At 66.9% G+C, this 115,343-nt stretch carries 108 protein-coding genes and 1 tRNA gene (1 of these 109 running past the window's edge); 37 read left to right on the forward strand and 72 right to left on the reverse strand.

The features are described from left to right. Positions 1-141: 141 nt before the first annotated feature. Both FOE78_RS17620 and FOE78_RS17625 read left to right on the forward strand, forming a co-directional pair. Complete coding sequence (locus tag FOE78_RS17620) at positions 142-696, forward strand: Dps family protein (protein WP_143987448.1); 555 nt, start codon at positions 142-144, stop codon at positions 694-696. A gap of 173 nt (positions 697-869) precedes the next feature. Further along, on the forward strand, positions 870-2,666 hold the full coding sequence (locus FOE78_RS17625; RefSeq protein WP_143987449.1) for a glycoside hydrolase family 15 protein: 1,797 nt from the start codon (positions 870-872) through the stop codon (positions 2,664-2,666). 26 nt (positions 2,667-2,692) lie between these two features. On the opposite strand, the gene FOE78_RS17630 is transcribed toward FOE78_RS17625, so the two are convergent. Next, positions 2,693-3,439 (reverse strand): sigma-70 family RNA polymerase sigma factor, encoded by a 747-nt coding sequence (locus FOE78_RS17630; RefSeq protein ID WP_168207568.1) that lies wholly within the window; start codon positions 3,437-3,439, stop codon positions 2,693-2,695. 438 nt (positions 3,440-3,877) lie between these two features. On the opposite strand from FOE78_RS17630, the gene FOE78_RS17635 reads away from it, so the two are divergent. After that, complete coding sequence (locus FOE78_RS17635) at positions 3,878-5,056, forward strand: alcohol dehydrogenase catalytic domain-containing protein (protein ID WP_143987451.1); 1,179 nt, start codon at positions 3,878-3,880, stop codon at positions 5,054-5,056. On the opposite strand, the gene FOE78_RS17640 is transcribed toward FOE78_RS17635, so the two are convergent. The 4 genes from FOE78_RS17640 to FOE78_RS17655 all read right to left on the reverse strand — a co-directional run bounded on the left by FOE78_RS17640 (position 5,034) and on the right by FOE78_RS17655 (position 8,956). Further along, complete coding sequence (locus tag FOE78_RS17640; RefSeq protein WP_143987452.1) at positions 5,034-5,708, reverse strand: alpha/beta fold hydrolase; 675 nt, start codon at positions 5,706-5,708, stop codon at positions 5,034-5,036. The genes FOE78_RS17635 and FOE78_RS17640 overlap by 23 nt on opposite strands. Further along, entirely contained in the window at positions 5,696-7,012 is a 1,317-nt protein-coding gene (locus FOE78_RS17645) for a hypothetical protein (protein ID WP_143987453.1), read from the reverse strand. Before FOE78_RS17645 ends, FOE78_RS17640 begins: the two co-directional genes overlap by 13 nt. Positions 7,013-7,085: 73 nt before the next feature. Then, positions 7,086-7,571 (reverse strand): DUF6328 family protein, encoded by a 486-nt coding sequence (locus tag FOE78_RS17650; protein ID WP_143987454.1) that lies wholly within the window; start codon positions 7,569-7,571, stop codon positions 7,086-7,088. After that, on the reverse strand, positions 7,571-8,956 hold the full coding sequence (locus FOE78_RS17655; protein WP_143987455.1) for a sugar porter family MFS transporter: 1,386 nt from the start codon (positions 8,954-8,956) through the stop codon (positions 7,571-7,573). The genes FOE78_RS17650 and FOE78_RS17655 overlap by 1 nt, the downstream gene beginning before the upstream one ends. A 94-nt stretch (positions 8,957-9,050) precedes the next feature. On the opposite strand from FOE78_RS17655, the gene FOE78_RS17660 reads away from it, so the two are divergent. Continuing rightward, complete coding sequence (locus FOE78_RS17660) at positions 9,051-10,517, forward strand: MFS transporter (protein WP_143987456.1); 1,467 nt, start codon at positions 9,051-9,053, stop codon at positions 10,515-10,517. Here FOE78_RS17660 and FOE78_RS17665 read toward each other — a convergent pair. Beyond that, positions 10,505-10,759 carry a DUF2188 domain-containing protein gene (locus tag FOE78_RS17665; protein ID WP_168207569.1) on the reverse strand — a complete coding sequence of 85 codons (255 nt, stop codon included), beginning with the start codon at positions 10,757-10,759 and terminating at the stop codon, positions 10,505-10,507. The genes FOE78_RS17660 and FOE78_RS17665 overlap by 13 nt on opposite strands. A 109-nt stretch (positions 10,760-10,868) precedes the next feature. Between FOE78_RS17665 and FOE78_RS17670 the strand changes: the two genes are divergently transcribed. Further along, positions 10,869-12,806 carry an acyl-CoA dehydrogenase family protein gene (locus FOE78_RS17670; protein ID WP_143987458.1) on the forward strand — a complete coding sequence of 646 codons (1,938 nt, stop codon included), beginning with the start codon at positions 10,869-10,871 and terminating at the stop codon, positions 12,804-12,806. A 16-nt stretch (positions 12,807-12,822) separates the two neighbouring features. Here the strand turns inward: FOE78_RS17670 and FOE78_RS17675 are convergent, their stop codons facing one another. The 11 genes from FOE78_RS17675 to FOE78_RS17720 all read right to left on the reverse strand — a co-directional run bounded on the left by FOE78_RS17675 (position 12,823) and on the right by FOE78_RS17720 (position 23,175). Beyond that, on the reverse strand, positions 12,823-13,248 hold the full coding sequence (locus FOE78_RS17675) for a metal-sulfur cluster assembly factor (protein ID WP_143987459.1): 426 nt from the start codon (positions 13,246-13,248) through the stop codon (positions 12,823-12,825). A gap of 2 nt (positions 13,249-13,250) precedes the next feature. Next, positions 13,251-13,727 carry a Fe-S cluster assembly sulfur transfer protein SufU gene (gene sufU, locus FOE78_RS17680; protein ID WP_143988900.1) on the reverse strand — a complete coding sequence of 159 codons (477 nt, stop codon included), beginning with the start codon at positions 13,725-13,727 and terminating at the stop codon, positions 13,251-13,253. Positions 13,728-13,755: 28 nt separating this feature from the next. Continuing rightward, positions 13,756-15,018: an aminotransferase class V-fold PLP-dependent enzyme gene (locus FOE78_RS17685; protein ID WP_210415041.1), complete on the reverse strand. Its 1,263-nt coding sequence runs from the start codon at positions 15,016-15,018 to the stop codon at positions 13,756-13,758. Between the two features lie 71 nt (positions 15,019-15,089). Continuing rightward, the gene (sufC, locus tag FOE78_RS17690) at positions 15,090-15,860 is read right to left on the reverse strand and encodes a Fe-S cluster assembly ATPase SufC (RefSeq protein ID WP_143987461.1); all 771 of its coding nucleotides are present in this window, start codon (positions 15,858-15,860) and stop codon (positions 15,090-15,092) included. Positions 15,861-15,909: 49 nt separating this feature from the next. Next, positions 15,910-16,251: a non-heme iron oxygenase ferredoxin subunit gene (locus tag FOE78_RS17695; protein ID WP_143987462.1), complete on the reverse strand. Its 342-nt coding sequence runs from the start codon at positions 16,249-16,251 to the stop codon at positions 15,910-15,912. Beyond that, entirely contained in the window at positions 16,251-17,516 is a 1,266-nt protein-coding gene (gene sufD / locus FOE78_RS17700) for a Fe-S cluster assembly protein SufD (RefSeq protein ID WP_143987463.1), read from the reverse strand. The genes FOE78_RS17695 and sufD overlap by 1 nt, the downstream gene beginning before the upstream one ends. 48 nt (positions 17,517-17,564) lie before the next feature. Further along, positions 17,565-19,025, reverse strand: coding sequence for a Fe-S cluster assembly protein SufB (gene sufB, locus FOE78_RS17705; protein ID WP_143987464.1), 1,461 nt, complete (start codon positions 19,023-19,025; stop codon positions 17,565-17,567). Between the two features lie 3 nt (positions 19,026-19,028). Next, positions 19,029-19,793, reverse strand: a complete 765-nt coding sequence (locus FOE78_RS17710; RefSeq protein ID WP_228266234.1) for a helix-turn-helix transcriptional regulator — start codon at positions 19,791-19,793, stop codon at positions 19,029-19,031. A gap of 902 nt (positions 19,794-20,695) precedes the next feature. Then, positions 20,696-20,833: a hypothetical protein gene (locus FOE78_RS23670; RefSeq protein ID WP_168207570.1), complete on the reverse strand. Its 138-nt coding sequence runs from the start codon at positions 20,831-20,833 to the stop codon at positions 20,696-20,698. A gap of 7 nt (positions 20,834-20,840) precedes the next feature. Next, on the reverse strand, positions 20,841-21,785 hold the full coding sequence (locus FOE78_RS17715; protein ID WP_143987465.1) for a DUF7946 domain-containing protein: 945 nt from the start codon (positions 21,783-21,785) through the stop codon (positions 20,841-20,843). Positions 21,786-22,089: 304 nt separating this feature from the next. Beyond that, entirely contained in the window at positions 22,090-23,175 is a 1,086-nt protein-coding gene (locus tag FOE78_RS17720) for an ATP-dependent DNA ligase (RefSeq protein ID WP_143987466.1), read from the reverse strand. 107 nt (positions 23,176-23,282) lie between these two features. Here FOE78_RS17720 and FOE78_RS17725 point away from each other — a divergent pair, with 107 nt between their 5' ends. From FOE78_RS17725 to FOE78_RS17735, 3 genes are read left to right on the forward strand one after another with little or no spacing between them, the layout of a single operon-like run. Further along, a complete protein-coding gene (locus FOE78_RS17725) occupies positions 23,283-23,999 on the forward strand; it encodes an ABC transporter ATP-binding protein (RefSeq protein ID WP_407662594.1) in 717 nt (238 codons plus the stop codon). Continuing rightward, complete coding sequence (locus FOE78_RS17730; RefSeq protein ID WP_143987467.1) at positions 23,996-24,757, forward strand: ABC transporter permease; 762 nt, start codon at positions 23,996-23,998, stop codon at positions 24,755-24,757. Before FOE78_RS17725 ends, FOE78_RS17730 begins: the two co-directional genes overlap by 4 nt. Beyond that, the gene (locus FOE78_RS17735; protein ID WP_143987468.1) at positions 24,745-25,701 is read left to right on the forward strand and encodes a COX15/CtaA family protein; all 957 of its coding nucleotides are present in this window, start codon (positions 24,745-24,747) and stop codon (positions 25,699-25,701) included. Before FOE78_RS17730 ends, FOE78_RS17735 begins: the two co-directional genes overlap by 13 nt. Positions 25,702-25,878: 177 nt before the next feature. On the opposite strand, the gene FOE78_RS17740 is transcribed toward FOE78_RS17735, so the two are convergent. Continuing rightward, the gene (locus FOE78_RS17740) at positions 25,879-26,433 is read right to left on the reverse strand and encodes a 2'-5' RNA ligase family protein (RefSeq protein WP_168207571.1); all 555 of its coding nucleotides are present in this window, start codon (positions 26,431-26,433) and stop codon (positions 25,879-25,881) included. A 236-nt stretch (positions 26,434-26,669) separates the two neighbouring features. On the opposite strand from FOE78_RS17740, the gene FOE78_RS17745 reads away from it, so the two are divergent. After that, positions 26,670-27,347, forward strand: a complete 678-nt coding sequence (locus FOE78_RS17745; protein ID WP_143987470.1) for a GAP family protein — start codon at positions 26,670-26,672, stop codon at positions 27,345-27,347. Between the two features lies 1 nt (position 27,348). Here the strand turns inward: FOE78_RS17745 and FOE78_RS17750 are convergent, their stop codons facing one another. Continuing rightward, entirely contained in the window at positions 27,349-28,287 is a 939-nt protein-coding gene (locus FOE78_RS17750) for a heme o synthase (protein ID WP_228266235.1), read from the reverse strand. Positions 28,288-28,595: 308 nt separating this feature from the next. Between FOE78_RS17750 and tkt the strand changes: the two genes are divergently transcribed. The 5 genes from tkt to pgl all read left to right on the forward strand — a co-directional run bounded on the left by tkt (position 28,596) and on the right by pgl (position 35,666). Then, entirely contained in the window at positions 28,596-30,797 is a 2,202-nt protein-coding gene (gene tkt / locus FOE78_RS17755) for a transketolase (protein WP_210414653.1), read from the forward strand. Between the two features lie 47 nt (positions 30,798-30,844). Next, a complete protein-coding gene (gene tal / locus FOE78_RS17760; RefSeq protein WP_143987472.1) occupies positions 30,845-31,957 on the forward strand; it encodes a transaldolase in 1,113 nt (370 codons plus the stop codon). Between the two features lie 138 nt (positions 31,958-32,095). Then, entirely contained in the window at positions 32,096-33,622 is a 1,527-nt protein-coding gene (zwf, locus tag FOE78_RS17765; protein ID WP_143987473.1) for a glucose-6-phosphate dehydrogenase, read from the forward strand. A gap of 110 nt (positions 33,623-33,732) precedes the next feature. Beyond that, complete coding sequence (locus FOE78_RS17770) at positions 33,733-34,938, forward strand: glucose-6-phosphate dehydrogenase assembly protein OpcA (RefSeq protein ID WP_143987474.1); 1,206 nt, start codon at positions 33,733-33,735, stop codon at positions 34,936-34,938. Further along, positions 34,935-35,666, forward strand: coding sequence for a 6-phosphogluconolactonase (gene pgl, locus FOE78_RS17775; protein ID WP_143987475.1), 732 nt, complete (start codon positions 34,935-34,937; stop codon positions 35,664-35,666). The genes FOE78_RS17770 and pgl overlap by 4 nt, the downstream gene beginning before the upstream one ends. Positions 35,667-35,674: 8 nt before the next feature. Here the strand turns inward: pgl and FOE78_RS17780 are convergent, their stop codons facing one another. Further along, the gene (locus FOE78_RS17780) at positions 35,675-36,016 is read right to left on the reverse strand and encodes a YciI family protein (protein WP_143987476.1); all 342 of its coding nucleotides are present in this window, start codon (positions 36,014-36,016) and stop codon (positions 35,675-35,677) included. A gap of 231 nt (positions 36,017-36,247) precedes the next feature. Here FOE78_RS17780 and FOE78_RS17785 point away from each other — a divergent pair, with 231 nt between their 5' ends. Both FOE78_RS17785 and FOE78_RS17790 read left to right on the forward strand, forming a co-directional pair. Then, positions 36,248-36,988 carry a potassium channel family protein gene (locus FOE78_RS17785; RefSeq protein WP_143987477.1) on the forward strand — a complete coding sequence of 247 codons (741 nt, stop codon included), beginning with the start codon at positions 36,248-36,250 and terminating at the stop codon, positions 36,986-36,988. Positions 36,989-37,099: 111 nt separating this feature from the next. After that, positions 37,100-38,971, forward strand: coding sequence for a DUF222 domain-containing protein (locus FOE78_RS17790; RefSeq protein ID WP_143987478.1), 1,872 nt, complete (start codon positions 37,100-37,102; stop codon positions 38,969-38,971). 62 nt (positions 38,972-39,033) lie between these two features. Here the strand turns inward: FOE78_RS17790 and FOE78_RS17795 are convergent, their stop codons facing one another. The 3 genes from FOE78_RS17795 to FOE78_RS17805 form a co-directional block, all read right to left on the reverse strand. Continuing rightward, positions 39,034-40,275 carry an IS256 family transposase gene (locus tag FOE78_RS17795; protein ID WP_168207653.1) on the reverse strand — a complete coding sequence of 414 codons (1,242 nt, stop codon included), beginning with the start codon at positions 40,273-40,275 and terminating at the stop codon, positions 39,034-39,036. A 146-nt stretch (positions 40,276-40,421) separates the two neighbouring features. After that, positions 40,422-41,686, reverse strand: a protein-coding gene (locus FOE78_RS17800) for an IS3 family transposase (protein ID WP_143987479.1) whose coding sequence is annotated in 2 segments (ribosomal slippage) — positions 40,422-41,413 and positions 41,413-41,686 — 1,266 coding nt in all. Because the reading frame shifts where the segments join, the coding sequence is not laid out codon by codon here. A gap of 142 nt (positions 41,687-41,828) precedes the next feature. Further along, positions 41,829-42,437, reverse strand: coding sequence for a GNAT family N-acetyltransferase (locus FOE78_RS17805; RefSeq protein ID WP_168207572.1), 609 nt, complete (start codon positions 42,435-42,437; stop codon positions 41,829-41,831). Between the two features lie 66 nt (positions 42,438-42,503). On the opposite strand from FOE78_RS17805, the gene FOE78_RS17810 reads away from it, so the two are divergent. Together FOE78_RS17810 and FOE78_RS17815 are read left to right on the forward strand one after the other, a co-directional pair. Further along, on the forward strand, positions 42,504-43,592 hold the full coding sequence (locus FOE78_RS17810) for a mandelate racemase/muconate lactonizing enzyme family protein (RefSeq protein ID WP_143987480.1): 1,089 nt from the start codon (positions 42,504-42,506) through the stop codon (positions 43,590-43,592). Positions 43,593-43,655: 63 nt separating this feature from the next. Continuing rightward, positions 43,656-45,170 (forward strand): glycosyltransferase family 39 protein, encoded by a 1,515-nt coding sequence (locus FOE78_RS17815; RefSeq protein ID WP_143987481.1) that lies wholly within the window; start codon positions 43,656-43,658, stop codon positions 45,168-45,170. Positions 45,171-45,195: 25 nt separating this feature from the next. On the opposite strand, the gene FOE78_RS17820 is transcribed toward FOE78_RS17815, so the two are convergent. Together FOE78_RS17820 and FOE78_RS17825 are read right to left on the reverse strand one after the other, a co-directional pair. Continuing rightward, on the reverse strand, positions 45,196-45,741 hold the full coding sequence (locus tag FOE78_RS17820) for a hypothetical protein (RefSeq protein WP_143987482.1): 546 nt from the start codon (positions 45,739-45,741) through the stop codon (positions 45,196-45,198). Positions 45,742-45,791: 50 nt separating this feature from the next. Next, entirely contained in the window at positions 45,792-46,745 is a 954-nt protein-coding gene (locus FOE78_RS17825; protein WP_143987483.1) for a helix-turn-helix transcriptional regulator, read from the reverse strand. A 103-nt stretch (positions 46,746-46,848) separates the two neighbouring features. Between FOE78_RS17825 and FOE78_RS17830 the strand changes: the two genes are divergently transcribed. Further along, positions 46,849-47,406, forward strand: coding sequence for a DinB family protein (locus tag FOE78_RS17830; RefSeq protein WP_143987484.1), 558 nt, complete (start codon positions 46,849-46,851; stop codon positions 47,404-47,406). Between the two features lie 15 nt (positions 47,407-47,421). Here FOE78_RS17830 and FOE78_RS17835 read toward each other — a convergent pair whose 3' ends face one another. The 12 genes from FOE78_RS17835 to FOE78_RS17890 form a co-directional block, all read right to left on the reverse strand. Further along, positions 47,422-47,730 (reverse strand): RNA polymerase-binding protein RbpA, encoded by a 309-nt coding sequence (locus tag FOE78_RS17835; protein WP_266095039.1) that lies wholly within the window; start codon positions 47,728-47,730, stop codon positions 47,422-47,424. A gap of 130 nt (positions 47,731-47,860) precedes the next feature. Beyond that, positions 47,861-48,094 carry a preprotein translocase subunit SecG gene (gene secG / locus FOE78_RS17840; RefSeq protein WP_210415042.1) on the reverse strand — a complete coding sequence of 78 codons (234 nt, stop codon included), beginning with the start codon at positions 48,092-48,094 and terminating at the stop codon, positions 47,861-47,863. 73 nt (positions 48,095-48,167) lie between these two features. After that, the gene (gene tpiA / locus FOE78_RS17845; protein ID WP_228265875.1) at positions 48,168-48,959 is read right to left on the reverse strand and encodes a triose-phosphate isomerase; all 792 of its coding nucleotides are present in this window, start codon (positions 48,957-48,959) and stop codon (positions 48,168-48,170) included. Between the two features lie 59 nt (positions 48,960-49,018). Further along, positions 49,019-50,206: a phosphoglycerate kinase gene (locus FOE78_RS17850; RefSeq protein WP_143987486.1), complete on the reverse strand. Its 1,188-nt coding sequence runs from the start codon at positions 50,204-50,206 to the stop codon at positions 49,019-49,021. 130 nt (positions 50,207-50,336) lie between these two features. Further along, positions 50,337-51,341 (reverse strand): type I glyceraldehyde-3-phosphate dehydrogenase, encoded by a 1,005-nt coding sequence (gene gap / locus FOE78_RS17855; RefSeq protein ID WP_143987487.1) that lies wholly within the window; start codon positions 51,339-51,341, stop codon positions 50,337-50,339. A gap of 211 nt (positions 51,342-51,552) precedes the next feature. Further along, positions 51,553-52,539: a DNA-binding protein WhiA gene (gene whiA / locus FOE78_RS17860; RefSeq protein ID WP_143987488.1), complete on the reverse strand. Its 987-nt coding sequence runs from the start codon at positions 52,537-52,539 to the stop codon at positions 51,553-51,555. Between the two features lie 46 nt (positions 52,540-52,585). Beyond that, complete coding sequence (locus FOE78_RS17865; protein WP_143987489.1) at positions 52,586-53,071, reverse strand: hypothetical protein; 486 nt, start codon at positions 53,069-53,071, stop codon at positions 52,586-52,588. Positions 53,072-53,150: 79 nt separating this feature from the next. Beyond that, entirely contained in the window at positions 53,151-54,113 is a 963-nt protein-coding gene (locus FOE78_RS17870) for a gluconeogenesis factor YvcK family protein (RefSeq protein WP_143988907.1), read from the reverse strand. A 20-nt stretch (positions 54,114-54,133) separates the two neighbouring features. Further along, positions 54,134-54,958, reverse strand: a complete 825-nt coding sequence (gene rapZ, locus FOE78_RS17875; RefSeq protein ID WP_266095040.1) for an RNase adapter RapZ — start codon at positions 54,956-54,958, stop codon at positions 54,134-54,136. Positions 54,959-55,062: 104 nt separating this feature from the next. Further along, positions 55,063-55,758 (reverse strand): pentapeptide repeat-containing protein, encoded by a 696-nt coding sequence (locus FOE78_RS17880; RefSeq protein ID WP_143987490.1) that lies wholly within the window; start codon positions 55,756-55,758, stop codon positions 55,063-55,065. Then, positions 55,755-57,740, reverse strand: a complete 1,986-nt coding sequence (gene uvrC, locus FOE78_RS17885) for an excinuclease ABC subunit UvrC (RefSeq protein ID WP_143987491.1) — start codon at positions 57,738-57,740, stop codon at positions 55,755-55,757. The genes FOE78_RS17880 and uvrC overlap by 4 nt, the downstream gene beginning before the upstream one ends. A 74-nt stretch (positions 57,741-57,814) precedes the next feature. Continuing rightward, positions 57,815-58,498 carry an SDR family NAD(P)-dependent oxidoreductase gene (locus FOE78_RS17890; RefSeq protein ID WP_143987492.1) on the reverse strand — a complete coding sequence of 228 codons (684 nt, stop codon included), beginning with the start codon at positions 58,496-58,498 and terminating at the stop codon, positions 57,815-57,817. Positions 58,499-58,616: 118 nt separating this feature from the next. Here FOE78_RS17890 and FOE78_RS17895 point away from each other — a divergent pair, with 118 nt between their 5' ends. Then, positions 58,617-59,279, forward strand: a complete 663-nt coding sequence (locus tag FOE78_RS17895) for a TetR/AcrR family transcriptional regulator (RefSeq protein ID WP_210414654.1) — start codon at positions 58,617-58,619, stop codon at positions 59,277-59,279. A gap of 13 nt (positions 59,280-59,292) precedes the next feature. Here FOE78_RS17895 and FOE78_RS17900 read toward each other — a convergent pair whose 3' ends face one another. Further along, positions 59,293-59,925, reverse strand: coding sequence for an NAD(P)H-dependent oxidoreductase (locus tag FOE78_RS17900; RefSeq protein ID WP_143987493.1), 633 nt, complete (start codon positions 59,923-59,925; stop codon positions 59,293-59,295). 86 nt (positions 59,926-60,011) lie between these two features. On the opposite strand from FOE78_RS17900, the gene FOE78_RS17905 reads away from it, so the two are divergent. Further along, complete coding sequence (locus FOE78_RS17905; protein WP_143987494.1) at positions 60,012-60,665, forward strand: bifunctional 4-hydroxy-2-oxoglutarate aldolase/2-dehydro-3-deoxy-phosphogluconate aldolase; 654 nt, start codon at positions 60,012-60,014, stop codon at positions 60,663-60,665. Positions 60,666-60,682: 17 nt separating this feature from the next. Here the strand turns inward: FOE78_RS17905 and FOE78_RS17910 are convergent, their stop codons facing one another. The 3 genes from FOE78_RS17910 to uvrA form a co-directional block, all read right to left on the reverse strand. Then, entirely contained in the window at positions 60,683-61,582 is a 900-nt protein-coding gene (locus FOE78_RS17910) for an ArsR/SmtB family transcription factor (RefSeq protein ID WP_168207573.1), read from the reverse strand. Positions 61,583-61,837: 255 nt separating this feature from the next. After that, positions 61,838-62,308 carry a Rieske (2Fe-2S) protein gene (locus tag FOE78_RS17915; protein WP_228265876.1) on the reverse strand — a complete coding sequence of 157 codons (471 nt, stop codon included), beginning with the start codon at positions 62,306-62,308 and terminating at the stop codon, positions 61,838-61,840. Between the two features lie 68 nt (positions 62,309-62,376). Next, positions 62,377-65,463 carry an excinuclease ABC subunit UvrA gene (gene uvrA / locus FOE78_RS17920; RefSeq protein ID WP_143987496.1) on the reverse strand — a complete coding sequence of 1,029 codons (3,087 nt, stop codon included), beginning with the start codon at positions 65,461-65,463 and terminating at the stop codon, positions 62,377-62,379. A gap of 106 nt (positions 65,464-65,569) precedes the next feature. On the opposite strand from uvrA, the gene FOE78_RS17925 reads away from it, so the two are divergent. Together FOE78_RS17925 and FOE78_RS17930 are read left to right on the forward strand one after the other, a co-directional pair. After that, positions 65,570-66,337, forward strand: a complete 768-nt coding sequence (locus FOE78_RS17925; protein ID WP_143987497.1) for a maleylpyruvate isomerase family mycothiol-dependent enzyme — start codon at positions 65,570-65,572, stop codon at positions 66,335-66,337. 21 nt (positions 66,338-66,358) lie between these two features. After that, entirely contained in the window at positions 66,359-67,018 is a 660-nt protein-coding gene (locus tag FOE78_RS17930) for an MBL fold metallo-hydrolase (protein WP_143987498.1), read from the forward strand. 6 nt (positions 67,019-67,024) lie between these two features. Here the strand turns inward: FOE78_RS17930 and FOE78_RS17935 are convergent, their stop codons facing one another. Next, a complete protein-coding gene (locus tag FOE78_RS17935; protein WP_266094983.1) occupies positions 67,025-67,540 on the reverse strand; it encodes a TetR/AcrR family transcriptional regulator in 516 nt (171 codons plus the stop codon). Positions 67,541-67,789: 249 nt separating this feature from the next. On the opposite strand from FOE78_RS17935, the gene FOE78_RS17940 reads away from it, so the two are divergent. Beyond that, the gene (locus FOE78_RS17940) at positions 67,790-69,280 is read left to right on the forward strand and encodes an MFS transporter (protein WP_168207574.1); all 1,491 of its coding nucleotides are present in this window, start codon (positions 67,790-67,792) and stop codon (positions 69,278-69,280) included. Positions 69,281-69,311: 31 nt separating this feature from the next. Here the strand turns inward: FOE78_RS17940 and FOE78_RS17945 are convergent, their stop codons facing one another. Both FOE78_RS17945 and FOE78_RS17950 read right to left on the reverse strand, forming a co-directional pair. Beyond that, the gene (locus FOE78_RS17945) at positions 69,312-70,646 is read right to left on the reverse strand and encodes an MFS transporter (RefSeq protein ID WP_168207575.1); all 1,335 of its coding nucleotides are present in this window, start codon (positions 70,644-70,646) and stop codon (positions 69,312-69,314) included. Positions 70,647-70,701: 55 nt separating this feature from the next. Next, positions 70,702-71,697: a TerC family protein gene (locus FOE78_RS17950; RefSeq protein WP_143987502.1), complete on the reverse strand. Its 996-nt coding sequence runs from the start codon at positions 71,695-71,697 to the stop codon at positions 70,702-70,704. Between the two features lie 738 nt (positions 71,698-72,435). Here FOE78_RS17950 and FOE78_RS17955 point away from each other — a divergent pair. Further along, positions 72,436-73,599 (forward strand): FAD-binding oxidoreductase, encoded by a 1,164-nt coding sequence (locus FOE78_RS17955; protein WP_266095041.1) that lies wholly within the window; start codon positions 72,436-72,438, stop codon positions 73,597-73,599. A gap of 9 nt (positions 73,600-73,608) precedes the next feature. Here FOE78_RS17955 and FOE78_RS17960 read toward each other — a convergent pair whose 3' ends face one another. The 4 genes from FOE78_RS17960 to FOE78_RS23675 form a co-directional block, all read right to left on the reverse strand. Beyond that, positions 73,609-74,859, reverse strand: a complete 1,251-nt coding sequence (locus tag FOE78_RS17960; RefSeq protein WP_143987504.1) for an RNA polymerase sigma factor — start codon at positions 74,857-74,859, stop codon at positions 73,609-73,611. A 22-nt stretch (positions 74,860-74,881) separates the two neighbouring features. After that, positions 74,882-75,274 (reverse strand): YciI family protein, encoded by a 393-nt coding sequence (locus tag FOE78_RS17965; RefSeq protein ID WP_143987505.1) that lies wholly within the window; start codon positions 75,272-75,274, stop codon positions 74,882-74,884. Positions 75,275-75,332: 58 nt separating this feature from the next. Further along, complete coding sequence (gene uvrB, locus FOE78_RS17970; protein WP_143987506.1) at positions 75,333-77,441, reverse strand: excinuclease ABC subunit UvrB; 2,109 nt, start codon at positions 77,439-77,441, stop codon at positions 75,333-75,335. 526 nt (positions 77,442-77,967) lie between these two features. Then, entirely contained in the window at positions 77,968-78,573 is a 606-nt protein-coding gene (locus FOE78_RS23675; RefSeq protein WP_168207282.1) for a hypothetical protein, read from the reverse strand. A gap of 54 nt (positions 78,574-78,627) precedes the next feature. Between FOE78_RS23675 and FOE78_RS23910 the strand changes: the two genes are divergently transcribed. Then, positions 78,628-79,011 carry a hypothetical protein gene (locus tag FOE78_RS23910; RefSeq protein ID WP_210414656.1) on the forward strand — a complete coding sequence of 128 codons (384 nt, stop codon included), beginning with the start codon at positions 78,628-78,630 and terminating at the stop codon, positions 79,009-79,011. Here the strand turns inward: FOE78_RS23910 and FOE78_RS17980 are convergent. The 4 genes from FOE78_RS17980 to murA all read right to left on the reverse strand — a co-directional run bounded on the left by FOE78_RS17980 (position 79,002) and on the right by murA (position 84,259). After that, entirely contained in the window at positions 79,002-80,333 is a 1,332-nt protein-coding gene (locus FOE78_RS17980; RefSeq protein ID WP_143987507.1) for a PrsW family intramembrane metalloprotease, read from the reverse strand. The two genes, FOE78_RS23910 and FOE78_RS17980, sit on opposite strands and share 10 nt — an antisense overlap. Positions 80,334-80,392: 59 nt before the next feature. Beyond that, the gene (gene coaE / locus FOE78_RS17985) at positions 80,393-81,031 is read right to left on the reverse strand and encodes a dephospho-CoA kinase (RefSeq protein ID WP_143987508.1); all 639 of its coding nucleotides are present in this window, start codon (positions 81,029-81,031) and stop codon (positions 80,393-80,395) included. 102 nt (positions 81,032-81,133) lie between these two features. Next, the gene (gene rpsA, locus FOE78_RS17990) at positions 81,134-82,618 is read right to left on the reverse strand and encodes a 30S ribosomal protein S1 (RefSeq protein ID WP_143987509.1); all 1,485 of its coding nucleotides are present in this window, start codon (positions 82,616-82,618) and stop codon (positions 81,134-81,136) included. Positions 82,619-82,957: 339 nt separating this feature from the next. Further along, the gene (gene murA / locus FOE78_RS17995; protein WP_143987510.1) at positions 82,958-84,259 is read right to left on the reverse strand and encodes a UDP-N-acetylglucosamine 1-carboxyvinyltransferase; all 1,302 of its coding nucleotides are present in this window, start codon (positions 84,257-84,259) and stop codon (positions 82,958-82,960) included. A gap of 89 nt (positions 84,260-84,348) precedes the next feature. Between murA and FOE78_RS18000 the strand changes: the two genes are divergently transcribed. From FOE78_RS18000 to FOE78_RS18020, 5 genes are all read left to right on the forward strand, one after another. Further along, complete coding sequence (locus FOE78_RS18000) at positions 84,349-84,642, forward strand: putative quinol monooxygenase (RefSeq protein WP_143987511.1); 294 nt, start codon at positions 84,349-84,351, stop codon at positions 84,640-84,642. A 325-nt stretch (positions 84,643-84,967) separates the two neighbouring features. Beyond that, positions 84,968-85,267, forward strand: a complete 300-nt coding sequence (locus tag FOE78_RS18005) for a hypothetical protein (RefSeq protein ID WP_143987512.1) — start codon at positions 84,968-84,970, stop codon at positions 85,265-85,267. A gap of 34 nt (positions 85,268-85,301) precedes the next feature. Then, positions 85,302-85,769, forward strand: a complete 468-nt coding sequence (locus FOE78_RS18010; RefSeq protein WP_143987513.1) for a helix-turn-helix domain-containing protein — start codon at positions 85,302-85,304, stop codon at positions 85,767-85,769. A 28-nt stretch (positions 85,770-85,797) separates the two neighbouring features. Beyond that, positions 85,798-86,232: a VOC family protein gene (locus FOE78_RS18015; protein ID WP_143987514.1), complete on the forward strand. Its 435-nt coding sequence runs from the start codon at positions 85,798-85,800 to the stop codon at positions 86,230-86,232. A 32-nt stretch (positions 86,233-86,264) separates the two neighbouring features. After that, a complete protein-coding gene (locus tag FOE78_RS18020; RefSeq protein WP_143987515.1) occupies positions 86,265-86,747 on the forward strand; it encodes a PPOX class F420-dependent oxidoreductase in 483 nt (160 codons plus the stop codon). Positions 86,748-86,764: 17 nt separating this feature from the next. On the opposite strand, the gene FOE78_RS18025 is transcribed toward FOE78_RS18020, so the two are convergent. The 3 genes from FOE78_RS18025 to FOE78_RS18035 all read right to left on the reverse strand — a co-directional run bounded on the left by FOE78_RS18025 (position 86,765) and on the right by FOE78_RS18035 (position 89,395). Then, the gene (locus FOE78_RS18025; protein WP_143987516.1) at positions 86,765-87,460 is read right to left on the reverse strand and encodes a response regulator transcription factor; all 696 of its coding nucleotides are present in this window, start codon (positions 87,458-87,460) and stop codon (positions 86,765-86,767) included. Continuing rightward, positions 87,447-88,772, reverse strand: a complete 1,326-nt coding sequence (locus FOE78_RS18030) for a sensor histidine kinase (protein WP_168207576.1) — start codon at positions 88,770-88,772, stop codon at positions 87,447-87,449. The genes FOE78_RS18025 and FOE78_RS18030 overlap by 14 nt, the downstream gene beginning before the upstream one ends. Before the next feature lie 104 nt (positions 88,773-88,876). Next, a complete protein-coding gene (locus FOE78_RS18035) occupies positions 88,877-89,395 on the reverse strand; it encodes a hypothetical protein (RefSeq protein ID WP_143987518.1) in 519 nt (172 codons plus the stop codon). A 156-nt stretch (positions 89,396-89,551) separates the two neighbouring features. On the opposite strand from FOE78_RS18035, the gene FOE78_RS18040 reads away from it, so the two are divergent. Next, positions 89,552-90,499, forward strand: coding sequence for a helix-turn-helix transcriptional regulator (locus FOE78_RS18040; RefSeq protein ID WP_143987519.1), 948 nt, complete (start codon positions 89,552-89,554; stop codon positions 90,497-90,499). A 14-nt stretch (positions 90,500-90,513) separates the two neighbouring features. On the opposite strand, the gene FOE78_RS18045 is transcribed toward FOE78_RS18040, so the two are convergent. The 6 genes from FOE78_RS18045 to FOE78_RS18070 form a co-directional block, all read right to left on the reverse strand. Next, complete coding sequence (locus tag FOE78_RS18045) at positions 90,514-91,788, reverse strand: PD40 domain-containing protein (RefSeq protein ID WP_168207577.1); 1,275 nt, start codon at positions 91,786-91,788, stop codon at positions 90,514-90,516. Next, positions 91,781-93,775 (reverse strand): rhamnogalacturonan lyase, encoded by a 1,995-nt coding sequence (locus FOE78_RS18050; protein WP_143987521.1) that lies wholly within the window; start codon positions 93,773-93,775, stop codon positions 91,781-91,783. Before FOE78_RS18050 ends, FOE78_RS18045 begins: the two co-directional genes overlap by 8 nt. 56 nt (positions 93,776-93,831) lie before the next feature. Beyond that, positions 93,832-94,809, reverse strand: a complete 978-nt coding sequence (locus FOE78_RS18055) for a carbohydrate ABC transporter permease (protein ID WP_143987522.1) — start codon at positions 94,807-94,809, stop codon at positions 93,832-93,834. A gap of 12 nt (positions 94,810-94,821) precedes the next feature. Further along, positions 94,822-95,805, reverse strand: coding sequence for an ABC transporter permease (locus tag FOE78_RS18060; protein WP_228265877.1), 984 nt, complete (start codon positions 95,803-95,805; stop codon positions 94,822-94,824). Between the two features lie 6 nt (positions 95,806-95,811). Continuing rightward, the gene (locus FOE78_RS18065; RefSeq protein WP_143987523.1) at positions 95,812-97,341 is read right to left on the reverse strand and encodes an extracellular solute-binding protein; all 1,530 of its coding nucleotides are present in this window, start codon (positions 97,339-97,341) and stop codon (positions 95,812-95,814) included. A gap of 109 nt (positions 97,342-97,450) precedes the next feature. Continuing rightward, a complete protein-coding gene (locus FOE78_RS18070; protein WP_143987524.1) occupies positions 97,451-98,140 on the reverse strand; it encodes a DUF624 domain-containing protein in 690 nt (229 codons plus the stop codon). Between the two features lie 252 nt (positions 98,141-98,392). Between FOE78_RS18070 and FOE78_RS18075 the strand changes: the two genes are divergently transcribed. Then, positions 98,393-99,436: a LacI family DNA-binding transcriptional regulator gene (locus tag FOE78_RS18075; protein ID WP_228265878.1), complete on the forward strand. Its 1,044-nt coding sequence runs from the start codon at positions 98,393-98,395 to the stop codon at positions 99,434-99,436. 47 nt (positions 99,437-99,483) lie between these two features. On the opposite strand, the gene polA is transcribed toward FOE78_RS18075, so the two are convergent. Continuing rightward, positions 99,484-102,165 (reverse strand): DNA polymerase I, encoded by a 2,682-nt coding sequence (gene polA / locus FOE78_RS18080; RefSeq protein WP_228266237.1) that lies wholly within the window; start codon positions 102,163-102,165, stop codon positions 99,484-99,486. Between the two features lie 103 nt (positions 102,166-102,268). Next, positions 102,269-102,490, reverse strand: coding sequence for a helix-hairpin-helix domain-containing protein (locus FOE78_RS18085; RefSeq protein WP_143987526.1), 222 nt, complete (start codon positions 102,488-102,490; stop codon positions 102,269-102,271). Between the two features lie 79 nt (positions 102,491-102,569). On the opposite strand from FOE78_RS18085, the gene FOE78_RS18090 reads away from it, so the two are divergent. Beyond that, complete coding sequence (locus tag FOE78_RS18090) at positions 102,570-103,001, forward strand: PaaI family thioesterase (RefSeq protein WP_143987527.1); 432 nt, start codon at positions 102,570-102,572, stop codon at positions 102,999-103,001. Between the two features lie 385 nt (positions 103,002-103,386). Further along, positions 103,387-104,250: a class I SAM-dependent methyltransferase gene (locus tag FOE78_RS18095; RefSeq protein ID WP_143987528.1), complete on the forward strand. Its 864-nt coding sequence runs from the start codon at positions 103,387-103,389 to the stop codon at positions 104,248-104,250. On the opposite strand, the gene FOE78_RS18100 is transcribed toward FOE78_RS18095, so the two are convergent. The 7 genes from FOE78_RS18100 to FOE78_RS18130 all read right to left on the reverse strand — a co-directional run bounded on the left by FOE78_RS18100 (position 104,137) and on the right by FOE78_RS18130 (position 111,421). Beyond that, positions 104,137-104,994 (reverse strand): DUF1206 domain-containing protein, encoded by an 858-nt coding sequence (locus FOE78_RS18100; RefSeq protein ID WP_143987529.1) that lies wholly within the window; start codon positions 104,992-104,994, stop codon positions 104,137-104,139. The two genes, FOE78_RS18095 and FOE78_RS18100, sit on opposite strands and share 114 nt — an antisense overlap. Positions 104,995-105,035: 41 nt before the next feature. Beyond that, positions 105,036-105,743 carry an ABC transporter ATP-binding protein gene (locus FOE78_RS18105; RefSeq protein WP_143987530.1) on the reverse strand — a complete coding sequence of 236 codons (708 nt, stop codon included), beginning with the start codon at positions 105,741-105,743 and terminating at the stop codon, positions 105,036-105,038. Beyond that, a complete protein-coding gene (locus FOE78_RS18110; protein ID WP_143987531.1) occupies positions 105,736-106,614 on the reverse strand; it encodes an ABC transporter ATP-binding protein in 879 nt (292 codons plus the stop codon). The genes FOE78_RS18105 and FOE78_RS18110 overlap by 8 nt, the downstream gene beginning before the upstream one ends. Then, positions 106,611-108,332 carry an ABC transporter permease subunit gene (locus tag FOE78_RS18115; RefSeq protein ID WP_143987532.1) on the reverse strand — a complete coding sequence of 574 codons (1,722 nt, stop codon included), beginning with the start codon at positions 108,330-108,332 and terminating at the stop codon, positions 106,611-106,613. Before FOE78_RS18115 ends, FOE78_RS18110 begins: the two co-directional genes overlap by 4 nt. Beyond that, the gene (locus tag FOE78_RS18120) at positions 108,329-109,258 is read right to left on the reverse strand and encodes a branched-chain amino acid ABC transporter permease (RefSeq protein ID WP_143987533.1); all 930 of its coding nucleotides are present in this window, start codon (positions 109,256-109,258) and stop codon (positions 108,329-108,331) included. The genes FOE78_RS18115 and FOE78_RS18120 overlap by 4 nt, the downstream gene beginning before the upstream one ends. Before the next feature lie 7 nt (positions 109,259-109,265). Then, a complete protein-coding gene (locus FOE78_RS18125) occupies positions 109,266-110,489 on the reverse strand; it encodes a branched-chain amino acid ABC transporter substrate-binding protein (protein ID WP_143987534.1) in 1,224 nt (407 codons plus the stop codon). A 257-nt stretch (positions 110,490-110,746) separates the two neighbouring features. Continuing rightward, positions 110,747-111,421, reverse strand: a complete 675-nt coding sequence (locus FOE78_RS18130; protein ID WP_407662666.1) for an ANTAR domain-containing response regulator — start codon at positions 111,419-111,421, stop codon at positions 110,747-110,749. A 112-nt stretch (positions 111,422-111,533) separates the two neighbouring features. Here FOE78_RS18130 and FOE78_RS18135 point away from each other — a divergent pair. Further along, positions 111,534-111,616 (forward strand) — tRNA-Leu (locus FOE78_RS18135). Between the two features lie 476 nt (positions 111,617-112,092). Next, positions 112,093-112,707, forward strand: coding sequence for a class I SAM-dependent methyltransferase (locus FOE78_RS18140; RefSeq protein WP_210414657.1), 615 nt, complete (start codon positions 112,093-112,095; stop codon positions 112,705-112,707). A 268-nt stretch (positions 112,708-112,975) separates the two neighbouring features. Here FOE78_RS18140 and pyk read toward each other — a convergent pair whose 3' ends face one another. Further along, a complete protein-coding gene (gene pyk, locus FOE78_RS18145; protein ID WP_143987536.1) occupies positions 112,976-114,391 on the reverse strand; it encodes a pyruvate kinase in 1,416 nt (471 codons plus the stop codon). A 118-nt stretch (positions 114,392-114,509) separates the two neighbouring features. Continuing rightward, positions 114,510-115,343: the 3' portion of an RluA family pseudouridine synthase gene (locus FOE78_RS18150; RefSeq protein ID WP_143987537.1), read on the reverse strand. 93 nt of this gene lie beyond the right edge of the window; 834 of the gene's 927 nt are visible here — the last part of the coding sequence; its start codon lies beyond the right edge, outside the window; its stop codon occupies positions 114,510-114,512.

Consider the following 115,343-nt stretch of genomic DNA (forward strand, 5'->3'; position numbering starts at 1 on the left):
TTGGCATCTGCAAGTGACCCAGCCCGAAAGCGCGTACGTTTCTCGACCAGTGTTGGCTTTTCGCACTCATAGCACGTCCAGCGCCCGATCGGCCCGAATCCGCAGGTGAATGCCCAGCGACGAGGTGGGTAAGGGCCGGACATGGCTGAACAGAACGTGAAGTACACGACTCCGGGCATGGAGAAGAAGGATGCCGAGCAGATCATCGACATCCTGCAGAAGCGGTTGAACTGCTACAACGATCTCCAGCTGACACTCAAGCATGTGCACTGGAACGTGGTCGGGCCGCACTTCATCGCCGTACACGAGATGATCGATCCACATGTCGAGGAAGTCCGCGCGATGGTCGACGCGACCGCCGAACGGATCGCCACGCTGGGTGGTTCGCCCCAGGGCACGCCGGGATCGCTGGTGGCCGACCGTACCTGGAACGACTACGAGATCGGCCGGGCGACCACTCAGGAACATCTGGCGGCACTCGACGTCGTCTACCGCGGCATCATCGCCGACACTCGCACGGCGATCGAGGACCTCGAGTCGCTGGATCCGGTCACCCAGGACATGATCATCGCGGACGCCCAAAAGCTGGAGTTGTTCCACTGGTTCGTCCGGGCGCACCTGGAGGATCCGAGTGGCCGGCTGAGCACCACCGACGGGTCGTCGAACAAGAGCCGGGCCACATCAAAGAGTTCGTGATCGGGACGAAGAGTTCGTGATCATGAATCGAGGCCAACGGCGCGGTTGATCTTGGTGCCGTCCTGCGCACCGAGCCGCGTCCAGCCGGCCACCACCACACGCCGCCGGCATCGCGGACCTCCTCGATGACCGCCGACCTGATTATCCACAGCGGCGCTGGGAACTGAGCAGACATGGACCCGGACGCGACGTTCCCGCCGCACGCGCTGCGCCAATATGCCCTGCTCGCCGACGGCGAACGGGGTGCCGTCATCGGTCCCCGCGGCGACATCGCCTGGTTGTGCGCGCCGCGCTGGGACAGCCCGGCGGTGTTCTCCTCCCTGCTCGGCGGCAACGGCCTGTACGCGGTGACGCCGACGGCCCGGTTCGTCTGGGGCGGCTTCTACGAGGACCGGTCGTTGATCTGGCGGTCCCGCTGGGTCACCGTCGACGGCATCATCGAGTGTCGGGAGGCGCTGGCGATGCCTGGCGACTCCGATCGCGTCGTCCTGCTGCGGCGAATCCTGGCCGTCGACGGCGACGCGGTGCTCCAAGTCAGGCTGGACCTGCGAGCAGATTTCGGCCGGAAAGACCCGAAGCTGCGGCGCGGGCACGGCATCTGGTCCGGCACAGCCGCGCAGATCTGGTCCGGCACCGCCGGGGACCTGGAGTTGCGCTGGTCGGGCGGAGGCGACGCCCGGCCCGATCGCACCGGCGCCCTGGAACTGGAGTTGAAGGTCCCGGCCGGCCGGCATCACGACCTGATCCTGGAGATCGCCGACGGCCCGCTGCCCGACCAGCCGCCCGATCCCGACCAGGCCTGGCGCAGCACCACGCAGACCTGGCGCGCCGAGGTCCCGGCCCTCGACGACGCGATTGCCGCCCGGGACGCCCAGCACGCCTATGCCGTCCTGCGCGGAATGACGTCGGCCACGGGCGCAATGGCGGCGGCGGCCACCACCAGCCTGCCCGAACGTGCCGAGCAGGGCCGCAACTACGACTATCGCTACGCCTGGATCCGCGACCAGTGCATGGCCGGGCAGGCGCTGGCGGCCACCGGTGCGCCGGAGCTGTTCGATCGCCACGTCGACTTCGTCGTCGATCGGGTGCTGGCCGACGGCGAACGCCTGCGACCGGCGTACACGGTCACCGGCGAGCAGATCCCGGACGAGGAGGTGCTCGACGTCCCCGGCTACCCCGGCGGTTACAGCGTCACCGGCAACCGGGTGAATTCGCAGTTCCAGCTGGATGCGCTGGGCGAGACGCTGCTGTTGTTCGGCGCGGCCGCCACCGCGGATCGGCTGACCGCCGACGGGTGGCGGGCCGCCGAGATCGCGGCGGCAGCGGTCGAGAAGCGGTGGCGAGAACCCGAAGCGGGCCTGTGGGAACTGGAGAATCGGCAGTGGACGCACAGCCGGCTGATCTGCGTGGCGGGTCTGCGTGCGGTCAGCGCGTTCGCTCCGGAGCCGGCCCGGGGCAACGCCTGGCTGGCGTTGTCGGAGCGGATGCTGGCCGAGACGTCCGCCGCCGCGTTGCATCCCTCCGGCAGCTGGCAACGTGCCCCCGACGACGAGCGGGTGGACGCCGCCCTGTTGCTGCCGCCGCTGCGCGGCGCCCTCCCCGCCGATGATCCGCGCACCCTGGCCACCCTCCGTACGGTGCAGGAGGAACTGGCCAGCGACCATTACCTATACCGCTTCCGGCAGGACTCACAACCACTCGGCGACGCCGAAGGCGCCTTCCTGCTCTGCGGCTTCACGATGGCGATGGCGCTGCATCAGCAGGGCCGACAACCGGACGCGATGCGCTGGTTCGAGCGCAACCGGGCGGCGTGCGGTCCGCCCGGCCTCTTCAGCGAGGAGTACGACGTACGCCAGCGCCAGCTGCGCGGCAACCTGCCGCAGGCCTTCGTGCACGCACAGCTACTGGAGGCCGCCGTCCGGCTGGGTAAACCCTGGCCGGCCGGAGGCGGCGCGATCGGAGCGCCGTGAATCGGGTGCCGGTGAGCCGGCGGCGGTCAGTGAGCCGATTGGGCCGGTTGCGGCCGGACCCTGGCGAACTCGCGGGTGCGGACTCGTCGCGTTGCCGGCATACGGCTGCGGTGCCGGGTGATGTCCATCCGCAGGTTCTTGGTGATCTTCCGCAGCCGTCGCGACACCGACATCTGGCTGATGCCCAGTTCGGCCGCGATGGCCGACTGCGAAGAACCTTCCTCGAACCGCATCCGGAGCAGGTTCCGGTCCTGCCGGGACAGTCGCTGGCAGGCAGCCTGGACCTCGCCGAGCAGCTGACGACGCTCCTCGGTGTCCTCCACCTCCTCGAAGCCCGGGTCAGCCGCGCCGATCACGTCGGCGGCACCGACCATCCCCTCGGTGGTGTCCAGCGATGCCGAGCTGAACGCGTTGCTGCGCATCGCCTCCAGCACCTCGGCGCGATCCGCTCCCAGCCACTGGGCGATGTCGGCCACACTCGGCGTCGCCGACTGCTGCTGGGCCAGTTCGGACCAGGCGGCGGCCACCTCGCTGTGCAACTCCTGCAGCCGGCGCGGAGGCCGCACCGTCCAGCAGTGGTCGCGGAAGTGTCGTTTGAGTTCACCGGTGATCGTCGGCACCGCGAACGGAAGAAACGCGCCGTTGTCCGGCTGGTAGCGATGCACGGCTTGCATCAGGCCCATCCGGGCCACCTGAATCAGATCGTCGAGGTCCTCACCGCGGGAGCGATAGCGGCGTGCCAGCGAGTCGGCGATCGGCAGATTGAGCTTCACCGCCAACCCCAGCAACCGCTGGCGTTCGGGCTCTGACAGTCCCGGCTCCTTCGCCTGGGTCAACAGCTCTGAGGTGCGCCGCTCGCGGCGGTCGGCATCCCACTCATGGTGCCCATGTGGTCCGGGTGGCGACTGTTGATCACGAGCAATGTGTGGAGCAGAGTCGTGCTTCGGCCCCGAATCCCTTACCGAGACGGAATTCCTTGCTGAACTGGAATCCCTCAGTGCACTTGCATACATGGTTCTCTCCCCTTGGGGACTGAGAACGTCCGTGGCAGGCTGCTCAACCACTTCTCACACCAAACCACGAACCCGGACGTTTGGCAACCCCAACGATCCATGATCAACATCGCTGCGCACAGCTGAGGTCCAGCGACCGTTTGCGGCGCTGCCGAGCGGGTAATGCACAGAACCACCCCAGCGCAGAGGAGGGCTCTGGTGCGCGCTGTCACCTGGCAAGGTCATCGCCACGTCGCCGTCGAGAACGTCGCCGACCCGAAGCTCGTCGAGGACGACGACGTGATCATCTCCGTCACCTCCGCGGCCATCTGCGGCTCGGATCTTCATCTGTACGAGGTGCTCGGCCCGTTCATGCACCGCGGCGACATCCTCGGCCACGAAGCGATCGGCGTCGTCCAGGAGGCCGGCCCGGCCGTCCGTGAGCTGGCGGTCGGTGATCGCGTCGTCGTTCCGTTCAACATCTGTTGCGGCCACTGCTACATGTGCCGTCGCGGTCTGCAGTCCCAGTGCGAGACGACCCAGGTCCGCGAGCACGGCAGCGGCGCCGCACTGTTCGGCTACTCCGAGCTGTACGGCTCGGTGCCGGGTGCACAGGCAGAGTTGCTCCGGGTGCCGTTCGCCAACTACGGTCCGATCAAGATCACCGACGATCGACCGGACGAGCGCTACTTGTACCTGTCCGACATCCTGCCGACCGCATGGCAGGCGGTCGCCTACGCCGACCCGGAACCGGGCAGCACGGTGGTGGTGATCGGACTCGGCCCGGTCGGCCAACTGTGCGCTCGGATCGCCGCCGGCAAAGGGCATCGGGTGATCGCCGTCGACCCGATCGACTATCGTCGCGAGATCGCCTCCGAGCACGGCATCGAATCCATCGACCTTGATCAACAGACGGTGGAAACGATCATGGACGCCACCGAGGGTCGCGGCGCCGACGCCAGCATCGACGCAGTCGGGATGGAGGCGCACGGCTCACCGGCGAAGGTGGCGCAGCGGGCCGCCGGGATGCTTCCCGACACGGTGGCCCGCAAGCTGATGACCAACGCCGGGGTGGATGCGTTGGGGGCGCTGTCGCTGGCGTTGCAGACGGCGCGTCGCGGCGGCACCGTGTCGCTCGCCGGTGTGTACGGAGGGATGACCGACCCACTGCCGATGATGCAGATGTTCGATCGCCAACTGCAGTTGCGGATGGGTCAGTGCAACGTGCGGCACTGGATCGACGAGTTGATGCCGTTGGTCGACGACGCCGAAGATCCACTGGGGTTGGAGAGTCTGGCCACCCATCGGTTGCCGCTGGTGGCAGCGCCCGACGCCTATCGGATGTTTCAGCGCAAGGAAGACAACTGCCTGAAGATCATTCTGCATCCGCAGCGCTGATCATCCGGGTTGATCGGGTCAGCGTGGAGATCAACTCGACGAACCGATCGCCGTCGCTGACCGGCCAGGAGTGCGGTGCGTCCGGCATGATCAACAACTCCGCACCGCTGCGGTCCGCCAGGTCGGCCGCGTACGGCAGCGGGCTGATCCGGTCGGCGTCACCGTGCACGATCGTGACCGGCTGCCGCGCCTGCGGCAATTCCCGCTCCAGTGGGTAGTCGATCGCCGACCGCAGTCCGCGGTAGATGCCGGACAGACCGGCGCGGACCCAGTCCTGAGACTGCGTGCGGAGCCTCGGCGAATCGGGGTGCTGTTCGCCGCCGAGCCAGGCCGCCAGCATTGCCGGCACGCTGCGTCGCTGCGGGTCGATGGTGGGGCTGATCAACAACAGCCGGCCGACGTCCGCACCGGCTCGTACCGCCGCGACCGCACCCTGGGTGCCCACCGACATGCCGACCAGCATGTCGGCGGGGCCGTACTGCCACGTCTGGTCGGCGATTCGGCGACCGTAGGAATCAAGATCACTGCCGGCCGCCGGCCAGCCCAGCGGCGGGCACAAGGCAACGCTGTGTCCAGCCGATCTCAACGCGTCGGCGGCGGGTTGCAGGTAACGCCGGACGGCCAGTCCGGGCACCATGATCACGCGGGCCATGGTGCCTCCGTCAGGCCCTTGATCACCCGGTCGACGGCAAGCGGCGACCACGGTCGGCGGGCGGGCGGAATCGCGTCCAGGGCGGCCCCGTAGCGAGCCAACGATCCGATGTCGTGCGGCCAGCGGTCCGGATCCACTGCCAGCATCGTCGGCTCGGCGCCGTGCTTCCTGATCACCGCTGCGAAGTCGTCGGCGGTGGCGATCCCGGGTGAGGACACCCCGTGCTGGAACGCCAGCACCAGCACCCGTCGATAGGAATCGGCCGTTTGGAGATGGCGATCCAAGGCCGCGAGCGCGTCCTGCACCGCGAAGTAGGTCCAGAACGGCACCAACGCCCGATTGGCGATCCGCCACGGGTCCGAGAGGATGAAGGACGGCACGATCAGCGTGTCGGTGCGTTCCCCACGCTCGGCGAGCCAGTCGCGGAGGATGTCGGCGACCGGATGGGCAGGCTGCTGCGGGCCGGTGTAGCCGATCTCGACCAGCGGATGATCATGGTCGTCGCACCATCGCCGGACGGCCTCGACGAATTCCGGCTCGGCACCCCACTCGGCTTCGGCGGCCTCACCGTCCGGCGGTGGCGCATGCGGCCGGGACAGGTGCTCCCGCGGGCTCAGACCACCCAGACCGCCGGTCTGGAACCAGTGCCGTTCGTCCACCCGGGTCGACGGCCAGCGAAGTTGATCATTGATCAGGAACACCGGCGCCCCCGGAGCGAGCCGGTCGGTCAGGAACTGCAGGTAGGCACGATGCAGCGACCGCCACTTCACCCGGAAGTACGTCATCCGAGCCGTCATCAGCCGGTCCTGTGCGGAGTCGTGCATCTGATGCAGCACGATCTCCGGGTTCGCCCGTAGCAGGGCGGGACCCCACTGCCGGCCGAACTCCAGTGCCTGGTCCGGGCGGTCCGGGTCGCCGAGCCGGTGCACCGGCACCAGCAGGGTCTGCGGCAGCCACGGGATCTGCATCACCGCGGCGAGATGGGCCAGCGCGCCGTTGCTCGACCCGATCATCACCGCCGGGTAGTTCCGCGGCGGGAACTCCGCCGCGAACGCCTCGGCCACGGCGCCGAGATCCACCTGATCAAGATGGTGCGGTCGCACCCCCTCGGCGCCTCCCACCCGGCGGTACAGTTCCCGCAGCGCCGGCCACGGCATCCGGCCGGCGACCCGGACAACGCGCCCCAGCCATTCCGGATTACCGAGGTTGGAGAACGGCCGGCCCCGCAACGCCGCCGCGATAGAGGCATGCATGACCGAGGCGGAGTCGAAGGAGGCAACGACCCTCTCTGGTGGCAACGGCACCCGGCGCACCCTTCCTGACCTGCTCGACAGCTCCTGCTGTTGCCCACGTACCCCGTGCCGAGTCGATCAATCCTCAAGCCTCGGCGCGGCGGGCGCGGATGCTCAGCGGCACGGCGATCCAAAGCACCGCGGTGCCGACGAACATGACCGCTCCCACCAGCAATCCCAGTGGATGCTGCAGCACCACCTCGAAGATCAACAACACGGCGCCGGAGAACAAGATCGCGCTGGCCACCATGCAGATGATCAAGATCCGGTTGCCGATGGTGACCAGCGTGCGCATCGCTCCCCTCCGGAACAGCAACCGGTGCGCGCTCACCGGGGCCAGCGCCAGGATCGAGATCGCAGCGGCCAGCACCACCAGCGCAAGGTAGACGGCGGTCTCGAAGTCGCTCATCATGGAGAACCGCTGCTGGAACGGCAAGGTCAGCAGGAAGCCGGCCAGCAACTGCGTGCCGGTCTGGGTGATCCGGAGCTCCTGCTGGATGTCCCGCCAGTTCCGGTCGTAGCGTTCGGCCCCGGTCTCGTTGCGGTCCTGGCGACTGTCGCGGTCAGTCATCAGCTCTTCCCAGCGCTACCGGCCGGCACCCCGAGCTCCTGTTCGATCTCTTCCAGGGAACGGTTCCTGGTCTCCGGCAGCCGCCACCAGAAGTAGCCGAACGAGAGCACCCCGAAGCCGGCGTAGATCCAGAAGGTCACCGGCTTGCCCCAGGCACCGACCAGTTGCAGGAAGAAGTACGAGACCAGGAAGTTCGCGGCCCAGTTGGTCACCGTGGCCACACTCATCGCCTTGCTGCGAACGGCCAGCGGATAGATCTCGCTGATCATCAGCCAGAAGACCGGTCCGAGTCCGATGGCGAAACCGGCCATGAAGAGCAGCAGGAAGACCAACGCGAGCCAGCCGAGGTGCTGCCAGGACGGCAGTTCGAACCACAACCCGAGCCCGACCAGGGCGACGATCGCGGCCGCGGTCCCGATCAGCAACAGCGGCCGACGGCCGACCCGGTCCATCAACAGGACAGCGATCACGGTGAAGACGACGTTGGTGATGCCGACCGACACGGCCTGCAGGACCGAGTCGCTGGCGCTCAGTCCTGTGTAGTGCAGGATCGTCGCCGAGTAGTAGATCACCGTGTTGACGCCGATCAGCTGCTGCCCGGCGGCCAAGATCAATCCGACCACCATCAACGGTCGCAGCGGCACCCGGAACAGGTCGCGGATTCCCTTGCCTGCTTCCAGCTTCGTGGTCTGCTCGATGTCGTCGATCTCCTGATCGACCTCATCGGCCTGACGGGTCCGGCGCAGCACCTCACGCGCCTCGTCCAGCCGCCCCTTGGACACCAGCCAGCGCGGCGACGCCGGGACCGTCAGCATCCCGAGCGCGAGCGCGAGGCCGGGTACTGCGGACAGGCCGAGCATCCACCGCCAGGTGCCGTCGACGTTCTGGAAGCCGGCCGCGACCAGGTAGGAGACCAGGATGCCGGTGGTGACCATCAGCTGGTTGAAGCTGGTCACACCACCGCGCAGCCGCGGCGGCGCCTGCTCGGAGATGTATTCCACCGACACGAAGGAGGCCGTGCCGACCGCGAGGCCGAGCACGAAGCGCGCCACCAAAAGGAAGTCGATCGATGGGGCGAACCCGGAGGCGAGCCCGCCGACCACGTACACCGATCCGGCGATGATCTTGGTCTTCCGGCGACCGATCTTGTCCGAGGAGTAGGCCGAGATGATCGCACCGACGATGGCACCGAGGAGCAACGAGCCGACCAGCCACTGCTGCTGCAGGGTCGAGGCGTGCAGATCCTTGGTGATGTAGAGCTGCGCCCCGGAGATGATGCCGGTGTCGTAGCCGAAAAGGAAGCCGCCGATCGCTGCGATGATCGCGATCCGGAGCAGGAATCCGGTGTTGCCCCGACGCAGTTCGGCGATGAACCCAGCTGACATGATGACCTCCTCACGGCTGTCTGCCGAAGACCTCGTACCCGATCGGCGCGCGGTCAAAATGGGTATCGACCCCTCGGCTGGGTACCCGGTGGGCATGAGTGAGCGTGCGTCGGGAACGGTCATCAGCACGAAGATCCCTGCCCGGTTGGACCGGTTGCCGTGGTCCCGCTTCCACCGACGGGTGCTGGTCGGGCTCGGCACGGTGTGGATCCTGGACGGTCTCGAGGTCACCATGGTCGGCTCGGTGGCCGCCCGGCTGACCGAGAAGGACAGTGGGCTGGGACTGACCCCGGGACAAGTCGGCGTTGCTGCCGCGATCTACATCGTCGGTGCCTGCATCGGTGCGCTGTTCTTCGGCCAGTTGACGGACCGATTCGGCCGCAAGAAGCTCTTCATGATCACTCTCGGTCTTTACATCGTGGCCACGGTTGCGACCGCATTCTCCTTCTCTGCCTGGTATTTCTATCTCGCCCGGTTCTTCACCGGCGCCGGTATCGGCGGCGAGTACGCGGCCATCAACTCCGCGATCGACGAGCTGATCCCGGCTCGGGTCCGCGGCCGGGTCGACCTGCTCATCAACGGCTCGTACTGGTTCGGCGCGGCCGCCGGTTCGGGCCTGGTGGTCTTCCTGCTGTCGCCGATCTTGTCTCCGATGATCGGCTGGCGGTTGGCGTTCGGGATCGGCGCCGTGCTGGCGGTGTTGATCTTGCTGGTCCGCCGGCACGTGCCGGAGAGTCCACGCTGGCTGTTCATCCACGGGCGCGAGGAAGAGGCGGAGAAGATCGTCCGCCAGGTCGAGCAGGAGGTCTCCGAGCTGACCGAGGAGCAGCTTTCCGAACCGGAGCAGGAGATCCGCGTCCGGCAGCGGGACAAGATCTCCTTCGTCGAGATCGCCAAGGTGGCGTTCACGAAGTACCCGAAGCGAGCCCTGCTCGGGATTGCGCTGTTCGTCGGCCAGGCCTTCATCTACAACGGTGTCACGTTCAACCTGGGCACGCTGTTCAGCGGCTTCTTCGGTACGCCGTCGGCGCTGGTGCCGATCTTCCTGGTGATCTACGCCCTCGGCAACTTCCTCGGCCCGTTGCTGCTGGGGCGGCTCTTCGACACCGTCGGCCGGCGGACCATGATCACCATCGCCTATCTCGGCTCAGCGGTGCTGACGCTGCCGCTGACCGCAATCTTCTACTTCCAGTGGGGCGGCGAGGCGGCCTTCATCATCGCCGTCTGCGCCACCTTCTTCCTGGCCTCGTCGGGTGCCAGCGCTGCTTACCTGACGGTGAGCGAGATCTTCCCGATGGAGACTCGGGCGCTGGCGATCGCGTTCTTCTACGCGATCGGCACCGGGTTGGGTGGTGTCGTCGGGCCGCTGATGTTCGGCTCGCTGATCGGCACCGGTGACCGTGGTCCGGTGGCGATCGGCTTCCTGATCGCGGCCGGCGTGATGGCCATCGGCGGACTGGCCGAGATCGTCCTCGGGGTGAACGCGGAGCAGACGTCGCTGGAGGACATCGCCAAGCCGTTGACGGCCGAGGACGCCGACGATGATCATCAGTTGGACTGATCGTCGTCCTGGTCCGGGTCCTGATCCTCGTGCGGGCGTCGCGGGAAGGGACGGTCGCGATAGCTGGAGATGGAGTGGATCTCGCCGTCCAGGGTGTGAACCAACACCTCCGACGGTGCGTTGGCCTCGGCCCGCTGCCGGGCGGTCAGCGTGGCCTGGTCCTGGGTGTCGTGTTCGCTGTCGAGACGGCCGTCGCGCAGCACCCGCCACCGACCCTCGTACGGCACGACGTCGAAAATCATCCCCGGCATCGTTGTTACCTCCTGCCTTCGGGTTCGCCTTGTATGGCCGCAGATTCTGTGCCCGGGCCTCGTACGGGCTAAACCTCAGCGTTGGGGGCAGAGTGGGGACATGCCCGACTTCGTAGCGCCCCAGGTCGACGTGCCCGCACTCACCGAAGTCCTCGACGGTCCACACGCCGAGATCCGCGACCTGTGCCGGCGGAAACTGATCGAACACGCCGGGCTGCTGGACGACGCGCAGCGGCTGGATCGCGACGGCTATCGCGAGCGGGTGCTCCAGACCCTGCTCCAGCTCACCGACGCCGGAGCGACCACGTTGGGTTTCCCGAAGCGGTACGGCGGTGGGGGTGACCTCGGCGCCGCGATCGCGGCCTTCGAGACGATGGCGTTCGGTGACCTTTCACTGTTGGTCAAGATCGGCGTCCAGTTCGGACTGTTCGGCGGCGCCATCCTGCAACTCGGCACCGAGCGGCGTCATGATCGCTATCTCGCCGACGTCGTGGCCGGGCGGCTGCTGGGCTGCTTTGCGATGACCGAACAGGGCCACGGCTCCGACGTGCAGGGTCTGCAAACCGTCGCCCGCTACGACCCGGGCCGCGAGCAGTTCATCATCGATACGCCGGTCGACTCCGCACACAAGGAATTCATCGGCGGCGCCGCGGCGCACGCCCGGATGGCGGTCGTCTTCGCCCAACTCGAGGTCGGTGGCGCAGGCCACGGCGTGCATGCACTGCTGGTGGATCTGCGCGACCGGAACGGGCGGCTGCTTCCCGGCATCCGGATCGTCGACGACCGACAGAAGATCGGACTGAACGGCGTCGACAACGGCAGGATCTGGTTCGATCGGGTCACGGTGGACCGGGAGAACCTGCTCGACCGCTACGCCTCGGTCTCCGCGGACGGGGTCTACTCGTCGCCGATCGAGAGTCCCGATCGGCGCTTCTTCACCATGCTCGGCACCCTCGTCCAGGGCCGGGTCAGTGTCGCCGGTGCGAGCGTCAACGCCGCCAAGGTGGCATTGACGATCGCCATCCGGTACGCCGATCGGCGCCGCCAGTTCACCGGCCCGAACGGCACCGAGGAGTTGCTGCTCGACTACGGCATGCATCAGCGCCGGCTGCTGCCCCGGCTTGCCCGCACCTACGGTCTGCACTTCGCGCAGGAACAGCTGGTCGCCGAGTACGACGACGTCTTCACCCACCCGGACACGGCCGATCCGAAACGTCGCCGGGCGCTCGAGGCTCGGGCTGCCGGCACCAAGGCGCTCGGCTCCTGGCTGGCCACCGACACCATCCAGGCCTGCCGTGAGGCGTGCGGCGGTGCCGGTTACCTGTCGGAGAACAGGTTCGACGCACTACGCGCCGACACCGACGTGTTCACCACCTTCGAGGGTGACAACCACGTCTTGTTGCAGCTGGTGGCGAAGGGGCTGCTGACGAACTACGCCAGCGAATTCAACGATCTTGATCAACTCGGGATGGTCCGCTTCGTCGCCGGTCATGCGGTCGAGACGGTGATCGAGCGGACCGCCGCGCATTCGCTGATGGAGCGGGTGCGGGATCTGCTACCGGCGGGCGAGGATCGCGGCGACGCACGGACGGGGCTGCTCGATCCGAGCTATCATTCGGCGATGTTCCGCTGGCGCGAGGAGCATCGGATCGACGGACTGGCCCGGCGACTGAAGCGGGGCGCCGAGGACGGGATGAACGCAGCAGAGTTGTTCAGCCGGTGCCAGCAGCACGCCGTCGAGGCAGCGGTCGCGCATGTCGAACGTCAGGTGTTGGAGGCGTACGAGCAGAAGCTGGCATCGCTGCCCGATGGCGCCAACAAGACGGCGTTGTGTCAACTACGCGACCTGTTCGCGCTGTCCGTGATCGAGGCCGATCGCGGTTGGTGGATGGAGCACGGGCGGCTGTCCAGCCAGCGAGCCAAGGCGATCACCCGCGAAGTCGATGAGCTGCTGCGCAAGACAAGGCCGCTGGCCGTCCAGCTCGTCGACGCTTTCGGCGTACCGGAGGAAGCCGTCCACGCCGCCTTCCTCCACTGAGGCGGACCTGTTCTGCTCAGACGTTGAAGCCGAGGGCGCGGAGCTGTTCGCGGCCGTCCTCGGTGATCCGCTCCAGGCCCCACGGCGGCATCCAGACCCAGTTGATGGTCGCCTTCTCCACCAGGCCTTCCAGGGCGGACGCGGTCTGGTCCTCCAGCACGTCGGTCAGCGGGCAGGCGGCGGTGGTCAGGGTCATGTCGATGGTGACCGACTGGTCCTCCTCGACGTGCACGCCGTAGATCAGACCAAGATCAACAACGTTGACGCCGAGCTCGGGATCGACCACGTCCTTCATCGCCTCGGTGACGTCCTCGACACTGACCGGGGTCGCGCCGGCCGGCGCACCGGTGCCCGGCAGGGCGTCGCGCACCAGATCGGACGGACGAGCCTCGGCGTCGTCTTCCTTCGTGCTGAAGACGTCCTGGGTCGTGCCTTCGGTCATGATCAACTCACCTTCTCGTCGGTCGTCTTCTCGCGCAGGGCCTTCTCGCTTTGGGCCCGGATCACGGCATCCTTGAACGCCGACCAGCCCAGCAACGCACACTTCACCCGGGCCGGGAACTTCGCCACCCCGAGGAACGCGATGCCGTCCTCCAGGTCGTCCTCGTTCGGCTCGATGTTGCCCTGGCTCTGCATCATCTCCAGGAATTCGTCGTGCAGCGCAAGGGTTTGATCGACGGTCTTGTCGCGGACCAGCCCGGCCATCACCGAGGTGGACGCCTGCGAGATCGAGCAGCCGACCCCGCTGTAGGACACATCGCCGATGGTGTCGCCGTCCAGGTGGACGCGCAGGGTCACCTCGTCACCGCAACTCGGGTTCACGTGATGCACCTCGGCCTCGTACGGGTCCCGCAGTCCGCTGAAATGCTTGGCCCGGTAGTGATCCAGGATGATCTCCTGGTACATCTCCTCGACGTCCATGCTCACGTCCGCGCGACCTTCCCTACTGTCACTTGTCGAAGAACTTCTTGGTGTACGTCAACGCGTCCACCAACTGGTCTATTTCTGCCGTCGTCGTGTACAGGTAGAACGAGGCCCGGGTGCTGGACTGGATCCCGTACGCCTCGTGCAGCGGCCGGGCGCAGTGATGTCCACCCCGTACGGCGACTCCGCGCGCGTCCAGCATCTGCGACACGTCGTGCGGATGGATCGGGCCGTACTTTCCTTCCAGGGTGAAGGAGATCGCGCCACCGCGGTCCACCGGCCGACCATGATCATCGAGCCCGGTCGGGCCGAGGACGGTCAAACCGTCGATCTGCTGCAGCTCGCGCAGCGCGTAGCCGGTGATCGCCTGTTCATGATCGGCGATGGCGGCCATGCCGATCGTGTCCAGATAGTCCGCGGCCGCGCCCAGCCCGACCGCCTGCACGATCGGCGGGGTCCCGGCCTCGAACCGATGCGGCGGTGGCGCGAAGGTCGAACCGGTCATCTTGACCACCTCGATCATCTCCCCGCCACCGAGGAACGGCGGCAGCGAAGCCAGCAGGTCGTAGCGGCCCCAAAGCACACCGATGCCGGTCGGGCCGACCATCTTGTGCCCGGTGAAGGCGAGCAGGTCGACGCCCAGCTCCTCAACGCTGGTGGGCAATTGCGGCACGCCCTGGGAACCGTCGGCGATCATGATCGCGCCGACCGCGTGAGCCTGATCGGCGATCCGCCGGACCGGGTTCAGCGTCCCGAGCACGTTTGACACCCAGGCGATCGAAACGATCTTGGTCCGTTCGTTGATCAGGTTCGTCTCGGCCGCCTTGTCCAGATCAAGACGGCCGTCCGGGGTGACGTCGAACCAGCGCAAAGTGGCGCCGGTACGTTCGCAGGCCAGCTGCCACGGCACGATGTTGGAGTGATGCTCCATCACCGAGATCACCACTTCGTCGCCCGGCTTGAGCGAGGAGCCAACGCTGTGTGCGCAGAGATTCAGCGCCTCGGAGGCGTTCTTGGTGAAGATGATCTCCTCGGCCCGAGCAGCACCGACGAACCGGGCCAGCCGGGCCCGGGCTCCCTCGTACGCCTCGGTCGCCTCGGCACCGAGCAGATGCATCGCCCGGGCGACGTTGGCGTAGTGGTTGAGGTAATGATCATCGATCGTCTCCACCACCGAGATCGGTTTCTGCGAGCTGTTCGCCGAATCGAGGTAGGCCAGCGGGTACTGACCGACCGTCCGGTCCAAGATCGGGAAGTCACCGCGGATCGACTCCACGTCGAACGGGATCCCGCCGGTGGATTCGGTTACCGGCTTGACATCCAGCGACATCAGCCCCTCCTCACCTGATCAGCTGAAGCTCAGTTGGCGGCGGCCTTGGCTGCCTGGACGTAGCGGTCGTAACCCTCGGCCTCGAGCTGCTCGGCCAGCTCCGGACCGCCCTGCTCGGCCACCCGGCCCGCCACGAACACGTGCACGAAGTCGGGCTTGATGTAACGCAGGATCCGGGTGTAGTGCGTGATCAACAACACGCCCCGATCGCCCTGGTCGGTGAAGCGGTTGACACCCTCGGAGACGATCCGCAGCGCGTCGATGTCGAGGCCGGAGTCGGTCTCGTCCAAGATCGCGAACTTCGGATTGAGCAACTCCAGCTGGACGATCTCGTGCCGCTTCTTCTCACCACCGGAGAAGCCGTCATTCACCGACCGGCTGGCGAAATCGGGATCCATCTTGACCCGGTCCATCGCCCCCTTGACGTCCTTGGCCCAGGTCCGCAGCTTCGGCGCCTCGCCGTCGATCGCGGTCTTGGCCGAACGGAGGAAGTTCGACACCGAGACGCCCGGCACCTCGACCGGGTACTGCATGGCCAGGAAGAGCCCGGCGCGAGCACGAGCGTCAACGGTCATCTGCAGTACGGACTCGCCGTCCAGCAGCACCTCACCGGAGGTGACGGTGTACTTCGGGTGGCCGGCGATCGAGTACGCCAGAGTGGACTTGCCGGACCCGTTCGGGCCCATGATCGCGTGGGTCTCGCCGGACTTGATGGTCAGGTCGACGCCCTTGAGGATCTCCTTGGCGCCGTCCTCGGTGTTGACCGACACGTGCAGGTCGCGGATCTCGAGAGTTGACATGGTGTTTCGGGTTCTCCTGGATTGTTGTTGATCAGTGGTCGGCGGCAACTCAACCGACATCGTTCAATGGGTGTTCGACATCGACGTAGATCTCGTCGTTCTCGATCTTGACCGGGTAGACGGCAACTGGTTCGGTGGCCGGCAGCCCCAACGGTTCGCCGGTCTTCAGGCTGAAGCGGGATCCGTGCATGTAGCACTCGATCTCGCCGTCGCCGACATCCCCTTCACTCAAAGGGATTGCCGCATGACTGCACTCGTCGGCGATGGCGTAGACAGCGCCGCCGGAGTTGACGATCGCGACGTCCTCGCCGTCCACCTCGACCGCCTGCGCGGTCTCGGGGGCAAGGTCTGCCAGCGGGCAGACCCTTCGGAAGGTCCCTGCCTCAGGCATCAGTGATGGCTCCCCGAGCTGGGCTCACCGGCCAGCTCGTGCAACTCCTCCACCGAGGCGTAGCTTCCGTCGGCGTACGAGTCCGGCGTGCCGATGTTGATCATCAGCTCCTTCTCCACCGCGGTCATCAGGCCCTTCTCCACCTCGGGCACGCCGATCTTGTGGATGATGTCGGCGAAGAAGCCGTGCACGACCAACCGGCGGGCCTCGTTCTCGTCGATGCCGCGGCTCTGCAGGTAGAACAGTTGTTGATCATCGAACCGGCCGGTGGTCGCCGCGTGTCCGGCGCCGAGGATCTCGCCGGTCTCGATCTCCAGGTTCGGCACCGCGTCGGCCTTGCAGCCGTCGGTGAGCACCAGGTTGCGATTGGACTCGTAGGTGTTGATGCCCTCGGCCGCCTTGCGGATCAGCACGTCGCCGATCCACACAGTGTGCGCACCCTTTCCTTGCAGGGCGCCCTTGTAGTCGACGTTGGAGATCGACTTCGGCTTGTTGTGATCAACGAAGAGCCGGTGCTCCAGATGCTGGCCGGCATCGGCGAAATACAAGCCGAGCAGGTCGGCCTCGCCGCCGACGGACTCGTAGGCGAGCGAGACGTTCATCCGGACCAGGTCGCCGCCGAAGGAGACCGCGACATGCCGCAGCACCGCGTCCTTGCCGACCAGCGCGTGCTGGTTGGAGTGATGAACGGCGTCGTCGGCCCAGTCCTGGACGGACACCACGGTCAGTTGAGCGCCGTCACCGAGGACGAACTCGATGTTGTCGGCGACCACCGCGGACCCCTGGAACTGCAGCACCACGGTCGCGATCGAGAACGGTTCGGCAATGATCACCGCATGTCCGGCGGTGGCGATCTCACCGGAATCGCCGTGGTGCTTGAGAATCGTGGCACCCGGCACCTCCTGCTCGCGCGGGATGGTGATCACGGTCGCGGTCTCGGCGGCCTGCCAGGCCCGTGCGCTGACCCGGTCTGTCGGCACGTACCCGCTGCTGCCGACCCGGGGATCGTCGGCCGGCACCTGCTCGGACCGTACTCCGTCGGCGAGCTCGGCTTCCAACGTCACGTTGCCGGTGCCGAACGGCGCATCCTTGTGCAGGCTGCGAAGGCGCTTCAGCGGGGTGAACCGCCAGATCTCCTCCAGCCCGGTCGGCACCGGATGATCATCGGGATTGAACGATCCCAGCGGGTGCAGGTGGCTGGCCACCTTGTCGTTCGTCTCGATCGCACCGCTCACGTTGTCCCGTACGGCATCGGTAACAGTCACAGTTTCGCTTTCTCTATTCCAAGACCTACAAGTTCTGCCACGTCGTGATCAGCCGACAGCGCCTTCCATCTGCAGTTCGATCAGTCGGTTGAGCTCGATCGCGTACTCCATCGGCAGCTCCTTGGCGATCGGCTCGATGAAGCCGCGAACGACCATCGCCATCGCCTCGTCCTCCTGCATGCCGCGGCTCATCAGGTAGAAGAGTTGATCTTCGCTGACCTTGGACACCGTCGCCTCGTGAGCCATCGACACGTCGTCCTCGCGGACATCCACGTACGGGTAGGTGTCGGAGCGGCTGATGGTGTCGACCAGCAGCGCATCACACTTGACCACTGAGGCCGAGCCGGCCGCACCCTCCTGCACCTCGACCAGGCCGCGGTACGAGGCCCGGCCGCCGCCGCGGGCGACCGACTTGGAGATGATCGAGCTGGACGTGTTCGGGGCGCAGTGCACCATCTTGGAGCCGGCGTCCTGATGCTGGCCCTCGCCGGCGAAGGCGACCGACAGGGTTTCGCCGCGCGCGTGCTCGCCCATCATGTAGACGGCCGGGTACTTCATGGTGACCTTGGAACCGATATTGCCGTCGATCCACTCCATGGTCGCGCCCTCTTCACAGGTGGCCCGCTTGGTCACCAGGTTGTAGACGTTGTTCGACCAGTTCTGGATGGTGGTGTAGCGGCAGCGCGCACCCTTCTTGACGATGATCTCGACCACCGCGGAGTGCAGCGAGTCGGAGCTGTAAATCGGCGCCGTACAACCCTCGACGTAGTGCACGTAGGCGTCCTCGTCGACGATGATCAAGGTCCGCTCGAACTGACCCATGTTCTCGGTGTTGATCCGGAAGTAGGCCTGCAGCGGGATCTGGACGTGCACGCCCTTCGGCACGTAGATGAACGAACCGCCGGACCAGACCGCGGTGTTCAGCGAGGCGAACTTGTTGTCGCCGGCCGGAATCACGGTGCCGTAGTACTCCTCGAACAGCTCCGGGTGTTCCTTCAGCGCGGTGTCCGTGTCGAGGAAGATCACGCCCTGCTTCTCGAGCTCTTCGTTGATCTTGTGATACACGACCTCGGACTCGTACTGGGCGGCCACACCGGCCACCAGCCGGGCCTTCTCGGCCTCCGGGATACCCAACCGGTCGTAGGTGTTCTTGATGTCCTCCGGCAGGTCCTCCCAGCTCTCGGCCTGCTTCTCGGTGGACCGGACGAAGTACTTGATGTTGTCGAAGTCGATCCCCGACAGGTCGGCGCCCCAGGCCGGCATCGGCTTGCGCTCGAACAACTTGAGCGCCTTCAACCGACGGTCCCGCATCCACTGCGGCTCGTCCTTCATGTCGGAGATGTGGCTGACCACGTCCGGGTTCAGACCGCGCTGGGCACTCGCGCCGGCCGCGTCGGAGTCCGCCCAGCCGAAGCGGTAACGGCCCAGCGCCTCGAGATGTTGATCTTGAGTCTCGCCGGTGCCGGCGATCTTGGTCTGATTCGTGCCGGGTTCGGTGACCTGAGTCATATGTCAGTTGCCCTTCCCTGTCTCGGGTTTGCTGGTTCGGCCTGCTTCGGATGTGCTGATCGTGGTCGTGACGGGTTTGTCGTCTGGCCTGCCGGGTAATCGATGCCCTTCGGCCCGAACTTGATCAAGATGAGGCAGCACTTGATCAAGATGAGGTACGTGGGTGGTGCAGACCCCGTCGCCGTGGGCAATGGTGGCCAGTCGCTGGACGTGCACGCCGAGCAGCCGGGAGAACGTCTCGGTCTCCACCTCGCACAACTGCGGGAACTGGGCCGCGACGTGGGCCACCGGGCAGTGATGCTGGCAGACCTGTTCGCCCGCCACGGCGGGTTTGGTGGACGCCACGTAGCCCTCGTCGGAGAGTGCGGCGGCCAGTGCCTGAGCAGGCGTGAGCTGCGCGGCAGCCGAGTCGATGGCACCGTCGACCGCCTCGGCTGCGTCCCTGATGCTGCGGTAGCGCTGCTCGACGTCGGCCATCCGGCTGCGTGCAAGTTCGGTGACCGCATGCTGGCCGGCGGTCTCGGCCAGCGCCTTGAGCGCCGCGATGGCGAGCTCGTCGTAGGCCTGGTAGAAGTCGGCGCGGCCGGCATCGGTGAGTTCGAACACCTTGGCCGGTCGGCCGCGGCCACGGGCCCCGTACACCCGCTGCTCGCGGGAGGTGATCAGGCCGCGTTCGGTCAGACCGTCCAGATGGCGCCGGATGGCGGCAGCAGTCAGCCCGAGCCGCCCGGCCAGTTCGGCGGCCGTGGACGGCCCGTGCTCCAGGATCGATTGGGCGACCCGCTGACGGGTCGAAGCATCAGCATCCGCCGCATGCTGACCGGGGCCGGCCGAAGGAACGACCGGATGCGATTCGCTCGGCGTCGGCGCCGCGACGGGTGACAGATGTGCCGACCCGGCAGTGGCGTGGCCATGCCGGGGGTTTTTCACAACGTCAGTGTGCTCTTAATCCCCGGTACGGTTCAAGCAAGGGTCGCCTAACTCACTCGTTCGCGCCCGGACCGGTGCCGGCCTCGCCCCGAAAAATCCAGCACGAATCGGAATCTCGGCGGTCCCAGGGCCCGAACCCACCCGAAAACCCAGCGAGAGAGGGAATCTCAGCCCAACGGGTACTCGATCCCGGACCCGGCTGCCCGCGGCGTTCGTTTCCCCACCAGAGACGAGTTCGACCCCAGACCCGGCTGCCCGCGGCGTTCGTTTCCCCACCAGAAGACGAGTTCGACCCCAGACCCGGCTGCCCCCGCGTTCGTTTCCCCACCAAAGACGAGTTCGACCCCAGATTGATCATGTGGCCGATGCCGGCGACCGTGCACCACGTCTGGGCCCAATCACCCGAACACCACCAGCCACCCGACCCGGGCCTGCTGATCAGCTGGCAGCGGGTGGGCTCGGTGTGGTGGGCGTGGGTGGTGATCGTGGTTGATCGTCCGGGCCGGTCGCCTGCTGTGATCCAGCGGTGGATGCATGAGCGGGATGTGATCGCTGCACCGACACGGCCAGTGTCGCCTGATGGTGGTCGGTGGCACCTGGGGTGGATGGGTGAAAGTTCGGTCCGGGGATGACGAAGGCCCCGCCCCTGATGGGTTGGGGCCAGTGTCAGGGCGCGGCGCGCCCGGCTCGGGGACAGAGCTAGCATGCCGTTGCGCTAGCCGCGTTGAACCCCGCCTGCGCTAATCCCGCAGCTTGAACCCCGCCACGATGGCGACGACTGCGGGCAGGATCAGCAGCCACGGCGACGTCCCTCCGGCCGCGACGCCTATGGTGCCGACAATCAGCCCTGAGAGCGAGACGAGCAGTGCTAGCAGCATCCAGCGGTCAACCTTGCGATGTTGCTGTGTGCGAGGCGACACGTGATGCAGTGTCACTGTCGTCACCTCCCTTCCGATGAGACAAAACCTTCTCGATGAACCAGTCCACCTTGCGGCGACCGTTCTTTGACTCAGAGACCTCTCGGATCTGAAATCTGAAGATGTCCGTCTTCTTGAGCGCTAGGCCCTCGTTTACCCGCTTCAGAAACTCCGAGTCTTCCACAGTTGCCTTCCGGCTGCCATGGCTGGTGGTCACTTTCCAAGGCTTACCCGCACCGAAGTCGATCCGCTCAAGTCTGCCCTCAGCCTCAAAGACTTCGGACGTTGGGGGCTCATCCTCATCATGTCGAACGGCAGCTGCGCGGTAGTCGTCACGATCGACTGTCATAGCGACATAGTCCTTCGAGAGGAGACGATCTGACGGTACAGCGTCTGGACGGCTCTCGATCTCTAGCGTCAAGGCGTTTCCTGACATCGGGGCCATGAGCTTCCGCAACGCCTTCTTCGAGCGGCGCTTCTCCTTCTGTAGCGCGTCCCAGGCGGCCGCCGGCACCTCATCCACCGTCTTATCGCTCCAGAGGACCTTGACGTTGCCGTTGTCGAGGTACTCGTAGTCGTTTGGATGCGCCCGTAACCCCTTCGTCAGCATCCCCGCCACGAAGACGAACGTGCCGAGGGTTCCGGACCCTATCGTGTACGCATCGCCGGGATTCTGAACCGCCCACTGCAGGATCGCCACGATTTCAAAGGATCCGCGCTCAGGAGGCAGCACCATGACCTCGGGAGGTGGGGCGTCACCGAACGCGCCGTGCTTCGCTGCGATCGACGCCAGCTCGACGAGCCCCTGCAACGATTCCGCGAGCTGGGCAGCGCTCACTTCAACCAGATCGCCCTTCTCCTCGCCTTCAAACTTGAGTGCGAGGGGTGCCTGGATGGGCTCCTCCGTCGGCATTGGCGCCCTTCCATGGATGACCGGGTAGTTACTGCATGAACGCCCATGACCTTAGGGGATTACAGGGTCCGCCGAGGGTGAAACTTGCAGAATCTCAAAGGTTCCGTGCCGTCATGAAGCTCTCCGTCGTTCTAGGTCGGCGACCAGGCGTCGGACGTCGCCGAGGCGGTACACGCGGATCGTTTCGATCTTGCCACGCCACCAGCGCTTCTGCTCGTGCGGCATCAACCGCTCACGCTGGACCCACTTCTTGATGTGGTCGCGGGTCGAGGGCGACTTCACGCTCTGACCGGGGCGCCGGCGATCAACCCCCGAGAATGTCCCCGAGGTCGAACTTCACCGGCTCGTCCAGTTGGTCGTAGCCGCAGGACTCCGGCGTACGGTCCGGGCGCCAGCGGTTGAACTGGGCCGTGTGCCGGAAGCGGTTGCCTTCCATGTGTTCGTAGCGGACCTCGACCACCCGCTCGGGACGCAGCGGGGTGAAGGACAGGTCCTTGCCGCCGCTCCACCGGCTGCCCTCGGCGTTGCGCGGGGTCCGGTTGCCCTCCAGTTGCCTGGCCCAGTCCCAGGGGTGATCGTCGAAGGTGGTCACCCAGGGCTGCAACTCGGTGAAGAGCTCCTTGCGGCGGGCGGCCGGGAAGGCGCCGATCACACCGACCGACAGCAGACTGCCGGGCTCCCCGTACCGGCCGTCATGATCGTAGAGGCCGAGCAGCAGCGAACCGATCGCGTCCGGGCCGCTCTTGTGCGTACGGTAGCCCGCCACCACGCAGTCGGCGGTGCGTTCGTGCTTGATCTTGAACATCACCCGCTTGTCCGGCTGGTACGCGAGACCCTGGGGTTTGGCCACCACGCCGTCCAGCCCGGCACCCTCGAACTCGTTGAACCACTGCTCGGCCACCTCGGGATCGGTGGTGGTCGGAGTCAGGTGCACCGGCGCCGGCACGTTGGCCAGCGCGTCGGCCAGCGCCGCCCGGCGTTCGGCGAACGGACGGGCCGAATAGTCCTCGTCGCCCAACGCCAACAGGTCGAAGGCGACGAACCGGGCCGGCGTGGTTTCCGACAGCATCTTCACCCGGCTGGCCGCGGGATGAATTCGCTGCTGCAGCTGGTCGAAATCGAGTCGGTCGCCGGAGCTGCCGATCATGATCAACTCGCCGTCCAGCACGCATTTGGCCGGCAGCAGTTCGCGGAGGGCTTCCACCATCTCCGGGAAGTAGCGGGTCATCGGCCGCTCGTTGCGGCTGCCGATCTCCACCTCGTCGCCGTCGCGGAAGATGATCGACCGGAACCCGTCCCACTTCGGTTCGTAGGTCAGGTCACCGGTCGGGATCGTCTTCACCGACTTGGCCAGCATCGGTTTCACCGGCGGCATCACGGGCAGGTCCATGGCCTCATCCTGTCGAACCCCGGCCCGGTTATCCAGGTGCCGGGCTCTGGGTCGGGCCCTACGACCGCGCGTAGTACGAAGGGCGGACGGCGGATTACACTGCCTGCGTGCCAGGTCCCGAGCATGCTCTGCAGGTGACCGGATTGAGGCTGGATTTCGGCCGCGGTCCGGTGCTCGACGACCTCACCCTGACCGCCGAACGGGGCGCGCTCACCGGCGTGCTCGGACCCAACGGAGCCGGCAAGACCACCCTGCTGCGTTGCTGCAACGGACTGCTCCGAGCCGACCGCGGCGACATCCGGGTGCTCGGCGAACGGCCTGGCACCGCAGCTGCCGCCGCACGGGTCGGGATGATGCCGCAGAGCACCGGAGCCTGGTCCGGCATCCGGCCGCTGGAGCTGTTGCGCTATCTGGCATCCCTCTACGCGCACCCGCTCGACGTCGACGCGCTGGCCGAGCGGCTGGGGCTGCATCGGCTGTCCCGGACTCCGTACCGGCGGCTGTCCGGCGGTCAGCAGCAGGCAGTCAACTTGGCCGGTGCGCTGGTCGGCCGGCCGGAGCTGGTCTTCCTGGACGAGCCGACCGCAGGGATGGATCCGCACGCCCGGCGCGCCACCTGGGAACTGCTCGGCGAACTGCGGACCGCCGGGGTCAGCATCGTGCTCACCACCCACGCCATGGAGGAGGCGGCCGAACTGTCCGATCGGATCCACATCGTCGACCGCGGCCGGGTCGCCGTGTCCGGCACGGTCGCCCAACTGACCGCCGACGGCAGCAGCCTGGAACAGGTCTTCCTGGCCAACACCCATGCGAGCATCGGATGAGCACCAGACTGGACTTCTCCCCCGCACCGGGTGCGGCACCGGCAACGCGCCGGGTGATCAGTCACGGTCTGACCGAGACCAGACTGATGGTCCGCAACGGCGAGCAGTTGCTGCTGGCCTTGATCATCCCGATCGCGATCCTGGTCGCCGCCCGCTTCCTGGAGAGCTCACTGCTCGGTGATCAACTTCCGGCATCCGTGCTGGCGTTGGCGGTCTGGTCGACGGCGTTCACCTCGGTCGCGATCGCCACCGGTTTCGAACGCCGGTACGGGGTGCTGGAACGCCTGGCCGCCACGCCGCTGGGCCGGACCGGCCTGATCACCGGCAAGGCGATGGCGGTGGTGATCATCGTCATCGGCCAGTTGTTGATCTTGACCGTGGTCGCCGTCCTGCTCGGCTGGCGGCCGCAGTTCTCGGCGATCTCAACCCTGCTGGCGATTGCGGCGGTGATCTTGGCGATCGTCGGTTTCGTCGGGTTCGCGTTGATCTTGGCCGGACGGCTGCGGGCCGAGGCCACGCTGGCGCTGGCCAACGTGATCTACGTGATCTTGCTGGTCGCCGGCGGCCTGGTGGTCCCGGCTGCACGTTTCCCCGCTCCGCTGGAAACGATCATCGGCCTGCTGCCCACCGGGGCGCTCGGTAACGAGCTGCGATCGGCTTCGGCCGGTGTCGTGGACGGCTGGCCGTTGCTGGTTCTCGCCGTCTGGGCGATCATCCTCACCTTCGCAGCCAGGAAGGCTTTTCGATGGATCTCCTGACCGACGTACGCGACTCGACCCTGGCCCGGCGGCTCGGCAGCCCGACCTGGCTGCGGCGTCTCGCCGTATTGAGCCTGGTGATGAACATCGTGATCATCATCACCGGCGGCCTGGTCCGGTTGACCGACTCCGGGCTGGGATGCCCGACCTGGCCGCAGTGCACACCCGGCGCGTACACCCCGCATCCGGCGCTCGGCGTCCACGGAGCGATCGAGTTCGGCAACCGGCTGATCACCTTCATCCTGATGATCGTTGCGCTGATCACCTGGATCTCGACCCTGCTCTACCGGCGCGCCGACCGCACCCCGGATCGCAAGCTGCGTTGGCTTTCCTTCGGCATCGGCGTCGGCATCCCGTTCCAGGGCGTGATCGGCGGCATCACCGTGCTCACCCACCTGAACCCGTACGTGGTCGCGCTGCACATGCTCAATTCGCTGGTGCTGGTCACGCTGGCGACCTGGCTGGTCCGGCTGACGTGGCCGGCACCGGCGAAGGAGGTCGGGCCGAGGGCGCGGCTGCTGTCCATGATCACTTTCGCGCTGGCCTGGGTGGTGGTCTGCCTCGGCACGGTCGTGACCGGCTCCGGCCCGCACGCCGGCGACGTCAAGGCCGTACGCACCGGCCTCAATCCGCTGGACGTGAGTCACGTCCATTCGTTCTCGGTCTACCTGCTGACCGCGGCGACCATCGTCTCGATCATCGTGCTGCGAAACCGCGCCGCCGTGCTGTTGTTGATCATCGAACTGATCCAGGGCGGGATCGGCTTTGCCCAGTACTTCTCCGGCCTGCCGATCCAGTTGGTGATCTTGCACATCGCCGGCGCCGCCGGCACCATCGCCCTCGCCGCCAACCTGTTGTACTCGGTCCGCTTGAAGCGCCCAGCACCGAACACGGCAAGCAGTGCCCCGTCGCCGCACGTCGAACGCCGCACCACGAACGCCTGAAACAGCGATTGAACAACACGTCGAGCGCCCCAGCGCGAGACCGTAGCCGCAGCGAAGCGGAGGCGGCGGCGTGAGCCAGGCAGCAGTCGCAACGACGGCGGGGGTACGGGGGTCGCCCCCGGAAGGTGAGCCGCCAGCCCAAACCGCGGCAGCGGCACTAGGTCGACTGCGAATCAATCAGAGAAGGTTTCTTGCTTGCTTGAGATCGCCCTGCCAGAAGCGGGCGCCGGTGAGGTTGACCTGCATCTCCCGGGGCGCGCCGTTGGAGGCGCCGGTGCGAGCCAGCAGTTGCAGCGCGACCGGGATCTGGTCGGGGCGCAGTCGGCGCGCCAGGGTGACGTGCGGCGCCCAACGACCCTCGTCGAAGTGACCGTCCAGGGCTTGCGGGCAGCCTTCCTTGAGGCGCTGCTGCAACTCCAGCAGCCGGACGTTGGCCAGCACCTGACGGACCAAGATCAAACCGGGCCGGCCGACCTTCGCCGTACCGAAGATCATCGGGACTCCGATGGTCACCGGCAGCGGCAGCGCCTCGGCCAGCGTCGGGCCGAGTCCGGTCGCGGTGGCCATCGGGATCTGCTCGCAGGCGACCACGGTCACGTGCGGGCGACGTGACCCCGTACCGGGAGCAGGACGATGTTCACTCGGCAACCCGGCGTCGGCCAGCAGCCGCCACTGCCGCTTGATCGCGGCCTCGGCCTCGTCCTCCAACAACAGTTCGATCGAGTGAACCACCGGGTGCCTTCCCTGTCGGTTGCCGCGATTATCGCGCACCGGCGCCGGGATTGTCCGCACCGTCGTCGGTGAATTCCGGCCGCGCCGCCGCGGCGCATCGCCTCTGCCACACTGTCACCGGCGCCGGTCTGGCTGACTCACCCGTCTCGGGTGAGTGCTCGCGGCGGCCGACAGGACACGCTGATCGGATTGGCGAAGGAGAGATCTGTGGTCCAGCAGACCCGGCAGGTCGGGGCATGATGGGCGGGCTGTTGTGGACGATGATCCCGCTGGTCCTCGGCAACATCCTGGTCCCGTCCCAGGTCGGCATGACGCTGCTGTTGTTGTTGCGCCAGCGCGACGGCACCAGCGCCGCGATCGCGTTGATCAGCGGCATCGTCTCCATGCGCGTCCTGCAAGGTCTGGTGTTCGGGCTGATCTTCACCGGCGTCTCGGCGACGATCGGTCACAAGTCGTCCGACCCGGTGGTGTCGGCGTTCCTGATCGGGCTCGGCCTGTTGCTGTACGCGGCCGCCACCAAGGTGCTGCTGACCAACGAGGACCCGGACGCCCCACCGCCGAAATGGATGACCATGGCGCAGTCGATGTCACCTCGACTCGCGTACGGGGTGGGTGCGGCCCTGCCGCTGATCGGGGCCAAGTTCTGGGTGTTCACGCTGAGCGCGGTTGCGGCCATCCGCAACGCCGACCTCGGCTACATCGCCGGTTCGCTCGCCTTCGTCCTGTACGCGGTGCTCAGCTGCGCGTTGTTGATCTTCATCGTCGGCCTGCGGGTCGCCGGCACCCCGTGGTCACTGCGCGCACTGGAAGGAATCGCCGCTTGGTTGAAGCGGCACAACAAGCTGATCGCGGTCGTTCTCGGCGCGTTCTTCGGCACCTGGTTCTTGGGCAACGGCCTGGCCGGGCTGATGTGAGTCAGAAGGGCAACAGCGGGTCGACCGCGGCCGCGACGAAGATCAACGCCAAGTACGAGTTCGACCAGTGGAAGAGCCGCATCGGCTTCATCAACGCGTCGCTGAGCCCGGCCCGGGCGCGCCGCAACAGCTGCACCGACTCCACCAGCAAGGCCATCCCGCAGAGCCCGGCAACGATCGGATAGAGCAACCCGGTGCCGGCGACCGGCCAGAGCAGCATCGACGTCACCACGGTCAGCACCGAGTAGATCAGGATCCGCTTCGCCACCCCCGCCGGCGCCATGATCACCGGCAGCATCGGCACGTCGGCTGCTGCGTAGTCCTCGCGATAACGCATCGCCAGCGCCCAGGTGTGCGGCGGGGTCCAGAAGAACACGATCGCGAACAACACGAACGGTGCCAGTGCCAGTTGTCCGGTCACCGCGGTCCAGCCGATCAGCGGCGGGAAACAGCCGGCGATGCCACCCCAGACGATGTTCTGGGAGGTGTGCCGTTTCAAGATCATCGTGTAGATCAGCACGTAGAAGGCGTTGGCCGCCAGGGCCAGGAACGCCGACAGCCAGTTGATCAACAACCCGAACCAGAGCACCGACAGCACGCCCAGCACCGCCGCGAAGACGGTGGCCTTGTGCCAGCTGACCGCATGGCGCGGCAGCGGCCGTCGGCGGGTCCGGCGCATCCGCTCGTCGATGTCGCGATCGAGCACGCAGTTGAACACGTTCGCGCTGCCCGCGGCGAAGACGCCACCGATCAGCGTGCCCAGCACCAGCAGGAGATTCGGCACCCCGCGGTCGGCCAGGAACATCGCCGGCACGGTGGTCACCAGCAGCAGCTCGATGATGCGAGGTTTGGTCAGCGCGAAATAGGCGCCCAGCACGTCCCGCAGGCGCCGCGGCGGGGTCGGTTGCTCAGCGTCGCCGGCCGATTTGGCCACGTCGATGCTTGTCACCTTGAGTGCTTCCCCTGTCCTGCCGCCTGGCGCGGATCCCTGCTGACACTATCTCCTACGCCGTGTCGTACCAACCCGCGCCACAGCAGTTTAATGACCGGCCGCCGATTTGACCCACCCGCGACGGTCCGCGGACCGCGAATATCCCTGTGTCGCCGGTCAGCGATAGGCTCGGCCCTGTTTGAACCCATCCCCGAACGGCGTACGAATTCCTCGCTCTCGAGCGCAACGACGAGCACGACACGTCAGGATCTGCACCGGCTGTCGGGGCCAGCAAGCGGAAGGAACCTGAGTTCGCTGTGACCGAATCAACAATCGCCAAGGACCCGAGCCTGCTCCCCGACGGGTGGACCGACCTCGACTCGCGTGCCGTCGACACCGTCCGGGTGCTGGCCGCCGACGCGGTCCATCCGCCGAGCGCCGGCCACCCCGGCACGGCGATGAGCCTCGCCCCGGTCGCGTACCTGCTGTTCCAGAAGGTGATGCGCCACGACCCGTCCGACACCAACTGGGTCGGCCGGGATCGGTTCGTGCTCAGCGCAGGTCACTCCTGCCTGACCCTCTACATCCAGCTCTACCTCGGCGGATTCGGCCTCGAACTGGACGACATCAAGGCGCTGCGGACCTGGGGTTCGCGGACCCCAGGCCACCCGGAGTACGGCCACACCACCGGCGTCGAGGTGACCACCGGACCGCTCGGCCAGGGCATCGGCAACGCGGTCGGGATGGCGATGGCGGCCCGTCGTGAGCGCGGCCTGCTGGACCCGGATGCGGTCCCCGGTCAGAGCCCGTTCGATCACCAGATCTACTGCATCGCCTCCGACGGCGACATCGAGGAAGGCGTCTCGTCCGAGGCCTCCTCGCTGGCCGGCACCCAGCGGCTGGGCAACCTGACGCTGATCTACGACAACAACCGGATCTCCATCGAGGACGACACCTCGATCGCGCTCAGCGAGGACACCGCCGCCCGCTACGAGGCGTACGGCTGGCACGTCCAGACGGTCGACTGGACCAACAACGGCACCCATTACACCGAAAACGTGAAGGCGCTGCTGGCGGCGATCGAGGCGGCCCGCGCGGTCACCGATCGGCCCAGCTTCATCGACCTGCGGACGATCATCGCCTGGCCCGCGCCGAACAAGCAGAACACCGGCGCCGCGCACGGCTCGGTGCTCGGCGACGACGAGGTCCGGGCGACCAAGGAGGTCATGGGCTTCGACCCGGAGAAGACCTACGAGGTCACCGACGAGGTGCTGGCCCACACCCGCGAACTGGTCCAGCGGGGCAAGGCCGCTCGGGACGAGTGGCAGCAGGCGTTCGACGCCTGGGCCGACGCCAACCCGCGGAGCAAGGAATTCCTGGACCGGCTGCGCAAGCGTGAGCTGACCCCGGGCTGGACCGACGCGCTGCCCAGCTGGGAGGCCGACGAGAAGGGCGTCGCCACCCGTGCCGCCTCCGGCGAGGTGCTGACCAAGCTGGCGCCGGCGCTGCCCGAGCTGTGGGGCGGCTCGGCCGACCTCGCCGGCTCGAACAACACCACCCCGAAGGGCCAGCCGAGCTTCCTGCCGACCGATCGGCAGTCGAAGATGTTCTCCGGTGACCAGTACGGTCGGGTGCTGCACTTCGGCATCCGCGAGCACGGCATGGGCGCGATCATGAACGGCATCGCGGTCTCCAGCGGGCTGCGGGTCTACGGCGGCACCTTCCTCACCTTCAGCGACTACATGCGTCCGTCGGTCCGGCTGGCCGCGCTGATGAAGCTGCCGGTCACCTACGTCTGGACCCACGACTCGATCGGCCTCGGCGAGGACGGTCCGACCCACCAGCCGGTCGAGCATCTGACTGCGTTGCGCGCCATCCCCGGTCTGGACGTGGTCCGGCCGGCCGATGCGAACGAGACAGCGTGGGCGTGGAAGACGATCCTGGAGCACACCGATCGTCCGGCCGGTCTGATCCTGTCCCGGCAGAACCTGCCCACCTTCCCGCGGGAGGCGGACGGCTTTGCCGCCGCGAGTGGAACAGCACGCGGCGGGTACGTGTTGAAGGACAGTGAAGGCGATCCGGAGGTGATCTTGATCGGTACCGGTTCCGAGGTGCAGCTGGCCGTCAAGGCCCAGGAACAGCTCGCCGCCGCCGGTGTCCGGGCCCGGGTGGTCTCGATGCCGTGCGTGGAGTGGTTCTTCGAGCAGGACGAGGCCTACCGCGAGTCGGTGCTGCCGAGCAGCGTCAAGGCACGGGTCAGCGTCGAGGCCGGGATCGGGATGGGCTGGCGTTCGCTGATCGGCGATGCCGGTCGCGCGGTCAGCCTGGAGCACTTCGGTGCCTCCGCGGCTGCCGGTGTGCTGTTCAAGGAGTTCGGCTTCACGCCCGAAAAGGTGGCCGAGGCCGCGCAGGAGAGCATCGCGGCGGCGAAGACCGGTGGCAACCCGACCCATCCGCTGACCAGCGGACCGTCGGGACCGGCCGACACTCTCGACGAGCCCGGCGTGACGATCAGCTGATCGCCCGACCCGCCACACAAGCAAGTCAAGACAAGGGATGAAGGCAGATGAGTGAAGCGCTGAAGGCACTGTCCGACGCAGGTGTGTCGATCTGGCTCGACGACCTCTCGCGGGAGCGGTTGGACTCGGGCAACCTGGAGCAGTTGATCAAGGAACAGCACGTGGTCGGGGTGACCACCAACCCGACCATCTTCGCCAACGCGCTGTCCAAGGGCGAGGCGTACGACCAACAGGTGAAGGGATTGGCGGCGGCCGGCAAGACCACCGCCGAGGCGATCCGGGAGATCACCACCACCGACGTGCGCAACGCGTGTGACGTGTTCACCGACGTCTACAAGGCGACCGACGGGGTGGACGGCCGGGTCTCGATCGAGGTCGAGCCGGGGCTGGCGATGGACACCGACGGCACCATCGACCAGGCCAAGGAGTTGTGGGCCACGGTCGATCGGCCGAACGTGCTGATCAAGATCCCGGCGACCAAGCCGGGGCTGCCGGCGATCACCGCCGCAACCGCTGCGGGGATCAGCGTCAACGTCACGTTGATCTTCGGTCTGGAGCGCTACCAGGGCGTCATGGACGCGTACTTCTCCGGTCTGGAGCAGGCCGCGGACGCGGGCATCGACCTGTCCACCATCCGTTCGGTGGCCTCGTTCTTCGTGTCCCGGGTGGACACCGAGTACGACAAGCGGCTGGACGCGATCGGTTCGGACGAGGCCAAATCGCTGCGCAGCAAGGCGGCGATCGCCAACGCTCGGCTCGCCTACGCCGCCTACCAGGAGGCGTTCAGTTCGGATCGGTGGAAGGCGTTGGAGGCCAAGGGCGCAGGAGTGCAGCGTCCGCTGTGGGCATCCACCGGGGTCAAGGATCCGAACCTGCCGGACACCCTGTACGTGACCGAGCTGGTGGTCGCGAACACGGTGAACACGATGCCGGAGAAGACCCTGAACGCGGTCGCCGATCACGGTGAGATCGCCGGCGACAAGGTCACCGGGACCGCCGACGAGGCGCAGCAGGTGATGGATCGACTGACCGCCGTCGGCATCTCCTACGACGACGTGATCGACATATTGGAGAAGGAGGGCGTGGACAAGTTCGACGTCTCCTGGGGCGAGCTGGAGCAGACCGTGACGGACGCCCTGAAGGCCGCCACCTCGGCCTGACCGCCGGCGACACTCGGGTCGGCGTGATCGGATGCTGACCCGAGTGGCCGCAGGGGCGCGGAGATCACTAGGGTTTCGTGCGGACGACGCAGTCCTCTCCCGTCCGCTCCTTCGAGGAAGACACCCGAGTTGAGTCAGATGTCACGCCCCAATCCGCTGCGCGATCCGCAGGACCGCCGTATCCCCCGGATCGCCGGCCCGTGCGCGCTGGTGATGTTCGGCGTCACCGGTGACCTGGCCAGCAAGAAGTTGATGCCGGCCATCTACGATCTGGCCAACCGCGGTCTGCTGCCGCCCGGTTTCGCGCTGGTCGGATTCGCCCGCCGCGACTGGGACACCGAGGACTTCGCCGAGGTCGTGCACAACGCGGTCAAGGCGAACGCCCGCACCCCGTTCCGGGAAGAGGTCTGGAAGCAGCTCAGCGACGGCATCCGCTTCGTCGCCGGCGAGTTGGACGACGACGCCGCCTTCGACCGGTTGAAGCAGACGATCGACGAGCTCGACGAGTCCCGCGGCACCGGCGGAAACCACGCGTTCTACCTGTCCATCCCGCCCGGCCTGTTCCCCAACGTGGTCGGTCAGTTGCGCAGCCACGGGATGGCAGAACAAGATCATGATCGGTGGAGCCGGGTGGTGATCGAGAAGCCGTTCGGGCACGATCTGAAGTCCGCCCAGGAGCTCAACGACATCGTCTCCACCGCCTTCCCGGCCAGCTCGGTGTTCCGCATCGATCACTATCTGGGCAAGGAAACCGTGCAGAACCTGCTGGCGCTGCGGTTCGCCAACCAGCTGTTCGAGCCGGTGTGGAACAACAACTACGTCGATCATGTCCAGATCACCATGGCCGAGGACATCGGCATCGGTGGCCGGGCCGGCTACTACGACGGCATCGGGGCTGCCCGGGACGTGATCCAGAATCATCTGCTGCAGCTGCTGGCGCTGACCGCGATGGAGGAACCGACCTCCTTCGAGGCCAGTCAGTTGCGGGCCGAGAAGCAGAAGGTGCTCGCGGCTGCTCGGCCGCCGCGTGATCTTGGGTTGCACACCGCTCGCGGCCGCTACACCGCGGCCTGGGCCGGCGGCGAGAAGGTCGGCGGCTACCTGGACGAGCCACGGATTCCGGCGGACTCGACCACTGAGACGTACGCCGCGATCCGGGTCGACATCGACAACCGGCGTTGGGCCGGGGTGCCGTTCTACCTGCGCGCAGGCAAACGGATGCCGCGCCGGGTGACCGAGATCGCGCTCGGTTTCAAGCAGGCGCCGCACCTGCCGTTCGACGAGACCGACACCGCCGAGCTCGGCTACAACGCCTTGGTGATGCGGATCCAGCCGGATGAGGGCGTCACGCTGCGATTCGGCGCCAAGGTGCCGGGCACCCAGATGGAGATCCGCGAGGTGAACATGGACTTCGCGTACGGCGGTTCGTTCACCGAGTCCTCACCGGAGGCGTACGAGCGGTTGATCTTGGACGTGCTGCTCGGCGATCCGCCGCTGTTCCCGCAGCACGAGGAGGTCGAGTTGTCCTGGCGGATCCTGGATCCGATCTTGGACTACTGGGCCTCGCTCGGCACTCCGCCGGACGACTACGAGGCGGGCACCTGGGGCCCGAAGAGCGCCGACGAGATGCTCGCCCGCGATGGTTTTGCCTGGCGCCGGCCGTGATATGAGCAAGGGGGGCGACCCCCTTGAACCCCCGGGCGTGGTCGCCCCGACTGCCGCTGCCGCGGCGCCGTGGCCAAGTCCATAAAAGCTAACGAGGACAGCGAAATCTCATGATCATCACTCTGAGCGACACCACCTCGGCGAAGATCTCCTCCGCCCTGCTGAACGCCCGCCGCAGCGCCGGCAGCCCGGCCTCCGGCATGGTGCTGACCTTGATCATCGTCTCCGACGAGGAGGAGTATCCCGCCGCGCTGGAGTCGGCGATGGCGGCCGGTCGCGAACACCCCTGCCGGATCCTGCTGGTGGTCACCGGCAACGGTCGGCACACCGCCTCGCTGGATGCCGAGGTACGCATCGGTGAGGGCACCTCGGGCGAGGTCGTGGTGGTGCGGATGCGCGGTCCGCTGGCCGATCATCCGGCGTCGGTGATCCGGCCGCTGCTGCTGCCGGACTCCCCTGTCGTGGTGTGGTGGCCGGGCTCGGTGCCGGCCAATCGCGACACCTCCGAAAGCCTGGCCGAGCTGTCCAACCGGCGGATCACCGACGCGGCGGCGGCCAAGCAGCCGCGCCGCGAACTGACCCGGCGGGCCGAGCAGATCACCAGCGGCGACACCGATCTGGCCTGGACCCGGCTGACCACCTGGCGGACGCTGCTGGCCGCCGCGCTGGACCAGTTCCCGGCCCGGATCACCGCGGTCACGGTCGAGTCCGAACGCGGCAATCCGTCCTCGGAGCTGCTGGCCGCCTGGCTTGAGTCCCGGCTGAAGCTGCCGGTCCGGCTGATCACCAGCGCCGGCCCGGGGCTGACCGCGGTCCGGATGGCGACCGCCGCCGGCGACATCGCCATCACCCGGCCGGACGGCCTGCTGGCCGCGTACGCGATCCCAGGCCAGCCGGAGCGGATGGTCGCGCTGAAGCGGCGGCCGACCTCGGAGCTGATCGCCGAGGAACTGCGCCGGATGGACCACGACGTCGTGTACGAGGAAACGCTGCGCGCCTTCCTCACCCGTCGTGCCGGCAAGCGCACCGCCAAGAAGACGCCAACGAAACGAACCACCGCCGCGCGAACCGCAACGAAACGAACCACCGCCGCGCGAACCGCAACCAAGCGAACCACCGCCGCGCGAACCGCAACCAAGGGCCCTGAGCTTGTCGAAGGGCCGGCACGCAAGCGCACCGCAAAGTCGGCAACAGCGAAGAAATCCCCGGCCAAGAAGACAGCGGCGAAGAAGACAGCGGCGAAGAAGACAGCGGCGAAGAAGACTGCGGCGAAGAAGACTGCGGCCAAGACGGCCATCCGAAAGGCCACACGATGAGCGGGCCGGAGTTCCTGATCCATCCTGACGCGAACGCCGTTGCGGAGGCGATTGCCGAGCGTCTGCTGACCCGACTGACCGAACTCCAGCAACAGCACGCCGATCGTACGATCAACGTCGGTCTGACCGGTGGCCGGATCGCCACCCGCGCCTACCAACGGCTCGCGGCCGACGGGCCGGGCAGCGAGGTGGACTGGTCCAGGGTCGGCTTGTGGTGGGGTGACGAGCGGTTCGTCGCCGCCGATTCCGGTGATCGCAACGACCGCGGAGCACTGGCCGCGCTACAGCCGACGCTGGGTCTGGACGAGTCGCAGATCCACCGGATGCCGGCCGACGACGGCGTGCTGGCGCTGGACGATGCGGCCGAGGTCTACGCCGGCGAGTTCGGCGACACGGTGCTGGACATCTGCCTGCTGGGGGTGGGGCCGGACGGCCACATCGCGTCGGTGTTCCCCGATCACCCGTCGTTCGAACGGTCGCTGTCCGCGACCTCCGACGTAATCCCTGTACGCGATTCCCCCAAGCCGCCACCGCTGCGGATCAGCCTGACCCACCCGGCAATCAATCGCTCCGCCGAGGTCTGGTTCACCGTCTCCGGCGCCGACAAGGCCGACGCCGTCGGCTGGGCGACAACCGGCAGCAAACCGGTCCCCGCCGGCCAAGCTCACGGCACCGAGCGCACCCTCTGGCTGCTGGACGAGGCAGCCGCCGCCAAGTTGAACCACTGATCGGGATTTCATCCGATCCGTCGGACCTCTTGTGGCCAGCCGCACGCCTCGGCGAGCTTTCCCGCCCACATCTTCGCCACGCCGACATCTGCGACGTCGATGATGGTCAAGCCGCCCAGCGACTCCTTGCCTGCGACGTACGGCCCATCACTGATCAGAAGCGTGCCGCTCGTGGCGTCGGCGCTGAACACCCGATCAACGTCCTCGTCCAGCCCACCGGCGAACACATAAACACCCGCGTCCTTCATCTCCGCCACCACCGCCTTGGCGAGCGGTCCGCGGCTGATGAACCACTCCTCGCTGTGGTCGCCCGCCCACTGCTGGTTGAAATAGACGATGTACTGCGTCATGACTGTCTCCTAAGCCCAGCGGCGGACACGTTGCCGCCGTCGACACCTCAACGAACCGAACCCGACGGATACGACACGATCGTCCTAACCACGCGCTCCCACTGGACATGGGGCCGAATCCGTTGTGGCAGCCTCAGGCACTCGGTCTCGTACACGTGACCGGCCGCAAGCCGGGTGCGTCGAGCCGTGTGGCGAGACCGCACCAACTCCTGATTCGTGTAGGGATGGGGCATGACTGACGATGACGAGCTGCGCCTGCACCGATGGGAGTCGCACGCCGATCTTCCGTTGACCGTGGTGGCTCTGGTGTTCCTGGTCGCCTACGCGGTCCCGATCCTGGACGATCACCTCTCGCCGAAATGGGACCGCGCATATGACGTGGCTACGTGGGCATCGTGGCTGGCCTTTGCCATCGACTATGTGGTGCGCCTTTGCCTGGCGCGGCACCGCGCGGCGTTCGTACGAAGCAACCTGCTGGACCTGGCCGTGGTGGTGCTGCCGATGCTGCGTCCGCTGCGGCTGCTGCGGGTGTTGGCCCTGGTCGACATCCTGAACCGTCGCGCCGGGTCGTCGCTGCGCGGGCGGGTCGGCGTGTACGTGGCCGGCTCGATGGTGTTGGTGCTGTTCGTCGGGTCTCTGGCCGTCCTGGACGCCGAACGGCACGCTCCCGGATCCAACATCCACACGTCCGGTCAAGCACTGTGGTGGTCCATCGTCACCGTCAGCACGGTCGGATACGGCGACTTCTATCCCGTCAGCACGACCGGGCGCCTGGTCGGAGTGGGAATGATGATCTCGGGGATCGCCCTCCTGGGTGTGGTCACCGCCTCCGTCGCCAGCTGGCTGGTCGATCGCGTACGTCAGGTCGAACAGGGCGCGCAGGCCGCCACTCGGGCGGACGTGGCCAAGCTGGCTGCCAAGATCGACTCCCTCGAACGTCTGCTCGCCCAACGCGACGCACCCAAGGCCTGAACCGTCATCGTCGTCGGATGCCTCCTGGCGCCCGAATGATCTAGACGAAGAAGAAGAGGTGGCGACCTCGGTGGAGAAGGATTGTCGGTGGGCTTCTTTAGAATCAATGACATGTTCGAATCCGAGGTGGCGGGGCTGGACCTGGCCGGTACGGCCGAGGCGTTCGGCTTCGTTGCCCGGGAGAAACTCCGGGTCGGTTGTGAGCAGTTGCTGCTGGCCGCCCATTGGGCCGACCTGCACCCACCGGTAGGCCTGCTACCCGCCTCGGCCGGGGCGGGCCGGCTGGTCGGTGAACGCGCAATGTGTTTCGGCGCCGCCGGCACTCCGCTGGTGGGCGAGTTCGCTCCGGCCGAACTGGCGCCGCTGATCCAGGGCAGCATCGGGCAGGCCCGCAGCCTGATCGCCGACGCGACCGACCTGCGCCAGCGTTTCACCCGGATCTGGGCACTGGTCCGCCGCGGCCTGGTCGCCGACTGGGCGGTCCGGTTGATCGCCCGCAGCTGCCGCGACCTGTCGCCGGGGCAGGCCGGCGCGGTGGATCGGATGCTGTCCGGGGACCTGATCGCGGTCGGCCGCCGGCGACTGGAACATCTCCTCGATGCGGCGATGCTGCGGGTGGACGGGGAACGGATCGCGACGTTGATCGCCGAGGGCCGCCGGTCCCGGTTCGTGCGGGTCGGGCAGGCAGGAGAGCACGGCATCAAAACCGTGTATGCCCGACTGGATGCCGCCGAGGCGATCCGGCTGGACGCGATGGTGAACCGGGTCGCCGACATCCTCGCCGGCGCCGATCGCTGCCGGATGGCCGGAGTACCGACCCGCGACGCCAAAACCCGAGACGAGTGGCGTGCGGTCGCGTTCAGCCTGCTGGGCACCAACCCGGTCCGGGCCGCCCAACTGTTGATCGAACACGAACAACCCGACCTGTTCGACGCGCTGGCCGAGCTGCAACAGCCACCGCTGCGCTACGACCCCAACCGGAACGACATCCAACCCGACCACTTCCCGATCAACGACCCCGACGGTGCACCGTTCGACCCCGATCGGGAGCCGCCGGTCGAGGAATCCCTGCTACCGCCCGATCCCGAATCCGAGTACGAGCCGACGGATGCCGAGCAGTGGCAGCCGCGCAGCAACGGTCCGCGCCAGGACCAGGCGACCGACCATGATCATCTCAGCGTCGAAGAACTCGGCGGCAGCCAGGATCAGCCGCACCCCGCACGTGATCATGACCCGGCAGGGCCCGCGGATGATCATCATCGGCCCACGGGTGACCATCAGTCGGCAGCGCCCGCGCGTGATCATGATCATGGTCGTGAGCAGCAGGAACACTCGGCGTCGTCGGCTGATTGGCTGAATCCGTTTCTGCGGCAGGAATACCGGCAAGAAGCACTCCGGCAACTGTTACGGCACCTCGACCCCGCCCGGCTGGTCTCCCCCGCGATGCTGCACGTGCACTACTACCCCGACGACACCACGCCGATCGCCCGGGTCGAAGAACTCGGACCGGCCAGCCTGCACCAGGTCCGACACTGGCTGGACGACTGCCGGATCAACCTGCTACCGGTGCTCGACCTGAACACCATCCCCGCCGTCGACGCCTACGAGGTCCCACCCAGGCTCCGCGAGGCGGTGTTCTGCCGCAACCCGGCCAGCCTTTACCCCTACTCGACCACCATCGGCCGCACCACGGATCTGGACCACACCAACCCCTACCGGCGGCGGCCCGACCGCAGCCCGGCCGAACCCGGCCAAACCGCCCTCGGCAAACTCGCACCCCTCGCAAGGCCCGAACACCGATACAAAACCCACGGCCGGATCTCGGTCCGACAACCCGTGCCAGGCACCCTCGTCTGGCTCACCCGCTACGGCCAAGTACTGATCACCAGCGCCGCCGGCACCCAAGACCTCGGCACCACCCACTTCGCCCGAGCCGTCTGGCACGCCGCCCAACCCAACGGCGCCCACACCACCGCCGCCTAACCCTGCCCCGGCCACATGAGCAGGGTCTGTCAAGTTTTCGGTGTAACTGATTTTTGATCTTGTTAGTTGCGTCCGGCGGATAGGCGTCCGTCGAAGGTGATGTCGAAGGCGTTGAGTGCTGCCTTCCATCGGTTGGTCCAGCGTTTGCGTCCTCGGCCGGTCGGATCGAGACTCATGATCGCCAGGTACAGGCACTTCAGCGCTGCCTGCTCGGTGGGGAAATGACCGCGGGCATTGACCGCTCGCCGGAGTCGGGCGTTGATCGACTCGATCGCATTCGTCGTGCAGATCACGGTGCGGATTTCGCGGTCGAACTGCAGGAATGGGACGAACTCTGCCCAAGCGTTGGTCCACAGCCGGATGATCGCCGGGTAACGCTTCTCCCACTTGGAGCTGAAGTCGGCGAACCGGTCCAGCGCTTCGGCCTCGGAGGCGGCGGTATACACCGGTTTCAGGTCCTTGGCGACCGACCCCCAGTCCTTCTTCGAGGCGTATTTGAACGAGTTCCGCAGCAGATGCACGATGCAGGTCTGCACGATCGTCTTGTCCCACACCGCCGACACCGCGTCAGGGAGTCCGGTCAGCCCGTCGCAGACCAGCATGCACACATCGTTGGTGCCACGATTCTTGATCTCGGTCAGCACTCGCAGCCAGTACTTGGCACCTTCCCCGTCGCCGTGCTCACCGGCCCACAGGCCGAGCACGTCACGCTCACCGTCGGCGGTGACACCCAGGGCCAGGTAGATCGGCCGGTTGCAGACCTCACCCTCCCGGATCTTGACCTGGATCGCGTCGATGAACAGCACCGCATACACCGGGTCCAACGGACGAGACTGCCAGGCGGCCAGCCCCTCCATCACCCGGTCGGTGATCGTCGAGATCGTCTGTTTCGACACCTCCGCCCCATACACCTCGGCGAGGTGCGCCGAAATCTCCCCGGTCGTGAGTCCCTTCGCCGACAGCGAGATCACTAGGTCCTCCACCCCAGACAGTCGCCGCTGCCGCTTCGCCACGATCGTCGGCTCGAAACTGCCGTCCCGGTCCCGCGGCACCGAAACATCAACCGGCCCGGCTTCGGTCAACAGCGTCTTGGCCCGGTAGCCGTTGCGGGAGTTACCGCCGTCCCGGCCGACCGGATCATGCTTGGCATACCCCAGGTGATCATCCATCTCACCCTCCAGGGCGCCCTCGACGATCATCTTCGTCAGCCGGCCCAGCAAGCCGCCCTGACCGGTCAGCTGCAACCCGTTGGCCCGGGCCCGATCGGTCAGCTCGCGCACCAGCTGCTGATCGCTGGCCGACAGCTCCTGCCCGTCAGCAGCAGCCACATCCCTACTCGTCACGTCAGTCACAGGTGTCTCCTTCGTCTCAGGAGTTACACCGTTAAAATTACAGTCCCCATGAGCACCTCGGGCCGCGTGTGAAGCGCCACGGGTTTCGGGCCGGTCGGTTATGGGTGGGCCGGCTCCGGTTGGAGCAGGTTCAGTAGGTGATCGTAGTGGGCTTCCTCGTACTCGGCAGGGGTGAGGTAGCCCAGGCTGGAGTGGAGCCGGTCGTGGTTCCACCAGTCGACCCATTCGGCGGTGGCGTATTCGACGTCGAGCAGGGTTTTGATGGGCCCTTCGGGTCTGATGCATTCGTTCTTGTAGAGTCCGTTGATCGACTCCATCAGGGCATTGTCGTAGGAGTCTCCGACGCTACCGGTAGAGGGCCGGATTCCGTTGTGGGTAAGGGATTCGCCGAACCGGATCGACGTGTACTGGCTGCCCTTGTCACTGTGATGGACGAGCTGGTCGGCGATCGGATGCCCCTGGTGGTCACGCTGCCAGACCGCCATCGCCAGGGCGTCGCGGACCAACCGGTCGCCCATCGTGGTGGCGACTGCCCAGCCGAGGATGCGTTGGGAGAACACGTCCACGACGAAGGCGGTGTAGCACCAGCCGGACCAGGTCGACACGTAGGTGATGTCGGCGATCCAGACTTGATCGGGCACCGCTGCGGTGAAGTTGCGGTTCAACAGGTCGGTGGCGGCTGGGCGCTTGGGGTCGCGGATGGTGGTGGTCTTCTGCTTGCCTCGGCGCAGCCCGTTGAGGCCTTCCTGGCGCATCAGCCGGTCGACCTGGCAGTAGGGCACGTCCAGGCCCTGGCGGCGTAGCCAGCGGGTCATTTTCCGGCGGCCGTAGAACCGTTCCTTCGGTGGCCGGCCGGTGACCGGGTCGGGCCGGCGGGTGGCCAGCAGCGCCTCGACCACGACCGCATCGTCCAGGTCACGGTCGGCCGGTGGCCGGGTCCTGGCCTTGCGGTAGGCTCGTTCGCTGAACCTGATCCCGAACTCGAGTAATACCCTGCAGATAAGGAAGATCCGGTGACCGCATCGACGTTGCGCGTCGATGAACTCGACGATCATCGGCGTCGGGGGTCGAGTTCCCCCGCGAAGAAAACCGATGCTGCTTTCAAGATTTCGTTGGCCTCGCGCAGCTCACGGTTCTCCCGCTCCAGCTCCTTGATCCGGGCCCTCTCCACACTCGTGGTGCCCGGCTGCTCGCCGGCATCGATCTGGGCCTGTTGCACCCACCGGCGCAGCGATTCCACTCCGACTCCGACCTTCGGCGCGATCGCTTTGCACGCCAGATACGGGCTGTCGTACTCGTCTAAATGATCTTGGACCATCCGCACTGCACGGTCCCGCTGCTGCTTCGGATACTGCTTCGGCATGACAACCGATCCTCTCGAAAAGGACCGGCCCTAAAGCCGCGACACTCCAGTGAGACCAGCATGCCCGCATTGGGAGTGGGATCCAGGTCCCCAGCCAGCGGGTCAGCCCTTCGACAAGCTCAGCGACGTCGTGGTCGGGTGATCACGACCGGCTGCGGCGCGACTTCTGGGGCGCCACCGTCGTCCGCATGACGCAGTTCTTGGTGCCCTTGGGGCGGATGTAGTCGAAACCGGTGCGTTCGTAGAGCGCGCGCGTGCCGTCGTAGAGCACTGCGACGCGTTGGCCGGAGTTGTCGTGCGGATAGCCCTCGACGACGCCGCCACCCGCGTTCGCGATCAACTCCAGGGCGCCTTGCAGCGCCACCGCCGCCAGACCTCGATGCCGATACCGCTTGTCGACGAAGATGCAGGTGATCCGGTAGTCGGGCAGCAGGTCCGCCTCGGCCTCGTACTGCTTGCGGTGATAGATGTTCGGCAACTCGGAGGGCGGGCCGTACTGGCACCAGGCGATCGCGGTATCGCCGTCCATCACCAGCGCCGCGTGCGCCCGGTCCTCGGTGACCAGCCGCTTCTTCAGCTCGCAGTTCTTGCCCGAATCACGTTCCTTCTCCGACGCCATCGTGTGGAACCAGGTGCACCAACAGCCGCCGAACACGCCGTTGTGCCGCTCGACCAGGCCGGCGAAGGCGTCCCAACTCCCCGCGTCGAGAGGTTGTATCGTCCAGGTCTCCGTCATCGTTGACTCAGCCATGCGGTCACGTTACGGCGGGATCGGGACATTCTTCGTCCGGTTCAGCACGAGGAGCTGCGGCATCACATGACATCGGATCCGACAATCACCGGGGTCAGGTCGGCCGAGTTGCCGACCCACTATCCGCGTACGGTCGGCCGCAACGCCCGACTGGGCAGCCACGGCGACGGCGGCACGTCCGCCATCGCGATCATCGACACCGATTCAGGTCAGTCCGGTTGGGGGCTGATCGAGCAGGCCGTCTCGGCGACCATGATCGACGACGTGGTCGGCCGTCCGCTGTCGGAGCTGATCGACCCGAACCACGGCGTACGAGCTGATCGGCACTGCTGGCTCGACGCACCGCTGCACGATCTTCTCGGCGTGGTGCTCGACCTGCCGGTGTACGCGATCCTCGGCGGCCGTGGCAGCACCGCCGTCGAGGTGTACGACGGTGCCATCTACTTCGATGATCTTGATCCGGAGTCCGCGCCGCGCGGTACGGAGGCAGTGCTGGCCAACTGCCGGGCCGACCGGAAGCTCGGCTATCGCGACTTCAAGATCAAGATCGGGCGCGGCAACCGCTGGCGCGATCGCGACGCCGGCGATCGCCGCGACGTCGAGATCACCCGGCTGGTCCGGGATGCCTACCCGGACACGCGAATCCTCGTGGATGCCAACGACGGTTACGATCTGACCGGATTCCAGCGCTACCTGGATGCGGTGGCCGACGTCGGCCTGTACTGGGTCGAGGAGCCCTTTGCCGACGACGCGGACGATCTTGCTCAACTGCGCGATCATCTGAACGAGATCAGTCCACAGACCTTGATCGCCGAGGGAGAGACCGACCCGGATCTCGACGAGCTGCTGCCGATCGCCGCGGCGGGACACATCGACGTGCTGCTGATGGACGTGATGTCCTTCGGCATCTCCCGGTGGCGACGCACCATGGCCGAGTTGATCAAGCACGGCGTGGTCGGCTCCCCACATGCTTGGGGCCGTCCGCTGAAGACCGTCTATGCCGCACACCTGGCCGCGGGCCTCGGCAACATCCCCGTCGTGGAGGGTGTGCCCGGCAGCACCGAGCGGGTCGACCTCGGCTCACATGTGTTCGCCGACGGCATCCTGACCCTGTCCGACCGGCCGGGCTTCGGATTGTCGCTGCTCGCCGGCTGATCCGGACCTGGCAAAGCGGCTGACTTTGCGCGCGGACGCCCCGAAGTGCGTACGCTGCCAGACGTGACCGATGCGGGTCGGCACGTCTCAGCGCGGCTGCCGGCCGGTGTCTACCTGGCCGGGGCCTTGTTGGTCGTGCTGCTGATGATCTTCGCCGGTCGGTACGGCTTCCACCGCGACGAGTACTACTTCATCGAGGGCGGCCACCACCTCGCCTGGGCACAGCCGGACAATCCGGAGTTGATTCCGCTGCTGGCCGCCGGCTGGCATTGGCTGGTCGGCGGCAACTTGTGGGGCTTCCGGATCCTGCCGGCGCTCGCGGTCGGCGTCTTCAGCGTGATCGGTGGCCTCAGCGCGCGAGAGCTGGGCGGTGAACCCAAGCACCAGGTCGCAGCTGCGATCGCCACCGCGCTGACCGGGATCGCCTCCGGCACCGGACATCTGTTCTCCACCACCACCTTCGACATGACGGTGACCGCCGCTGCCGTCTGGTTGTTGATCAGGGCCGTACGAGACGGACGTTGGGTCAGCTGGCTCGCTCTCGGCATCACCGCCGGCATCGCCTCCGAGATCAAGATCATCATCTTCGCGGTGATCGGCACCGCCCTGCTCGGCTTGTTGATCATGGGACCGCGGCAGGTCTTCCGTGGGCCGAAGCTGTGGGTCGCCGCACTGATCACCGTCGTGCTGGCCGCACCGAATCTGATCTGGCAGTCGGTGCACGGCTGGCCACAGCGGCAGATCGCCGACAACATCGCCGCCGGCGGTTCGACCTCGTCCTCGAGTCGGCTGGGACTGCTTCCGAACATCCTGCTCACCACCGGGCCGGTGATCTGCGTGGTGATGATCATCGGCGTGGTGTGGCTGCTGCGCGGGACCCGGCGCCGTGAGGTCGGCTGGTTGTCGGTCGGCTTCCTGTTGTTGGTGATCTTGGACGTGATCGGCGGTGGCAAGGCCTACTACCCTGCCGGCTACCTGCCCGCGATGATGGCGGCGGGCGCGATCCCCTTGCTGGATTGGACTTTGCGGCGCACCTGGCGGCGGGTGCTGGTGATCACGCTGGCCGCGCTGTCCGCGGTCGCCACCACGCTGCTGACCATGCCGGTCGCGCCGATCGGCAGCACGTTGTTCAAGGTCGGCGTCGCGGTGAACCCGGACTCCGCCGAGACCGTGGGCTGGAACGGCTACATCCACACGATCGCGGATGTCGCGAGCGGGCTGCCCGCGGCCGAGCGGGCGCGTACGGTGATCATCACGGGCAACTACGGCGAGGCCGGCGCCCTGGCCCGGGCGCGCCGGATGCACACGCCGGACGGGCTCCGGCTACCGCCGGTCTACTCCGGGCACAACGCGTTCTGGTACTGGGGTCCACCGCCGTCCGACGCGACGAACGTGATCTTGGTCGGCTACTTCGAGCCGTCCCAGCCCACCTCCTGGTTCGACCGCTGCCGGCAGGTGACCACGTTGGTCAGCCCGGCCGGGGTGGACAATCAGGAAGCCGGCGCCCCGGTCCGGATCTGCTCCGGTCCGAGGCAACCGTGGCCACGACTCTGGCCACGGATGGCAGAACTGGGCTGAGATCCCGCCCCGTTCGGTCTGATGATCAAGGCCGGTCGGAGCGCTGTTCGGTCTCGGGCGGTTCGTCCGATAGATCCGCACTCCGCTGCTCCGTGGTCGATGCGTCGGCATGCCGCGGCGCCTCCTCGTCCTGCCTGGGCTGGTCCCGATCGAGCTGATCCGCGTCGTTCCGATCCGCGTCGTTCCGATCCGGGTCGAGCCGGTCGGCCTCCCGGCGGGTCTCCTCGTACTCCTCACGTCGCTGGTTCAGCGCCGATTCCTTCGCAGCCGCCTCGGACTCGGCGCGCTCTGCCTCCGCTGCTCTGCGGTCCGCCTCCGCGGCGTGCTGTTCTGCCTCGGCGGCGTGCTGTTCGGCCTCCGCCCGCACGCCGCGGGCGTCCGCGCGGGCGATCCTGGCCTGCACGTCCGACTGCTCGACGCCGATCCCCTGCCGGTCCGATTGTTCCCGCAGTTCGGCTGCCCGGCGGCGGTTGGCGGCCCGGCGGCCACGGGTTGCGGCCAGGATGATCGCGATGATGATCAGGATCGCCACCACGACGACGATGATCCAGATGATGGCGGTGGTGTTCATGACGCCTCCACTCCTGTCGGCTTCCCTCACAGTCCCCCGGTTCGGCGCCGTCAAACGCCCAGCGCTCCCAAACGCCGGGCCCAATCGCCGATCTGACCGGCGAATTCAGCAGGTTCCGCGCTGACCACCTCGGCGCCGGACACGCCGAGGGCGAAGATCGCCCACTCCGGCGACTCGGCACTCAGCTCGACCCGGCAGCGGCCTGCCCCGGCCGGCTCGACCGTCGCCCAGCGGCCGATCAGGTCGCGTACGACCGCTGCCTCGGCCAGCAGCTCGGCCCGGACCGTCGTCGTACCGGTGTTGCGACTCAATCCGGCCTGGACGAAGGCCGCTGCGTCGCCGCCTGGCATCTCCCGGCGGCCGAACCGGATCCCGGTCGCGGCCGGATCGCTGATCCGGTCCAGCCGAAAACTTCTCCAGTCGCCACGATCGAGGTCGTAACCGACCAGATACCACCGATGCCCGACCGGGACCAGCCGGGCCGGGTCGACCCGCCGACTGCTGTTGGCACCGCCGCGGGCGACGTAGTCGAAGCGGATCCGTTCGTCGTCGCGACAGGCCTGGGCCAGCAGCACCAGCACGTCCGGGTCGGTCTGCGGGATCGCCTCCCACTGCGGCGCCACGGTCACCGATCCGACCGCCTCGACCCGACGGCGCAGGGCCCGCGGCATCACCTGCACCACCTTGGCCAGGGCGCGGACCGAAGCCTCGGCGATGCCGGTCAGCGATCCGTTCGCGGCCGACTGCAACCCGACCGCAAGGGCCACCGCCTCGTCGTCGTCGAGCACCAACGGCGGCAGCGACGCCCCGGGGGCCAGCTGGTAGCCGCCGCCGATACCGCGATCCGCCTGGACCGGATAGCCGAGCTCGCGCAGCCGATCGACGTCGCGGCGGAGCGTGCGGACCGAGACGTCGAGCCGGTCGGCCAGCTCGACCCCGGACCAGTAGCGATGGGTCTGCAGCAGCGACAGCAGGCGGAGCGTACGAGAACTGGTGTTCGCCATGTCGACAGTCTGATTCCTATTCAGGACAGAAAGTGGCAGCTATCGACCCTAACGTAGTTCTCATCACCAGATCTTCAGCGCAGGTTCCATCGAAAGGATCGACATGACTGCCACCGAGAGCACCGGCACGGGAAGCACCGACACCGCACTGTCACAGGAGCGAGCCGACCTGCTGGCCGCCCTCGCCCATGCCCGTCACTTCCTGCGGTTCACCGCCCGCGACCTGACTGACGAGCAGGCCAACACTCGGAGCACCGTCAGCGAGCTGACCGTCGGCGGGCTGATCAAGCACGTCACCCAGGTCGAGCGGAATTGGGCCCAGTTCACCGTCCGGGGCGCCGAGGCGATGCAGGTCTCTGACTACACCACGTGGACCGAGGACGACTTCGCCGAGTACGCCGAGGGGTTCCGGCTGTCCGACGGCGAGACGCTGGCCGGGGTGCTGGCCGACTACGACGAGGCGGCGCGGGAGACCGACCGAGTGCTCCGGGACGCGCCGTCGCTGGACACCCTGATCGAGTTGCCGAAGGCGCCGTGGAACACGGACACCCATTGGTCGGCGCGGCGGGTCTTCCAGCACATCTGCGCCGAGACCGCCCAGCATGCCGGCCATGCCGACATCATCCGGGAGTCCCTGGACGGCGCCAAGAGCATGGGTTAGTTCAGTCGATGACGTTCAGTAGATGACCTCGCCGCGGGCGCGACGATCGCGGAGCGCGGTCAGCGCCTCGGTCAGGATCTCGGCGGCCTCGGAGTCGCTGCGGCGCTCCTTCACGTAGGCCAGGTGTGTCTTGTACGGCTCGTTCTTCGGCGGCGGCGGCGGGTTGGACGAGTCCAGGTTGGCCGGCAACCCGCAGCGCGGGCAGTCCCAGCTGTCCGGCACCTGCGCGTCCGCGGCGAACGCGGGCCGGGTCTCGTGCCCGTTGCTGCAGAAGTAGGACACGTACAGTCGCGGAGCCGCCTCGCCACGTTCGGCCTCTCCCATCGGCCCGGCGCCGACTCGGCTGCCTCGGATGGCGCTTCCCCCACCAGCCACGATCTTTCCCCTATCGCACGTCGATGTCTTGGAACGGTCGTCGGTGAGCAGTCCCCCGGTCAACGACAGACCGTGAGTGTCACACCCCGAATTTGTACATCAGGCCGAGCCCGATGATGCTCGCCAGCCAGATCAGCGCGACGATGATGGTGATTCGGTCCAGGTTGCGCTCGGCCACCGAGACGCCGCCCATCGAGGACGAGACGCCGCCACCGAACAGGTCGGACAAGCCGCCACCGCGGCCCTTGTGCATCAGCACGAACAGGGCGAGGGCGAGACTGGTGACGATCAGCAGGATCGACACCGCGAGCATCGGTGCGCTCATCATCGGGACCACGAGAATCACCCGGTTACCCTAACTCACCGATCCGGCCAACCAGAATCTCTCAGAGGTCGATCACCGGCAGGTCGTAGAACCGTGCGATCGCGGCGAACTCCTCCACCACCAGGCTCGCGCCGCCGACCAGGCAGCCGTCGACGTCAGGCTGGGCCATGATCTGGGCCACGTTGCCGGCCTTGACCGAACCTCCGTACAGGATCCGGACGGCGTCGGCCACCGATTGATCATGCAGCTCGGCCAGCTTGGCTCGGATCGCCGCGGACATCTCCTGCGCGTCGTCGGGCGTCGCCACCTGGCCGGTGCCGATCGCCCACACCGGCTCGTAGGCGACGACGATGCCGGATGCCTGCTCGGCGTTGAGGTCCTTCAGCGCACCGGCCAGTTGATCGGTGGTGTGCTGGACGTGCTCGCCGGCCTCCCGGGTCTGCCGAGCCTCACCCACACACAGAATCGGCGTGATACCCGACCGCAGCAACTTCTTGATCTTGGTGTTCACCAGCGCGTCGTCCTCGCCGTGATACTGCCGGCGTTCGGAATGGCCGACCAGGACGTACCCGCAGCCGAGCTTGTGCAGCATCGCCGCCGACACCTCGCCGGTGTACGCGCCGGCGTTGTGCGCCGAGACGTCCTGGGCGCCGTAGCCGAGCTTCAGCCGGTCGCCGTCCACCAGGGTCTGAACGGTACGCAGGTCGGTGAACGGCGGCAGCACCACCACCTCGGACTTCTCCGGGTCGTGTTTCTTGTCCTCCAACGTCCAGGCCAGCTTCTGCACCAGGCCGACGGCCTCGACGTGGTTCAGATTCATCTTCCAGTTGCCGGCCATCAGCGGCTTGCGCATGTCTCACTCTTTCCGATCTGCGGTGACGGTGTGCACACTCTAGTGACCACAGCCCGCCGTCAGCCGAGAACGGCCAGGCCCGGGAGTTCCTTGCCCTCAAGGTATTCCAGGCTGGCGCCGCCACCGGTGGAGATGTGTCCGAACTGATCATCGGCGAAACCAAGATCACGAACGGCGGCAGCGGAGTCACCACCACCGACCACCGACAGGCCGTCCACCTCGGTCAGCGCCTGGGCCACCGCGCGGGTGCCACCGGCGAACGCGGCCCATTCGGCCACGCCCATCGGTCCGTTCCAGAACACGGTCTTGGCGTCCTTGATCACCGCGGCGAACGCGGCCGCCGACTCCGGACCGATGTCCAGGCCGAGTTGATCTTGAGGGATCTGGTCGACGCCGACCACGGTCGGCTTCGCGTCGGCCTTGAACTCGGGCGCCACGATCACGTCGGTCGGCAGCACAATCTTCTTGCCCACCTTGTCTGCCTGCTCCAGGTAGCCCTTGACCACCTCGACCTGATCTTGCTCCAGCAGGCTCTTGCCGACCTCATATCCCTGTGCAGCAAGGAAGGTGAACAACATGCCGCCACCGATCACCAGCGTGTCGGCGGTCTTCAGCAGGTTGTCGATCACGGCCAGCTTGTCGCTGACCTTGGCACCGCCGAGCACCACCACGTACGGTTCGGCCGGCTCCTCGGTGAGCTGTCGCAACACCTCGACCTCGGCCTTGACCAGTCCGCCGGCGGCGTTCGGCAGCTTGCCGGCAAGGTCGTAAACCGAAGCCTGCTTGCGATGGACGACGCCGAAACCGTCGGAGACGAAGACATCGCCGAGCGCGGCGTACTTGTCCGCCAACGCGCCCCGTTCGGCCTCGTCCTTGGACTCCTCGCCCGGCTCGAACCGGACGTTCTCCAGCATCGCGACCTCGCCGTCGTTCAACGAGGCAACGGTTTCGGTCGCGGACTCGCCCACCACATCACCGGCCAGCTTGACCTCGGTGCCGAGCAACTCGCCCAGCCGCTTCGCCGCGGGGGCCAGTGAGAACTCCGGCTTGACCTGACCCTTCGGCCGGCCGAGATGGGCCAGCACGATGATCTTGGCCCCGGCCTCGCGGAGCTGGGTCAGCGTCGGCACCGACGCTCGGATCCGGCCGTCGTCGGTGATCCTGCCGTCGTCCAGCGGGACGTTCAGGTCGCAGCGGATCAGCACCCGCTTGCCGCGCAGCTCACCAAGATCGGAAACAGACTTCATCATTCACCTTTCGCCATGATCATTTCCGCCGGACCCGACCGTTCCCGCACCGGTGACAGCACACCGCACCAGCTGCAGCAGGTGCGGCCTGCGGCAACTGGTGCGGGAGTGGGGTGCAAGTGCGGTCGAATCAGAGCGACTTGCCGACCAGCAGGGCCAGGTCGACCAGCCGGTTGGAGTAGCCCCACTCGTTGTCGTACCAGCCGATCACCTTGACCTGGTTGCCGATCACCTTGGTCAGCGGCGCGTCGAAGGTGCACGAGGACGGGTCGGTCTCGATGTCCTTGCTGACAATCGGATCGGTGTTGTAGGTGAGCAGACCCTTCAGCGGGCCCTCGGCGGCGGCCTGGTAGGCGGCGTTGACCTCGTCGACGCTGGTCTCCCGGCCGACCTCGACGGTCAGGTCGGTGACCGAACCGGTCGGGGTCGGCACCCGCAGCGCGTACCCGTCCAGCTTGCCCTTCAACTGCGGCAGCACCAGGCCGATCGCCTTGGCGGCGCCGGTCGAGGTCGGCACGATGTTCAGCGCCGCGGCACGGGCCCGGCGCAGATCCTTGTGCGGACCGTCCTGCAGGTTCTGGTCCTGGGTGTAGGCGTGGATGGTGGTCATCAGGCCCTTGACGATGCCGAACTCGTCGTCCAGCACCTTGGCCAGCGGGGCCAGGCAGTTGGTGGTGCAGGAGGCGTTGCTGATCACGGTGTGGTTGGCCGGGTCGTAGTCGCCGTCGTTGACCCCCATCACCACGGTGAAGTCCTCGTTCTTCGCCGGGGCGGAGATGATCACCTTCTTGGCGCCGCCGTCGATGTGCGCCTTGGCCTTGGTGGCGTCGGTGAAGAAGCCGGTCGACTCCAACACCACGTCGGCGCCGATCTCGCCCCACGGCAGCTTGGCCGGATCCTTCTCGGCGTACGACTTGATCACCTTGCCGTCGACCGCGATGCCGCCGTCGACGACCTCGACGCTGCCGGGGTAGCGACCCAGGATCGAGTCGTACTTGAGCAGGTGGGCCTGGGTGTCGTCGTCACCGAGATCGTTGAAGGCGACGACCTCGATGTCGGCGTTCGAGGCCAGCGCGGCCCTGAAGAAGTTGCGTCCGATGCGGCCGAAGCCGTTGATGCCAACACGTACGGTCATGGCTGGTAGTTCTCCTGATCTTCTCCGCAGCCGCGCGCCACGCGGACGGAGATCGGGTTCACGTTTCGGTGATGCGCTCAGCCCCGAAGGGCCCACGCGTGCCCAGGCTAACGCCCTTGCACGATCCTGGTTATAACCGGTTTGCACACTGGTCTGGACATACTTTGGTCTTCGGCGTGCAAATGTCAGGGAAGATCGGTCGCGATCCGCCTCAGTCGCGGTCTTCCAGCATCTCCGGGCTCAGGCTGGCCTCGGTGTTCGGGATGCCGAGCTCACCGGCCCGCTTGTCCGCCGTGGCCAGCAGCCGACGGATCCGGCCGGCCACCGCGTCCTTGGTCAGCGGCGGATTGTGCAGCTGGCCGAGCTCTTCCAGGCTGGCCTGCTTGTTCTCCACCCGCAGCATGCCGGCGGCCTTGAGGTGGTCGGGGACGTCCTCGCCGAGGATCTCCAGCGCCCGCTCGACCCGGGCGCCGGCGGCCACCGCGGCGCGGGCGGAGCGACGCAGATTGGCGTCGTCGAAATTTGCCAGCCGGTTGGCCGAGGCGCGGACCTCCCGCCGCATCCGCCGTTCCTCCCACTGCAGCAGGGATTCGTGCGCGCCGAGCCGGGTCAGCAACTGGCCGATCGCGTCGCCGTCGCGGATCACCACCCGGTCGACGTTACGGACCTCCCGGGACTTGGCCGAGATGCTCATCCGCCGCGCCGCGCCGACCAGCGCCAGTGCCGCCTCCGGTCCCGGGCAGGTCACCTCGAGCGCCATCGACCGTCCCGGCTCGGTCAGCGATCCGTGCGCCAGGAACGCTCCCCGCCAGGCCGCCACGCACTCCTCCAGCCCGGCTCCGACGACCTGCGGCGGCAGCCCGCGGGCAGGCCGGCCGTGGCTGTCGATCAGGCCGGTCTGCCGGGCCAGCGCCTCGCCGTCCTTGATCACCCGGACGATGTAGCGGGTGCCGCGGCGGATGCCGGAGCTGTTCACGATCACCAGATCGCTGGAGTGGCCGAACACCTCGGCGATGTCGGTACGCAGCCGGCGGGCCACCGCGCCGGTGTCCAGTTCGGCCTCGATCACGATCCGGCCGCTGACGATGTGCAGGCCGCTGGCGAACCGAAGAGTCGCGGCGACCTCGGCCTTGCGAACGCTGGGTTTGCTGACCTTGATCGTCGCGAGTTCCGCCTTCACCTGCGCCGTCATAGCCATTGCGGCACTATCTCACAACGAGCGGCAGCAGGTGAGCCGTCCCGGATCATCCCTGCTGCCCGTCCGGGTCCCGGCCCTCGAGCGCGGACGCGACCAAAGGCACCCCGTGTTCGATCGCGTACGCGGAGCTCAGCACGGTGCCGAAGTTCATCGCCCAGAGCAGATGATCCTGGTTGTCGCCGGTGGACCAGATCACCCGGCCGGCCGCGGTGGAGTCGAGCCGGGTCACCAGCCGTTCGTTCTTCAGCTTCGTCAACTGGCCGGAGTCAGTGCACCAGTGCACCAGATCGAGCTCCCCGAGCAGATCGAGTCGCTCGGCGCTGAGCGCAGCCGAGTATTCCTTTCCGGCGAGTTCGTCCAAGGTGGGATGGAGCTGCAATCCCACGCCGGTCAGGAAGGTCGTCCGCGGTGCCGACCGGCCGAGCACGTCGAAGTCGGGTGCGTAGTACTCGGCACATGCCGCGGATTTCTGCTGCCAGTCAGGATGCTGAGCCCGAACCGCGGCGAAGGCGGCGTCGACCTCGGCGACCAACCTCGCCGAGCTTTGTGGGTACCAGCCTTCGTCGAGCGATCAGATTAGGTGACCCTAACCTAATCGAGGGTGCTGTCCCTCAGACGCCCATGATGTCGGCGTAGGCGGACGCCAGCCGGAGTGGGTCGTGCCGCGGGCTGCCGTCGCGGTGGGCGACGTCGGCGAGCACCAACTCGGCACCGAGCGATCGGGCGTACGTCTCCAGGTGCGGATCGTCGCGGGCGAAGCTTCGATCCGCGATCACCACGTCCAGCCGCAGCTTCGGTGCGTGTTCGGCCAGCAGCTCCAGGTGCCTGGCCGCCGACGCGCCCTTGGTCTCGGCGTCGGACTGCACGTTCATGGTGAGGATCCGGCGGGCTCCCGTGTCCACGATCGCCCGGGCCAACTCCGGCACCAGCAGGTGCGGGATCACCGAGGTGAACCAGGAGCCGGGACCGAGGACGAGCCAGTCGGCGTCGCCGACCGCGCGCACCGCCTGCGCCGAGGCCGGCGGATCGGCCGGGTTCAGCCGAACGGCCCGGACCTCGGCCATGGTCTTGGCGACCTGCGCCTGACCTCGTACGGTGCTGACCTCGTCGGGTGCGGCGGCGTCGAGCCCGACCACGTCGGCCTCGATCTGCAGCGGTACCGCCGACATCGGCAGCACCCGACCCTTGGCGTCGAGCAGTCGCGCCACCATGTCCAGGCCGGCCACCGGGTCGCCGCCGAGCCGCTGCCACAGACCGGCGATCAGCAGGTTGCCGATCGCGTGCCCGCCCAGGCTGCCGTCGCCGGGAAAGCGATACTGCAGCACCTCGGCCCAGGTCCGGCCGGACTCGTCGTCACCGCACAGCGCCGCCAGCGCCATCCGCAGGTCGCCGGGCGGCAGGCAGTCCAGCTCGTCGCGCAGCCGACCGGACGAGCCGCCGTCGTCGGCCACCGTGACGATCGCGGTGAGCCGGTCGGTGATCCGACGCAGCGCGGTCAGGCTGGAGGCCAGTCCGTGGCCGCCGCCGAAGGCCACCACCGCCGGTAGCCGACCGAGGCTGACTTCCTCGGCCATCCCGTCAGTGCCGGTCAAGATCACTCCCGACCAAGATCACGATGCAGCACGTTGGTGGCCACGCCGGCCTCCCGCAGCCGCCGGGCGAACTCCTCGGCGATGGCGGTGCTGCGATGCTTGCCGCCGGTGCAGCCGATCGCCAGCGTGGCGAACCGTTTGCCCTCGCGGATGTAGCCGGCCCCGATCACCTTGATCATCTCCTGCAACTGGGAGATGAACTCCTCGGCACCCGGCTGCTCCAACACGTACGAGCTGACCTCGCGACTCAGACCGGTGAGCGGACGGAGCGCCGGAATCCAGTGCGGGTTGGGCAGGAACCTGACGTCGAAGACCAGGTCGGCGTCGATCGGGATGCCGTTCTTGAAGCCGAACGAGACCACGGTCATCCGCAGTTGATCTTGACCGAGGCCGCCGAAGGCGTGATTGATCCGGGTACTGAGCTGATGGACGTTCAGCGACGAGGTGTCGATCACCAGGTCCGCGGCCGCACGCAGGGTGGCCAGGCTGGTCCGTTCGGCGGTGATGCCGTCCATCAGCCGGCCGTTGCCCTGCAACGGGTGCGGGCGGCGGGCCGACTCCTGGCGGCGGACGATCACGTCGTCGCCGGCCTCCAGGTAGACGATCTCGGGCTGGATGCCGGCGTTACCCAGATCGGCGAACATGTTCGGCAGTTGCTCGAAGAACGATCGGGTGCGCACGTCCAGGACGACGGCCAACCGGGTCTGACGGGCCTGCCGGGCCAGCGTGCAGAACTCCAGCAGCAGGCTCGGCGGCAGGTTGTCCACCACGTACCAGCCGATGTCCTCCAGCGCGTTGGCCGCGGTGCTCCGACCCGCCCCGGACATCCCGGTGACGATCACCACCCGGAAGTCGTCCTTGTCTGCGGAGGTCTTGTCGGCGTCGGTGGAGCCGGCCTGGTCGGTCGTTGCGCTGCTCACGCGGCCATTATTCACGGCTGCGTCGATCCGTCGTCGACCCCGATGCCGAGTGCGGCGGCAAGTGTCTCGGCCAACTCCAACAGATCGGCCCGGTCGACGGTCGCGCCGGCCAGACCGGCGACGCCGCCGATCCGGACCAGCCGGCAGCGTTCGAACCGGACCCGGGAGAGCGATGCGTTGCTGAACTCCGCCTCGGTCAGATCGCAATCGGCAAAGACGACGTCGACGAGTCTGCTGGAGCCGAAGTCCGTGCCGGCCAGCACACAGTTCTCGAACCGGACCCGTTCGGCTTGCAGGAAACGCAGATTCGCCAAGTTGATCATGGTGTCGGCGATGACCACGTTCTTCCAACTGCAGCCGGATGCTTGCAGCCCGAGCATCCGGCTGTGCCGCACCTCGACCCGCTGCCAGCCGGACTCGACGAACTCCGCGTTGGCCAGGTCGCAGCCGGAGAAGCTGCAGTCGGCGAAGGCGGCGTGCCGCCAGTTGGACGAGGCCAGGGTGACGTCGGCGAAGCGCGACCCGGAGGCCTCGGCGTAGTCCGACTCCAGTGCAGCAAGATCAACTCCGGCCAGCGCGATCGCGTTCATGATCAGGTCGTCGCCGCCGGTGGGCGCGTCCGCGGCCGGTCTGGCCTTGCCGGTACGCGGTGCCAGCGGCGGTCGCGGTGCCCGATCCGGGCCCGCGTCGACGGAGTTGTTGATCATGAACCGTCGAGGATCTCGCCGGTGGCGGTGTTGATCACCTCGCCGTTGGGTCGCTGATCCAGGGCCGCCTTCACCGCGGTCGCCGTCCGGTCACCGAAGCCGGGCACCGCGGCGATGTCCTCGACTCGGGCCTCGCGCAGTTTCTTCAACGAGCCGAAGTGCGAGAGCAGGGCCTTGCGCCGTACCTCACCCAGGCCGGGAACCTGATCCAGCACCGACTCCACCATCGACTTGCTGCGCCGGGACCGGTGATGGGTGATGGCGAAGCGGTGCGCCTCGTCCCGGACGCGTTGCAGCAGGTAGAGCCCTTCCGAAGTCCGCGGCAGGATCAGCGGATCCTCCTCGTCCGGCAGCCACACCTCCTCCAACCGCTTGGCCAGGCCGCACAGGGCGACATCGGTGATGCCGAGCTCGTTCATCGCTGCATCCGCTGCGGCGACCTGCGGCGGCCCGCCGTCGACCACCACCAGCGCCGGGGCGTAGGCGAACTTCTTCGGCGCGCCGGTGGTCGGGTCGACCAGCAACGGACCCTCCCCCGTCGCCGCGTCCCCGGGCGCCTGCATCGACGCCTGCTCGTCCAGCAGCCGCCTGAATCGGCGGGTGATCACCTCGTGCATCGCGGCGACGTCGTTCTGTCCCTCGAACCCCTTGATCACGAACCGCCGATACTCGCTCTTGCGCGGCAGGCCGTCCTCGAAGACGACCATCGAGGCGACCACCTCGGTGCCCTGCAGGTTGGAGATGTCGTAGCACTCGATCCGCAGCGGCGGCGCCGGCAGCTCCAGCGCAGTCTGGATCTCCTCCAGCGCACGGTTGCGGGTGGACAGGTCCTGAGCCCGGACCGTCTTGTGCCGGACCAGCGCCTCCCGGGCGTTCTTCGCCACGGTGTCCATCAACACCCGCTTGTCGCCGCGCTGCGGGACTCGGATGTCGACCTTGCTGCCGCGGATCTCACCCAGCAGCTCGGTCAGCGACTGCTGGCTCGGTGGCAGCGCCGGCACCAGAATCTCCCGGGGGATGGCCTGCTGATCCGGATCGGAGGTGTCGGCCTCGGAGTAGAGCTGCAGCAGGAACTGCTCCACCAACTCGCCGGTGTCGCCCTCGTCGGCCCGGTCGGCCACCCAGCCGCGCTCTCCGCGGACGCGCCCACCGCGGACGTGGAAGATCTGCACGGCGACCTCCAGCGGATCCTCGGCCAGCGCGATCACGTCGGCGTCGGTGCCGTCGCGGAAGGCGATCGCGTTCTTCTCCATCGCCCGATGCAGTGCACCGAGATCGTCGCGGAGCCGGGCGGCCTTCTCGAACTCGAGATCGTCACTGGCCTGTTGCATCTGGCGCTTCAGCCGTCGTTCGACCGGTGCGGTCTGACCGGCCATGAACTTGCAGAAGTCCTCGACGATGTCGCGATGGTCATCGGCGCTGATCCGGCCGACACAAGGCGCCGAACACTTGCCGATGTAGCCGAGCAGGCAGGGCCGGCCGACCTGCTGCGCGTTGCGGAAAACCCCCTGCGAGCAGGACCGCATCGGGAACACCCGCAGCAGCAGATCGACCGTCTCGCGAATCGCCCAGGCATGACCGTACGGGCCGAAGTAGCGGTTGCCCTTGCGCTTGGCGCCGCGGCCGACGTGCACCCGCGGGAACTCCTCCGACCAGGTCACCGCCAGCCAGGGATAGGACTTGTCGTCGCGGTATTTGATGTTGAACCGCGGGTCGTACTCCTTGATCCAGGAATACTCCAGGGCCAGCGATTCGACCTCGCTCTGCACCACCGTCCACTGCACCTTGGCGGCGGTGTGCACCATCGCGTACGTCCTCGGGTGCAGCCCCCTGGGGTCGGCGAAGTACGAATTCAGCCGGGACCGCAGACTCTTCGCCTTGCCGACGTAGATGACCCGGCCGTGATCGTCGCTGAACCGATAGACCCCCGGCTGGTCCGGGATCGACCCCGGACGCGGACGATAACTCTGCGGATCTGCCACGGCGACAGCCTAGGAGGCACTACGGACACTCGAACATCGGAGTTGTCAGCGGCAGAGGTCGCTATCGCGCGTCCTTATGCTGACAGCTCGGCGATGACGGAGAAGATCCGCTCCGGTTCGGTCCGCTGCTCGGACAGGTCATAGACCCGATCGGCAATCTCGTCCGGATCCAGCGACAGCCGGGCCAGAGCCTCGGCGTCGATGTCGGTGCCGGCGAACTGGTCCGACCGGGCGGTCATCGCGGTGTGGATGTCGCCGCCGCGGATGCCGCCGCCGATCACCAGCGACCCGACGAAGACGCCTTGGTCGGCGACCGCGGCGTTCAGGGTCAGCGCGTAGCTGCGGAGGGCGGCCGAGGTGATCGCCAGATTGCCGAGCTCGGGCATCGGCCGGATCGCGCTCAGGCCGGTCGGCAGCAGGATCGTCCCGCGGCCACGTTCCAGCATCCCGGGCAGTACCGCAGCCACCGCGTCGGCCGCGGCGGGCACCAGCGCGAACCCGTCCCGTACGGCGGCGCCGGTGACCTGCACGATCGGCACCGGCAAGCTCGCCGGATCCATCGCCGCCGGACCGAAGTAGAGCACCTCGATCGGACCGAGACGATCCTGGATTCGGGCCAGTGCCGCGTTCAGTTGCTCGCCGTCCAGGACGTCGGCCACCTCGGCGGTCGCCGTCACCCCTTCGGCGACCAACTGCTCCAGGTAGGCCGGGTGCCGCGCGTCCGACCGGGACACCACGGCGACTCCGTCCGCTCCCATCGATCCGATTAAGTTGAGGCGCTACTCAAGTATGGCCAATTTAGGCGAAATTGAGGTTGACCTCAAGATCTGATTCCGGTCGGCTCGGCCGACGCTCCGAACCAGTACGGTGGGCCGGGTGACGAACGTGACGACCGGGCCAGCTGCCCAAGCCGGCGTGGCCAGACGCCGGGACGCGGTGGCGAACCGGACCAAGCTGGTGGACGCGGCCGCTGCCGTCTTCGCCGAGCGCGGTGTGGACGCGCCACTGGAGGCGATCGCCCGTCGCGCGCAGGTCAGCATCGGCACGCTCTACAACCACTTCCGCACCCGCGAACAACTGCTGGACGCGATCTACCCGGACCGGATCGCAGATCTTGCGGCCGCCGCCGACGCGGCGCTTGCCGACGAGGACAGCTGGCTTGGCTTCAGCGGATTCCTGTTGCAGGTGTTCGAGCTCCAGGCCACCGACCGCGGGCTGAACGACGCGATGACCTTGCGCTACCCGGACGCCGCGCTGCTGACCGAGGCCTGCGACCGCGGCTTCGCCCGGGCCGGCGAGTTGATCAAACGGGCTCAGCTGGCCGGGACGCTGCGGAAGGACTTCACCGTCGAGGACCTGGCCTTCCTGATCTGGGCCACCTCGCGGGTGATCGCCGCCACCGCGGACATCGCCCCGACGGCCTGGCGGCGCTACGTCGGCCTGCAGCTGGACGGGCTCAGAGCGGCGGCCGCGCACCGGTTGCCGGTGCCGGCGATGACTCCAGATCAGGTAGCTCAAGCAATGCAGTCGCGCCCATGATCCGGGTAGCGGCCTAGCGGGCGGCGCCGCAGACCCAGGCGGTGGCCCGCTGAACGGCGTTGTCCCAACGCCGGTGCTGCTCCTCGTCGGCCTTCGAGACCTCGCGGAAGGTGAGCCGCTCGAGTTCGGGTGAGCCCAGGAACGGCCCGATCTGATCACGCCAGAGCACACCGAGCGAATCGGTCTGCGCGTCCCGCCGATCGAGCGACTGATCGGAGGTGTTGATCACCAGTACCCGCCGCAGGTTGGGCGCGGGCTTCGGTGTCGCGGACGCCTGTTCGTCGGCCAACAGCACCCGGTCCAGCCAACCGGCGACGATGGCCGGCGGTTTGCCCCACCAGTCCGGATGGATCACCACCAGTGCCTGAGCCTCGGCCAGCTCCTGCCGGTGCCGCCGTACCAGCGGATCCGGCGACGGAGCAAGATCACGTACCTGATCCGAACTGGTGCCGCGGGTCCAGACCTCGCCGGCGATGGCCTCCGGCTCGGTCAGCACCGGATCGAACGACTCGGCGTAGAGGTCGTGGCTGGTCTGCCGGACGCCGGTCTGGGCCAGCACCGTACGCACCCGGTCGGCCAGTTCAAGATCAAGACTGCCGGCGCGCGGATGCGCGACCACGATCATCACCGGCGAAAGCACGTTCACGCGGGTCAGAGTAATCGAGTCGATCTCGGTACGATCTTGACGTCACCGCGCCCCGGGCGCTCCGCTCTCCGACAGGTCGTGAGGTCATGACTGTTCTGCCGCACATCCCCCAGAGGTTGCATGCCATCGGCCAGGCCGGCGTGATCGCCGTGCTGCGAGCGCCGTCGTCGGAGGCTGCCGTGGCCGCAGCGGAAGCGGTGATCGCCGGGGGTGTGACGGCCATCGAGGTCACCTACAGCACGCCGAGCCCGGCGGCCGCCATCGCCCGGATCGCGCAGGAATTCCCGGAGGCCATCGTCGGCGCCGGCACCCTGACCCGGGAACCGCAGGTCAACGAGGCGGCGGCCGCCGGCGCTGCCTTCCTGGTCAGCCCGGGCACCTCACCGTCGATCGTGACCGCGATGGTCGACACCGGCCTGCCCACGATGAGCGGAGCCGTCACGCCGACCGAGGTGATGTCGGCCATGGAGCTCGGCGTGAACGCGGTGAAGATCTTCCCGGGGTCACTGGTCGGGCCGAGCTATCTGAGGGCGCTGCGCGGGCCCTTCCCTGACGTGCCGCTGATGCCGACCGGGGGCGTATCGGTCGACAACCTCGCCGATTGGCTGGCGGCCGGCGCGTTCGCGGTCGGCGCCGGCAGCGAGTTGTGCAGCGCCGCCGACATGGAAGATCAGAACTGGCAGCTGATCACCGACAAGGCCACCCGATTCAGTGAAGCACTGGCCGCCGCCCGCAGCTGATCTCGATCCGTCCGGCGTCAGCCGGGGCCGGCACCTAGCAACGCGTAGCCCAGGCTCGAGGGACTGTGGACCACGCTGTTCGCGCGACGGATCGACGTAACCAGGCCCGCCTGCCGCAAGATCGTGGTGTGGTGACTCGCGGTCGCCAGTGAGATGCCGACCCGAGCCGCCACCTCACTGGTGCTTGCCCCGTCGGCGATGGAGCTCAGGACGGCCGCCCGCGTGCTACCGATCAACTCGGCGATGCCGTCCGAGCCTGCCTCGCCGACGGCATGCTCGATCGGATAGACCAGCACCGGATCGAGCGAATCGTCGGCCAGCATGACCGGCATCCGGAAGCAGAAGAACGACGGCACCAGCAGCAGTCCGCGCCCCTTCAGTTCGACCGTCCGCTCGACCGGATAGGCACTCTCCAGCCACGGCGATCGCCAACGGCCGCCCGCGAACAACGTGTCCAGCACAGCCTCCACGCCGCCTTGCATCATCGTCTGCATCACGTCGGCCCGATGGGTTCCGATCGCGGTCTCGATCGCGGTACGGTCCGGTTCGACCAGCGCCCGGTAATAGCCCCGCAGCACGTCACCGAATCTGGTCAAGACCGTGGTGTCGCCCTTCGCCATGCCGCTCAGCCACGGGCGTCTGGCGTCCAACTGTCCGATCTCGGATCGCAGCCGAGGCAGCGGGGTGGACAGTACGGTGTCCACCTCGTCCTCGAAGCCGCCGGTCGGCTGATCGGGAGTGAGGAAGTCGGGAAAGTAAGCGCTCCTCGGCGCGATGGCTGCCAGCACGCCGGCGGCGTTGCGGACGGCCGGCTGCTTCCGGCCGACCCGCCAGCGCCGCACCCAGCTCTCGTAGCCGACCGGCCGTTGGGCAGCGTTCAACTGGAGCAGTTGGACGCTCCCGATCAGTTCCCACATCGGATCCATCGCCTGACACACCCGGACACGGGTCAGGTCCTCCGGGGTGAACTGAATTCTGAGCACAATGCCTCAATCGCAGCGACCTTGATCGACCCGCGACATTCTGCTGGAAATCCGGTCAGAAGAACACAGTGAATTCGTAATTCGCGCAATAATCCACCGCAAGTCGTACCCGTCGGCGCATTGATCAATCCAGCGGTGGGATTTGGCTGATCAGTCAGTTATTCCGTGATCAATCGACCGGCACTCGCGTCAGGCGGAGACGTCGAGTTGATTTCCGTCGGCAGTCACCTTGGCGGGGTTCAACGGCTTGTCGGCCGGGCCGCGGAGAACCGATCCGTCCTTGATCGAGAACTGGCTGCCGTGGCAGTTACAAGTGATCGTTGTGCCCTGGATCTGGCTGACCGGACAGCCCTGGTGGGTGCAGGTGCTGCTGAACGCCTTGAAATCGCCGGAGCTGGGCTGGGTCACCACGTACGCCCCCTTGATCACGCCGCTGCCGGACGGGACGTCGGATTTCGCAATCGTCATCGGCGCGGCCGACGATGCACCGGAAGCCGCACCACCAGCTCCGCCGGAGCAGGCGCCCAGCACGGCCGCGCCGCCACCACCCAAGGCGATCAGGCCGAGGGACCGGAACAGGTCTCGACGGGATCCGGGTTTGGACGACTTGAGGAACGCCTCGACCATGCTGTTGACCTCCAGGGTGTGTGCTGCGGACACGCTAACTGATCGTTCAATCACCAAGGTGAACGCAGCATGGCCCTCGGAGGTTCACGTCCTCAGCTCTCTCAGCCGCCGCTCTTTCGTCCTGGCGTCCGCCTGGCACTCGTCTTCTTGGCGCTGGTCTTCTTGGCCGTCTCCTTCTTCGCCGTCGTGGTCTTGGCCGTCGTGGCATTCGTCGACGTGGTCTTCTTGGCCGGCGTCCGCTTGCGGACCGACGGCTTGGCCACCGCCTTGGTGGCGACCGGGCGCCGCGACGCCGTGGCCGCGACCAATTCCGGCTGGTCGGGGCCGATCGGCACCTCGCGGCCGTGCAGAATCTCCTTCAGGAACTGCCCGGTGTACGACTCAGGGGTCCGGGCGATCTGCTCCGGTGTTCCCTCGGCGATCACGGTGCCCCCTCGGGAACCTCCCTCGGGACCCATGTCGATCAGCCAGTCCGCGGTCTTGATCACGTCCAGGTTGTGCTCGATCACCACCACCGTGTTGCCGGCGTCGACCAACCGCCCGAGCACGCCGAGCAGCTTGCGGATGTCCTCGAAGTGCAGGCCGGTGGTCGGCTCGTCCAGCACGTACAGTGTCCGCCCGGTGGACCGCTTCTGCAGCTCGCTGGCGAGCTTGACCCGCTGCGCTTCGCCGCCGGACAGAGTCGGTGCCGGCTGGCCGAGCCGGACATAGCCCAGGCCGACCTCGTTCAGCGTCCGCAGATGCCGGTGGATCGCCGGGATCGCGGCGAAGAACTCGGCGGCTTCCTCGATCGGCATGTCCAGGATCTCGGAGATCGTCTTGCCCTTGTAGTGGACTTCGAGGGTTTCGCGGTTGTAACGGGCGCCGTGGCAGACCTCGCAGGGCACGTACACGTCGGGCAGGAAGTTCATCTCGATCTTGATCGTGCCGTCGCCCATGCAGTTCTCACAGCGGCCGCCCTTGACGTTGAAGGAGAAGCGGCCCGGCTGGTAGCCGCGCACCTTGGCCTCCGGCGTTTCGGCGAACAGCTTGCGCATGTGATCGAAGACGCCCGTGTACGTGGCCGGGTTGGACCGCGGCGTCCGCCCGATCGGCGACTGGTCGACGTGGATGATCTTGTCGATCTCGTCCGCGCCGGTGATCGTCCGGTGCTTGCCCGGCACCGTCCGGGCGTTGTAGATCCGCTTGGCCAGTGCGGTGTAGAGAATGCTGTTCACCAGCGTCGACTTGCCCGATCCCGACACCCCGGTGACCGCGATCAGCTGGCCGAGCGGGAAGGACACGTCGATGTCCTGCAGGTTGTGCTCGGTCGCGCCGCGAACCGTGACCGCCCGACCGTCCTGGGCTCGGCGATGCCGCGGCAACGGGATCTCCCGCCGGCCCGACAGGTAGGCGCCGGTCAGCGACTTCTCGCACTTCAGCAGATCCTCGACCGGACCGGAGACCACCACGTGACCGCCATGCTCCCCCGCACCCGGGCCGATGTCGACCGCCCAGTCGGCGGCACGGATGGTGTCCTCGTCGTGCTCCACCACGATCAGGGTGTTGCCGATGTCGCGGAGCCGGATCAGGGTGTCGATCAACCGGCGGTTGTCACGTTGATGCAGACCGATCGACGGCTCGTCCAACACATACAGCACGCCGGCCAGACCGGAGCCGATCTGAGTGGCCAACCGGATCCGCTGTGCCTCGCCGCCGGACAGGCTGCCGGTGGGACGATCCAAGGACAGGTAGTCCAGGCCCACGTCCAGCAGGAACTTCAGCCGCTCATTGATCTCCTTCAGCACTCGCTCGGCGATCTGCTTCTCCCGCTTGCTCAGCCTGAGTGCGGCCAGGAACTCGGCCGCCTTGTCGATCGCCATCGCCGACACCTCGGCGATGTTCTTCCCGCCGATGGTGACCGCCAGCGACGTCGGCTTCAGCCGGGCACCGCCACAGACCGAACACGGCACCTCGCGCATGTAGCCGGCGAACCGCTCCCGGGAGGTGTCGGTCTCGGCCTCGGCATGCCGCCGCTCGACATAGGAGACGACGCCCTCGAACTTGGCGTTGTAGGACCGCTCGCGACCGTAGCGGTTCTTGTAGCTGACGTGGACCTGCCCGTCCACCCCGTACAACAGCAGCTTCTTGGCCCGCGCGGGTAGCTCGCTCCACGGCGCACTGGTGCTGAACTTCGCGTCCTTGGCCAACGCCTCGATCAACCGGCCGAAGTAGTCGGCCACGTGCATCCCGGTCCACGGCGCGATCGCACCCTCGTCCAGGCTCTTGTCCGGATCCGGCACCACCAGCTCCGGATCGACCTCCATCTTGGTGCCGATGCCGGAACACTCCGGGCAGGCCCCCCACGGGGCGTTGAAGGAGAACTGCCGCGGCTCCAACTCCTCGACCGAGATGTCGTGGTCGTTGGGGCAGGCCATCTTCTCCGAGTAGCGCCGCTCCCGATCCGGGTCCTTGGGGTCGAGATCGACGAAGTCGACCGACACCACCCCGGGGGCCAGCGCCAACGCGGTCTCCACCGAATCGGTCAGCCGCTGCTTGGCCGACGGTTTGGCGGCCAACCGGTCGACGATCACGTCGATGTTGTGCTTCTTCTGCTTGTCCAGGGTCGGCGGATCGGTCAGTTGGTGCAGCTCGCCGTCCACCCGGATCCGGCTGAAGCCGCCGGTCGCCAACTGCCGGAACAGGTCGACATACTCCCCCTTGCGCCCACGCACGACGGGCGCCAACACCTGGAACCGGGTGCCGTCCTCCAGTCCGAGCAGCCGGTCCACGATCTGCTGTGGCGACTGCCGGCTGATCGGCTCGCCACAGATCGGACAGTGCGGGTGACCTGCCCGGGCGTAGAGCAGGCGAAGGTAGTCGTACACCTCGGTGATGGTGCCGACGGTGGACCTCGGGTTGCGGTTGGTCGACTTCTGGTCGATCGACACCGCCGGCGACAGGCCCTCGATGAAGTCCACGTCCGGTTTGTCCATCTGTCCGAGGAACTGCCGGGCGTAGGCGGACAGCGACTCGACGTAGCGCCGCTGCCCCTCGGCGAAGATGGTGTCGAAGGCGAGGCTGGACTTGCCGGACCCGGAGAGCCCGGTGAACACGATCATCGCGTCTCGGGGTAGGTCCAGCGAGACGTCGCGCAGATTATGCTCGCGGGCACCGCGGATGATGAGTCGATCAGTCACGACGGCCATGCTAGGGCGAGCCTCCGACAGAACATCTTTCCGCGTCTGCCGGCGGCCGGATCGGGGCTGAGGACCGGCCGATTGCCTGCTCGACTGCCGGCATTAGGTTGGTGGCATGAGTGAGCGGCCAACCCCAGACCAGCCCGCACCACGGCACGCCGCCGAGGCCGCCGACGACGCAGTAGGCGGCGAGACCGACGTTCGATCGCTGCTGGCCGGCGCCCATCGGCGGCTGCTCGGCGACACCATCGCGGTTTCCGACCCCGACTGGAAGGCGCCGTCGAAGCTGCCGGGCTGGAGCCGCGCCCAGGTGGCCACCCACATCGCCCGGCACGCCGACGCGATCTATCGGCTCGCAGACTGGGCGCTGACCGGCGTCGAGCAGGAGATGTATCCGAACAACCGCGATGCCGAGATCGATGCCGGCGCGGATCGGACCGGCCTGGAGATCCAGACCGATCTGGACACCAGTGCCGGCCGGCTGGAAGAGCAGCTGGAGAAGCTGGCCGAGGCCGACGCCTGGGACCGGACGGTACGGTTCCGCGACGGCAGCACGGCGGCCGCCACGTTGCTGCCGAACGGGCGGCTGTGCGAGGTGCTCGTCCACCATCTTGATCTTGATCTCGGCGTCGGGGTCGCCGACCTCGATCAGGCTGCGGCCGAAGCGGCCTTGGCCTGGGCCGCGTTCCGGCAGTCGCATCGGCCGGGCTACCCGTCGCTGAAGTTGATCACCGACTCCGGTGCGGTGATCACGATCGGCGATGTTGATCATGACCCGTTGGCGGTACGGGGGCCGGCGAATCTGTTGCTGGGTTGGCTTACTCAGCGGTCCGGGACGGACGGGTTGACCGGTGCCGTCGACGATCTGCCGTCCTTCGGGTGAACGTCCGGTGAGGTGAGAGTGATGCCAGGGTTGGGACACGTGGAGCCGGGCGGGCATCCACTCGTGCAGGGTCTGTCCGCCGCGATGACCATGATCAAGATGTCGGTCGGACCGATGGACAACAACAGCTATCTGCTCCAGGTCCGGTCCGGCGAGACCCTGCTGATCGACGCCGCGAACGACGCCGACCGACTCGTCGCGATGGCCGGTGAGCACCCACCGGAGATGATCATCACCACCCACCGGCACCAAGATCATTGGCAGGCGCTGGCGGTGCTGGCCAACCGGTGGCATCCGGATCTGTACGCCGGAACCCCTGACCTGCAAGCGATCCAGCGCGATGCCGACGTCGACGACGTACAGGGTCTGTGGGACGGCGACCAGCTCAAGCTGGCCGACGAGTACGTGGAGATCATCGGGTTGGTCGGCCACACTCCGGGCTCGATCGTGATCATCTACCGCGGCGACGTCACCCACCTGTTCACCGGTGACGGGCTGTTCCCCGGGGGAGTCGGCGCAACTCGTACACCCGAGGACTTCCGGTCGCTGCTGGCCGACGTGGAGAACAAGATCTTCAACATCTACGACGACGACACGGTGATCCATCCCGGACACGGCGACGACACCACGGTCGGCCGGGAACGTCCGCACCTGGAGGAGTGGCGAAACCGAGGCTGGTGAGGCAGCTCAGGCCAGCGGGGCCAGCAACTCCAGCGCGAGCTTGCGGGCCGCTCTGCTTCTCACTGCCTGGCTACCCCGCAACGACAGCGGGTTGTCCTCCACCGAGGCCATCAGCAACGCACCGAACGCCAACGGCGGCCTCAGGGCGTCCTCGGCCGACGGGCGGTCACCGGCGAGAAGGGTGACCAGTCTCGGCACCAGGTCGGTGAAGTCCATGTCGGCACCTTCCCGCGCCATCACCGTCGGGTTGGCCTGACCGAACCGCATCACCAGCGCGGCGTCGCTGTCGAAGAGCTGCTGGATCCTGTCGACGAAACCCTCCAACCGAGCCATCCCTGCAGGCTGCTCCGGGTACCAGTCGAGAATCGCCCCGATCTGCTCCCAGTAACCGGCGAACGCCACCCGGACGATGTCGTCCTTGGTCCGGAAGTGGTAGTACAGCGCGGCCTTGGTCACCCCGACCTGCTCGGCGATCTCCCGCAGCGAGGTCTTGTCGTAGCCCTGCTCGATGAACAATCTCATCGCGGTGGTCAGAATCTCCGACCTGGTCTGTGACGGCTTCCTCGGCATCCGGACCTCGCTCTCGCTCCGAAACGATTCTTCTGCTCCCCTCAGGAATCCTACTTGACGCCCGGCTAGCAAACTGTTTACCTGTCGTACGGCAAGTTTCCTAGCCGTACGACAAGTAAGCTACGGAGTGATGAGATGACCGTTGCACCACCGCGGACGCCGAGCCCCCGGACACGTTCCGGACCGCACCTCGGATTGATCATGATCAGCCTGATCCTCGCTCTGGTTCCGCTCCAACTGGATGGGCTGGTCGCCGCCACGGCGGCGCCGACCATCGCCGGTGAGCTGGGCGGATTCGGCCAGATCGCGTGGATCGCCACCACCTACCTGCTCACCATGGCCGTCGGCACGATCACGGCCGGTCGGATCGGCGACATGTTCGGCCGCAAGACGACCCTGCTCACCGCGCTGTTGATCTTCCTCGCGGGTTCGGCGGCCGCGGGACTGGCCGGCTCGATGGCGTGGCTGATCACCGCTCGAGCAATCCAAGGGCTCGGCGGCGGGATGGTCCTGACCACCCTGATGGCGGTGATCGCAGACGTCGCACCGCCGGACAAGCGATCCCGCTATCAGAGCGTGATGGGCGCGGTCGCGCCGATTTCCATGATCATCGGTCCGTGGATCGGCGGGCTGGTCACCGAACATCTCGGCTGGCGATGGATCTTTCTCCTCAACCTCCCGCTGGTCACCATTGCCGTGATCGGCGTGGCGATCCTGCTGAAGCTGCCCAGCCGCAGAACGGGTGGACGAGTCGACATCGGCGGCCTGACCGCGCTGTCCATCGCCAGCACGGCCATCGTGCTGGCGATGACCTGGGGCGGACACCAGTACGCCTGGGACTCGCCGCAGGTGATCGGCGCCGCCGTCGTCGGACTGCTCGCCCTGTTGGCGTTGCTGATCATCGAGCGCCGAACCGCACATCCGGTGATGCCGCCACAACTGTTCGGCAACCGCGCCGTGCTGGTCAGCATGGTGATCATGTTCCTGAGCACCGGCGCGATCATGATGGCTGCGATGAACTACCTGCCGATCTTCCTCCAACTGGTGCAGGGACAGTCCGCCTCCAACAGCGGCCTGTTGCTGTTGCCGATGCTGCTGTCGGCCATTGCGGTGTCCATGATCACGGGCCTGTTCACCACCCAACCGGGGCGCTTCCGTCCCGCCCTGATCATCGGTACTTCTGTGCTGGCAGTGGCGTGTGGGCTGCTGGCGACGATGGACACCGGCACGTCCAGCTGGTTGACCGGCGCCTACATGGCACTGGTCGGGGTCGGACTCGGCATGCTCTTCCAGACACCCCTGGTGCTGATCCAGAACGCGTCGCCGGCAGGCGAGGTCGGCGCGGCCACCGGATCGGCCATGTTCCTGCGGACGATCGGCGGATCGATCGGCGTCGGTGCGCTCGGCTCGTTGTTCACCGGCACCCTCGCCGGCCACCTGACCGACCACGGCGCGGCCGCCGGTAGGACCGATCCGGCCGCGCTGACGCCCGCCCAGGTGCACGGCCTGCCGGATCAACTGCAACAGCTGATCGCCCAGGCGACCGCGGCCGGAACCTCGGCGATGTTCTGGGCTGCGTGCGCCGCAGCGGTGGTCGCCGTCGTCGCCGCCCTGCTGGTGCCGCGACTGGTCGGCGGACACCAGCAGCGGGCGGACGAGAAGTTGATCAAGGTCGAGGCCGATCAGGGTTGATCAACATCCTCCTGTCGGACGGCCGACAGGATCAGCAGGCGCTCTCGGCCGCCGGTTCGGCCGCCGGCGGTGTGATCGGGTGGGCCGCCGACATCGACCGGCCCCAGTGCCGCTGGCTGCCGACGCTGGCCACACAACAGATGGCGACCGCGAGCGCGGCACCGCCGAACGACCAGCCGACACCGTGAGCGTCGATCAGCATCCCGGCCAGCGCGGTCCCGACGGCGGCGCCGACCTGATTGACCGAGGACAGCATCGACTGTGCCTCGTTCAGCCGGTTGGTCGGCGTCAGGTGGTCGACCAACCCCTGCATCATGATCAAACTCGGCGCGATGGTCAGCCCGGTGCAGAACAGCAACGGCAACAGCAGCCACAGCGACGGCCGGCCGGTGCCGACCAGGAGCGCGATCGCGACCAACAGCGTCGCGAACCCGCCGGTGGTCAGCATCAGTGCGCGGCGTTCGGAGATCGGCCAGTTGCGGGAGCCGAAGATCAGACCTCCGACGGAGCTGCCGCCGGCGATCGCCATGAACAGGATGCCGACCCGGTCGGTGCCGCCGAGCAGCTCGCCGGCGGTGCCAGCCATCGAGGTGTCCAACTGGCCAAACCCCGTACTCAACGCCAGCATCACCACCAGCACCGCGGCCACTCCGGGCACCGTGATCGCCGAACGGTGATGCCGCACACCGGGATGGCCGAGCACCGTCGGCGGGTGGATGCCCGGACGAGACCGCCGCGCCGCCGAGGTCCGGCAGTAGCCGACGCCGCCGACCGCCATGCAACCGGCCGCCACCAGCACCGGCACCATCGGCGAGGTCAATGCCAGCAGCAACGAGAGCAGCAGCGGTCCGAGCACGAACAGCAACTCGACCGCGGTCGCGTCCAGCGCGAACGCGACCCGCCGCGAGGCCGGATTGGGGAAGATCACCCGCCAGGCCGAGCGGATCGCCGGGCTGAGCGGCGGGAACGCGAAACCGGCCAGTCCGGCCAGCACGATCAGCACCGGCAACGGCGCGCCGGCGACCGTGGCCACCGCGTCGACGGTCAGGAACAGTGCGGACACCAGCGAGGTCGGCAGCAGGGTACGGATCTGACCGAGCCGATCCATCAACCTGCCCCACAGCGGAGTGCCGATGGCACAACCGACCGCGAAGGCTCCGGTCACCACTCCTGCGACACCGTAGGCACCGCGTTCGGATTCGACCAGCAACAGCAGGCCCAGTGGGGCCATCGCGATGGCCAGCCGCCCCACCACGGCGGTCAGGAACGGGATCGCCGCCGGCCGGTATCGCAGAAGTCGCCCGTACGCCTTGAGCCCGGTGCCCAGCTCCGCGCCGAACGGCGCGTCGTCCCCCATCTTCGTCATCTCACCGAGAATCATCGCACCCCGGTCGGCGCCGACCAAAGCGACGCCCGATGGTTCAGCCGGCGGGCCGGACCGGCTCGGAATCGCTGTCCTGCTTGGACTTGACCAGGCTGGCGATGGTGGTGACCGCGAGCACCACGATGATCACCGACAGCGACAGCCAGATCGGGATCTCCAGCGAGAACGGGATGTGCAGCTTCTCGTCCAGGTGGTACTCGTGCATCGCGTGGAAGACCAGCTTGACGCCGATGAAGGCGAGGATGATCGACAGCCCGACGGACAGGTAGACCAGCCGCTTGAGCAGCCCGCCGATCAGGAAGTACAGCTGCCGCAATCCCATCAGGGCAAAGACGTTCGCGGTGAAGACCAGGTAGGGCTCCTGGGTCAGCCCGTAGATCGCCGGGATCGAATCGAGCGCGAACAGCAGGTCGGTGCTGCCGAGAGCGATGATCACGAAGAGCATCGGGGTGATCAGCCGCTTGCCCTGCTCGCGCACGGTCAGCTTCGTACCGTGGAACTCTTCGGTCGACGGCACCCGGCGCTTGACCAGCCGCATCAGCGGATTGTCCGGCGCCTCCTCGTCGTGATCGTCCTTGCGGTAGTCGAGGTAGAGCTTGACCGCGGTGTAGATCAGGAACGCGCCGAAGATGAAGAAGATCCAGTTGAACAGACTGATCAGGCCGGCGCCGAGCGCGATGAAGATGCCGCGGAAGAGCAGGGCAAGCAGAATGCCGATCATCAGCGCGAACTGCTGATACTGCCGGGGCACCTTCATCTTCGTCATGATGATCACGAAGATGAAGAGGTTGTCGATGGACAGGCTGTATTCGGTGAGCCAGCCGGCGAAGAACTGACCGGCGTAGTTGCCGCCGGAGACCATCCAGACGCCGAGGCCGAAGAGCACCGCCAGCCCGACGAAGACGCCGATCGCCAGACCGGCTTCCTTCATCGACGGTTCGTGCGGGCGGCGGCCAATGATGAAGACGTCGAAGCCGAGGATCAGGACCATCACCGCAACGGTGATGACCCAGGTGTAGATGTGAACGTCCAACTCGGGTTTCCTCCGAGATCTCTGAGAGCGGATGTGCGTGTCTCAGAGGTCTCTTCCGCCGATCGATGGCCCGTACGGGCTTCCGTACGAGCCGTACGGGGATCGGCCGACGGCACCGGGCGTGATCCGGGTTCCCCCGGGGTGATCCGTGGTGACGATGCCGTCGCGAAAGGAATACTCCCCTCCGCGGACCATTCTTCCATCCCGGGTACGGCCGGGGGAAATCCTGAGTTCACGCGCACCGTCGGCGCTCCCGCGGAAGTTCCTACCTGCGCGGCTGCGCCGGGGATGCGCGGGAACGGGTGGTGGAGGGATGGCGACCATGCTGGAGGCGGCACCCAGCCTGGGCCTTCGACCGCTGAGCTGGATCGGCCGTCATCGATCGAAGCCCGTTGAAGCACCCGCATCTGAGCACCTGGGGTGTCGCTGGCGGACCGGGGTCAACAGCGATGTCGATTCTCCGAGGCCGGCTCCGATCTCGGGTCGAGGACGCCCACCCGGGGCGCCGACCAAGATCAGGAGTCAGCATGCTCGACAGCACCAACATCACCCGGAACACCAACCTGGACAGCTTGCGCCGAGAAATCGGCGGCACCGTCATCGGGCCGGCGGATCCCGGCTTTCCCCAGTCTGCTCGGACCCTGACCGTGCAGGGCAGCCCTACTGCGGTGGTGAGCTGCAGCTCGAAGCGAGGACGTTGCCGTCGCCCTGCGGCATGCGCGCGAGCACGGCCTGCCGATCGCGGTCCGCAGCGCCGGACATCATCTGGCCGGCTTCGGCACCAACAACGGTGGACTGGTGATCGACGTCCGCCGGCTGAACCGGATCGAGATCCTCTCCGAGCGACCCCGGGCCGGCGCAACCATTCGGATCGGTACCGGCGCGACCTGGGGCTCGGTTGCCCAAACCCTCTCCCCTCCCGGGTTGGCGATCTCTTCCGGCGACACCGCGAGCGTCGGCGTCGGCGGCCTGCTCGGCGGCGGAGGGATCGGCTGGATGGTCCGCCGGCACGGGCTCGCGATCGACGCGGTCAGCGCAGCCGAGGTGGTGACCGCCGACGGGAACCTGCGCCGGGTCGACGCGCACACCGAGCCAGAGCTGTTCTGGGGTGTCCGGGGCGCGGCCGGGAATCTGGGCGTCGTCACCGCGTACGAGGTGACGGCCGTCCATCAACCCACGGTGTTGTTCGGCAGCCTGATGTATCCGGCCGAGCAGGCCAGGCAGGTGCTGACCGGCTGGACGCGTTACCTGCCGGACGCGCCGACCGAGCTCACCTCGACGTTCGTGCTGCCGCCGAGCATGGTGGCCGACGGCAACGCACCGGCGATGATCAACATCTGCTTCGCCGGCGACCCCGCTGATGCCTCGAACGTGCTGGCACCACTGCGATCCGTCGGCACGGTGATCAAGGACACGATCACGTCGATGCCGTACGGCGACGTGCTGACGACGGAATCGATGCCGCCCGGTTTCGTACCCCGCATCCGCAACGGCCTGGTCGACGACTGGTCACCCCACAGGACCGACCTGCTGATCGACGGCCATGATCAGATCCCGGCGATGGCAGTCGAGGTCAGGGCCATCGGCGGCGCTCTCAACCGGACCGACGCCGCGGCCACCGCGTTCGCCCACCGCTCCGCCCAGTTCATGATCAACACGGTGCTGGTCGGGACACCGGCGCAGCAGCAGCCGCACCTGCCTGCGTTCGCACGACTGTCGGACGAGCTGCGGCCGGACGGGATCTACGGCAACTTCCTGTCCCATCCGACCGATGCCGACACCGACCTCTGCTATCCGGAGCCGACCCGGTCGCGGCTGGCCGCGGTGAAGGCGACCTACGACCCCGAGAACGTGTTCTGCTCGACCGTCAACGTCCCGCCGGCGACGCGCGGGCGTCGGTGAGCGGCAGGCTCACTCGGCCGTCAGCCGATCGATCTGCTCGCGCAGGTAGCCCTGCTCGGCGGCGTTCTGCGTACGCGTCAGCGCCGCCCGGAAGTGCTCGACAGCTCGTTCATGATCATCGGCGAGCCGATACAGGTGTCCGAGCACCGACAGCCGACGATGGTGATCACCGAGCTGGCGATCCGCCGACAGCGGCTCCACCATGGCGATGGCCTGCTGCGGTCCGTCCACCATCGCGACCGCGACGGCCATCCCCAGGGTGACCATCGGGCTTGGATCGTAGGTCGCCAGCAGCCGGTAGAGCTGCAGGATCTGTTGCCAGTCGGTGCTCTGGACCGAGTCGGCCTCCGCGTGCACGGCGGCGATCGCGGCTTGCAGCTGGTACGGCCCGAGCGGCCCGTGTTGCAACGTCGCCTGGATCAGCGCGGTGCCCTCGGCGATCTCGCCGACGTGCCACCGGGTCCGGTCCTGGCGTTCGGCGGGGATCAGGTCTCCGTCCGGAGCGGTCCGCGTGTCGCGACGGGCGTGGGTCAAGATCATCAACGCCAGCAGCCCGGCAACCTCACCGTTGTCGGGTTCGGCGCGCTGCACCATCCGGGTGATCCGAATGGCCTCGGCCGCAAGATCGAGGCGCTGCAGTTGGTCCCCCGTACTGGCCGTGTGCCCCTCGTTGAAGATCAGGTAGAGCACCTGCAGTACGACCCGTAGTCGATCTTGGTACGCGGCCGGTTCCGGCAGCTGCAGCCGCCCGCCGGATTCCTTGATCAACTTCTTCGCCCGGCTGATCCGCTGCGCCGCGGTCGTCTCGGTGATCAACAGCGCCGACGCCACCTCGGCCGTGGTCAGGCCACCGACGGCACGCAGGGTCAACCCGATCTGGGCCGCCGGGGTGAGCGCAGAGTGGCAGCACATGATCAACAGCTGCAGGGTGTCGTCGCACTGCCGTCCCGGGTCGAGATCGGTCCACTGGTCAGTGGGCGTGCGCAGCTGATCGTTCAGTTCGCGACGGCGGCGCGCGTTGTCACTGCGGCGGATGTCGAGCAACCGGCGATTCGCGGCGGTGATCAACCAGCCGGCGGGCTGTTCGGGAATGCCACGCCGACGCCACTGCACGGACGCTTCGAGCAGCGCGTCCTGAGCAGCATCCTCACACCGGTCGAAGTCGCCGTACCGACGGGTCAGCGCGGCCAACACCTGCGGCACCGCCGTACGCAGCGTCGCGTCCAACTCGGCCGGATCGGGTTCGGCTGCGGGCCACATCGGAGTCGGCGAAGAGGCTCGGCTACCGGCCGGGCCCGACCGCGGTGGCAAGATCAAGATCCTCCAGCGTCCGGGTCGGACGAATCTCGATCCGTTGCACCGCGGCGTACGGCAACTCGGCGGCGATCTCGACCGCCCGCTCCATCGTCGGACAATCCAGCAGCAACGCGCCGGCGAGGAACTCCTTGGTCTCCAGGAACGGTCGGTCGGACACCACCGGCGCTCCGTCGCGGCGCTGCACCGTCCGCGAGCTGCTCGGATCCGCCAACGCCAGCACGTTGATCAACTCGCCGTCGCGTTGCAACTCCTCGATCCGGGTGGCCAGACGTTCACCGCCGATCAGCTGGAAACGCTCTTCGTCGCTCAGCCCCTCGAGCGCCTGCGGATTGTTGTGGATCAGCAGCAGGTACTTCATGGCTTCATTCTTCTCGATCCGCGGCCGGGTGTCGGCACACTTTTCGTGTGGCCCGTGGTCAGCGGTTGGCCTCCACCATCTGCCGCAGCTCGCGCTTCAGCTCCGAGATCTCGTCCCGCAACCTGGCCGCCACCTCGAACTGCAGATCGGCTGCTGCGGTGTGCATCTGGTCGGTCAGCTCCTGCACCAGTTGAGCAAGATCACCGGCAGGCATCCCGGCGGTCTTACGGGCCTGCTCCACCGCGTCCGCGCCCAGGTTGGGCACCGGCGACTTCGCGTTCTTGCCCGCCCGCTTGCCCATCGAGGTGCCGGCGAGCATGTCGTCGGTGTCGGCGTCCTCACGAGCCAGCATGTCGGTGATGTCGGCGATCTTCTTCCGCAGCGGTGTCGGGTCGATCCCGTGCTCCTTGTTGTAGGCGAGCTGTTTGTCCCGCCGACGATTGGTCTCGTCGATCGCCGCGGCCATCGACGGAGTGATCTTGTCGGCGTACATGTGCACCTGGCCGGACACGTTCCGGGCGGCTCGGCCGATGGTCTGGATCAGACTCTTGTCGCTGCGCAGGAAGCCTTCCTTGTCGGCGTCCAGGATCGCGACCAGGGACACCTCGGGCAGGTCCAGGCCCTCGCGGAGCAGGTTGATGCCGACCAGGACGTCGTACTCCCCCATCCGCAACTGCCGCAGCAACTCGATCCGGCGCAGGGTGTCGACCTCGGAGTGCAGGTAGCGGGTGCGGATCCCGTTCTCCAGCAGGTAGTCGGTCAGATCCTCCGACATCTTCTTGGTCAGCGTGGTGACCAACACCCGTTCGTTGCGGTCGGCCCGGGTCCGGATCTCGCCGATCAGGTCGTCGATCTGTCCCTGGGTCGGTTTGATGATCACCTCGGGATCGACGAGCCCGGTCGGCCGGATGATCTGCTCCACCACACCGTCGGAACGGGCCAGCTCGTAGTCGCCCGGGGTGGCCGACAGATAGATGGTCTGACCGATCCGCTCGACGAACTCCTCGAACCGCAACGGCCGGTTGTCGACCGCCGAAGGCAGCCGGAAACCATGATCGACAAGAGTGCGTTTCCGGGACTGGTCGCCCTCGAACATGCCGCCGATCTGCGGCACTGTCACGTGCGACTCGTCGATCACCAGCAGGAAATCCTCCGGAAAGTAGTCGAGCAGACAGTTCGGCGGCTCCCCCGGCAGACGGCCGTCCATGTGCATCGAGTAGTTCTCGATCCCGGCGCAGGTGCCGATCTGCCGCATCATCTCGATGTCGTACGTGGTCCGCATCCGCAGCCGCTGCGCCTCCAGCAGCTTGTTCTGCCCCTCCAGCTCGGCCAGCCGATGCTCCAACTCGGCCTCGATCCCGCCGATCGCGCGCTCCATCGTCTCCGGACCGGCCGAGTAGTGGCTGGCCGGCATCAGGATCGCCTCCGGATCGTCGGAGAGGATCTCCCCGGTCAGCGGATGCATGGTCAGCAGCCGCTCGATCTCGTCGCCGAAGAACTCGACCCGGACCGCCATCTCCTCGTACTTCGGGAACACCTCAAGCGTGTCACCGCGGACCCGGAACGTTCCCCGCGCACCGGACAGATCGTTGCGCGCGTACTGGATGGAGACGAGTTTGCGCAGCAAGTCGTCGCGGTCGATCTCCTGACCGACCTTCAACATGACCGCCTGCCGCAGGTACTCCGCGGCGCTGCCCAAGCCGTAGATCGCCGACACGGTGGCGACCACGATGGTGTCACGTCGGGTCAGCAGCGAATTGGTGGCAGAGTGCCGCAGCCGCTCGACCTCCTCGTTCAGCGAGGAGTCCTTCTCGATGTAGGTGTCGGTCTGCGGAATGTAGGCCTCGGGTTGGTAGTAGTCGTAGTAGGAGACGAAATACTCCACCGCGTTCTTCGGGAAGAACTGCCGCAACTCGTTGGCGAACTGGGCCGCCAGGGTCTTGTTCGGCTGCATCACCAGCACCGGCCGCTGCACCCGCTCGGCCAGCCAGGCGACGCTTGCGGTCTTGCCGGTGCCGGTGGCGCCGAGCAACACCACATCCTGTTCGCCGGCGTTGATCCGGCGCTCGAGGTCGGCGATCGCGGTCGGCTGATCCCCCGATGGCGCGAACTCGCTCTGCACCTGGAACGGGTGCACGGTGCGCTGCAATTCTTCGATCGGACGCATGATTGCGAGCCTATGCCCGAGCTCCGACAGTCTTGATACGCAGTCGAGCTGGGTGCCGCTGCCGCTTCCCGGTCTGGCGTCTCACCTTGCGGGGACGACCCCCGCACCCCCGCCGTGGTTGCGCTCGACGGGAGTCTCACGCCGACTCCTCCGCTTCGCTGCGGAGCCGGTCTCGCGCTGGGGCGCTCGACGTGAGTTCAATCTGGCCTGCAAGCGTTCGTGGCGGCGATCGTCCGGTTCAATCTGGCCTGCAAGCGTTCGTGGTGGCGATCGTCCGGTTCAATCTGGCCTGCAAGCGTTCGTGGTGGCAATCGTCCGGTTCAATCTGGCCTGCGAGCGTTCGTCGTGGCAGCCGTTCGGAACTCGTCTTCGGGTGGAAAACGAACGCTCCGAACGTCGATCTGAGTGTCCGAATCCAACGGTGGTTGGAAAACGAACGGCGAGGCGGGCGTTTTCGGCCCTTCGACGAGCTCAGGGCCTGGACCGGCCGGAAGCGAGGACCTCGGTTTCAGCGAACCGGTCCCGGTTACACCATGCTCTTCCAGAGGGAGACCTGCATGACGCCGAAGTCCTTGTTGAGTTGATCGACGTCACTGTCGGCGGTGTACCAGACGGTCAGCAGGCCGCCGAGGTGCTCGCTGTTGAGGGTGGCGATGGCCGTGACGCCGTACTTCACCGAGCCCTGACTGGTGGTCTCGGTGTAGGTCATGTTCTCCTGGGCCGCCTTCAGCTTCGAAGTCGGTGTCTTGACCGTCGATGCCGACTCCCTCTTCACGTCGGTGCCGTCCTCGGCCAGCATGTCCAGCCAGCGGTCTACCAGCGCCCCGGGATCCTTGTCGTCGACGGTTGCGCACTGAGCGTTGGCCATGTCGCCGTCGGCGTTGGTCAACACCGCGACGCCCTTCTCCTGCTGTGCCAACTGCCAGCCGTCCGGCACCGTGATCGAACAGGCCTTGGCCAGATCGACCGTCCCGCCGGAGCTGCCGCCGGTCGTCGGGCTGCTGGGGTCGGTCTGCTTCGGTGCCTGCGCCGACGGCGTCCCGGTGTTGGGGTGGATCGTCGATCCGGACGCCTGGCTGCCCCGGTTCACGGTCATGATGATCGCGCCGATCAGCACCAGCAGCGCGATCACGCCCGCGACGATGCCGAGGATCAGCGCGGTGCTGCGCGGTCTGCGGCCACCTGGTTGCGGTGCACCAGGTCCGGGTGGAAAGCCGCCGGGCGGCTGCTGGCCGTATCGCTGTTGCTGGCCGGGCTGCCCGTACGAGCCTTGTTGGCCGTACGCCTGCTGCTGACCGGGTTGACCGGGCTGCCCGGATGGGCCCTGCTGTCCGTACGAACCTGGTTGCCCAGGTTGACCAGGCTGTCCGAACTGCCCCGGATGCTGGCCGAATTGGCCCGGCTGCCCGTACTGCCCGGGCGGACCGTACTGTCCCGGCTGCCCATGTTGTCCCGGCTGCCCATATTGTCCCGGCTGCCCGTATTGTCCCGGCTGCCCGTATGGCGGTTGACCTTGTTGGCCGGGCTGCTGGCCGCTGTTCTGCTGCCCCCACTGGTCGCTCATGCCTGACCTCCCTGCTCGGGATCGCGGCGCTTGGTCGGCGTCGGTTGCGAGGACGGATGCGGCTCCGGTTCGTTCTGCGCGGACGGTGCCGAATGTGCCGAACTGGCCGGTTCGGCGGTCGTGACGACAGCACCGGGCGTCATCGCCGATTCGTACCCGGCCTCGGCCGCCGACGGCGCAGGGCTGCCGGAGCGGCGCGGGCCGATCCGCACCGCCGTACCGCAGGCGTTGCAGAAGGACGCCCCCGGCACCAACGGCATCTCGCAGGCGGCGCAGAAGTCCAGCTCACCGTCCGCACCGACGCCCTGATGGCTGCGCGCGGCCTGCTCCAATGCGGCCTCCATCAGGCCGGCGTGCAGCACGTTGCGCACCCGCAGGATCAGGATGCCGAGGATGATCACCCCGAGCACCAGCGTGAGCATCAGCCCCTGCGACGTCGGCAGGAAGCTAAAGAGGTAGCCGCCGACCTGGTAGGCGATCACGGCCAGCATCGCCTCGGCCAGACCGCGGGCGTAGCGCAGCGTGAAACCGTCGTACCCCTTGCCCAGACCGGAGAATTCGGCCGCGGCGACACCGGCAGCGGTGCCGATCAGCAGCGGCTGGATGAAGCCCTCGAGGAAGATCAACGCGACCCAGGTCGCGGCATCCTGATGCCCGGCCGCGCCGCCGAACAGCGCGCCGCGATGCAGCACCAGCGTCTCGAAGGTGGAGTAGGCGACACCGGAGATGACGCCGAAGGTCAGCCCGTCCATCAGGTCGTCGAACTTCGGCCGACTGGCCAGGAACACCGGGCCGAGCTGAATGATCAACATCCCGATGATCGGCACCAGCACGCCGACCAGCAGCAGTGTGCCGACCTGCGGCCCGCCGGACGAACCGCCGTCGAGGCTCGGCATCCGCACCTGCGGATTGCGGAAGTGCGACCAGATCAGGGTGAACGCCACGGTCAGCGCGCCGGTGACCAGGAAGGCGGCAACGGTGACCTGAACCGGCTCGTCCTCCCACAGGTTCACGTCGTACAGATAGACGATGTAGACGACCGGGATGGTGAACGCTGCCACCAGGATCGCGATCGGCAGCGCACCGAAGATGGCTGCGATCAGGGCGACGGCCAGTCCGATGACGAGGGCGATCCGGTAGGTCTGCGGACGCTTGCCGGTGCCCCGCGGCATGATCGTCGAGATCAGCGCGAACGAGGCCACGGCTTCATCCGGCTTGGCCGCGAACGACTTCTTCCGGGCCAGGTCGCCAGACCTGAGATCCAGTCCGCAGACCTGACAGAAGTGAGCCACCTCTGTGGTCTGTGCGCCGCACCGTTGACAGGTCACGGCCTACCTCCTCGTTTCATCCGAGCCGCCGCAGGCAGTGATCGCGGCACTGCCAGATCCTAAGGGTTCCCTACCGCCGGGCCACCCGGCGTCCCGTTCGCGTGCTCGGATTGCCACGATCGAAAGATCTCGGTCACCCGCTGTCGCAGTTGATCAAGGCCAGCATCGCTGTTGTCGATCACCACATCGGCAACGGCCAGCCGATCCGCCCGGCTCGCCTGCGCGCCGATCCGGGCTTCGGCTTCCTGTTCGGTCAGTCCGTTCCGGTCGGCCAGCCGCTGCCGCTGAACTTCAGGCGGTACGTCGACCACGACGAGCCGGTCGAAGGCGTCCGCCTGTCCGGTCTCCACCAGCAGCGGAATCATCTGCACCACAACGGCATCCGAGCCGGCAACGGCCTCCAACTCGGCCGCCCGGCGGCGTACCGCAGGATGAATGATCGACTCCAGGTCGGCACGGGCACGAGGATCGGAGAAGATGATCTTGCCCAACGCTGCTCGGTCCAGCCGGCCGTCGCTGATCACCCGATCGCCGAACCGTTCGATGATCTTGGCCAGCCCTTCGGTGCCCGGCTCGACCACCTCCCGGGCCAACAGGTCGGAGTCGATGATCACTGCACCGAGATCAGCGAGGATCCCTGCCACCGTTGACTTTCCTGAAGCGATCCCGCCGGTCAATCCGATCCGCAACCGTGCCATAATCCGCGACCCTACCGTCCACGACGCAGAAGCGACCCCACACCATGACGGTGTGGGGCCGCTTCCATGATCAACTGATGATCAGGTGATCATCGCGTGCGATCACTGACCTCCGGTCAGCTTCTCCCGCAGAGCCTGCAGCGCCTCGTCCGAGGCCAGCGAACCCTCCGGATCGGCGGCCGGTGCGGCCGGACGCGCGGCAGCCCCGTTGTTGCTGGCACCGCCCGAGGAGTACGACGCCGGCGCGGCCTGCGCCTCGCCCTCGGCGGCTTCCGCCTCGGCAACCTGCTTCTTGTGCTGCTCCCAGCGAGCGTGCGCCTCGGCGTACTGCGCCTCCCAGGCTGCGCGCTGCTCGTCGTAGCCCTCGAGCCAGTCGTTGGCCTCGGGGTCGAAGCCCTCCGGGTAGAGGTAGTTGCCCTGGTCGTCGTAGCTGGCCGCCATGCCGTACAGCGTCGGGTCGAACTCGTCGGAGTTGACGTCGATACTCTCGTTGGCCTGCTTCAGCGACAGCGAGATCCGGCGACGCTCGAGATCGATGTCGATGATCTTGACCATCACCTCGTCGTTGACCTGGACGACCTGCTCCGGGATCTCGACGTGACGCTCGGCCAGCTCGGACACGTGCACCAGACCCTCGATGCCCTCCTCGACCCGGACGAACGCACCGAACGGCACCAGCTTGGTGACCTTGCCCGGCACGATCTGACCGATCTGGTGGGTACGAGCGAAGGCCTGCCACGGATCTTCCTGGGTCGCCTTCAGCGACAGCGAAACCCGCTCGCGATCCATCTCCACCGAGAGCACCTCGACGGTGACTTCCTGGCCGACCTCGACCACCTCGGACGGGTGGTCGATGTGCTTCCAGCTCAGCTCGGAGACGTGCACCAGGCCGTCCACGCCGCCCAGATCGACGAAGGCGCCGAAGTTGACGATCGAGGAGACCACACCCTTGCGGATCTGGCCCTTCTGCAGCTGGGTGAGGAAGTTCTGCCGGACCTCGGACTGGGTCTGCTCGAGCCAGGCGCGCCGGGACAACACCACGTTGTTGCGGTTCTTGTCCAGCTCGATGATCTTGGCCTCGAGCTCCTGGCCGACGTACGGCTGCAGGTCGCGGACCCGGCGCATCTCCACCAGCGAAGCCGGCAGGAAGCCGCGCAGACCGATGTCGATGATCAGACCACCCTTGACGACCTCGATCACCGAACCGGTGACCACGCCGTCCTCTTCCTTGATCTTCTCGATCGTGCCCCAGGCGCGCTCGTACTGAGCCCGCTTCTTGGAGAGAATGAGGCGACCTTCCTTGTCCTCTTTCTGCTGGACCAGGGCCTCGACCTCATCGCCGACGCTGACCACCTGATGCGGGTCGACGTCGTGCTTGATGGAGAGTTCCTTGGAGGGGATCACACCCTCCGTCTTGTAGCCGATGTCGAGAAGGACTTCGTCTCGATCGACCTTGACAACGGTTCCGGTGACGATGTCACCGTCGTTGAAGTACTTGATGGTCTTGTCGACTGCTTCGAGGAACTCTTCCGGCGAGGAGAAGTCGTCGACCGCGACCTGCGGGGCTGCCTCAAGGGAGGACGTCATGTAGTAGGGCTCCGATATGGATGATGAGTTGTACGGTGTGCTGCAGCCCGTGTTTCACCCCCGAGATTCCGCGATGCGGGAATCGGCGATCGGTGAGCGAGACCTACTCCGTCCGAAGTCTGCGCAGACCACAGCGACGTTACAGCCTAACGTCGGGCCGCGAATGCGGTCAATTCGGTTATGGCTGCACAGGCGACAACCACCGCGAACCGGTGAACATTCCACGTCGCGGCAGCCTCATGCGGAGAGCGTCCCCACACCTACCGCGCTGATCGGGTGAGATTCGTACCGAGCACGGTGCGAATCGCACCCAACCAGCATCGGGCTGCGGCGGAAGGCTCAGCGGGCACGGAGGTTCAGGCCGAGGGCCCGGAACTGCTCGACCGGGCGGTGGTAGCCGCGTTCGATGTGATGGACCCCGCGCAAGGTCGAGGAGCCGTCGGCCACGGCGGCCGCGAGCACCGCCGAGAAGCCGGCCCGGATGTCGGGCATGGTCACGTCGCCGCCGCGCAGCCCGGTGACGCCGCGGACCACGGCCGAGTGGACCGCGGCGGTGTCGTGATAGCGACAGGCCGGTCCACCCAGGCAGGTGTCATAGGTCTCGATCTCGGCGCCCATGCTCTGCAGCGCGGGCACGTAGGCGAGCCGATTCTCGTACACCGTTTCGTGCAGCACCGACATCCCGTCGGCCTGGGTGAACAACACCATCAACGGCGTCTGCCAGTCCGTGGCGAAGCCCGGATGGGTGCCGGTCTGCACCGCCGCCGGGCGCAATCCATTGCCTGCCGAGGCCATGATCCAGTCGTCGGTGATCTCGAACTCGGCGCCCATCCGGGCCAGCGTGGTGATGGCGGTGACCAGCCGGTCCTGCGGGCAGCCGTGCACTCGTACCTCCCCGCGGGTGACCAGACCGGCGACCAGGTAGGAGAACGCCTCGATCCGATCGCCACCCAGCGTGGTGGTTACGCCGTGCAGTCGGTTGACCCCCTCGATCACGATGCGCCGGTCCGGGGCGAACGAGATCCGGGCCCCCATCCGCTGCAGGAACAGCGCCAACTCGACGATCTCCGGTTCGGTGGCGGCGTTGCTGATCACGGTCTTGCCCTCGGCCCGGACCGCGGCCAACAGGGTCGTCTCGGTGGCACCGACGCTCGGGTACGGCAACTCGATCCGGGTGCCGACCAGCCGCGTCGCTCGAGCGTGGATGCCGTCCGGCTCCAGCGTCACCTCGGCTCCGAAGGACCGCAGTGCACCGACATGGAAGTCGACCGGACGGCGGCCGATCGGGTCGCCGCCGACCAGAGGTACGAAGGCCTCGCCGGTCAGGTGCAGCAGCGGGCCGAGCATCAGGATCGGGATCCGGTTCAGGCCGCTGAACGCCTTGCCGACGCTCGGCTCGGACACCGGCTTGGGCACCACCGTGACCGCATCGGCCGTACGTTCGGTGGCCATCCCGATGTGCTCCAACATGCCGGCGGTGATCGCCACCTCGCCGACGTCGGGAGCATTTCGGATGGTGCTCGGCTCGTCGCCGAGCATGGCCGCGACCATGTGTTTGCTGACCGCGTTCTTGGCGCCACGTACGGTCACGTCGCCGCGCAACGGCCCGGACGGTTCGATCTCCCAGATGGTCTCGGTCACCGCAGCACTATATGAGCGGACGAGCGTCCGATGACGGGCACAGACTACGGTGGCCCGGCCATCGACAGCCGACGACAACGGGAGACGACATGCCGATAACCGCCATGCTCGACGTGCACTTCGGAGCCGACCACTTGGTCGACGGGCCTGCGATGTTCACCGCGATCCTCAAGGAAACCCGGAGTTTCGCCGGCTGCCTGCGGGTCGATCTGCTCGCCGACATTGCCGACCCTGCTCATTACGTTGCCTACGAACTCTGGGAGTCGAACGAGCACGATCTCGCCTACCGTGCCTGGCGCCAGGGTGAAGGGGCGACAAAGTTGCGCGACGTCCTGGACCGTGATCCCGTTCTCACGAAGTTCGAGACCGCCGTGCAGTCATAGTCGGCTGGTGAGCTGTCAGACGGGTTTGCGCGAAGGTATTCTCACTACCTGTCTCGCAATAGGTGGCCACAGTGGATACTCCAAGTCCTGGGCAGAACCCGGCAGGCGACTCGGCACGACGCGCGATCTCAGTCATCGCAGCGGGGTTGCTGGTGGCTGTCAGCGTCGAGGTGATTTCGCGGGTGCTGGACGAGCACAAGGTCGAGGAAGAGTCGAGGGCTCGTCGTCGCGAATCCATGCGGCAAGTCGGGGAACGATGGCACTTCCGCCAATGGGAGCAAGACCTCCGCAAGTGACCTCGCGCGACTGGGGGCAGAATGCGGCCATGCCCACCTACACGGTCCGCGACGGGGACGGCAACACCATCTCGGAGGTCGCACCGAACAGTCTGCTGCGCTTCCTGAACGACTGCTCCAGCTACGCCGAGTTGAGTCGGGACGACTGGCCGGGCCGATCGGTACTGGCCCGGCCCAGCGGCGAGCAGTGGCAGGTCGAGATCGTCAACGGCACGCACCGGCTGGTCGCGACCACGCCGAACGTCGACGCCACCCTGGACGTGATGCGGGCCTGGGCCGAGTCCGACGGCTGGTGGGCCGAGGCGTTCACCTGGCGGCCGGTCAGCTGACAGCCGGCACTGCGACTGCCGGCCGGCAACGACCATGACGACCGAGGCCGTCCCGAGCGAACTGCTCCCGCACCTGCGCCGGGCCCGCGATCTGATCGACCGCGACTACGTCCGCGGTCCCGGGTTGGACGAGTTGGCCGCGACGGCCGGACTGTCGAAGTATCACTTCCTGCGTTGCTTCGCGGCCGCGTACGGGCAGACGCCTGCGCTCTACCTGACCCATCGCCGGATCGAACGCGCCCAGGACCTGCTCCGCGCCACCAACCTGACCGTGACCGAGGTGTGTGTCCTGGTGGGCTACGGCAGCCTCGGCTCCTTCAGCAGCAAGTTCACCGCGCTGGTCGGGGTCAGCCCGTCGGCCTACCAACAGAGGTACGCCGACGGCGCACCCCGGATCCCCGGCTGCTTCGTGTTCATGATCGGGCTGCAAGATCGCGACCATCAGGATCGCATCGGGCAAGATCACGACCGGGACGGTTCCGCAATCGGGGAGAAGCGCTGATCAGGAACGAGCTTCTACGGTGAGCTTCATGATCACTGGAGTTTCTCTCTTCACCGTCTGGGTCAAGGACATCGACGACTCACTGAAGTTCTACACCGACAAGTTCGGGTTCACCGTGCACACCGACATCACCCTCGGCGACGGCTACCGCTGGGCCACCATCGTCCATCCCGATCACCCCGAACTCGAGGTCAACCTGCAGGTCCCCGGCCCGCCCGTGGACCCCGAATCGGCCGAGGTGATGAAACGGGCGATGGACAAGGGCACGCTGCATGCCTTCGGCTTGGCGACCACCGACTGCCAGCAGACCTACCGCGAGCTGACCGACAAGGGCGTCGAATTCATCCAGGAACCGGCCGAGCGGCCATACGGGACCGAGGCGATCGCCCGTGACAACTCCGGCAACTTCGTGGTGATCGTGCAGCAACGCCCCTACACCGGCGAGGACTTCGCGCACGCCTGACCTCCCGGGCGAAGGGGTCTAGGGTGGCGAACATGCCGCGCAGCATCGCCACCACGACCGCCGTCGACCTTGATCACCTTCTGGACTTCGTCCGGCCTCGGCATCACGTCATCCTGACGACGCGACGATCCGACGGGGCGCCGCAGCTGTCGCCGGTGACCGCCGGAGTCGACGCGTCCGGCCGGATCGTGATCTCCAGCTATCCCGGCCGGGCGAAGACCCGCAATGCCGAACGGCGACCGCAGGTGTCGGTGCTGGTGCTGTCCGACGACTTCGGCGGCCCCTGGGTGCAGGTCGACGGCGAGGCCGAGGTGCTGCACACGCCGGAGGCGATCGACGGCCTGGTGGACTACTTCCGCTGCATCTCCGGCGAACACCCCGACTGGGACGAATACCGGGAGGCGATGCGGGTGCAGGGCAAGTCGTTGATCCGGATCACTCCGACCCGTTGGGGCCCGATCGCCACCGGCGGCTTCCCCGCCGACGTCGCCGCCCGGTTGGACGCGCAGGACTGACGCTCAGCGGCGGGTCCTCAATCGAGTCGGTTGGCCAGCCGTACGGCCTGGGCCCGGTCGCGAATGCCGAGCTTGGCGAACAGGTTGTTGATGTGGGTCTTGACCGTCGCCGTACTGACGAAGAGTTTGTCGGCGATCTCCGCGTTGTTCAGTCCGTCGCCGATCAGCCGGAGCACTTCGCGTTCTCGGCGCGTCAACTCGTCCAATCCGCCGCCTGTTTCATGATCATCACTTCCATGATCGTCTGGCGCTCCGGAGCCGATCGGAGCGCCGGAAGTCAACCCGGACAGGAGTTTCGCCGAGACGCCCGCGTCAAAGGTGGCCTGTCCCCGTGCGACCGAGCGAAGTGCGGCGGCGATGTCGTCGCGGGAGGCGTCCTTGGTCAGGTAGCCGCGGGCACCGGCGCGCAGCGCCCCGGCGATCGACGCGTCGTCGTCGAACGTGGTGAGCACCAGCACGGCGGTCCGCGGATGTCGGGTGGTGATCAACTCGGTGGCCGCGACGCCGTCCATCACCGGCATCCGCAGATCCATCAGCACCACCTCGGGCGCCAGCTCGTCCACCAGTTCACAGGCCCGCTGTCCGTTGTCGGCGCTGCCGACCACCTCGACGCCGTCGACCAGGGAGAGCACCGTGACCAGACCGTCCCGGACGATGTCCTGATCGTCGACGATGATCACTCGGATCGGTTGTTGATCTTCAGCCGCGTTCATCGACAACGGTTCCGTCCTTGTCCCGTGCGATCGTCTCGGTCGGCACCGGCCAGTCGGCCGACACCACCCAGCGACTCCCCTGCCGACCCGCCGTCAACGTGCCACCGATCTCGGCGAATCGCTGTCGCATCCCGGCCACTCCGAAGCCACCGCCCGTGCCCGCCAGCTCCGGTACGAGTTGATCATGGTGGGTCGGCAGCGAGTTGATCAACTCCAACCTGATCAACTTCGGTTCGAAGATCAAGGTCGCAACCGCACGACCACCGCCGCCGTCGGTGTCGGGGCCATGATTGTTGATGCCCGAATGCTTGTTGATGCCCGAATGCTTGTTGATGTTGGTCACCGCCTCGCGGGCCACGGCGACGAACGCCTGAGCGGCCGGGGCGGGCACCGGCCGATGTTCCCCCACAAGATCGAATTCGATGCCAAGCTGCAGCCCGACCGGCCCGCGCACGATGGTTTCGACAGCTGCGGCCAGATCCACCGACTCGGACGGATCACCGATCTCCCCGGTCCGCAGCTCACGTACCGCTGCTCGAGCTTCCTTGAGTCCGTCGACCGCCAGTTGCCGCGAGGTCCGAACTCTCCTGGCCGCCTGGTCGCGATCGCCACCGGTCGTCAGAACGGCATCGGCAGCGTCGAGCTGAACCACCAGGCCGCCGAGCGAATGCGCCAGCACGTCGTGCAGATCGCGGGCGATCCGGTTGCGTTCCTCCAGCGCGGCAGCCCGCGCGGTTTCGGTGCGGGCCCGTTCGGTCTGCTCGATCAGCTCGCGATTGCGTTGCTCGAGCTCTCGGGTGCGGGCTGCGAGTTCGCGTTCCTGTTCGCGTCGGATCCGGCTCAGCCGGCGGCTGTAGCCCATCACGCCGATGCCGAGCACCGCCAGCGTGTTGAGCGCCACCGACTCCGCCACCGGCGGCTGGTTGAACGAGCCGATCACGATCGGGATCGCGGTCAATGCGGTGATCACCACCGCCAACCGCAGGTCGACCCGCTGGACGCCGAGGATGCCGATGGTGCCGATGGCGAACAGGATCCAGCCGATCACGCTGGTCTGGATGGTGAGCGATGCGCCGGCCGCCATCATCACCGCCATCACGACGGAGATCCACCGGTTCGGGCCGAACCAGGCCAGCACACCCCAGGTCAAGGTCGCCGCGATGGCCACCGCCGCGACCACAGCAGTCGCGGTCGAGTGCGCGAAACCTCCTTGCAGGACACCGAAGTAGCTGATCGCGATCGCGACCGCGATCCGCAACACCTTCGCGTACGAGTCGACGCGCGACCCGTCCGGCGATGGTTCCTGCTGCACGGCTCCTGAGCTTAGTGCCGACATCGGTCTGCGCTCCGATCATGAAGCTGCCGGGCCGGTCTACGACCGGCCCGGCATCGGGTTGCCGGTGTTGAGTGGACTGTTCAGATCCGGCTGTAGCTGTCGTACGCGACCTGCCGGGACTGTTCGTGCCGAGCCACCCGCTCCCGTACGGTCAGGGCCTGGGTCGCCTTCACGATCGCGACCATGAAGAGGATCAGCGGCGTGCTGGAAGCCAGCGCGAGGTGATCGGCGTGGGCCAGCACCTCGCCGCCGATCCGGATCGCGATGAAGCCGAACCAGACCGCCAGACCGGCCGGCCGCAGCCGAGACTGGGTGACGCCGTTGATGGTGTCGATCTGGGTCATCCGCCCCATCAGCAGACCACCGACCACCGCGACACCGGCCTCGGCGGCGATCAGGACCAGGTCCGCGCCATGGACGTGCAGGGCACCGGGATGGTCGAAGGTCTGCGCGGCCAGAACCAGCCCGACCAGTGCCATGATCATCGGCAGTTTCAGCATGCTGGCCGCGTTCACCTTCGTCCAGCTCATCTGCCGGACGGAGATGAAGATCAACAGGGCCAGTCCGATCAGGATCGGGAGGATTGTGCTGGGAGTCATCGGAGGCATCCTTTTCCGTTGGGTTGGTGACTCCAGTCTTCGGGTTCGGCCCCCTGCGGCCCACCAACCGTGGGTGGAGATGCGGGTGGAGAAACGTCGGTGGCGCTAGCGTCGGATCCGAAATTCCTGCCCGGTCCCGAGCTCGGGAGATGACGAATGGCACACGATGAGAGCCCGACCGCTCGGGCGCTGCTGGCGCTGGAGTTGATCCAGTCCGCGCCCGGAATCACGGCCGAGCGGCTGGGCGAGCGGCTGCGCGTCACCGACCGGGCGGCGCGGCGGTACGTCGGGATCCTGCGGGAGGCCGGATTGCCGGTGGAGTCGGTCCGCGGCCCGTACGGGGGTTATCGGCTCGGCCGCGGATCCCGTACGCCGCTGATGTTCAGCACCGCCGAGGCCCTCGGCCTGGTGATGGCCGTGCTCGACGGCCACCACGACGTCAGCGACAGCGACTCTCCCGTGGGTGCCGCGATCGGCAAGATCACCCGTGCGCTGCCGGAGCCGGTTGCGCACACGGTCCAGGCGGTCCGCCGGGCGACCTCGCCGGCACCGGATCGATCGGCGGCCCGACCGGACGCCGATATCACCAGCGCGCTGGTGCAGAGCTGCGTCGACCGACGGCAACTGCGTATCGACTACCGGCTGCGGCCGGACCGGACCAGGACGATGATCGTGGATCCGTGGGCGGTGGTGGTCCGGCACGCCCGGTGGTATCTCCTGTGCTGGTCGCACACCGCGGACGCGCGCCGGGTGCTGCGGATCGATCGGGTGGCGTCGTCGATCGAGACCGGCGAGACGTTCCACCCCGCGGACGTCGATCCGGTGGCCGCGGTCGAGGAGAATCTCGCCGAGGGTTGGGAATACCGCACCGAGGTGATCTTCGACGGGCCGCAGGAGTTGATCTTGCGCTGCATTCCGCGCAGCCTCGGCCGGATCGAAGCGATCGACGCCGGCGGGACCCGGCTGGTCGGCAGCACCAGTGACCCTCAGTGGTACGCCGAGGAGCTGGCCGCTTCCCCGGTCGACTTCAAGATCATCGGCGGCGACGAGCTCCGTGATGCGGCCGTCGTGTTGGGCCGGCGACTGCTCGCTGCGGGCTCCTGATCAACAGAAGTTGATCACCCGGCCGGGCTGGGTTGTGGCAGCGCCGGCTCACGTCCCTGCAGCGCGGCCGGAATGTCGATCAGCATCAGATCCAGTGCTCGGCCGTCGGTCGGACGGCCCGACTGGATCAACACCCGCTTGCTGTCCGGGCTGAAGATCGGATGGGTGTGGTCGGGCCGCATCTTGTGATCGGTGGTGAGCACGGTCAGCTCGCCGCTGCGCCGATCGATCAGGGTGACGTTGCCGGTGAAGTCGTCGGCCACCGCCCAGCGCCGATCCGGGGATCCGTTGCAGTGCCAGAAGCCCTGCCCCGGCGCCTGACCGAGCACCCGCATCGCACCGGTGCGAAGATCAACAACGCAGACCCCGCTCGGCTTCTGCGCCAGATACGGCAGATGAGCCATCAGGTTGAACATCACCTCGTCCGCCCCGGACACGGTCTCGTGGGTCACCCACTCGTCCGGCGTCTCCACATACAACGGTCGGTTGTCACTGCCGTCGGCTCGTACGGTCCAGATCCGTTGTGGCGCGTCACCAGTGGTCTCGTGGCAGTAGATGATCTCGCCGGGCACCCACGGGTTGGTCTGCACGTGACCCATTCGGAAGTCGACGTCGATCACCGTACTCAGCTCGCCGGTGATCAGGTCGATCCGGCGGATGCCGCCCGGTCCGCGGCCCTGGATCTCGAACCGGAGCCGAGCAGCCTCACGTTCCTCGGTCGGATCGAGGTTTTGTTGATCAATCACCCGCCGGCCCGCCGTGGCCAACGCGGCGCTGCGGTCCGGCGCCGGGCCGAACCCGACACCCCAGTAGGCCGCCGATCCGTCGGCGTCGATGGCGAACCCGCCGGAGTCTCGCAGGTCAGGAGGCAGCGTGCTGATCACCCGCTCGTACTCCGTACGCGGGCCGATCGAGCCGGCCAACGCGTCCGGGATCAGCGTCTTCAGGTTCAGCCCGATCAGCTGACGTCCCTCGTCGGCCCGGCGCATGAAGTAGAGGGTGTTGCTGGCCGGATCGAGATTCAGGCTCCCGGTGTCGGTGGCGCCCTCGGTCAGTTGCAGGATGTCGCCGCGGGTCTCGTGCACCAGGTAGGCCTGAGCTCCGTCGTCACGATCGGAGCGGAACAGGATCCACTCGCCGTCGGCGGTCCAGGTCGGGTGGGTCTGGTACGGCTTCGAGCTGCCGGCCGGGTGCGAGGTCAGGACCTTGACCTCGACTCCGGTGACCGGATCGGTGTAGTGGCTCGTCTCGCTGGGCAGGAGGCGGCCGAAACCGGTCGGCTCAGGCATGATCATCTTCTCCGTGCTGGTGTCGGGTGTCGGGGTAGCTGATGTCGGGCCGGGCCGGCGTCTGCATGCCGGTGCCGAGGAAGTAGCTGGTGTGCGGCGGCTGGTTGTAGGCGACGTTCTGCCACACCACGCCCAGCCGGTAGACCGGGTCCTGCATCAGGGTGACCAGCCGATGCTGGGTCGGAGCGGTGGTGGTGTAGATCCGCAACGCGGTCGAGTCGGCGGTCCGATACATCAACTCCTCGCGCCAGTCTCCGAACAGGTCGGCCTGCAGCGACGGGTTGCCCTTGGTGGTGTTGTTGGTCAGGGTGCCGGTCGCGGTGAAGATCGGCACGGCGGCGTCGGCCTGCGGGTTCCATTTCGAGATCACCGGCACGCCGGCTGCGGTGTCGCTGTCGTAGTTGTGGTCGGCGATCTCCCGGCTCAGGTCGCCGTCCCACCAGACGTCGAAGTTGGCCGGCGGCAGGTTGGTCGACACCAGGCTGCCGTCGACGTTGCGCAGCTCCGGTTTCTTCCCTTCGGCCGTCGACCCGGAGGCCCAGCCCTCGGCTCCCGGATGGGTCGGGTCGATGTCGTCCATAGCCGCTCGGCCGGTGTCCTTGATGCCGGGGATGGACCAGTAGACCTCGCCGGTGGCGGCGCTGCGAAAGGTCGCGCCGCGATTGCCGTTGGCGTCGGTGTCCTCGTGTGCCGCGAACACCTCCAGTCCCGGCCGGAACGGGTCGAAGTCGCCGACGTGCAGTGCGTCGCCGTGATGCAGATTCGTGTTGTAGAGCACGGATCCGTCGTCGTCCAGAGTCATCGAGCCGAAGACGATCTCGTCGCGTTGATCATGGTCGACGTCGGCCACGGCCAGGTTGTGGTTGCCCTGGCCCTCGTACTGCTTGCCGGCCTCGTCGGAGTCGAAAACCCAACGCTGCACCAGATGCCGGCCGTCGAAGTCCCAGGCCGCGACCACCGTACGGGTGTAGTAGCCGCGGGAGAAGAAGGCGCTGGGATGTTTGCCGTCGAAGTAGCCGACCCCGGCCAGGAAGCGGTCCACCCGGTTGCCGTAGCTGTCACCCCAGTCCGCCACGTTGCCGCGGCCGGGCAGGTAGTCGACCGTGTCGATCGCTCGACCGGTCTTTCCGTTGAAGACGGTCAGATACTCCGGGCCACTGAGCACGTAGCCGGCCGAGTTGCGGTAGTCGGCGTCCTTGTCGCCGATCACCGTGCCGCCGCCGTCGACGGTGCCGTCGGCGGTCTTCATCATCACCTCGGCCTTGCCGTCGGAGTCGAGGTCGTAGACGACCATTTGGGTGTAGTGCGCGCCGGCGCGGATGTTGCGACCAAGATCAATTCGCCACAGCCGGGTGCCGTCCAGCTTGTACGCGTCCACGTAGACGTTGCCGGTGTAGCCGGATTGCGAGTTGTCCTTGGAATTGCTCGGATCCCATTTCAGGATGATCTCGTACTGCCCGTCCCCGTCGACGTCGCCGACACTGGCGTCGTTGGCCCGATAGGTGTACGACTTGCCGTCCGGGGTGACGCCGTCGGCCGGTTTGTCCAGCGGCACGTCGAGATGGTTCTGACTCCACACCCGGAACCGCTGGCTGAGGCGCTGCTGGGCTGCGCCGCCGACCGCACGGATCTGGTAGACGGAGTCGGCGGTGCCGTGTGGATCGACGTAGTTGGTGCTGCCCCGCAAGGGTTTCGGCGTGATCAGCTTGCCGTCGCGCAGCACCTGGAACGCGGTCGAGGCCGGGTCCGAGGCGAGCAGCCGCCAACCCACGTACACCCCGCCGTCGGTCTTCACCGCCACCGGGGATCGGTCCAGCCGCTCCATGATCCGACCATGATCAACAGCGCGGTCGGGTGCCGGCGCGGCCAGCGCCGCACCGGCCGGGATGATCATCGCGGCGGCGAGTGCACCGGCGGCGACGGCCCGGGCGATCGGCTTCCTGGCCCCGGGAACCGGCTTCCTGGATCGGCGTAGTGGATGGGTCATGCGTCGAACCTCCGTTGTTCAGCCCCGAGCACTGGTGGTGGAACCTGAGGTGTTGATCAGCCCTTGACCGAGCCGATCAGCACCCCCTTGGCGAAATGCTTTTGCAGGAAGGGATAGAAGAGCAGGATCGGCACGGTGGCGATCACCACGGTGGCGAACTTGATGCCCTGAGCCGGCGGCACCCAGTCCGGGTCGACCTGCCCGGTCACGTTGGCCACGTCGGCGGAGACGGTGACCTGGCGGACGAACATCTGCAGCGTCCACTTCGACGGCGAGCTGATGTAGAGCAGCGGCGACATGAAGTCGTTCCAGATGCCGACCGCGTAGAACAACGCGAACGTGGCCAGGATCGGCTTGGACAGCGGCAGCACGATCCGGGTGAAGACACCCAGCTCGGTGCAGCCGTCGATCCGGGCGGCTTCCTGCAACTCCTCCGGCAACTCCTGGAAGAAGTTCTTGGCGATCACCAGGTAGAAGGCGTTGATCGCCGCCGGCAGGAACAGTGCGGCGTAGTTGTCCAGCAGCCCGAGCGCCTTGACGATCAGGAAGGTCGGGATCATCCCGCCGCCGAACACCATGGTGAAGATAATCAGGTTCAAGATCAGATTGCGGCCGGGCAGTTCACGCCGGGACAGCGGATAGGCCATCAGGAAGGTCATCGCGACCTGGACGGCGGTGCCGACCACGGTGACGCCGATGGTGACGATCAGGCTGCGCAGGAACGCGTTGGTGGAGAAGATGTAGTTGTAGCTGGACATCACGAACTTGTGCGGCCAGATGAAGAACGGCCTGGACGTGATCTCGGCCTCGCCGGCGAACGAGCCGGCGATCACGTACAGGAACGGCAGTACGGTGATCAACGCCAGCCCGATCAAGATCAGATAGTTCAGACTGTCGAAGATCGTGCCGGACACGCTGCGCCGGATCCGGCGACTCTTGATCTTCTGCTGTGGCTTGCGTTGGTCGCCGATCGCCAGACCGGTCGAGGTCTCGGTGGTCCGCGCGGAGCGCGGCGCTGGATCAGATGTAGTCATTGCGCTCTCCCCTCAGAACAAGCCGGTCTGGCCGAGACGGCGGGCGAGCCAGTTCGAGCCGAAGATCAAGATGATGCCGACCACGGCCTTGAACAGACCGACCGCGGTGGAGTAGCTGTACTGGCCCTGGGTGATGCCGATGTAGTAGACGTAGGTGTCGAACACGTCGGCGACGTCGCGGTTGAGACTGTTGGTCATCAGGTAGATCTGTTCGAAGCCGCTGTCCAGCAGGTTGCCGGTCATCAGGATGGCCATGATCACGACGGTGGAGCGGATCGCCGGCAGGGTGATGTGCCACGTCTGCTTCCACCGATTCGCGCCGTCGATCCGCGCAGCCTCGTACAGGTTCTCGTCCACGCCGGCGAGTGCGGCCAGATAGATGATCGTCCCCCAGCCGGTGGACTTCCACAGCGTCTGCAAGATGATCAACGGCCGGAACCAGTGCGGATCGGACAGGAAGTCGAAGTTGGCGCCGAAGATCGAATTCATCAGATGCGTGATCGCACCGGTGTCCATCGCGAACAGCAGATAGGTCAGCGACGCCACGATCGTCCAGGACAGGAAGTGCGGGATGTAGATCAACGACTGCACGCTGCGCTTGAGGACCTGCAACCGGACCTCGTTCAACAGCAACGCGACGATGATCGGCGCCGGGAAGGCGAAGACTGCATGCAGCAAAGCCAAGATCAATGTGTTGGCCATCAACCGACCGAAGTCCGGGCTGGCGAACAACTCCTGGAAATGCTCGAATCCGACCCAGGGACTACCCCGGAATCCCAAGAAGGGAAGGTAATCCTGGAAGGCGATGGTGATCCCGTACATCGGCGCGTACTTGAAGATCACGAAGTACGCGGCGCCCGGGATCAGCATCAGGTAGAGCCAGCGGAAGCGGTACATCCTCCGCGCCAAGCTGACCTTGCGGGGCACGATCGGCTCGTCCGGGGCCGGGGAGGCCCCGGAGTCCGGACGGAGCTGATCAACTGCTGCAGCAGACACCAGGCCTCAGCCCTTCTGGTAGAGATCGCTCAGCTCCTGGGCGACTTGGTCGCCGCCGGAGCTGTGCCAGCGCTGGATCTCGGACTTGAACTTGACCAGATCGATCTGGCCGGCCAGGTACTTCAGCAGCGCGTCGCCGACGATCAGATCGAGCTGAGCACCCTTGCTGACGTAGGTCGGCGAGACGTAGGGCAGGCTCGGGTCGAACACGGCATGCTCCAAGTCGGACTTGTGGAACGCGTCACGCTTGGCCGCCAGAGCGTCCGGCTTGGTCTTGTACGCCTTGTAGCCGCCGACCGCCATCCCGAGCTGAGCGAACGACTTGACGTTCGCGCCGATCTCCTCGTCCTCCTTGACGTTCTCGTTGATGGTGACCGCGTAGCCGTCCTTGACGTCGAAGTTCTTGCCCTGGATGCCGTTGTTCAGCAGCACCTGCCCTTCCTTGGTGTTGAGCTTGGCCAGCACCTTGAGCACCTCGTCCAGGCCGGACTCGTCGCGCACACTCTGCTTGGAGATCGCGATGAAGCCGTTGTAGCCGGTGGTCGGGTAGGCGTGCAGTTGGCCGTCCGGACCGGTCAGGGTGCCGGTCATGTCGACGTACTTCGTGTAGTGCTTGGGATCCTTCTCCTGGAACAGAGCCTGCAGCGCGAGACCCCGGGAGCTGACGTCGAGGATCATGCCGCCGTCGCCGTTGAAGAACGGGTCGTTCCACTTGGCGCTGTCCAGGGTGGCGAAGTCCTTGTTGACCAGACCCTCGTCGATCATCTTCTTGATGAAGTCGACGGCCTCGAAGAACTCGTCGGTGTCGAACCCGGGGACGAACTTGCCGTTGTCCACCTTCCACTTGTTCGGTGCGCCGTACCAGACCTCGATCACGTCGTACGGACTGGCTGAGCCGTAGCCGCCGGGCCACTTCGGGATGATCAGCCCGGTGCAGTCCTTCTTGCCGTTCGGCTTCTCGGTGTGGAAGGCCTTGGCGATGTCGTACAGATCCTGGGTGGACTTCGGCAACTCCAGATTGAGCTTGTCCAGCCAGTCCTTGCGGATGCTGAGGGCGCTGCGCATCGCGTCGCGGCCCTTGTAGATGCCGTAGATCTTGCCGTTGATCGAGGAGTTCTTCTGGATCTGCTCGTTGTCGGACTTGAGCTCGGGGTACTTGCCGATCTTGTCGGTGAGCTCCCAGAATGCGCCGGCTTCGGCGGAGCGGACGAAGGTCGGCGACTTGTCCGCGGCCATCAGCATCGGGATCTTGTCCGAGGCCAGGGTGACGTTGATCTTGTCGTCGTAGCTGGCATTCGGCACCCAGCTGATGTCCAACTTCTTGCCGATGAACTTCTCGATCGCCTGCTGCATCTCGCCGGTCGCGGCCGGCGCGGAGGTGTCGTACAGCGGCAGCATCATCGTCAGGGTGCTCAGGTCGGACTTGCCGCCGCTGCCCTTGCTGCCGCTGTCGTCGCCACCGCAACCGGTTACTCCGACCGCGGTGGCCGCCAGTGTCCCGGCGCCGGCGAACATCAGGAATTTCCGTCGATCCATGATCGTGCCTTTCTTTTCCGGCTCGCTGCATTGGGGCCGGCCAGTCGTGAATGATTGGGGTCGTTCGTGCGCGCCGCGATCCTCCGATCGCGATCGCCAGCGGATGAGCTCAGTGCGTACGAAGAGGTTCGGTGGGCAGCGCGAACACGTCGTCGTTGCCGCGGGTTCGTCCGCCGACATGATCAACTTGTTCGGTGGCGGCGGCGCGGCGAGCCTCGTTCTCGGTGAAGAACCTCAGGCCGAGCCAACTGCTGGTGTGCAGCCAGACGCCGACCGCGATCGGCGCCAAGATGATGATCTTGTACGTGCCGAAGACGACGGCTGCGCTGACCAAGATCATCAACACGCTCCACAGCGGTCGAGCGAAGACGATCCGGATGGCCTGCAGCAGGTACCGGTGCCGACGCAGGTCGTAGAACGCATACAGGGCAGGCAAGTAGCACGCGGCTAGGGCCATCAGGGCCAGCGCGGCCAGGGTGAGCAGCCGCGGCGTGAGCTGCGGCACGCCGGCGAACCACTGCAGATTGAGCAGCAGCAAAAGCATGATCAACAGGGCCGGGGTGAGAGCCAGGTTGGCCGAGACGAACTCGCTGCGGTAGATCCCGACGGCGTCGCGGAACCGCACCCGCTCGCCCCGGCTGCGGCGCCGGACTGCGATCGCACCGGTGGCCGAGGCCGGGGCTGCGCCGAACACCCCGAGACCGATCGCGGTCAACAACCACCACCAGATGCTGAGCTTGATCATCCAGGCCACGGTGTCGGCCGCAGCCTGCGCTTTCGTCGTCCAGTGTTCCGTCATCGGCACCTCCTCATTGAGTGCTGGACCGCGGAGAGGCTGTCATCGCTGTGATCGTTTACAGCCGCGGTCACACTAGGGGAAAGCGGTCTCCGCGGTCAAGGCACCATCGCCGCTATCGCAACGAGAACGGGAATCCGTGACGCAATTGATACCTGGTCGATGCTTCGAACGGGGCCGATCGGCGAGTCGGAATCCGTCACAAAACCGCACAGTATTGTCAGCGATCACGGTCCGGTTGCTAGTCTGCAGCCCGTGGTGACACCGGACCGGCGTGCCCCTCAGAGGCCAAGGGCGGGCCGGCGACGGCCGACGATCCACGACGTCGCCCGCGAGGCCGGGGTCTCGTACGGGACCGTGTCCCGCTTCCTCAACGGCGGCAAGTGGGTGAGCGCCGAGGCACGGCGATCCATCGAGCGGGCGATCTCCCGTACCGGTTACACGGCCAACCCGCATGCTCGATCACTGGTCACCGGACGCTCCGGTTCAATCGCATTCCTGCTGCCCGAACCGCAGCATGTGCTCTTCGAGGATCCGAACCTGTCGATCCTGCTCCGCGGCGTGACGCAGGCAGTGTCGGACCGCCAACTCGCGTTGATCTTGATGATCGCGAGCACCGACGCCGAGCGTGATCGGGTGGTCGAGTACCTGGCGGGCGGCCACGTCGACGGGGTGCTGCTGATCTCCTCGCACAACGGCGATCCGCTGCTGCCCCGGCTGGCGGCTGCGGACGTACCCGTCGTTGCCACCGGCCGTCCCGGCTTCGAGGAGTCGATCGGCACGGTGACCGCGGACGACTTCGCCGGCGCTCGCAGCGCGGTCGATCATCTGCTCCGCGTCGGCCGTCGGCGGATCGCCACCATCACCGGCCCGCAGGACACGTCGGGCGGCACCGAACGTTTGCGCGGATTCCGGCAATCGCTGGCATCCCACGATCGAAGCGAGGACGAGGCGCTGATCGAGTACGGCGACTGGTCCCGCGACAGCGGCAGCGCCGCGATGCGGAAGTTGCTGGACCGCTGCCCCGACCTGGATGCCGTGTTCGCGGCGAACGACCTGATGGCCGCGGGCGCCCTCACGGTGTTGCGCGACGCAGGCAGGATCGTGCCCGACGACGTACACCTGGTCGGTTTCGACGACACCGGTCTGGCCGAGACCCTCGACCCGCCGCTGACCACCGTCCGCCAGCCACTCGACCGGATCAGTCGGGAGATGGTCCGGCTGATCACCGAGAACGCCGACAGCCTGCCCATGTCCGTCACCATCCCGACCAAGTTGATCATCCGCGAGAGCGGGTGATCAGCAATCCAACGGGCGCGCGGGTCTGGGGGTGGCGCCCGGATGTCTCAGTGCGCAGCAGCGTGCCAGCTGTGGCCTACCCCGACGGAGACGTCCAGGGGGACGGCCAGATCGACGGCGTGGCCCATCTTCTCCCGGACCAGCGCCTCCAGCGCGTCGCGCTCCCCCACGGCGATCTCGAAGATCAACTCGTCGTGCACCTGCAGCAGCATCCGTGACTGCATGCCGGCATCTTCGATGGCTCGTTCGACGTCGAGCATGGCGATCTTGATGATGTCGGCGGCCGATCCCTGGATGGGCGCGTTCAACGCCATCCGCTCTGCCATCTCCCGGCGCTGCCGGTTGTCGCTGATCAGGTCGGGCAGGTAGCGGCGGCGGCCCAGGATCGTCTCGGTGTATTCGGTCCGGCGGGCGTCCTCGACCAGCGACCGCAGATAGTCCCGTACGCCGCCGAACCGCTCGAAGTATTCGTCCATCAGACCGCGCGCCTCGGACACGTCGATGTTGAGCTGCTGACTCAACCCGTACGCGCTCAGACCGTAGGCCAGGCCGTAGTTCATCGCCTTGATCTTGGCCCGCTGCCCCGGCGTCACCTCGTCGGCCGCGACCCCGAAGACTCGCGACGCGGTGACGGTGTGGAAATCGACGCCGGAGTTGAAAGCCTCGATCAAGCCGGCGTCGGAGGACTGGTCGGCCATGATCCGCATCTCGATCTGGCTGTAGTCCGCGCTCATCAAGGCGTCGTAGCCGGGGCCGACCACAAATGCCTCCCGGATCCGGCGGCCCTCCTCGGTCCGGATCGGAATGTTCTGCAGGTTGGGGTCGGTGCTGGACAACCGGCCGGTGGCGGCGATCGTCTGCATGTAGGTGGTGTGAATGCGTCCGTCGTCGGAGATCGAAGCCAGCAGGCCTTCGACGGTCTGCTTCAGCCGGATCGCGTCGCGGTGAGCGAGCAGATAGGCCAGGAACGGGTGCTCGGTCTTCTCGAACAGTCCCTGCAGGGCGTCGGCGTCGGTGGTGTAGCCGGTCCGAGTCCGCCGGGTCTTCGGCATCCCGAGCTCCTCGAACAGCACAACCTGGAGTTGTTTCGGCGAGCCGAGGTTGATCTCCTTGCCCAGCACGTCGTACGCGGCCTGCGCCGCGTCGGTGACCTTCGCCCCGAAATCGGACTCCAGCGACTGCAGATGATCAACGTCGACAGCGATGCCGGTCTGCTCCATCCGGGCCAGCGTCCGCTGCAGGGGCAACTCGACCTCCTGCAGCAACTTCGTCCCACCATGATCATCAATGGCGGTGTCCAACGCAGCAGCAAGATCAACAACGGCACGGGCCTGAACCATCGCGGCGTCGGCGGCGGCGCGTTGATCGGCACCGTCGTCGAAGTCCAACGCGAGTTGATCTTGGTTGCCGTCGGCGGCCTGGTCGGAGACGTCGATCTTGAGCTCGCGTTTGAGGTAGCGGACAGTCAGATCGTCGAGCTGATAGCTGCGCTGATCCGGCCGTACCAGGTAGGCGGCCAACTGGGTGTCGGAGACCAGCCCCTGCAACTGCCAACCGCGGGACCAGATCGCCAGCATCGGGCCCTTGGCGTCGTGAATCACCTTCTGCCGTTGAACATCGGTCAACCAGTCGGCCAGGGCCTGTTCGTCCTCCGGCACCAGATCGACGGTGGACAGGTAGCAGGCCGCGCCGTCACCGGCGGCCAATCCGACCGCGGTCAGGTCACCGGCGCCTGCTGCCCAATGCCCGAGCGGCGCCACCCCGACGCGGCCGACGCCGGCGTGCTCGGTCAGCCACTCGCCCAGTTGCCCGTCCTCCAGCAGGGTGCCGGCAACCTCGAACCCGCCCTCGGGCTCGGCGTCGTGTGCGGGCAGTGTTTCGAGCAGCCGGTCCCGGAGCACCCGGAACTCCAGCCCGTCGAAGAGTTGGTGGACCGCCTCCCGATTCCAGTCCTTGCGGAGCAGGTCGGGGACGGTGATGGGCAGGTCGAGGTCGCAGACCAGCGCGTTGATCTGCCGGTTCAGCTTGACGTCGGCGATCCGCTCCCGGAACGCGTCGCCCGCCTTGCCCTTGATCTCGCCGGCGCGGGTGATCAGATTCTCCAGGCCGTCGTAGGTGGTCAGCCACTTCGCGGCGGTCTTCGGGCCGACCCCGGGGATGCCCGGAAGGTTGTCGCTGGTCTCGCCGACCAGCGCGGCCAGCTCGGGATAGCGCGCCGGCGCGACCAGATACCTCTCCTCGACCGTGGTGGGCGTCATCCGGGCCAGGTCGGAGACGCCCTTGCGCGGGTAGAGCACGGTGGTCTTCTCGTCGACCAGTTGGAACGAGTCCCGGTCGCCGGTGCAGATCAGCACCTCGAGATCCTCGGCCCCGGCCTGCTTGGTCAGGGTGCCGATGATGTCGTCGGCCTCGAAACCGTCCTTCTCGACGTAGACGATGTTGAGTGCGTCCAGGACTTCCTTGATCAGCGCGACCTGACCCTTGAACTCGTCTGGCGACTTGGAGCGATTGGCCTTGTACTCCGCGTACGCCTCGGTCCGGAACGTCTTCCGGGACACGTCGAACGCGACCCCGACGTGGGTCGGCTGCTCGTCCCGCAGCACGTTGATCAGCATCGAGGTGAAGCCGAAGACCGCGTTGGTGTGCTGGCCGGTCTGGGTGGAGAAATTCTCCACCGGCAGGGCGAAGAAGGCACGGTAGGCCACCGAGTGGCCGTCGATCAGCAGCAGCCGCGGCTTGCTCGGATCCGGGCCCGGGGCGGCAGCCTTCTTCGCCGCTGCCTTACGGGCGGCGGCTCGTACGGTTTGAGTCTGGGTCGGCACGGGTCCGACTCTAGACGGCCCCACCGACATCGCCACCGGCCCGGGCCTGGTTCAACAGTCGGATCGCGCGCGGTCCGACTCCGTGCAGGGACAACAGTTCATCGAGGTCCGCAGGCAGGTCCGCCAGCGTTCGGTAGCCGGCGTTGATCAGTGCCCCGGCCGCCGGTCGACCGATCCTTATCCCGTCGAACGCCGGTCCCGGATCGCGGACGGGATGCCTTTCCTCGGCCATCGATCTCCTCCTTCGCCGCTTGACCGACCGCTCGGCCGATCTGTCCGTCAGCGTACGGAAAGACACTTAGGGTGTGCACATGGTTGACGCTGCCCCGACGCCCGATGCCACCAATCTTCCGGACTGGGTTCGAGACATGCCGAGCGCGCTGGACCAGGCGATGGGGATGGAGTTGCTCGAGGTCACGCCCGAGCGGGTGGTCGGGCGGATGCCGGTCGCGGGCAACACCCAACCGATCGGGCTGTGGCACGGCGGCGCGTCCTGCGTGATGGCCGAAACGCTGGCCTCGTACGGAGCGGTGGCGCACGCACGACCGGACAAGTTCGCCGTCGGCATCGACATCAACGCCACCCATCATCGGTCGGTCCGGTCCGGCCACGTCACCGGCATCGCGACCGCGCTCAAGCTCGGTCGCACGGTGGCGATGTACGAGATCGTGCTGGTCGACGACCACGGCAACCGGGTCTGCACCGCACGACTGACCTGTCAACTGGTCGCCGCGCCGAAGTAGTACCGAGTCATCCGACAACCGAAGTCACGGACCACGCCGAGACCGCACCGGCCAACGTCGCGCCGACCGACGAGGGCAGGGAGCAGATCCACGCTGCACGATGCGGAGGCTGGTCTCGGGATCAGCTGACAAGCTCAGGTTGTGGCAAACGATGGCTTATTCGGATGCAGTAGTTGAGTATGGGTTTTGATCATGGTCGATCCATTGGGGTGGGATCCAGTCGGGTCCCGCGTGGCGGCCCTTCGACAAGCTCAGGGCCCCTCCGTCGAGTCCCTGCCTAACGACGCGCCTTACTGCCTTTCGACGAGCTCAGGGCCTTGTTGCGGTTTGTGCGGGAACGGTCGGTTCGGCAGCGCGGTGGGGCGGGCGGATCTACGCTGCCGGCATGGGGTTCAACGTGGCGGCCGAGCTGTACGGGCGGTTCATGGGCCGCTACTCCGAGCCGCTGTCCGCGCTGTTCAGCAACTACGCCGGGATTGCGCCGGGTCAGCGGGTGCTCGACGTCGGCTGCGGACCGGGCGCGTTGACCGCACGGCTGGCCGAGATCCTCGGACCCCAGCAGGTGACGGCCATCGACCCGTCGCCGCCGTTCGTCGAAGCGACCAGCACGCGCTGTCCCGGCGTCGAGGTCAGGCAGGGCGTCGCCGAACAACTCCCCTACCCGGACGCGACCTTCGATGCGGCGCTGGCCCAACTGGTCGTGCACTTCATGCGCGACCCGGTCGCCGGACTGCGGGAGATGAGTCGGGTCACCCGGCCGGGCGGAGTGATCGCGGCCTGCGTCTGGGATCACGCCGGCGGGCACGGACCGGTCTCGACCTTCTGGGAGGTCGTGCACGAGCTCGACCCGAACGCCGGCGACGAATCCCAGCTTGCCGGCGTCCGTGAAGGTGAACTCGTCCGGTTGTTCACCGACGCCGGGATCACCGACGTCACCGACGACCGGCTCACCGTACGAGTGCAGTACCGCGACTTCGACGAGTGGTGGGAGCCGTACACCCTGGGCGTCGGTCCGGTCGGCGACTACCTGGGCGGCATCTCCGAAGCGGATCAGGAACAGATCCGACGCGAATGCGCACGCCGACTCCCCGACACGAGTTTCGTCGTGACCGCCGAGGCGTGGGCGGCCCGTGGCTCAGGTCTCGGCGTTCTTGGCCCAGACGAAGCAGTAGAAACCGAAGCAGGCCAGCCCAGCGGCGAGCACGGTCAGCAGCACCGGCCCGGCGGGTTGGTCGCGGACCAGCCGTAGCGCCTCGTCCAGACCGCCGGCTCGCTTCGGGTCGTACGTCAGCGCCGCCCAGCCGAACAAGCCGCCGACCAACACCAGCGAGATCCCCTTGGCGATGTAGCCGACCACCCCGAGCCCGATCGCGGGTGCTGCGGTCGACCCGCGCAGATCCTCGGTGAAAGTCATCCGAGCGCCCTTGATCACCTGGTTGACGCCGACGGCGAGGATCGCCAGGCCGATCGCGGCCACCAAATACCGGCCGAATGGGTGGGCCATCAGCTGTCCGGTCATCGTCTCCTCGTGTTGCGATCCGCCGGAACTGCCGGAGCCGCCGACGAATCGGAAGGCGCTGATCCCGAGCGCGAGGTAGACGATCGCACGGCCGGCCGAGGCGAACCGTTTGACGGTACGACGTTTCGGATCGTGTTGCTGGGCCACTCGGCCGTGCCCCAGCAGCGCCTCGAATCCCTGCCACGGCACCAACGCCAGCAGGCCGACACCGAGCACGATCAACACCACCGGACCCACCGGGGTACTGGCGATGGCACGCAACGCACCCTGTTCGGACGGCTGGCCGCCGCCGCTCCAGGCGACCTGCAGCGCGATGCCCGCCACAAGCAGGTGCACCACCCCGTACGCACACAAGCCGAGCGCGACCAGCCACCGATAACCGCGGGTCCGGCGGATCCGCTGATTCAGCGCCTCAGCGGTGTCTCGGGCATCGTCGGCAGCGTCCTTGGCAGTGTCCTCGACCTCGGAACCCATCGGACCTCCCGTCGTACCAGTCGGCTGTCCGGGGCTGGTGATCAGTCCTCGCCCAGATACGCCTTGCGGACGCCCTCGTCGGCGAGCAATGCGCGGCCGCTGTTGTGCAGGGTGATCATCCCGGTCTCCAAAACGTACCCGTAATCGGCCAGCGACAACGCTGCCTGCGCATTCTGCTCCACCAGCAGGATGGTCACGCCCTCGGACTGCAACTCGGCGATCGTGGTCATGATCCGCTGCATCATCAGCGGAGACAGCCCCATCGACGGTTCGTCCAACATCAACAACCGGGGATGACTGAGCAGCGCCCGGCCGATCGCCAGCATCTGCTGCTCACCGCCGGAGAACAGGCCGGCCGGCTGGCTGCGCCGGTCGTGCAGGACCGGGAAGAGCTCGTACGCCCGCTGCAGATCCTTGGCGATGCCGCCCTTGTCCTTGCGGGCGAAGGCACCCAACCGCAGATTGTCCTCCACCGTCAGCCGGGGAAAGATCCGCCGTCCCTCCGGCGAATGAGCCAACCCGAGGCTGACGATCTGGTGCGCCGGGGTGGTGTCGATCCGCCGTCCGTCGAACCAGATCTCGCCGGCCTCCGGGCGAAGCAGCCCGGAGATGGTCTTCAGCGTGGTCGTCTTGCCGGCGCCGTTGGTGCCGAGCAGAGTGACGATCTGTCCCTCCTCGACGGTGAAGCTGATCCCCTTCACCGCGCGGACCCGGCCATAGGCCACCTGCAGATCCTTGACCTCAAGCATCGTGGCCGCCCTTCGATTCAGGTCCTTTGACAAGCTCAGGACCCTTGTCCTGCAAGGCTTCTTCGGCTTCGGCACCGGTGCCGATGTAGGCCTCGATCACGCGCGGATCGGACTGCACCTCGGCCGGGGTGCCGAGCACCAGCGGACGGCCCTGCACCAGGCAGAGCACCCGGTCGCACAACGTGAAGATGAAGCGCATGTCGTGCTCGATGGTGACCACCGCGAGCCCGGAGTCCCTGATCTTGAAGATCAACTCCTCGGCCTGCCTGGTCTCCTGCGGGTTCATCCCGGCGGTCGGCTCGTCCAACAGCAGCAGCTGCGGATCTGTGGCCAGTGCGCGTGCGATCTCCAACCGACGTTGATCACCGTACGGAAGATTCCTGGCCAGATTGCCGGAGACCTTGGTCAACCCGACGAAGTCCAGCAACTCGGCCGACTTCTCCCTGGTCTCCCGTTCCTCCCGGCGGAATTTCGGCCCGCGGATGATCGAGGTGAACGGGCCGGAGGTGGTCCGGCAGTAGCGGCCCACCATCACGTTCTCCAACGCGGTCATGTTGGCGAACAACCGGATGTTCTGGAAGGTACGGGCCATCCCGGCCTGCACCACCTTGCGGGGTTTGGGTGCCAACACCGATCCGTTGAACAGCACCTGCCCACTGGTCGGCTTGTAGAGGCCGGTCAAACAGTTGAAGAAGGTCGTCTTGCCGGCCCCGTTCGGCCCGATCAGACCGACGATCTCCCCCGGATGGACGTCAAGATCAACAGAGTCGACCGCCACCAGGCCGCCGAACCGCATCGTCACCCCGGTTGCCCGCAGCAGCGGTTCGGCGCTTTCGGACCGTGGTTCGGTGATCTGGTGGGTCGCCGTCATCGCAGCGCCTCCTGCGACTTGTCGATGCGGTCCGCGGCGATCTCTTCTTCCTCGATCCGATCGGCCAATTCTTCATCCTCGGCATGGAATTCCAGTTGTCGGCGTTCGCTGGCGATCAAGCCCTCCGGCCGGAACCGCATCATGATCACCAGCAGCAGCCCGAAGATCATCAACCGATACTCGTTCACGAACCGCAACTTCTCCGGCATCATCCGCAGCAGCGTCGCGCCGATCAGCACACCGAGCACGGTGCCCATGCCGCCGAGTACGACCGCGGCCAGCAGGAACGCCGACTCCAGGAAGATGTACTGATCCGGTGTCACCGAGATGTCGTGATGGGCCTTGATCGAGCCGGTGACACCGGCCAGGAAGGCCCCGCTGGCAAAGGCGAAGAGCTTCAAACCGAAGGTGTTCACGCCCATCGCCTCGGCCGCCTTCTCGTCCTCCCGGATCGCTACCCAGCCGCGGCCGATCCGTGAGTTGTTGAGCCGGACGAAGATCGCGATGATGGCCGCCAGCAGCACCAGCAGCAGGAAGTAGTAGTTGCCGTACATGCCGATCTCGACGCCGAAGATCGTGTGCGTGTCGTCGAAATCGAAGTTGCCGATCTTGAGCCCGGGCACGCCGGGGATGCCGTTCGATCCGTGGGTCAGATCCGGTCCGTCGGTGCCGTCCAAGTTGATCATGGCCAGCCGGAAGATCTCACCGAAGGCCAGCGTGATGATCGCCAGATAGTCACCGGACACCCGTAACGTCGGCGATCCGATGATCAAGCCGAGGGTGGCCGACACGCAGCCGCTGATCAGCATCACCACCAGGAAGGGCGGATGCCAGCCGATGGTGGCGAAGGCGGAATTGGACATCATCGCCGCCACGAACGCACCCGCACCCAGGAAGGCGATGTAACCCAGGTCCAGCAGGCCGGCCAGACCAACCACGATGTTCAGCCCCATCGCGGTGGCGGCGAAGATCAACACCTGGGTGGCGATCGACATGTTCGCCTGCTGGCCGCCCTGGGTGAAGGGGAAGAGGAAGGCGACGATGAAGGCCGACAACACCAACACCTTGCGATGGGCCCGGGAGACCGCGGTCAGCCAACCCATCACGCCCGTCCTGATCAAGGTGGCGACCACCGCCCCGGCGTAGACGCCGAAGACGACGAACGTGCCCGGATCGCTTTGGTCCAACGCGTAGTAGGCGGCGAACAACACCACCAGCATGATCACCGCAATCGCCAGGATCGCCAGCCAGGCAGGAGTTTTCGCCGTTGCCAGGTTCGGCTGGGTCTCGGTGATCATGAACCGGGTGGCGACGAAGGCGAGCAGCGCTGCCGCCGTGGCAACCCAGCCGCCATACATGATGTTGATGGTGCCACCGAGCTCGACCGCGATCGCCAGGTCGACAACCACCATCGCGATCAGGCTGCCGGTGGCCGCGGCCCGGGCGCCGGCGATCCAGCCGATCCGCAACCGACCTACGCCGCGAGGAAACACCCGGGACAAGATCACCAAGCCGGCGATGCACAACCCGAGGCCGAGCGCGATGAACTGGGTGAACGACGGACCGCCGAGATAGCTGACGTTGTCCAGCGCCTCGGCACCGTACGCCCAGGGCAGGTAGGCAGAGCCGGCCAGTACGATTCCTGCCGCCGCGGCGGTGACCTTGGCCGCGGACTCGTACCGCCGGGTCAGCTCGACCGGAATTCCAGGGATGATCATGCCCGGTCCACCACCCGGGCGCCGAGCAGGCCCTGCGGCCGGAACACCAGGATCAAGATCAACACCACGAACGCCCAGACATCCTTCCAGGCCGAACCGCTGGGCATCACCGCGGTCGCCAGCGACTCGAAGACACCGATCACCAGACCGCCGACCAGCGCGCCCCAGATGTTGCCGATGCCGCCGAGAACCGCAGCGGAGAAGGCTTTCAGGCCGGCGATGAAGCCCATCCTGAAGTCGATATTGGTGTCCTTCAGGCCCTGCGCGACGCCGGCGACGGCCGCCAGCGCGGCGCCCACCGCGAACGCGATCATGATGATCTTGTCGACGTTGATGCCCATCAGTCGCGCCGTGTCAGGATCCTGCGACGTCGCCTGCATGGCGCGGCCGATGCCGGTCTTGTTGATGAACAGGTACAGGAAGCCGGTGCAGACGATCAACGCCGACAGGGTGAAGATCGAGGGCCGGTCCAGCTGCAGCCCGCCGATCTGAATCGCCTGCCCGGTGACGCCCTCGATCCGCGGAAAGCCCACGTTGGCCTTCGCGTCGGGGAAGCCGGGGATCTTGCCGTAGAACAACCGGACGAACTCCTGCAGGAAGATCGACACGCCGATCGCGGTGATCAACGGCGCCAACCGCGGTGCGTTGCGGAGCGGTCGATAGGCGATCCGCTCCATCAGCAACGCCACCGCGACCGAGGCGATCATGCCGCCGACCAGCATCAACGGCAGCATCCAGATGGACAACACCTCACCCGGCACCAGCAGCCAGACCGTGACCGAGCCGAAGGCTCCGATCATGAAGATCTCGCCGTGGGCGAAGTTGATCAACTGGATGATGCCGTAGACGACCGTGTAGCCGACGGCGATCAGCGCGTACAAGGCACCGAGCGACAGCCCGTCGATCAGGGCTTGCAGTACGAACACTCGCTGGTCACTTGAATTCGTCGGTCTTGACCGGCTGCCAAGCGTCGCCCTTGACCTGGTAGACGGTCAGCACCCGCGCCGTCGCATCGCCGAACTCGTCGAAGGAGACGTGGCCGGTGGCACCGTCGAAGTCGACCTTGGCGACGGCCTCGATGGTCGCTTCCCGAGCGGAGCCGGCGTCCTCGGCGTTGGCCAGCGACGTCTTCAGCGCGTTGATGATCGCGTTCGCGGCGTCGTAGGAGTAGGCGCCATAGGCCTCGTACGGATCCTTGTAGCCGCCGTTGGCGTAGGCGTCGACAAAGTCCTTCGCCGACGGCAGGGTGTCGGCCGGAGCGCCGACCGAGGTCGCCAGGTCACCGCCGGAGGTCTTGCCGGCCTGCTTGATGTAGTTCGGCGAGTAGATGCCGTCGCCGCCCATCAGTGGAACGTTCAGACCGCCGGCCTTCATCTGCTGGCTGAGCGGGCCTGCCTGCGGGTACTCACCGCCGTAGTAGACGCCGGCCGGCTTGGCCGACTTCACCTTGCTGATCACCGGGCCGAAGTTGGAGTCGTCGGGGTTGATCGTCTGCGCGGAAACCACCTCACCACCGAGCTTCTTGAATTCCTCGGTGAACGCCGTGACCAGGCCCTGCCCGTAGGCCTTCTTGTCATGGATCGTCGCGACCTTCTTGATGCCGGCGGTCTGGTACATGTACCGAGCGGCGAACGGGCCCTGGATGTCGTCGGTGGTGCAGGTGCGGAAATAGCTGTTGTACGGCCGCTTCGGATTTGCGGCGTCCTCACCCTTGGTCAGCGAGACGCCGGTGTTGGCGGGCGACACCTCGACGATCTTGGAACTGTTCAGCACCGGCTGCACGGTCTGGCCGACGGACGAGTTCAGCGGACCGACCACGCCCACCACCGTCTTGTCGCTGGTCAGGTTGGTGGCCGCGTTGCGCCCGGAGTCGGGCTTGGCCTCGTCGTCCTCGGCCCGGATCTTCAGCGTCCAGCCGGGAATGGTCTTGTTCTCGTTGGCCTGTTTGACCGCCAGGTCGACCGAGTTCTTGATCCCGATCCCCATCGCGGCCAGGTCCCCGGTCAGCGGGGAGATCACGCCGATGGTGGCGACCTTGGTCGCCTGGTCGGCGGTGTCACCGTTGGCGCCCGATTCGGACCGCGTCCCGCAGGCGGTCGCGGTCAAGGACAACGCCAGGACGGCGGCCCCGGCAATGACGAGTCGATGCTTGCGCACTCTTCCTCCTGAATTGGACGGCCTCGTGGGCCGCTACCGGTGACTCGTGGAGGAGCACCCCCAGCGTCGGCGAGCCCGGATGGGGATGAACTTTAAATCGAACTGAGGACGGTTGTGAGATGAGGCTCACCGTGTTGCCTGTTTGTTACCCAACGGTTCGAGGCAGAGCACACGAGCGCCCGACCGCAGACGTGCGGTCGGGCGCTCTCACTTCTTTGCTGGGTGGAAACCGTTCGGGTCGCGGGCGAGGCGGCTGACTACTTGCCCGGCTTCGCGCCGTGCGCGATGACTCCCTCGGCCACCTCGCGCATCGACTTGCGCAGGTCCATCGCCGTCTTCTGGATCCAGCGGAATGCCTCGGGCTCGGTCAGCCCGAGTCCGACCTGCAGCAGCCCTTTGGCCTTGTCGACCACCTTGCGCGACTCCAGCCGCTCCTCCAGGTCGGCCACCTCGGCCTCGACCGCCAGGATCTGCTGGTAGCGGGCGATGGCGATCTCGATCGCCGGCACCAGATCGTCCTTGCCGAACGGCTTGACCACGTATGCCATCGCACCCGCCTCGCGGGCCCGTTCGATCAGCTCACGCTGGCTGAACGCCGTAAGCATCACGACCGGGGCGATCCGGTCGGCGGCGATCTTCTCGGCCGCGGAGATGCCGTCCAGCTTGGGCATCTTGACGTCCATCACGATCAGGTCGGGCTTGAGTTCGGTGGCCAGCGTCACCGCCTGCTCGCCGTCACCGGCCTCGCCGACGACGTCGTACCCCTCCTCGGTGAGCATCTCGACGAGATCGAGCCGGATCAGGGACTCGTCCTCGGCGACGACGACGCGCGGCGGCGCGCCCTTGGCTGCCTTGCTGCTCGACTTCGCTGCGCTCTTCGTCTGCGGTGGAACCGCCGCTTTGCTCTCGGTCACGGGCCTAACTCTATCCAGCGGCCCGGCGTGTTGCCGAGCCACGCCCGGGTGCGCTTCATCACCAAGACCTGTGGCACAATGATCGTCGCTCCAAACGGGCTTGCTGATCGCACGATCCGTTTGGTACCCGGCCGGGGTGGCGGAATGGTATACGCGGACGGCTCAAACCCGTCTGCCCGCAAGGGCGTAGGGGTTCGACTCCCCTCTCCGGCACGGCGGTGTTTTCTGGGGCCGAGCCCCAGACCCACGTTCCTACCGTGTTTATCTGGGGCCGAGCCCCAGACCCGCGTTCCTACCGTGTTGCGCTGGGCGGTCGCCCGATTTTGCTGGCCGTTCTCGGCGCCGCGGGCGCCTCGAACGACGCTGCCGCTGCGGGCGCGGAGTCTCAACGGTCGGCGATCCCTCCGTCATGAATCCTGAGCCTGTCGAAGGACCGGGTACGCGAGTCCGACGAAGAACCGGACTTATGGCGCTCGAGTCTGTCGAAGGTCCGAAGGCCCGTCCGCTCACAGGTCGACGAGGCCGAGAGATCTCCCCAAAGCGGCAGCGTGATCTGAGGCGCCCGCGGCGCCGAAGATCACCAAAAGGTCGGGCGATCGCCCAACGCAACACGGTCGGAACGCGGGGTCTGGGGGCTCGGCCCCCAGAGAGTTCAGTACGAGCTGATCGCGCCGCATTGCGGGGCGGAGGTGCTGGAGGTCGGCGCGGGGCTCGGTGACTTCTCCAGTCAGCTGGTGGATCGGGACCGGGTGGTCGTCACTGACGTCGATCCGGAGGCGGTCGATTCGATGGCCCGGCGGTTCTCCGGCCGGCCGGGAGTGCAGGCGCGTCGGCTGGACGCTGCGACGCTCACTCCGCAACGGGCAGAGCAATTGACCTCCGACCAGGGTGCGGTCGACTCCGTACTGGCGATCAACGTGCTGGAGCACATCGAGAACGACGTCGACACCCTGCAGGCGCTGTCGCGTCTGGTACGTCCCGGCGGCACGGTGATCCAGTGGGTGCCCGGCTACATGAACCTGTACGGCGACTTCGACCGGTCGGTCGGCCACGTCCGGCGTTACACCCCGAAGACGCTGGCCGCGGCCGGACACCAAGCGGGCCCGGAGGTCCGCAGCTGCCGGCCGGTGAACCTGCTCGGCGGTGTCGCCTGGTGGGCCGCAGTCCGCAGGGGCGGCACCGGTACCCCCAAACCCGGCCTGGTGAAGATCTACGACTCCGTCGTGGTCCCGATCACTCGCATCCTCGACCGCTTCCCGATCCCCTTCGGCCAGTCCGTCCTCGGCGTCTTCACCCGCTCCTGACCCGACGAATTGCAGGAGCTGACGCACCCATAAGCACCCCCGAGATCACCGGAACCTCCTGCAATCGCCCAACCAGCTTCCCGGTCGACCCGCGGTGCTGACCGTCCCGGAACGGAGCCGGCGGTCAGATCCCCGACCACGAAGACCCCGCGCCCCGCCGCGGCAGCGTGATTTCGGCGCCCGCGGCGCCGAAAATCGCCAGAAAAATCGTACGAAGCCCAACTCAACCCGGTAGGAACGTGGGGTGTGGGGGCTCGGCCCCCACAAGTTACAGCGGCAGCCCGATCCGGCGGACGCGGATCATGTTGGTGGCGCCGGCGCGGCCGGGCGGGGAACCGGCGATGATCACGACCCGCTCGCCCTCCTCGATCCGGCCGGATTCGGTCAGCGCCTTGTCGACCTGGCGGATCATGTCGTCGGTGTGCGACACCATCGGGACCAGGATCGTCTCGATACCCCACGACAGGGTGAGTTCGGCCTGGGTGCTCTCCAACGGGGTGAAGGCGAGCACCTGGATGTCGGAACGCAGCCGGGACAGTCGCCGCGCCGAGTCACCGGAATGGGTGAAGGCGACCAGATAACGGGCCTTGACACCACGAGCGATGTCGGCGGCCGACTTGGTGACCACGCCCGCGGTGGTGTGCGGATCCCAGTCCAGCGAATGAATCTCGGCCATCCCGTGAGCTTCGGTCTCGTTCACGATCCGGGCCATCGTCTCCACGGTGATCACCGGGTACTGGCCGACACTGGTCTCACCGGACAACATCACCGCGTCCGCCCCGTCGAGTACGGCGTTGGCGACGTCGGATGCCTCGGCCCGGGTCGGCCGCGGAGCGGAGATCATCGACTCCAGCATCTGGGTGGCGACGATCACCGGCTTCGCCCAGCGCCGGGCAGCGGTCACAATCCGCTTTTGTACCAAGGGAACTTCCTCCAGCGGAAGCTCCACGCCAAGATCACCACGGGCGACCATGAACGCGTCGAAGGCGTCGATGATCTCGTCCAGGTTCTGCACGGCCTGCGGCTTTTCGATCTTGGCGATGATCGGGACCTTGCGGCCCTCCTCGCTCATGATCTTGTGTGCCTCTTCGATGTCGGCGGCGTTGCGGACGAACGACATGGCGATCATGTCCACGCCCTGGGCCAGCGCCCATCGCAGGTCGGCCTTGTCCTTCTCGCTGAGGGCCGGCACGCTGACCGCGACACCGGGCAGATTGATGCCCTTGTTGTTGGACACCGGACCGCCGACCTTGACGGTGGTGATCACGTCGGTGTCGGTGACCTCGTCGGCCTGCAGCTGGATCCGGCCGTCGTCGATCAAGATCAAATCGCCGGACTTGACGTCACCGGGCAGGCCCTTGTGCGTCGTCGAACAACGATGTACGTCGCCGGCACAGTCCTCGGTGGTGATGGTGAACTTCGCCCCGTACGCAAGATCGACCTTGCCGTCGGCGAACCGCCCCAACCTGATCTTGGGTCCCTGGAGATCGGCGAAGATGCCGACCGGCCGGCCGACCTCCTGGGCCGCCGCCCGTACGCCCTGCAGATTCTTCAGGTGATCGGGGTAGTCGCCATGGCTCATGTTCAGCCGGGCCACGTCCATCCCGGCCCGCACCAACTCGACCAACCGCTGGGATGATGAGGTCGCGGGCCCGAGGGTGCAGACAATCTTCGCTCTACGCACAGCGTGACCCTATTACGTCCGGACGAGGGGCCGTGCCTCACCCCCGGCCGCTGAGCCCTCGGCCCAGTCTGTCCTCAGCCTCGGGGCCGCGTCGACCGTTTCACCGACGTCGCGCAGGTCACGGCGAACGGATGAGGTCCAGCGCGTGTTGCAGATCCTCCGGATACGGGGATTCGAACTCCACCCAGTCCCCGGTCGCCGGGTGGGTGAACCCGAGCCGGACCGCGTGCAGCCATTGCCGGACCAATCCGAGTTCGGCGGCCAGCCGCGGATTCGCGCCGTACGTCGGGTCGCCGACACACGGATGCTTGATCGCGGCCATGTGCACCCTGATCTGGTGAGTCCGACCGGTCTCCAGCTTCACCTCGAGCAGGGTCGCCCCGCGATGCGCCTCCAGCGTCCGGTAGTGCGTCACGCTGTGCCGGCCGCCGGCCAGCACGGCCATCTTGTAGTCCGCGCCGGGATGCCGGCCGATCGGTGCGTCGATGGTGCCCTCGAACGGATCCGGGTGTCCCTGGACGAGGGTGTGGTACGTCTTGTCCACGGCGCGATCCCGGAACGCCTGCTTCAACACGGTGTAGGCACGTTCGCTCTTGGCCAGCACCATCAACCCGGAGGTGCCGACATCCAGCCGCTGCACGACGCCCTGGCGTTCCGGGGCACCGGAGGTGGAGATCCGGAAGCCGGCACCGGCCAGATGCTCGGTGACCGACGGACCGTCCCAGCCCAGGCTCGGATGCGCTGCCACCCCGACTGGTTTGTCCACCACCACGACGTGCTCGTCGTCGTAGACGATCCTGACGCCGGCGACCACCTGAGGCGTGACCGGTACGCCGGTGGGTGCGACCGGCAGGTCGACCTCGAGCATCGACCCGGCCATCACTCGGTCGGACTTGTTCGCCGGTTCGCCGTCGACCCGCACGGCTCCGAGCGCCGCGAGTTCTGCGACCTT

The organism is Microlunatus elymi, from assembly GCF_007362775.1.
Lineage (GTDB): Bacteria > Actinomycetota > Actinomycetes > Propionibacteriales > Propionibacteriaceae > Microlunatus > Microlunatus elymi.

Coding starts and splice junctions, on each gene's coding strand:
- FOE78_RS17620 (WP_143987448.1), top strand. CDS start 142: ATGGCTGAACAGAACGTGAAGTACACGACTCCGGGCATGGAGAAGAAG.
- FOE78_RS17625 (WP_143987449.1), top strand. CDS start 870: ATGGACCCGGACGCGACGTTCCCGCCGCACGCGCTGCGCCAATATGCC.
- FOE78_RS17640 (WP_143987452.1), bottom strand. CDS start 5,708: ATGGCCCGCGTGATCATGGTGCCCGGACTGGCCGTCCGGCGTTACCTG.
- FOE78_RS17650 (WP_143987454.1), bottom strand. CDS start 7,571: ATGACTGACCGCGACAGTCGCCAGGACCGCAACGAGACCGGGGCCGAA.
- FOE78_RS17655 (WP_143987455.1), bottom strand. CDS start 8,956: ATGTCAGCTGGGTTCATCGCCGAACTGCGTCGGGGCAACACCGGATTC.
- FOE78_RS17660 (WP_143987456.1), top strand. CDS start 9,051: ATGAGTGAGCGTGCGTCGGGAACGGTCATCAGCACGAAGATCCCTGCC.
- FOE78_RS17665 (WP_168207569.1), bottom strand. CDS start 10,759: ATGATTTTCGACGTCGTGCCGTACGAGGGTCGGTGGCGGGTGCTGCGC.
- FOE78_RS17670 (WP_143987458.1), top strand. CDS start 10,869: ATGCCCGACTTCGTAGCGCCCCAGGTCGACGTGCCCGCACTCACCGAA.
- FOE78_RS17675 (WP_143987459.1), bottom strand. CDS start 13,248: ATGACCGAAGGCACGACCCAGGACGTCTTCAGCACGAAGGAAGACGAC.
- sufU (WP_143988900.1), bottom strand. CDS start 13,727: ATGGACGTCGAGGAGATGTACCAGGAGATCATCCTGGATCACTACCGG.
- sufC (WP_143987461.1), bottom strand. CDS start 15,860: ATGTCAACTCTCGAGATCCGCGACCTGCACGTGTCGGTCAACACCGAG.
- FOE78_RS17695 (WP_143987462.1), bottom strand. CDS start 16,251: ATGCCTGAGGCAGGGACCTTCCGAAGGGTCTGCCCGCTGGCAGACCTT.
- sufB (WP_143987464.1), bottom strand. CDS start 19,025: ATGACTCAGGTCACCGAACCCGGCACGAATCAGACCAAGATCGCCGGC.
- FOE78_RS23670 (WP_168207570.1), bottom strand. CDS start 20,833: ATGCTGCTAGCACTGCTCGTCTCGCTCTCAGGGCTGATTGTCGGCACC.
- FOE78_RS17715 (WP_143987465.1), bottom strand. CDS start 21,785: ATGCCGACGGAGGAGCCCATCCAGGCACCCCTCGCACTCAAGTTTGAA.
- FOE78_RS17720 (WP_143987466.1), bottom strand. CDS start 23,175: ATGGACCTGCCCGTGATGCCGCCGGTGAAACCGATGCTGGCCAAGTCG.
- FOE78_RS17730 (WP_143987467.1), top strand. CDS start 23,996: ATGAGCACCAGACTGGACTTCTCCCCCGCACCGGGTGCGGCACCGGCA.
- FOE78_RS17735 (WP_143987468.1), top strand. CDS start 24,745: ATGGATCTCCTGACCGACGTACGCGACTCGACCCTGGCCCGGCGGCTC.
- FOE78_RS17745 (WP_143987470.1), top strand. CDS start 26,670: ATGATGGGCGGGCTGTTGTGGACGATGATCCCGCTGGTCCTCGGCAAC.
- tal (WP_143987472.1), top strand. CDS start 30,845: ATGAGTGAAGCGCTGAAGGCACTGTCCGACGCAGGTGTGTCGATCTGG.
- zwf (WP_143987473.1), top strand. CDS start 32,096: ATGTCACGCCCCAATCCGCTGCGCGATCCGCAGGACCGCCGTATCCCC.
- FOE78_RS17770 (WP_143987474.1), top strand. CDS start 33,733: ATGATCATCACTCTGAGCGACACCACCTCGGCGAAGATCTCCTCCGCC.
- pgl (WP_143987475.1), top strand. CDS start 34,935: ATGAGCGGGCCGGAGTTCCTGATCCATCCTGACGCGAACGCCGTTGCG.
- FOE78_RS17780 (WP_143987476.1), bottom strand. CDS start 36,016: ATGACGCAGTACATCGTCTATTTCAACCAGCAGTGGGCGGGCGACCAC.
- FOE78_RS17785 (WP_143987477.1), top strand. CDS start 36,248: ATGACTGACGATGACGAGCTGCGCCTGCACCGATGGGAGTCGCACGCC.
- FOE78_RS17790 (WP_143987478.1), top strand. CDS start 37,100: ATGTTCGAATCCGAGGTGGCGGGGCTGGACCTGGCCGGTACGGCCGAG.
- FOE78_RS17805 (WP_168207572.1), bottom strand. CDS start 42,437: ATGGCTGAGTCAACGATGACGGAGACCTGGACGATACAACCTCTCGAC.
- FOE78_RS17810 (WP_143987480.1), top strand. CDS start 42,504: ATGACATCGGATCCGACAATCACCGGGGTCAGGTCGGCCGAGTTGCCG.
- FOE78_RS17820 (WP_143987482.1), bottom strand. CDS start 45,741: ATGAACACCACCGCCATCATCTGGATCATCGTCGTCGTGGTGGCGATC.
- FOE78_RS17825 (WP_143987483.1), bottom strand. CDS start 46,745: ATGGCGAACACCAGTTCTCGTACGCTCCGCCTGCTGTCGCTGCTGCAG.
- FOE78_RS17830 (WP_143987484.1), top strand. CDS start 46,849: ATGACTGCCACCGAGAGCACCGGCACGGGAAGCACCGACACCGCACTG.
- FOE78_RS17835 (WP_266095039.1), bottom strand. CDS start 47,730: ATGGGAGAGGCCGAACGTGGCGAGGCGGCTCCGCGACTGTACGTGTCC.
- secG (WP_210415042.1), bottom strand. CDS start 48,094: ATGCTCGCGGTGTCGATCCTGCTGATCGTCACCAGTCTCGCCCTCGCC.
- tpiA (WP_228265875.1), bottom strand. CDS start 48,959: ATGCGCAAGCCGCTGATGGCCGGCAACTGGAAGATGAATCTGAACCAC.
- FOE78_RS17850 (WP_143987486.1), bottom strand. CDS start 50,206: ATGAAGTCTGTTTCCGATCTTGGTGAGCTGCGCGGCAAGCGGGTGCTG.
- gap (WP_143987487.1), bottom strand. CDS start 51,341: ATGACCGTACGTGTTGGCATCAACGGCTTCGGCCGCATCGGACGCAAC.
- whiA (WP_143987488.1), bottom strand. CDS start 52,539: ATGGCTATGACGGCGCAGGTGAAGGCGGAACTCGCGACGATCAAGGTC.
- FOE78_RS17870 (WP_143988907.1), bottom strand. CDS start 54,113: ATGGCCGAGGAAGTCAGCCTCGGTCGGCTACCGGCGGTGGTGGCCTTC.
- rapZ (WP_266095040.1), bottom strand. CDS start 54,958: ATGTCCGGGGCGGGTCGGAGCACCGCGGCCAACGCGCTGGAGGACATC.
- FOE78_RS17880 (WP_143987490.1), bottom strand. CDS start 55,758: ATGATCAACAACTCCGTCGACGCGGGCCCGGATCGGGCACCGCGACCG.
- FOE78_RS17890 (WP_143987492.1), bottom strand. CDS start 58,498: ATGGGAGCGGACGGAGTCGCCGTGGTGTCCCGGTCGGACGCGCGGCAC.
- FOE78_RS17905 (WP_143987494.1), top strand. CDS start 60,012: ATGACTGTTCTGCCGCACATCCCCCAGAGGTTGCATGCCATCGGCCAG.
- FOE78_RS17910 (WP_168207573.1), bottom strand. CDS start 61,582: ATGTGGGAACTGATCGGGAGCGTCCAACTGCTCCAGTTGAACGCTGCC.
- uvrA (WP_143987496.1), bottom strand. CDS start 65,463: ATGGCCGTCGTGACTGATCGACTCATCATCCGCGGTGCCCGCGAGCAT.
- FOE78_RS17925 (WP_143987497.1), top strand. CDS start 65,570: ATGAGTGAGCGGCCAACCCCAGACCAGCCCGCACCACGGCACGCCGCC.
- FOE78_RS17930 (WP_143987498.1), top strand. CDS start 66,359: ATGCCAGGGTTGGGACACGTGGAGCCGGGCGGGCATCCACTCGTGCAG.
- FOE78_RS17935 (WP_266094983.1), bottom strand. CDS start 67,540: ATGAGATTGTTCATCGAGCAGGGCTACGACAAGACCTCGCTGCGGGAG.
- FOE78_RS17940 (WP_168207574.1), top strand. CDS start 67,790: ATGATCAGCCTGATCCTCGCTCTGGTTCCGCTCCAACTGGATGGGCTG.
- FOE78_RS17945 (WP_168207575.1), bottom strand. CDS start 70,646: ATGACGAAGATGGGGGACGACGCGCCGTTCGGCGCGGAGCTGGGCACC.
- FOE78_RS17960 (WP_143987504.1), bottom strand. CDS start 74,859: ATGTGGCCCGCAGCCGAACCCGATCCGGCCGAGTTGGACGCGACGCTG.
- FOE78_RS17965 (WP_143987505.1), bottom strand. CDS start 75,274: ATGAAGTACCTGCTGCTGATCCACAACAATCCGCAGGCGCTCGAGGGG.
- uvrB (WP_143987506.1), bottom strand. CDS start 77,441: ATGCGTCCGATCGAAGAATTGCAGCGCACCGTGCACCCGTTCCAGGTG.
- coaE (WP_143987508.1), bottom strand. CDS start 81,031: ATGGCACGGTTGCGGATCGGATTGACCGGCGGGATCGCTTCAGGAAAG.
- rpsA (WP_143987509.1), bottom strand. CDS start 82,618: ATGACGTCCTCCCTTGAGGCAGCCCCGCAGGTCGCGGTCGACGACTTC.
- FOE78_RS18000 (WP_143987511.1), top strand. CDS start 84,349: ATGCCGATAACCGCCATGCTCGACGTGCACTTCGGAGCCGACCACTTG.
- FOE78_RS18005 (WP_143987512.1), top strand. CDS start 84,968: ATGCCCACCTACACGGTCCGCGACGGGGACGGCAACACCATCTCGGAG.
- FOE78_RS18010 (WP_143987513.1), top strand. CDS start 85,302: ATGACGACCGAGGCCGTCCCGAGCGAACTGCTCCCGCACCTGCGCCGG.
- FOE78_RS18015 (WP_143987514.1), top strand. CDS start 85,798: ATGATCACTGGAGTTTCTCTCTTCACCGTCTGGGTCAAGGACATCGAC.
- FOE78_RS18020 (WP_143987515.1), top strand. CDS start 86,265: ATGCCGCGCAGCATCGCCACCACGACCGCCGTCGACCTTGATCACCTT.
- FOE78_RS18025 (WP_143987516.1), bottom strand. CDS start 87,460: ATGAACGCGGCTGAAGATCAACAACCGATCCGAGTGATCATCGTCGAC.
- FOE78_RS18035 (WP_143987518.1), bottom strand. CDS start 89,395: ATGACTCCCAGCACAATCCTCCCGATCCTGATCGGACTGGCCCTGTTG.
- FOE78_RS18040 (WP_143987519.1), top strand. CDS start 89,552: ATGGCACACGATGAGAGCCCGACCGCTCGGGCGCTGCTGGCGCTGGAG.
- FOE78_RS18045 (WP_168207577.1), bottom strand. CDS start 91,788: ATGCCTGAGCCGACCGGTTTCGGCCGCCTCCTGCCCAGCGAGACGAGC.
- FOE78_RS18050 (WP_143987521.1), bottom strand. CDS start 93,775: ATGACCCATCCACTACGCCGATCCAGGAAGCCGGTTCCCGGGGCCAGG.
- FOE78_RS18055 (WP_143987522.1), bottom strand. CDS start 94,809: ATGACTACATCTGATCCAGCGCCGCGCTCCGCGCGGACCACCGAGACC.
- FOE78_RS18065 (WP_143987523.1), bottom strand. CDS start 97,341: ATGGATCGACGGAAATTCCTGATGTTCGCCGGCGCCGGGACACTGGCG.
- FOE78_RS18070 (WP_143987524.1), bottom strand. CDS start 98,140: ATGACGGAACACTGGACGACGAAAGCGCAGGCTGCGGCCGACACCGTG.
- FOE78_RS18085 (WP_143987526.1), bottom strand. CDS start 102,490: ATGGCCGAGGAAAGGCATCCCGTCCGCGATCCGGGACCGGCGTTCGAC.
- FOE78_RS18090 (WP_143987527.1), top strand. CDS start 102,570: ATGGTTGACGCTGCCCCGACGCCCGATGCCACCAATCTTCCGGACTGG.
- FOE78_RS18095 (WP_143987528.1), top strand. CDS start 103,387: ATGGGGTTCAACGTGGCGGCCGAGCTGTACGGGCGGTTCATGGGCCGC.
- FOE78_RS18100 (WP_143987529.1), bottom strand. CDS start 104,994: ATGGGTTCCGAGGTCGAGGACACTGCCAAGGACGCTGCCGACGATGCC.
- FOE78_RS18105 (WP_143987530.1), bottom strand. CDS start 105,743: ATGCTTGAGGTCAAGGATCTGCAGGTGGCCTATGGCCGGGTCCGCGCG.
- FOE78_RS18110 (WP_143987531.1), bottom strand. CDS start 106,614: ATGACGGCGACCCACCAGATCACCGAACCACGGTCCGAAAGCGCCGAA.
- FOE78_RS18115 (WP_143987532.1), bottom strand. CDS start 108,332: ATGATCATCCCTGGAATTCCGGTCGAGCTGACCCGGCGGTACGAGTCC.